101 protein-coding genes, 2 tRNA genes and 1 riboswitch (2 of these 104 only partly in view) are annotated in these 112,382 nt (G+C 64.3%); of the genes, 43 read left to right on the top strand and 60 right to left on the bottom strand.

Annotation, left to right across the window (positions count from 1 at the left end; all coding sequences use genetic code 11):
- Both KAK11_RS20510 and KAK11_RS20505 read left to right on the top strand, forming a co-directional pair.
- Nucleotides 1-729 carry the final stretch of a methyl-accepting chemotaxis protein gene (locus KAK11_RS20510; RefSeq protein WP_210811377.1) on the top strand. Its footprint begins 831 nt before the window's first position, so 729 of the gene's 1,560 nt are visible here — the last part of the coding sequence; its start codon lies beyond the left edge, outside the window; its stop codon occupies nt 727-729.
- Nucleotides 730-1,014: 285 nt separating this feature from the next.
- Nucleotides 1,015-1,704: a YecA/YgfB family protein gene (locus KAK11_RS20505; RefSeq protein ID WP_210811376.1), complete on the top strand. Its 690-nt coding sequence runs from the start codon at nt 1,015-1,017 to the stop codon at nt 1,702-1,704.
- Here KAK11_RS20505 and KAK11_RS20500 read toward each other — a convergent pair.
- Both KAK11_RS20500 and KAK11_RS20495 read right to left on the bottom strand, forming a co-directional pair.
- Entirely contained in the window at nt 1,628-2,950 is a 1,323-nt protein-coding gene (locus tag KAK11_RS20500) for an Hsp70 family protein (RefSeq protein ID WP_210811374.1), read from the bottom strand. The two genes, KAK11_RS20505 and KAK11_RS20500, sit on opposite strands and share 77 nt — an antisense overlap.
- A gap of 88 nt (nt 2,951-3,038) precedes the next feature.
- Nucleotides 3,039-4,355, bottom strand: coding sequence for a D-amino acid dehydrogenase (locus KAK11_RS20495; protein WP_210811373.1), 1,317 nt, complete (start codon nt 4,353-4,355; stop codon nt 3,039-3,041).
- 287 nt (nt 4,356-4,642) lie between these two features.
- Here KAK11_RS20495 and KAK11_RS20490 point away from each other — a divergent pair, with 287 nt between their 5' ends.
- Nucleotides 4,643-4,852: a hypothetical protein gene (locus KAK11_RS20490; protein WP_210811371.1), complete on the top strand. Its 210-nt coding sequence runs from the start codon at nt 4,643-4,645 to the stop codon at nt 4,850-4,852.
- Nucleotides 4,853-4,951: 99 nt separating this feature from the next.
- Nucleotides 4,952-6,082 (top strand): sterol desaturase family protein, encoded by a 1,131-nt coding sequence (locus KAK11_RS20485; protein WP_210811370.1) that lies wholly within the window; start codon nt 4,952-4,954, stop codon nt 6,080-6,082.
- Nucleotides 6,083-6,150: 68 nt separating this feature from the next.
- On the opposite strand, the gene KAK11_RS20480 is transcribed toward KAK11_RS20485, so the two are convergent.
- Together KAK11_RS20480 and KAK11_RS20475 are read right to left on the bottom strand one after the other, a co-directional pair.
- A complete protein-coding gene (locus KAK11_RS20480; RefSeq protein WP_210811368.1) occupies nt 6,151-6,573 on the bottom strand; it encodes a universal stress protein in 423 nt (140 codons plus the stop codon).
- A gap of 129 nt (nt 6,574-6,702) precedes the next feature.
- Entirely contained in the window at nt 6,703-7,479 is a 777-nt protein-coding gene (locus KAK11_RS20475; protein WP_210811366.1) for a metallophosphoesterase, read from the bottom strand.
- A gap of 240 nt (nt 7,480-7,719) precedes the next feature.
- Here KAK11_RS20475 and KAK11_RS20470 point away from each other — a divergent pair, with 240 nt between their 5' ends.
- The gene (locus tag KAK11_RS20470) at nt 7,720-9,258 is read left to right on the top strand and encodes a right-handed parallel beta-helix repeat-containing protein (protein WP_210811365.1); all 1,539 of its coding nucleotides are present in this window, start codon (nt 7,720-7,722) and stop codon (nt 9,256-9,258) included.
- A gap of 69 nt (nt 9,259-9,327) precedes the next feature.
- Entirely contained in the window at nt 9,328-10,320 is a 993-nt protein-coding gene (locus tag KAK11_RS20465; RefSeq protein ID WP_210811364.1) for a DUF3667 domain-containing protein, read from the top strand.
- A gap of 21 nt (nt 10,321-10,341) precedes the next feature.
- Here the strand turns inward: KAK11_RS20465 and KAK11_RS20460 are convergent, their stop codons facing one another.
- Both KAK11_RS20460 and KAK11_RS20455 read right to left on the bottom strand, forming a co-directional pair.
- Nucleotides 10,342-11,700, bottom strand: coding sequence for an esterase-like activity of phytase family protein (locus KAK11_RS20460; RefSeq protein ID WP_210811362.1), 1,359 nt, complete (start codon nt 11,698-11,700; stop codon nt 10,342-10,344).
- A gap of 100 nt (nt 11,701-11,800) precedes the next feature.
- On the bottom strand, nt 11,801-12,232 hold the full coding sequence (locus tag KAK11_RS20455) for a DUF1841 family protein (RefSeq protein ID WP_210811360.1): 432 nt from the start codon (nt 12,230-12,232) through the stop codon (nt 11,801-11,803).
- 38 nt (nt 12,233-12,270) lie between these two features.
- Here KAK11_RS20455 and KAK11_RS20450 point away from each other — a divergent pair, with 38 nt between their 5' ends.
- Nucleotides 12,271-13,014: a sulfite exporter TauE/SafE family protein gene (locus tag KAK11_RS20450; RefSeq protein ID WP_210811359.1), complete on the top strand. Its 744-nt coding sequence runs from the start codon at nt 12,271-12,273 to the stop codon at nt 13,012-13,014.
- A gap of 12 nt (nt 13,015-13,026) precedes the next feature.
- On the opposite strand, the gene KAK11_RS20445 is transcribed toward KAK11_RS20450, so the two are convergent.
- The 12 genes from KAK11_RS20445 to KAK11_RS20390 form a co-directional block, all read right to left on the bottom strand.
- Nucleotides 13,027-15,351 carry a methyl-accepting chemotaxis protein gene (locus KAK11_RS20445; RefSeq protein ID WP_210811357.1) on the bottom strand — a complete coding sequence of 775 codons (2,325 nt, stop codon included), beginning with the start codon at nt 15,349-15,351 and terminating at the stop codon, nt 13,027-13,029.
- A gap of 124 nt (nt 15,352-15,475) precedes the next feature.
- Nucleotides 15,476-16,762, bottom strand: coding sequence for an AGE family epimerase/isomerase (locus KAK11_RS20440; protein WP_210811356.1), 1,287 nt, complete (start codon nt 16,760-16,762; stop codon nt 15,476-15,478).
- Between the two features lie 67 nt (nt 16,763-16,829).
- Entirely contained in the window at nt 16,830-17,900 is a 1,071-nt protein-coding gene (locus tag KAK11_RS20435; protein ID WP_210811355.1) for an ABC transporter ATP-binding protein, read from the bottom strand.
- An 8-nt stretch (nt 17,901-17,908) separates the two neighbouring features.
- Nucleotides 17,909-18,784, bottom strand: a complete 876-nt coding sequence (locus KAK11_RS20430) for a carbohydrate ABC transporter permease (protein WP_210811354.1) — start codon at nt 18,782-18,784, stop codon at nt 17,909-17,911.
- Nucleotides 18,781-19,659, bottom strand: coding sequence for a carbohydrate ABC transporter permease (locus KAK11_RS20425; protein WP_210811352.1), 879 nt, complete (start codon nt 19,657-19,659; stop codon nt 18,781-18,783). The genes KAK11_RS20430 and KAK11_RS20425 overlap by 4 nt, the downstream gene beginning before the upstream one ends.
- An 89-nt stretch (nt 19,660-19,748) precedes the next feature.
- Nucleotides 19,749-21,002: an ABC transporter substrate-binding protein gene (locus KAK11_RS20420; RefSeq protein WP_210811351.1), complete on the bottom strand. Its 1,254-nt coding sequence runs from the start codon at nt 21,000-21,002 to the stop codon at nt 19,749-19,751.
- A 23-nt stretch (nt 21,003-21,025) separates the two neighbouring features.
- A complete protein-coding gene (locus KAK11_RS20415) occupies nt 21,026-22,219 on the bottom strand; it encodes a maltoporin (RefSeq protein WP_210811349.1) in 1,194 nt (397 codons plus the stop codon).
- A 107-nt stretch (nt 22,220-22,326) separates the two neighbouring features.
- A complete protein-coding gene (locus tag KAK11_RS20410; protein ID WP_210811348.1) occupies nt 22,327-23,769 on the bottom strand; it encodes a sensor histidine kinase in 1,443 nt (480 codons plus the stop codon).
- A gap of 109 nt (nt 23,770-23,878) precedes the next feature.
- Nucleotides 23,879-24,562 carry a response regulator transcription factor gene (locus tag KAK11_RS20405; protein WP_210811347.1) on the bottom strand — a complete coding sequence of 228 codons (684 nt, stop codon included), beginning with the start codon at nt 24,560-24,562 and terminating at the stop codon, nt 23,879-23,881.
- A gap of 65 nt (nt 24,563-24,627) precedes the next feature.
- The gene (locus KAK11_RS22260; RefSeq protein WP_210811346.1) at nt 24,628-26,931 is read right to left on the bottom strand and encodes a S8 family peptidase; all 2,304 of its coding nucleotides are present in this window, start codon (nt 26,929-26,931) and stop codon (nt 24,628-24,630) included.
- A 118-nt stretch (nt 26,932-27,049) separates the two neighbouring features.
- Nucleotides 27,050-28,033, bottom strand: a complete 984-nt coding sequence (locus KAK11_RS20395; RefSeq protein ID WP_210811345.1) for a glycoside hydrolase family 18 protein — start codon at nt 28,031-28,033, stop codon at nt 27,050-27,052.
- A 97-nt stretch (nt 28,034-28,130) separates the two neighbouring features.
- Nucleotides 28,131-30,908, bottom strand: a complete 2,778-nt coding sequence (locus tag KAK11_RS20390) for a TonB-dependent receptor (protein WP_210811344.1) — start codon at nt 30,906-30,908, stop codon at nt 28,131-28,133.
- A 338-nt stretch (nt 30,909-31,246) separates the two neighbouring features.
- On the opposite strand from KAK11_RS20390, the gene KAK11_RS20385 reads away from it, so the two are divergent.
- The 3 genes from KAK11_RS20385 to KAK11_RS20375 all read left to right on the top strand — a co-directional run bounded on the left by KAK11_RS20385 (nt 31,247) and on the right by KAK11_RS20375 (nt 35,477).
- Entirely contained in the window at nt 31,247-31,990 is a 744-nt protein-coding gene (locus KAK11_RS20385; RefSeq protein WP_210811343.1) for a GntR family transcriptional regulator, read from the top strand.
- A 162-nt stretch (nt 31,991-32,152) separates the two neighbouring features.
- A complete protein-coding gene (locus KAK11_RS20380; RefSeq protein ID WP_210811342.1) occupies nt 32,153-34,108 on the top strand; it encodes an EAL domain-containing protein in 1,956 nt (651 codons plus the stop codon).
- Between the two features lie 106 nt (nt 34,109-34,214).
- Complete coding sequence (locus KAK11_RS20375; protein ID WP_210811341.1) at nt 34,215-35,477, top strand: tetratricopeptide repeat protein; 1,263 nt, start codon at nt 34,215-34,217, stop codon at nt 35,475-35,477.
- A 36-nt stretch (nt 35,478-35,513) separates the two neighbouring features.
- On the opposite strand, the gene KAK11_RS20365 is transcribed toward KAK11_RS20375, so the two are convergent.
- The 7 genes from KAK11_RS20365 to KAK11_RS20335 are packed head-to-tail and all read right to left on the bottom strand — an operon-like array spanning nt 35,514 to nt 43,454.
- The gene (locus KAK11_RS20365) at nt 35,514-36,596 is read right to left on the bottom strand and encodes an acyltransferase family protein (protein ID WP_210811339.1); all 1,083 of its coding nucleotides are present in this window, start codon (nt 36,594-36,596) and stop codon (nt 35,514-35,516) included.
- Nucleotides 36,596-37,519: a glycoside hydrolase family 16 protein gene (locus KAK11_RS20360; protein WP_210811337.1), complete on the bottom strand. Its 924-nt coding sequence runs from the start codon at nt 37,517-37,519 to the stop codon at nt 36,596-36,598. The genes KAK11_RS20365 and KAK11_RS20360 overlap by 1 nt, the downstream gene beginning before the upstream one ends.
- Complete coding sequence (locus KAK11_RS20355) at nt 37,516-38,808, bottom strand: MFS transporter (protein WP_210811336.1); 1,293 nt, start codon at nt 38,806-38,808, stop codon at nt 37,516-37,518. Before KAK11_RS20355 ends, KAK11_RS20360 begins: the two co-directional genes overlap by 4 nt.
- Nucleotides 38,809-38,844: 36 nt before the next feature.
- Nucleotides 38,845-40,377, bottom strand: coding sequence for a beta-N-acetylhexosaminidase (gene nagZ / locus KAK11_RS20350; RefSeq protein WP_246499182.1), 1,533 nt, complete (start codon nt 40,375-40,377; stop codon nt 38,845-38,847).
- Between the two features lies 1 nt (nt 40,378).
- The gene (locus KAK11_RS20345; protein WP_210811472.1) at nt 40,379-41,389 is read right to left on the bottom strand and encodes an SIS domain-containing protein; all 1,011 of its coding nucleotides are present in this window, start codon (nt 41,387-41,389) and stop codon (nt 40,379-40,381) included.
- Nucleotides 41,379-42,524 carry an N-acetylglucosamine-6-phosphate deacetylase gene (gene nagA, locus KAK11_RS20340; RefSeq protein ID WP_210811335.1) on the bottom strand — a complete coding sequence of 382 codons (1,146 nt, stop codon included), beginning with the start codon at nt 42,522-42,524 and terminating at the stop codon, nt 41,379-41,381. Before nagA ends, KAK11_RS20345 begins: the two co-directional genes overlap by 11 nt.
- Nucleotides 42,525-42,554: 30 nt before the next feature.
- Nucleotides 42,555-43,454 (bottom strand): glucosamine kinase nucleotide-binding domain-containing protein, encoded by a 900-nt coding sequence (locus KAK11_RS20335; RefSeq protein WP_210811333.1) that lies wholly within the window; start codon nt 43,452-43,454, stop codon nt 42,555-42,557.
- Between the two features lie 191 nt (nt 43,455-43,645).
- On the opposite strand from KAK11_RS20335, the gene KAK11_RS20330 reads away from it, so the two are divergent.
- On the top strand, nt 43,646-45,100 hold the full coding sequence (locus KAK11_RS20330) for a sensor histidine kinase (RefSeq protein ID WP_210811332.1): 1,455 nt from the start codon (nt 43,646-43,648) through the stop codon (nt 45,098-45,100).
- Nucleotides 45,101-45,132: 32 nt separating this feature from the next.
- Here KAK11_RS20330 and KAK11_RS20325 read toward each other — a convergent pair whose 3' ends face one another.
- From KAK11_RS20325 to KAK11_RS20275, 11 genes are all read right to left on the bottom strand, one after another.
- Nucleotides 45,133-45,927, bottom strand: coding sequence for a sulfotransferase (locus tag KAK11_RS20325; RefSeq protein WP_210811331.1), 795 nt, complete (start codon nt 45,925-45,927; stop codon nt 45,133-45,135).
- A 77-nt stretch (nt 45,928-46,004) separates the two neighbouring features.
- Nucleotides 46,005-46,994 carry a Bug family tripartite tricarboxylate transporter substrate binding protein gene (locus tag KAK11_RS20320; RefSeq protein WP_210811330.1) on the bottom strand — a complete coding sequence of 330 codons (990 nt, stop codon included), beginning with the start codon at nt 46,992-46,994 and terminating at the stop codon, nt 46,005-46,007.
- Entirely contained in the window at nt 46,985-47,713 is a 729-nt protein-coding gene (locus KAK11_RS20315) for a hypothetical protein (RefSeq protein WP_210811328.1), read from the bottom strand. Before KAK11_RS20315 ends, KAK11_RS20320 begins: the two co-directional genes overlap by 10 nt.
- Nucleotides 47,714-47,725: 12 nt before the next feature.
- Entirely contained in the window at nt 47,726-48,223 is a 498-nt protein-coding gene (locus KAK11_RS20310) for a hypothetical protein (protein ID WP_210811327.1), read from the bottom strand.
- Nucleotides 48,223-48,825, bottom strand: coding sequence for a DUF2135 domain-containing protein (locus KAK11_RS20305; protein ID WP_210811326.1), 603 nt, complete (start codon nt 48,823-48,825; stop codon nt 48,223-48,225). The genes KAK11_RS20310 and KAK11_RS20305 overlap by 1 nt, the downstream gene beginning before the upstream one ends.
- Before the next feature lie 4 nt (nt 48,826-48,829).
- Nucleotides 48,830-49,462 (bottom strand): MotA/TolQ/ExbB proton channel family protein, encoded by a 633-nt coding sequence (locus KAK11_RS20300; protein ID WP_210811325.1) that lies wholly within the window; start codon nt 49,460-49,462, stop codon nt 48,830-48,832.
- Nucleotides 49,459-50,280, bottom strand: a complete 822-nt coding sequence (pedC, locus tag KAK11_RS20295) for a lanthanide ABC transporter permease protein PedC (RefSeq protein ID WP_210811322.1) — start codon at nt 50,278-50,280, stop codon at nt 49,459-49,461. Before pedC ends, KAK11_RS20300 begins: the two co-directional genes overlap by 4 nt.
- The gene (locus KAK11_RS20290) at nt 50,277-51,425 is read right to left on the bottom strand and encodes a type 1 periplasmic-binding domain-containing protein (protein WP_210811321.1); all 1,149 of its coding nucleotides are present in this window, start codon (nt 51,423-51,425) and stop codon (nt 50,277-50,279) included. The genes pedC and KAK11_RS20290 overlap by 4 nt, the downstream gene beginning before the upstream one ends.
- On the bottom strand, nt 51,422-52,396 hold the full coding sequence (locus tag KAK11_RS20285) for a PQQ-dependent catabolism-associated beta-propeller protein (protein WP_210811319.1): 975 nt from the start codon (nt 52,394-52,396) through the stop codon (nt 51,422-51,424). Before KAK11_RS20285 ends, KAK11_RS20290 begins: the two co-directional genes overlap by 4 nt.
- Before the next feature lie 20 nt (nt 52,397-52,416).
- Nucleotides 52,417-53,130, bottom strand: a complete 714-nt coding sequence (pedB, locus tag KAK11_RS20280) for a lanthanide ABC transporter ATP-binding protein PedB/LutE (RefSeq protein WP_210811318.1) — start codon at nt 53,128-53,130, stop codon at nt 52,417-52,419.
- A gap of 4 nt (nt 53,131-53,134) precedes the next feature.
- Nucleotides 53,135-53,881: an MBL fold metallo-hydrolase gene (locus KAK11_RS20275; protein ID WP_210811317.1), complete on the bottom strand. Its 747-nt coding sequence runs from the start codon at nt 53,879-53,881 to the stop codon at nt 53,135-53,137.
- A gap of 333 nt (nt 53,882-54,214) precedes the next feature.
- Here KAK11_RS20275 and KAK11_RS20270 point away from each other — a divergent pair, with 333 nt between their 5' ends.
- Nucleotides 54,215-55,177, top strand: coding sequence for a hypothetical protein (locus tag KAK11_RS20270; RefSeq protein WP_210811316.1), 963 nt, complete (start codon nt 54,215-54,217; stop codon nt 55,175-55,177).
- Between the two features lie 6 nt (nt 55,178-55,183).
- Here KAK11_RS20270 and KAK11_RS20265 read toward each other — a convergent pair whose 3' ends face one another.
- Complete coding sequence (locus tag KAK11_RS20265; RefSeq protein ID WP_210811315.1) at nt 55,184-57,304, bottom strand: sigma-54-dependent Fis family transcriptional regulator; 2,121 nt, start codon at nt 57,302-57,304, stop codon at nt 55,184-55,186.
- A 279-nt stretch (nt 57,305-57,583) separates the two neighbouring features.
- Between KAK11_RS20265 and pedF the strand changes: the two genes are divergently transcribed.
- Together pedF and KAK11_RS20255 are read left to right on the top strand one after the other, a co-directional pair.
- A complete protein-coding gene (gene pedF, locus KAK11_RS20260; RefSeq protein ID WP_210811314.1) occupies nt 57,584-58,066 on the top strand; it encodes a cytochrome c-550 PedF in 483 nt (160 codons plus the stop codon).
- Between the two features lie 39 nt (nt 58,067-58,105).
- A complete protein-coding gene (locus KAK11_RS20255; RefSeq protein WP_210811313.1) occupies nt 58,106-58,960 on the top strand; it encodes a substrate-binding periplasmic protein in 855 nt (284 codons plus the stop codon).
- Nucleotides 58,961-59,005: 45 nt separating this feature from the next.
- On the opposite strand, the gene KAK11_RS20250 is transcribed toward KAK11_RS20255, so the two are convergent.
- Entirely contained in the window at nt 59,006-61,540 is a 2,535-nt protein-coding gene (locus KAK11_RS20250) for a GspE/PulE family protein (RefSeq protein ID WP_210811312.1), read from the bottom strand.
- Nucleotides 61,541-61,680: 140 nt separating this feature from the next.
- Between KAK11_RS20250 and pcp the strand changes: the two genes are divergently transcribed.
- Nucleotides 61,681-62,337, top strand: a complete 657-nt coding sequence (gene pcp / locus KAK11_RS20245; protein WP_210811311.1) for a pyroglutamyl-peptidase I — start codon at nt 61,681-61,683, stop codon at nt 62,335-62,337.
- A 99-nt stretch (nt 62,338-62,436) separates the two neighbouring features.
- Complete coding sequence (locus tag KAK11_RS20240; protein ID WP_210811310.1) at nt 62,437-63,693, top strand: hypothetical protein; 1,257 nt, start codon at nt 62,437-62,439, stop codon at nt 63,691-63,693.
- Between the two features lie 62 nt (nt 63,694-63,755).
- Here KAK11_RS20240 and KAK11_RS20235 read toward each other — a convergent pair whose 3' ends face one another.
- Nucleotides 63,756-63,956, bottom strand: a complete 201-nt coding sequence (locus KAK11_RS20235) for an anti-sigma factor family protein (RefSeq protein ID WP_445666946.1) — start codon at nt 63,954-63,956, stop codon at nt 63,756-63,758.
- 25 nt (nt 63,957-63,981) lie between these two features.
- Entirely contained in the window at nt 63,982-64,545 is a 564-nt protein-coding gene (locus tag KAK11_RS20230) for a sigma-70 family RNA polymerase sigma factor (RefSeq protein WP_210811307.1), read from the bottom strand.
- 109 nt (nt 64,546-64,654) lie between these two features.
- Here KAK11_RS20230 and KAK11_RS20225 point away from each other — a divergent pair, with 109 nt between their 5' ends.
- From KAK11_RS20225 to KAK11_RS20210, 4 genes are all read left to right on the top strand, one after another.
- Entirely contained in the window at nt 64,655-64,936 is a 282-nt protein-coding gene (locus KAK11_RS20225) for a BufA1 family periplasmic bufferin-type metallophore (protein WP_210811305.1), read from the top strand.
- Between the two features lie 9 nt (nt 64,937-64,945).
- Entirely contained in the window at nt 64,946-65,806 is an 861-nt protein-coding gene (locus KAK11_RS20220; RefSeq protein ID WP_210811304.1) for an MbnB/TglH/ChrH family RiPP precursor modification enzyme, read from the top strand.
- Entirely contained in the window at nt 65,803-66,639 is an 837-nt protein-coding gene (locus KAK11_RS20215; RefSeq protein ID WP_210811302.1) for an HvfC/BufC family peptide modification chaperone, read from the top strand. The genes KAK11_RS20220 and KAK11_RS20215 overlap by 4 nt, the downstream gene beginning before the upstream one ends.
- Nucleotides 66,640-66,746: 107 nt before the next feature.
- Nucleotides 66,747-67,214, top strand: coding sequence for a DoxX family protein (locus tag KAK11_RS20210; RefSeq protein WP_210811301.1), 468 nt, complete (start codon nt 66,747-66,749; stop codon nt 67,212-67,214).
- On the opposite strand, the gene KAK11_RS20205 is transcribed toward KAK11_RS20210, so the two are convergent.
- Nucleotides 67,201-68,241, bottom strand: coding sequence for a quinone-dependent dihydroorotate dehydrogenase (locus KAK11_RS20205; RefSeq protein WP_210811299.1), 1,041 nt, complete (start codon nt 68,239-68,241; stop codon nt 67,201-67,203). The genes KAK11_RS20210 and KAK11_RS20205 overlap by 14 nt on opposite strands.
- A gap of 118 nt (nt 68,242-68,359) precedes the next feature.
- Here KAK11_RS20205 and KAK11_RS20200 point away from each other — a divergent pair, with 118 nt between their 5' ends.
- From KAK11_RS20200 to KAK11_RS20190, 3 genes are all read left to right on the top strand, one after another.
- Nucleotides 68,360-69,361, top strand: a complete 1,002-nt coding sequence (locus KAK11_RS20200; protein WP_210811298.1) for an NYN domain-containing protein — start codon at nt 68,360-68,362, stop codon at nt 69,359-69,361.
- Complete coding sequence (gene rpiA / locus KAK11_RS20195; protein WP_210811297.1) at nt 69,358-70,026, top strand: ribose-5-phosphate isomerase RpiA; 669 nt, start codon at nt 69,358-69,360, stop codon at nt 70,024-70,026. Before KAK11_RS20200 ends, rpiA begins: the two co-directional genes overlap by 4 nt.
- Nucleotides 70,027-70,145: 119 nt before the next feature.
- On the top strand, nt 70,146-70,316 hold the full coding sequence (locus tag KAK11_RS20190) for a hypothetical protein (RefSeq protein ID WP_210811296.1): 171 nt from the start codon (nt 70,146-70,148) through the stop codon (nt 70,314-70,316).
- Here KAK11_RS20190 and mnmC1 read toward each other — a convergent pair.
- The 4 genes from mnmC1 to earP all read right to left on the bottom strand — a co-directional run bounded on the left by mnmC1 (nt 70,304) and on the right by earP (nt 75,074).
- Nucleotides 70,304-72,160, bottom strand: a complete 1,857-nt coding sequence (gene mnmC1 / locus KAK11_RS20185; RefSeq protein ID WP_210811295.1) for an FAD-dependent 5-carboxymethylaminomethyl-2-thiouridine(34) oxidoreductase MnmC1 — start codon at nt 72,158-72,160, stop codon at nt 70,304-70,306. The genes KAK11_RS20190 and mnmC1 overlap by 13 nt on opposite strands.
- Nucleotides 72,157-73,131 carry a heme-dependent oxidative N-demethylase subunit alpha family protein gene (locus KAK11_RS20180; RefSeq protein ID WP_210811292.1) on the bottom strand — a complete coding sequence of 325 codons (975 nt, stop codon included), beginning with the start codon at nt 73,129-73,131 and terminating at the stop codon, nt 72,157-72,159. The genes mnmC1 and KAK11_RS20180 overlap by 4 nt, the downstream gene beginning before the upstream one ends.
- A 44-nt stretch (nt 73,132-73,175) precedes the next feature.
- Nucleotides 73,176-73,730, bottom strand: a complete 555-nt coding sequence (gene efp / locus KAK11_RS20175; RefSeq protein ID WP_210811291.1) for an elongation factor P — start codon at nt 73,728-73,730, stop codon at nt 73,176-73,178.
- 192 nt (nt 73,731-73,922) lie between these two features.
- Nucleotides 73,923-75,074 carry an elongation factor P maturation arginine rhamnosyltransferase EarP gene (gene earP, locus KAK11_RS20170; RefSeq protein ID WP_210811290.1) on the bottom strand — a complete coding sequence of 384 codons (1,152 nt, stop codon included), beginning with the start codon at nt 75,072-75,074 and terminating at the stop codon, nt 73,923-73,925.
- 35 nt (nt 75,075-75,109) lie between these two features.
- Here earP and KAK11_RS20165 point away from each other — a divergent pair, with 35 nt between their 5' ends.
- The 7 genes from KAK11_RS20165 to KAK11_RS20135 all read left to right on the top strand — a co-directional run bounded on the left by KAK11_RS20165 (nt 75,110) and on the right by KAK11_RS20135 (nt 80,864).
- Complete coding sequence (locus KAK11_RS20165) at nt 75,110-77,191, top strand: excinuclease ABC subunit UvrC (protein WP_210811287.1); 2,082 nt, start codon at nt 75,110-75,112, stop codon at nt 77,189-77,191.
- Nucleotides 77,178-77,693 (top strand): hypothetical protein, encoded by a 516-nt coding sequence (locus KAK11_RS20160; RefSeq protein ID WP_310737843.1) that lies wholly within the window; start codon nt 77,178-77,180, stop codon nt 77,691-77,693. Before KAK11_RS20165 ends, KAK11_RS20160 begins: the two co-directional genes overlap by 14 nt.
- A 35-nt stretch (nt 77,694-77,728) precedes the next feature.
- On the top strand, nt 77,729-78,298 hold the full coding sequence (pgsA, locus tag KAK11_RS20155; RefSeq protein ID WP_210811283.1) for a CDP-diacylglycerol--glycerol-3-phosphate 3-phosphatidyltransferase: 570 nt from the start codon (nt 77,729-77,731) through the stop codon (nt 78,296-78,298).
- 24 nt (nt 78,299-78,322) lie between these two features.
- Entirely contained in the window at nt 78,323-79,228 is a 906-nt protein-coding gene (locus KAK11_RS20150; protein WP_210811279.1) for a DMT family transporter, read from the top strand.
- On the top strand, nt 79,225-80,301 hold the full coding sequence (locus tag KAK11_RS20145) for a tartrate dehydrogenase (protein WP_210811278.1): 1,077 nt from the start codon (nt 79,225-79,227) through the stop codon (nt 80,299-80,301). Before KAK11_RS20150 ends, KAK11_RS20145 begins: the two co-directional genes overlap by 4 nt.
- Before the next feature lie 205 nt (nt 80,302-80,506).
- Nucleotides 80,507-80,779 (top strand): HU family DNA-binding protein, encoded by a 273-nt coding sequence (locus KAK11_RS20140; RefSeq protein ID WP_210811277.1) that lies wholly within the window; start codon nt 80,507-80,509, stop codon nt 80,777-80,779.
- Between the two features lie 9 nt (nt 80,780-80,788).
- Nucleotides 80,789-80,864: transfer RNA gene (locus KAK11_RS20135), tRNA-Val, on the top strand.
- A 346-nt stretch (nt 80,865-81,210) separates the two neighbouring features.
- On the opposite strand, the gene KAK11_RS20130 is transcribed toward KAK11_RS20135, so the two are convergent.
- Nucleotides 81,211-83,199, bottom strand: a complete 1,989-nt coding sequence (locus KAK11_RS20130; RefSeq protein WP_246499181.1) for a methyl-accepting chemotaxis protein — start codon at nt 83,197-83,199, stop codon at nt 81,211-81,213.
- A 488-nt stretch (nt 83,200-83,687) separates the two neighbouring features.
- On the opposite strand from KAK11_RS20130, the gene KAK11_RS20125 reads away from it, so the two are divergent.
- The 3 genes from KAK11_RS20125 to KAK11_RS20115 all read left to right on the top strand — a co-directional run bounded on the left by KAK11_RS20125 (nt 83,688) and on the right by KAK11_RS20115 (nt 86,466).
- Nucleotides 83,688-85,622 carry a SurA N-terminal domain-containing protein gene (locus KAK11_RS20125; protein WP_210811273.1) on the top strand — a complete coding sequence of 645 codons (1,935 nt, stop codon included), beginning with the start codon at nt 83,688-83,690 and terminating at the stop codon, nt 85,620-85,622.
- A gap of 45 nt (nt 85,623-85,667) precedes the next feature.
- Nucleotides 85,668-85,743: transfer RNA gene (locus tag KAK11_RS20120), tRNA-His, on the top strand.
- Between the two features lie 225 nt (nt 85,744-85,968).
- Nucleotides 85,969-86,466, top strand: coding sequence for a hypothetical protein (locus KAK11_RS20115; RefSeq protein WP_210811272.1), 498 nt, complete (start codon nt 85,969-85,971; stop codon nt 86,464-86,466).
- A 62-nt stretch (nt 86,467-86,528) separates the two neighbouring features.
- Here KAK11_RS20115 and tolA read toward each other — a convergent pair whose 3' ends face one another.
- From tolA to ribD, 11 genes are all read right to left on the bottom strand, one after another.
- Entirely contained in the window at nt 86,529-87,473 is a 945-nt protein-coding gene (gene tolA, locus KAK11_RS20110) for a cell envelope integrity protein TolA (RefSeq protein ID WP_210811270.1), read from the bottom strand.
- A 5-nt stretch (nt 87,474-87,478) separates the two neighbouring features.
- A complete protein-coding gene (gene tolR, locus KAK11_RS20105; RefSeq protein WP_210811269.1) occupies nt 87,479-87,904 on the bottom strand; it encodes a protein TolR in 426 nt (141 codons plus the stop codon).
- A gap of 15 nt (nt 87,905-87,919) precedes the next feature.
- Nucleotides 87,920-88,612, bottom strand: coding sequence for a protein TolQ (gene tolQ, locus KAK11_RS20100; RefSeq protein ID WP_210811267.1), 693 nt, complete (start codon nt 88,610-88,612; stop codon nt 87,920-87,922).
- On the bottom strand, nt 88,609-89,118 hold the full coding sequence (ybgC, locus tag KAK11_RS20095) for a tol-pal system-associated acyl-CoA thioesterase (protein WP_210811266.1): 510 nt from the start codon (nt 89,116-89,118) through the stop codon (nt 88,609-88,611). Before ybgC ends, tolQ begins: the two co-directional genes overlap by 4 nt.
- A gap of 42 nt (nt 89,119-89,160) precedes the next feature.
- The gene (locus KAK11_RS20090; RefSeq protein ID WP_246499180.1) at nt 89,161-89,541 is read right to left on the bottom strand and encodes a TssQ family T6SS-associated lipoprotein; all 381 of its coding nucleotides are present in this window, start codon (nt 89,539-89,541) and stop codon (nt 89,161-89,163) included.
- Nucleotides 89,542-89,570: 29 nt separating this feature from the next.
- Nucleotides 89,571-91,202, bottom strand: coding sequence for a serine/threonine-protein kinase (locus tag KAK11_RS20085; RefSeq protein ID WP_210811263.1), 1,632 nt, complete (start codon nt 91,200-91,202; stop codon nt 89,571-89,573).
- Between the two features lie 94 nt (nt 91,203-91,296).
- A complete protein-coding gene (locus KAK11_RS20080) occupies nt 91,297-92,481 on the bottom strand; it encodes a pyridoxal phosphate-dependent aminotransferase (protein WP_210811262.1) in 1,185 nt (394 codons plus the stop codon).
- A 51-nt stretch (nt 92,482-92,532) separates the two neighbouring features.
- Nucleotides 92,533-93,036, bottom strand: a complete 504-nt coding sequence (gene nusB, locus KAK11_RS20075) for a transcription antitermination factor NusB (RefSeq protein WP_310737842.1) — start codon at nt 93,034-93,036, stop codon at nt 92,533-92,535.
- Nucleotides 93,033-93,497 (bottom strand): 6,7-dimethyl-8-ribityllumazine synthase, encoded by a 465-nt coding sequence (gene ribH / locus KAK11_RS20070; protein ID WP_210811261.1) that lies wholly within the window; start codon nt 93,495-93,497, stop codon nt 93,033-93,035. Before ribH ends, nusB begins: the two co-directional genes overlap by 4 nt.
- A gap of 35 nt (nt 93,498-93,532) precedes the next feature.
- Complete coding sequence (gene ribBA / locus KAK11_RS20065; RefSeq protein ID WP_210811259.1) at nt 93,533-94,630, bottom strand: bifunctional 3,4-dihydroxy-2-butanone-4-phosphate synthase/GTP cyclohydrolase II; 1,098 nt, start codon at nt 94,628-94,630, stop codon at nt 93,533-93,535.
- Nucleotides 94,631-94,675: 45 nt separating this feature from the next.
- Complete coding sequence (ribD, locus tag KAK11_RS20060) at nt 94,676-95,779, bottom strand: bifunctional diaminohydroxyphosphoribosylaminopyrimidine deaminase/5-amino-6-(5-phosphoribosylamino)uracil reductase RibD (RefSeq protein WP_210811257.1); 1,104 nt, start codon at nt 95,777-95,779, stop codon at nt 94,676-94,678.
- 305 nt (nt 95,780-96,084) lie between these two features.
- On the opposite strand from ribD, the gene KAK11_RS20055 reads away from it, so the two are divergent.
- The 6 genes from KAK11_RS20055 (at nt 96,085) to KAK11_RS21960 (ending at nt 102,771) form a co-directional block, all read left to right on the top strand.
- Nucleotides 96,085-96,513, top strand: coding sequence for a GspH/FimT family protein (locus KAK11_RS20055; RefSeq protein WP_210811256.1), 429 nt, complete (start codon nt 96,085-96,087; stop codon nt 96,511-96,513).
- 115 nt (nt 96,514-96,628) lie between these two features.
- Nucleotides 96,629-97,144 (top strand): type IV pilus modification protein PilV, encoded by a 516-nt coding sequence (pilV, locus tag KAK11_RS20050; protein ID WP_210811255.1) that lies wholly within the window; start codon nt 96,629-96,631, stop codon nt 97,142-97,144.
- Nucleotides 97,141-98,022: a PilW family protein gene (locus KAK11_RS20045; RefSeq protein ID WP_210811467.1), complete on the top strand. Its 882-nt coding sequence runs from the start codon at nt 97,141-97,143 to the stop codon at nt 98,020-98,022. Before pilV ends, KAK11_RS20045 begins: the two co-directional genes overlap by 4 nt.
- Before the next feature lie 13 nt (nt 98,023-98,035).
- The gene (locus tag KAK11_RS20040; RefSeq protein ID WP_210811254.1) at nt 98,036-98,569 is read left to right on the top strand and encodes a pilus assembly PilX family protein; all 534 of its coding nucleotides are present in this window, start codon (nt 98,036-98,038) and stop codon (nt 98,567-98,569) included.
- Between the two features lie 162 nt (nt 98,570-98,731).
- A complete protein-coding gene (locus tag KAK11_RS20035) occupies nt 98,732-102,340 on the top strand; it encodes a pilus assembly protein (protein ID WP_210811252.1) in 3,609 nt (1,202 codons plus the stop codon).
- Complete coding sequence (locus KAK11_RS21960) at nt 102,304-102,771, top strand: type IV pilin protein (protein WP_210811251.1); 468 nt, start codon at nt 102,304-102,306, stop codon at nt 102,769-102,771. The genes KAK11_RS20035 and KAK11_RS21960 overlap by 37 nt, the downstream gene beginning before the upstream one ends.
- 25 nt (nt 102,772-102,796) lie before the next feature.
- On the opposite strand, the gene nrdR is transcribed toward KAK11_RS21960, so the two are convergent.
- The 3 genes from nrdR to KAK11_RS20015 all read right to left on the bottom strand — a co-directional run bounded on the left by nrdR (nt 102,797) and on the right by KAK11_RS20015 (nt 105,780).
- A complete protein-coding gene (nrdR, locus tag KAK11_RS20025; RefSeq protein ID WP_210811250.1) occupies nt 102,797-103,240 on the bottom strand; it encodes a transcriptional regulator NrdR in 444 nt (147 codons plus the stop codon).
- A 26-nt stretch (nt 103,241-103,266) separates the two neighbouring features.
- The gene (gene glyA / locus KAK11_RS20020) at nt 103,267-104,517 is read right to left on the bottom strand and encodes a serine hydroxymethyltransferase (protein WP_210811248.1); all 1,251 of its coding nucleotides are present in this window, start codon (nt 104,515-104,517) and stop codon (nt 103,267-103,269) included.
- A 65-nt stretch (nt 104,518-104,582) separates the two neighbouring features.
- A riboswitch (ZMP/ZTP riboswitch) is annotated at nt 104,583-104,724 on the bottom strand.
- 78 nt (nt 104,725-104,802) lie between these two features.
- Nucleotides 104,803-105,780 carry a lytic transglycosylase domain-containing protein gene (locus KAK11_RS20015; RefSeq protein ID WP_246499179.1) on the bottom strand — a complete coding sequence of 326 codons (978 nt, stop codon included), beginning with the start codon at nt 105,778-105,780 and terminating at the stop codon, nt 104,803-104,805.
- Between the two features lie 273 nt (nt 105,781-106,053).
- On the opposite strand from KAK11_RS20015, the gene KAK11_RS20010 reads away from it, so the two are divergent.
- The 4 genes from KAK11_RS20010 to KAK11_RS19995 all read left to right on the top strand — a co-directional run.
- Nucleotides 106,054-107,628 (top strand): UbiD family decarboxylase, encoded by a 1,575-nt coding sequence (locus tag KAK11_RS20010; protein WP_210811247.1) that lies wholly within the window; start codon nt 106,054-106,056, stop codon nt 107,626-107,628.
- A gap of 267 nt (nt 107,629-107,895) precedes the next feature.
- Nucleotides 107,896-111,618: a DUF748 domain-containing protein gene (locus KAK11_RS20005; protein ID WP_210811246.1), complete on the top strand. Its 3,723-nt coding sequence runs from the start codon at nt 107,896-107,898 to the stop codon at nt 111,616-111,618.
- Nucleotides 111,619-111,652: 34 nt separating this feature from the next.
- Nucleotides 111,653-112,210: a peptide-methionine (S)-S-oxide reductase MsrA gene (gene msrA / locus KAK11_RS20000; protein WP_210811244.1), complete on the top strand. Its 558-nt coding sequence runs from the start codon at nt 111,653-111,655 to the stop codon at nt 112,208-112,210.
- Between the two features lie 2 nt (nt 112,211-112,212).
- On the top strand, nt 112,213-112,382 hold the 5' end (the start) of the coding sequence (locus KAK11_RS19995; protein WP_210811242.1) for an ABC transporter ATP-binding protein. The gene runs 493 nt beyond the window's last position; 170 of the gene's 663 nt are visible here — the first part of the coding sequence; the start codon lies at nt 112,213-112,215; its stop codon lies beyond the right edge, outside the window.

Genomic DNA, 112,382 nt, shown 5'->3' with positions numbered 1-112,382 from the left:
TCTTTGCGCACCGCCAGTGCCGAGGTTGCCGCCGGCAACCTGAATCTGTCTCAACGCACCGAGGTCGCGGCTGGCAATTTGCAGGAGGCTGCCTCGTCCTTGACGCAGGTGACCGACACCGTCCGGCAGTCTGCGGACGCGGCGCAGCAGGCCAACGCAATGGCGGCAACGGCAGCGCAGGTGGCCCGCAAAGGCGGCGATGTGGTGGGGCAGGTGGTCGACACCATGGAGCGTATCAATGAGTCGTCGCGGCGCATTTTCGACATCATTGGCGTGATTGACGGCATCGCCTTTCAGACCAATATCTTGGCCCTCAATGCCGCTGTCGAAGCCGCACGCGCCGGTGAGCAGGGCCGTGGCTTTGCGGTGGTGGCGGGCGAAGTGCGAGGCTTAGCTGGGCGCTCGGCTCAAGCCGCCAAGGAAATCAAGGCCTTGATTGGCGCCAGCGTGGAAACCGTGGACCAAGGCGCACGCCTGGTGGCGGATGCGGGCTCCACGATGGAAGAGCTGGTCAGCAATGTGGCCTTGGTGCAGGGCATCATTGAAGAGATCACGACAGCGTCGAGCCAGCAAAGCTCGGGTTTGGCGTCGGTGAACACGTCGGTGGGCCAACTGGATGCCATGACGCAGCAAAACGCCGCGTTGGTCGAGCAATCGGCGGCCTCGGCAGACAGTCTGCAGGTCCAAGCGGAGCGCTTGGCCCACATGGTCAGTGTGTTCAAGCTGTAGAGCCGCAGGCTCGCAGCCTGTCTGTCGCCCACCCCACGAAAAAAAACGACCCAACCCGTGAAGGTTGGGTCGCTGGAAGTCCTCCGAGAGGACGTCGTTGGGACCGGTTGTCTAACCAGGCTGCTTCTTTGCAGAACCAGCGCTAGGCCTGACGATGAGAGAACTGTATCGCACAGGCGAGGGTGTTACAAACCCCCAATTGGGGGGTGACCCTTGTTTTGATCCTGAGATCGCTGCTTTCAAGCCTGTTGAAGCGCATCGAGGTGCCCGAGCGACAATCCAGGCATGGCTGAACCCCTTTCCCCCCTGAACGAAGACGAGATGTCCGAGCTGGACGCTGCGCTGGACGCGATTCCTGCGCCGCTGGAGCCGCTCGACCTCTCCATGTTGGACGGCTACCTCGTGGGAGTGCTGCTGCAACCCCAGGCGGTACCGCCAGAGCAGTGGTTTGCCCATGTCGTGGACGTGGACGGCCGCCCGGCGCCCAAAGGCTTCAACACCGCGCGCCTGCAGGCCTTGGCCACACGCCGCCATGCCGAGCTGAACCGCGCCATTCACCACCGCCAATGGTTTGACCCTTGGGTGTTTGAGTTGGAAGAAGACGAGGACCCGCTACAGACCGTCATGCCCTGGGTGGCGGGCTTTGCCACGGCGATGGAGTTTTTCCCCGCACTGACCAACCTGGACTCGGCCGATGTGCTGGAGCCGCTGGCCGTGCTCTACCGATCTTTCGACCCCGACGACTTGGAAGATGCCGACGAGCTGTTGGCCATGATCGAAGAGCTGGAGCCGCCCAACGACCTGGCCGAAGCCGTCGAAGCCTTGGTCAGCAGCAGCCTGCTGCTGGCCGATGTCAGCCGGCCGCAGCCCAAGAAACCGGCGGCTGTGAGGCGTCCGCCTAACCCAGGAGCCGCACGGCGTGCAAGCCAAGGCCCTGGGCCACGCTCGCGAGGCGGTCGCCCCGGATCACGCTAGCCTGCGCAAACGGCGCGGCAATGCGGGTGGCCAGCGGCAGCAGGCCGGTGGAGCCTCCCGTCAGGTAGACCACGTCGATGTCGGCGGGCTTGAGCCCCGCCATCCGCACGGTCTCCACCCCCGCATCCACAATGCGCTGCAGGTCTGCGTCCACCGCGCCCAGCGCTTGGGGCTCGGTGAGTGCAGCCTTCAGGCCCCGCTCCACCTGCCACAGGTCGATGTCGGCTTGGCCGCCTTCAGCCACCGCAATCTTGGCGGCCTCCGCCTCGCTCAGCAGCGCATGGCCCAGGCGCTCTTGCACCACGGTCATCAGGCGGCCATGCAGCAGCGGGTCGGCATAAAAACTCTTCATGCCACGCAATTCCATCACCCGCTGGGGGCTGTAGAGCGTGTTGATCAAGTGCCAAGTGGCCAGGTCGAAGTAAGCGCGGCTGGGCACTTCGCGCTGCGCAGGTGGTGGGCCTAGAGATTTGTAGCCGATCAAGGGCAGGATGGCGCTGAGTTCGATGTGGCGGTCGAAGTCTGTGCCGGCAATGTGCACACCGTGGCTGGCCAAGATGTCGCCGGATCGATCCAGGCGCGCACGCCGCTCAGGCCCCACCCGCACCACAGAGAAGTCCGAGGTGCCGCCGCCGATGTCCGCCACCAAGACCCACTGCTCGCGGGTGGCGGTGCTTTCATAGTCCAGCGCGGCGGCGATGGGCTCGAACTGAAAGCTGATGTCGGTGAAGCCCACCGCACGGGCTGCGGCTTCCAGGGCGTTCTGGGCTTGGGCGTCGCGCTCGGGGTCGTCGTCCACAAAGAACACCGGGCGGCCCAGCACCGCGCGGGTGAGCGGGCCACCCGCCTCGGCTTCGGCCAAGGTCTTGAGGTGGCGCAGATAGCCGCTCAGGATGTCAATGAACTTGACGCCTCGGCCATCGCCAATGTCGGTGCTTTGCTCCACCAGGCTGGAGCCCAACACGCTCTTCATCGAGCGCATCAGGCGGCCTTCCATGCCTTCCACATAGGCGGCCAGCGCCGCGCGGCCGTAGAGGCGGCGAGGGTCCTCGTGCGGGGCTTGGCCTTCCATGGTGTAGAACACCGCGGTGGGCATGGTGGGCAGGCCGTCTTCGACGGCGACCAAGCGCACGCGCTGCTCTCCAACCGGCAGGGCAATGGCCGAGTTGGAGGTGCCGAAGTCGATGGCGCAAAAGCGGGCGCCGTGAGCCGCTGAGCGGGGCAGGGGAGAAGATGGTGCAGACATATCACGCCTCAGCGAGGGGGGCGCGATTCTGGCACACACGCAGGGGCCGCTTCTGCGAAGGCGGCCTGCGTGTGACGTGCGTGCTCGATCAGGCGTTGGACAGGGCCACGCGGCTGCGTGCTTGGGGCGCACGCGGGCCGCAGAAGCCAAAGTTGAGCTGGGGCTGTTGGCCCATCATCAACTCGGCCAAGGCCCGGCCAGAGCCTGCACCGTGGGTCCAGCCCAGCGTGCCGTGCCCCGCGTTCAGCCAGAGGTTGGGTAGTCGTTCAGCCCGGCCGATGTAGGGAATGTTGGTGGGCGTGCTGGGGCGCAGGCCAGTCCAGAAGTTGGGCTCGCTGGTGTCGGCCACACCGGGGAACAGTTCCTCGTAGCGGCGCACCAGCGCGGCGCAGCGCACCTGGGCGGTGGCAGTGTCCAAGCGGGTGTCGTAGCCCGCCATTTCAGCCGTGCCGGCGATGCGGATGGTGTCACCCAGGCGCGAGATGGCGATCTTGCGCGTGTCGTCCAAGAGGCTGACGCTGCTGGCTTGCTCAGGCTTCTTCAGCTTCAGCGTGGCGGAATAGCCCTTGGCGGGGTAGATGTCCAAGTCCACGCCCACCGGGCGCAACAAGGCGGTGCTGTAAGAGCCCATCGCCACCACGTAGTGGTCGGCCTGCAGCGTGCTGCCCAACTCGGTGTGGCGGTTGACCACGCGCACGCCGCTGATCTCGCCACCGGCGGTGTTCAGGCCCAAGATGTCGTGCTCCCACAGGAACTTGACGCCGCGCTCGGCGCACAAGGCGGCGAGCTTTTGCGTGAAGGTGCAGGCATCGCCCGACTCGTCGCTGGGTGTGTAGGTGCCGCCGTGGATGTGGCTGCCAAAGCTGGCCAATGCGGGCTCGACCTTCAGCACCTCTTCGCGGCTCAGCACGCGGCGGTCCACACCGTAGCGGCGCATCAACTCGGCCCCTTGAGCCCCAGCCTCAAAGTCGGCGGCCGAGGAGAAGAAGTGCAGGATGCCTTTCTCTAGGCGGTTGTAGCTGATGCCCGTGTCGGCCACCAAGCTCTTCAGCGATTCATGGCTGTAAGCGCCCAGAGCCACCAGCTGCTGCACATTGCGGGCAAAGGCGGCGTCGGTGCACTGGGTCAAGAACTTCACGCCCCAGCGCCACTGATACGGGTCGAGGCGCGGGCGGAACAGCAGGGGGGAGTCGTCACGCAACAGCCATTTGGCCACTTTCAGCGGCGCCCCGGCATTGGCCCAGGGTTCGCAAAAGCTGACCGAAATCTGGGCGCCGTTGGCATAGCTGGTTTCCAGGGCCGCATCGGCTTGGCGATCGATGACGGTGACCTCATGCCCCTGTTGGTTCAAATACCACGCGGTGCTGATGCCAATGATGCCGGCGCCGAGAACGATGACTTTCATGAAAGAGAGCTCTGGTTGCGTTGAGGTGGCCGAGCCCGACGGGCCCGTCACGGTGCGGCGGATTGTGAGGGGCGAGGCCTCGTTTTTGAAGTGAAAGTAATTTAAATCAATAATCATTAGAAATACTGATTTAACGACATGAACGTTCCCGCCTTCGCTGAATTCGGTTTGTCGCGACAGCCCGAGGCAGAAAGCCGCAAAAGAGGGTGAAAGCCCGACTCCTCTGCCCTTATGGTTGGAGCCAATGCGCCGAAACTCCAAGAGCCACAGACGCATTGGAGACCATCATGAGCACCCCGTCCCGCCCCAGCTTTCTGCGCCGCTTGATGGGCCATCCTGCCCCTGCGCCGGAGTTTGACGCGGGCGATATGGGCACGGCGTTTGGCATGGACTACTGCCTCGATCAGCGTCCCTTGGAGCCCCTGCCCAGCCCGGCCGAAGTGGCCGAGGCCGAGCGACAGGCGCGTGTCTGGAGCTTCCGCCGCGACCGCAACTGAAGGTGCGTCCGGGTCCCGGCGCCTGACCGGTAGGCGCCGCGGCCGTGATCCTTGTCGATAATCCCTCCCTTCGATCAAAACACCAAGGGCGGGAGTGGCATGGACACACTGGACAAACTCAATCAACTGGCTGAATCGCACGGGCCGCTCAAGCCGGGCAAGGGCATGGTCTCAGGCACCATCGCCTTGGTGTTGGGCATCTTGTGCTTCTTGGGGGTGCTGGCCTTTCACTTCCCTGAGTACCTGACCACGCCGGAGCTGCGCAAGAACTACAGCGTGGACGTGATCCGCCAACTGATGTATGGCGGCATGGTGATCGCCGGCGGCTTGTCGCTGTTCAACATCGTGCTGGGGCGCGTGCGCTGGTTGTCGCTGGGCGCTTTCACCTTGGTCGCGCTGACCGCCTTTTTGGGCGGCCACAAAGTCATGGTCAATGACTTCCCGGATCACACGCCCTACATCGGGCTGGACTGGTTCATCCTCGATTTGCTGGGCTCTTCGCTGATCTTCATCTTCATCGAGAAGCTGTTTGCACACCGCAAAGACCAGCCCGTCTTTCGCGCCGAGTGGCAAACCGACCTGACCCACTTCATCGTCAACCACATGGTGGTGGGCTTCATCTTGCTGGCCACCAATTTGCTGGTGCACAAGCTGTTTGGCTGGGCGGTGCAGGACGGCATTCGCGGCTGGGTGCAAAACCTGCCCTTTGTGCCGGCGCTGCTCTTGATCATCTTGGTGGCCGATCTGGTGCAGTACTGGGCCCACCGGGCCTATCACGAGGTGCCCTTGCTGTGGCGCATCCACGCGGTGCATCACAGTGTCAAGAGCATGGACTGGATCGCGGGCTCGCGCCAGCACATCTTGGAGCTCCTGATCACCCGCACGGCGGTGCTGGCCCCCATCTTCTTGCTGGGCTTTTCCAAAGAAGTCATCGACGCCTATGTGGTGGTGGTGGGCTTCCAGGCGGTGTTCAACCATGCCAATGTCAGCGTGCGCTTGGGGCCGCTGCGCTATGTGATCGTCACGCCGAACTTCCACCACTGGCATCACTCGCAAGACGCCGAGGCCATTGACCGCAACTACGCGGCACACTTTGCCTTTCTCGACCACCTGTTCGGCACCGCGGTGCAGGCTGATCGCCAATGGCCGGGTCAATACGGCGTGGTGGGCGACTACGTGCCCGACGGCTTCTGGGCCCAGTTCAAGTTCCCTTTCACCTGGAAGGGGTGAAACAGGCAAGGACCTGGAATGCGAAAGGGGCCCGAAGGCCCCTTTTTCTTGGCTCGACGCTGAAAAGATCAGCGCACCAGCAAGACCGGCGTGCTGCAGTGAGCCATGACCTTGGTGGCCACCGAGCCCATCACGAGATTGGCCAGTGAGCTGTGGCCGTGTGAGCCCATGATCAGCAGGTCAAATTTGCCTTTGTCGGCGGTGGCTGCAATCACGTCGGCGGCATTGCCCACCTTGGAGACATAGGTGGCCTGAATCTTTTGCTTGTTGAAGAAGGTCCGGATGGGTTTGAAGACCTTTTCCGCTTCGTCGTCGTAATGCGACTTCAGCAAGGCCTTGTCCAACACGGCAGCGGCGCGGGCAGGCACCGCGGGCACGGTGTGAACCACGGTGTATTCGTGGTGCGCACCCAGCCACTCGTCATGGGCCGCCAGATAGGCCAGCATGCGTTTGGTGTAAGCACTGCCGTCGGCGGCAACCAGAATCTTCATGGTGAATCTCCTTGAGGTGAATGGTGTCAGTGTGGCAGCCTCTTGCTCAGAGGTCTTGCCTTACATCAAGCCAAGCATAGCTGGCGCCGCACCGCATGGCATGTGGATAGCCACAAGGCCGCACGCTGCTCACACCGTGATCAGCTTAAGGCCATCCCAGCCTTCGGCCTCGCCTTTGCGGGCCAAGCCGCGTGCCTGGCACACCACGCGGGAAGGTGTTTGGCCGGCCCGATCGAGCGTGTAGTCATGACGGCAATGAAGATGACCGTGCAGCCACAGGTCGGCTCGGGGGATCAAGTCATCGTCGGCGCAGCAAAAGCTGGCCGTGCCGGGCTGCTTGCCAAAGCGTGGGTCGGCGCTGCGCAGGCTGGGTGCAAAGTGGGTGATGACGCAGGTGGCATCCCAGCGCCCTTGGGCCGGTTCGCTGAGCACTTGCTCCAGCCAGGCGCGGCATTGCAGGCCGGCTTCCCGAACCGCCGCTGCGTCAAAGGGGGCGCCGCGCCAGCGGCTGTTCATCACACGTTGGAAGTAGCCAGCCGCTCGCATCGCGCGCTCGCGCTGGCTGGCACCAAAGAGGTCAAAGTCGCTCCAGCGCACGGTGCCGCAAAAACGGATGCGCCGGCCATCGTCGCCGGTCAGGACTGTGCTGGCTTGCTCCAAGAGTTGGATACCCAGGGCTTCGCAGCGCGCCTGCAAGGCGGGCCAGGCTTCTTCCACCGCTCGGCCGTCAAACTCATGATTGCCCGCGACCATCAAGACAGGGACCGGCCAGTCTTTGAACAGCGCCAGGGCGTCCCAGCGGGTGTCGATGTCGCCAGCCAGGATCAAGGCCTCTGCGCCCAGGGCGGGTTCGGGGTCATAACTCTCGGTTTCGAGGTGAAGGTCGGACAGCAATTGAAGGCGCATGGCCCGAATGATCGCCCAAGTGCCTGAGGTCGCCATGCCAATTAGTGCGCGGCCGCGTCGCAGAGCACCCACAGCGCACCAAGCCGTGTGCGGCGCACTCCCAACAAACTGTGTACTCCCCAGAGGGATGCCGGCGATAAAACCCTCAGGGGTGTCCTTCCTGTTTATCCTGTTGGCGGGATCAGCTGGGATCACTCCACAGGGCTCACAGAAGCCGAGAGGTCGTCGAGGGGAATTCGCATGCGCGCACCTGCGTTGGGATTGGTGTGGTTGGCGCTATGGGGCAGCGCTGCGGCAGGAGCCACCGAATGGTCGGTACGGCCTTCGTGTGTCGGGGTGGCTTACTGCTTTACCAACCCCATGGGCAGCACGTTGGTGAATGGCCGCACTGTCAGCTTGGCAGGGCGTTGGAGCTTCTTCCAGCCGGGCGATGTCTTGGTCATCTACCCGGCCGCCAATGGTGCCGCGTGGCTGCCCACGGGCTCGCTGGGCAGTGCACCGGCCTTGAACATCGACAGCGCGCGCGGCACCGCCATGGCCCCCATCAAGGTCATGGGGGCGGCCGGGCAGGTGGTCAAGCTGGGCCAAGGGCTGAACATCACCAACGGCACGCAGCACCTGCAGGTGTCTGGGCTTGACATCACCGACCCCCGCCCGGGCCGCCATGCCGTGGTCATTGATGGAGGCAGCAGCGACATTGTGCTGAGGGCCAACCGCATCCACGACGCGGCGCTCAATGGACTCAACATCACGCCAGCGGCGGGGCCGCGATTGCTCATCGGGCCGGACAACGTCCTGGCCAACAACCGGGGCAACGGAGCGGCGATAGGGGCTTCTGGGCTGAACCCCATCACCGGCGCCTTGGGGTCTTACTTCACTGGCAACACGGTCACTGGCAACGGCCGCCATGGCGTGTCGTCCGAGGCCTCCTATTGGTCGATCGAGCGCAACCAAGTCTTGAGCAACGGCACTTTGGTGGGCGGCACCTCGGGCATCCATCTCTTCAGCCCCAGTGACAATGCTGCACCCGATTGCGATGGCAATGTGGTGGCCTACAACTATGTCAACGGCCAGCAAGACAGCCAGCAGGCCGACGGCAACGGCATCCAGATCGACCACTTCTGCGACTACAACATCGTGGCCTTCAATGTGGCCTGGGGCAATGCCGGCGCGGGCATCAGCCTGCTGGTCGGGCGCGGCAACTACATCGTGGCCAACACCGTGGGCGGCAATGCCACCGATACCAACCGATTGCGCTTCTCTGGGGTGTTCAGGGCCGAAATCGGCTTGGCCAGCAGCACCAGCGTTTGCTACAACAACGATGACTATGGCCAGTGCCTGGGTTGGCTGCCTGTGCCGGCAGGCCGCAGCGGCGGCAATTTCATCTACGGCAACCTCGTCTACAGCACCCAGGCTGCGGTGCCTGCGATTGGCGCCACCCCCGACTTCAGTGACCCGGCGCGCCACAGCAATGCGCTCTACCCCAATTTGTTTTTCAATGGCGGTGGTGGCGCCAACCTCTTGTGGCGCGGCGTGGGCTACAGCACCGTGGCCGATATTGATCGCGTCACCGGCATGAGTGCCTATGGGGGCGGCAATGCGGTCGAGGTGCCCGCCTTCGCCAACCCCGGCGCTCCGGGCAAGGGCAGCGATGGCCTGCGGCTGCTGAAACGCCCCAGCCAGCCTGGTTGGTCCATCTCGCCCGGCACGCCCGACTTGCTGGGCAAATTGCCGTTTGCGGGCGGCGGCCAGTTTGGGGCGTATTACAGCCCGCCCTGACGCGGCGATAATTCGCACCTTCCTGATTTGCGGGCTGGGGTGCAGTTGGCCCAGGCCGAGTTGTGCGCCATGTCTTCCTCGCCGTCTTCTACTGAGGTCGCCCACCACGGCGCATCGGACGCTTGTCTGAATTGCGGTGCTGTGCTGATGCCCCAAGCCAAGTTTTGCCACGCGTGTGGCCAGGACACGGCCAATCACCCGCCCAGCTTGTTTGAGTTTGTGCACGAGTTCGTCGCGCACTATGTGGCCCTCGAAGGGGCTTTGTGGCGCTCACTCAAGGGCTTGGCCTTCAAGCCAGGCTTTTTGACAGTGGAGTATCTGGCCGGGCGCAAGGCGCGCTATGTGCTGCCGCTGCGCTTGCTCCTGACCTTGGGCTTCATCTTCTTCTTGTTGGAAAAAGTCTGGCCTGACCCGGAGGAGACTGCCCCAACGGTGATCTCCATTTCGGCCTCGGCCTCCGCCCCGGCCGAAATCGCATCTGCTGCCGCGTCTGCCGCAGCGGTGGCGGTTGCTGCGGCGAAGCCTTTGGCAAACGCTTCAGCAGCGTCGAAGTCGCTCGAAGTGGAGGAGCCTGAAGAGCCATTGGGCACTAGAGGCTTCATCAGCAATGTTGATCAGTTTCCTGTTTGGTTGCAGCCCAAAGTCGCGGCTGCCAAGGCGCGCTGGGACAAAGACCCAGAAGCCGAGAACGCCCGACTTAGGAACAAAGTGCTCTCGCTCATGCCGTATGCGGTCCTGTGCTCATTGCCGTTTTTTTCAGGCATCTTGGCACTGGTGTTCTGGCGGCGAAGGTCGACTTATGGTGCGCACTTTGTGTTTGCCATGCACTTGCATGCGTTCTTCTATTTGAGCCTGATCGTACTGGGGGCGGTCTCACTGGAGTGGCTGTCGACGCTGATCACCCTGTGGGTGCTGGTCTATCCCCTGTTGGCGATCAAGCGCACCTACGCCTTGAGATGGCCAGCAGCCATCGGCTGCAGCGGTGTAGTGGCTGTGCTTCATGCGATGTTGCTGGTGGTCATGGTCATTAGCGTGTTCCTATTGGGCGCCCTTGCGCCCTGAGGCACAAGGGCTGCCGCAGACTTAGCGAGGCAAGGTCTTGCCGAAGCGCTGGTTCTCAAACACCGAGCCACCCAAGTCTTGGCTGTCGAACGCAAAGACGAAGAACTGGTTGGGGTTGTTCAGGCCAGCGGCCGTGGTGGCCAAGAAGTCATTGTCGTTGGCCAGATAGAGCGTGTGTTTGACCTGGCCATCCACCATGATGTCGGGGCCAAAGGTCATGGCTTCCAACTTGGCCGGGATTTGCGTGTCCGCAAAGCCCGCCGCATTCAAGGCGGCGCGCACATCCAAGAACAAGGTCTTGGCTGGGGCTGCGGCCAACAAGGCGGTCGCGCCCGACAAGTTGCTCACATCCTGGGCCGCGCTCAGGTCCACCTTCCAGATCTGCTTGACCACGGCTGCGCTGCCGTCGCCCAGGCCCTTGCCATCTCGCTCCAGCACCAAGAACTCGTGGCTGTTGAGCGCTAGGATCTCGCTGCTGTTGTAGGCCTTGTTCATGGCCGGGATGAAGTTGTCGTAGGCGTACTGGCTGATGGCGCCGGTGGCCAGGTCAATCTTCACAATCCGGTTGGCACGTCCACCGTCGCCGCCGTCTTGGATCAGCGGGCTCTGCATAAAGCCGAACAGCGTCTTGCCGTCCGGGCTGATGGCCAAGCCTTCCATGCCTTTGTTGGCGACGCGGCCGCTGCTGTTGCCGCTGATCTCCACCGAGCCCATGGCCGAGAGCGAGGTCGCTGCGAAAGTGCTGGCGGGCAGTTCGAACACGCGCAGGCGGCGGCCTGTTTCGCGGCTGAACTCGTAGACATAGGGGCCGTATTCATCGGAGATGAAGACCTTGCGACCATTGCGCGAAACGCGAATGCCTTCAGGGTCCAGGCGGGCGTTGCTGCTGCTCAGTGAGTTGGCAGCCGAGGAGAAATTGTCGGAACGCCCCGAGAAGTGGTGCTTGTGGCGCTTGTTGGCGGCCGGCACAGCCGGGCCATACACCAAAGCCTCCTTGGACCACAGCAAGGTGGTGCCGGTCAGTTGGGCGTTCAGGGTGTAGGGCAGGGGGCCGCTGGGGTTGGGGCTGAGCGTGATGGTCAGCGTCTGCAAGCGGGGGATCCAACTGCTGGTGTTGTCCACCGCAGCATTCCATTCGGTGGCGTTAGGGCCGCGGTCGGGCAGGGCGACAAAGGTCGTGCCACCGGCCCAGGCCAGGCCCGAGCCCAAGCCGCCAAGCAGGTTGCCGCGCACGCCGTTTTCTAGCAGCGCACTTTGGCCCGAGAGGTCCGTGGCGTCGCCCGGCAACTGGCCCGTGGCGATCAAGGTAGGCGCAGCGTGCGCCGCCAGTGCGGCACAGCCCATGGCCAGCACCACGCTCTTGAGGAATAGTTTCTTCATGACTCTCTCCAGAATTTTTGGGGGAGAGAGCAGTCTCGCGAGACCGGGTGTCGAGCCGGTGTCAGTCGTGTGACGGTTCCATGACCGCTGCGCTGGGGCGTCAGCGCGTGGCCCGGCGCCGCACGGCGTCCAGATAGGCCAGGCCATCGGGGGGCTGGCCGCTGCGTTGGGATTGCCAAATCATCTCGCCCAGGCATTCCATGACCTCGTGCTGGGCCTCATGCAGGGAGTTGCGCTTGGCCGCCAGCAGCTCTACGGCTTGGCGGATGCCGCGAGGCTGGTCGATGGACACCTGCTCGCTGATGGTCAGGTGCATGGAGAGGTGCAAAAAGGGGTTGGTGCGGCCATCGTCCACGGTGTAGACGGCGGCCAGCGCAGCCTCCACATCGGCAAGGTCGGCGTGGTACTCAGGGTGCTCGTCCATCCAGCCGGCGGCCAGCACCTCAATGGGCGCCATGGGCTGGCCCTGGCGCTGCTTGGCAAAGGTGTCGCAAAAGAAGCGGCGAACGTCGTTTTGAGAGGGCTGGAACATCCGAGAATTGTCGCCTCTTCCACACCGAGCGCCTCGCTTTGATCACCGATTGGCAGTTTTACGCTGTGGCCATTCCGGCCGTGGTGCTGATGGGCTTGTCCAAAAGCGGCTTCGGTGCGGGTTTTGGCGCATTGGCGGTGCCTTTGATGGCCTTGGCCATCCCGGTGCCGCAGGCCGCAGCAATCATGCTGCCGCTGCTGGCCATCATGGACGCCATGGGTTTGATGGCCCTGGTGCGCCAGGCGGACTGGCGTCTTCTGCGCCTGCTGCTGCCCGCCGGGCTGCTGGGTACGGTGGTCGGCACAGTGCTGTTTGGCGTGCTCAGCGCCAAGGTCGTGGCAGCCGTGGTGGGCGGCATCACCTTGTTGTTCTTGGCCATTCGCTTGGCGTTTCCGCCGCGTGCTGATGCTCCGCCGCCGCCGCCCTGGCTGGGCTTTGTGCTGGGGGTGACCTCGGGCTTCACCAGCTTTGTGGCCCATGCGGGCGGGCCGCCAGTGAGTTTTTATGTGCTGCCCATGCGCCTGGCGCCGGTGGTCTTCACGGCGACGATGGCCGTGCTGTTCGCGGCCATCAATGCCTCGAAGTGGGTGCCCTATGCCTGGCTGGGCTTGATTGACACCACCAACCTGGCCACCTCACTGGCGCTGGCGCCGTTTGCGCCCTTGGGCGTGTGGCTGGGTCTGCGCTTTGTGCGGCGGGTCAACCCCACCTGGTTCTATCGCTTGTTCTATGCCGGCATGGCAGCCACAGGCTGCAAGCTGCTGTGGGACGGGCTGCATTGAGGCAGCCGTCCTTCAGCCGCCCACGCGGTAGATGCCGCAGCCGATCAGCCATTTGTCATTGAGTGCCACCACATAGCTGGCCTTGGGTTGCACTTGGCCATTGGCCTGGTTGATGATGTTGTACTCCACCCAGTGGTTGCCCGCGGTGGCCTCCCAGGCTTCGCGGGTGAAGCGGTCGCCGTCAATGCCCGGGACTTCATGCACGCGATGACCTTCCATGGCCTTCTTGGCAGCATGCACCACATAGCGGCCTTCACGGTCGACCACAAAGATGTAGAGGTCACGGTCCACAAAGCCCGTATTGGCGGTGCGGAAGGTGCCAAAGGCGTTGTCCATGCCATGGGTCTTGATGAGGTCCAAGGCCTTGTGCACCATGTCGCGCGCTTCGTCGGCACTGCCCTGGCGCAGGCGGATGGCAGCCACAGCTTGGCTCAGGGCACCCGCTCGCGTCACCAGCTCTTGAGAGGCCGCCGAAGACTCGGTCACCATCTCCTTGTTTTGGCGGGTGATTTCATCCAAGCCGTCAATGCTGCGAGCCACCTGCTCCAGCCCCGCACTCTGGCGCGAGCTGGCTTGAGCAATGTCGCGCAGGCGGCCCGAGACATCGCGCACGCCATGCACCACGGCACCCAGGGTGCCACTGGCACGTTGGATGCGCTGGACGGATTGGCTGACATGCTCACTCGACTGACCAATGAGGTGACGGATCTCGCCGGCGGCTGAGGCGCTTCGCTGAGCCAGTTGACGCACCTCGCTGGCGACCACCGCAAAGCCACGTCCGGCTTCACCGGCGCGAGCTGCTTCAACGGCGGCGTTCAGGGCCAGGATATTGGTTTGGAAGGCAATGCCGTCAATGGTGCCGATGATCTCGCCCACCCGGCGCGAGCTGCTTTCCAACTCGGTCATCGCGCCCACCGTTTCTTGCATGGCCACGCCACCGGCCTCGGCTTCTTCGCGCAGGCGGCCGGTCAGCGAGTCCAAGGTCTGCGCGGCACTGGCATTTTGGGCCACGGCATCGGTCAGGTCCGTCACCGTCTGCACCGTCTGGTGCAAGCTGATGGCTTGGGCGTCGGTACGCTGGGCCAGGGCTTCGCCGCTTTGGGCCACTTGCTGGCCAGAGAGTCCCACGCGCACCGCGCTGCTGCGGATCTCGGCCACCATCGAGGACAGTCGTTCGCCCATGGCTTCCAGCACGGCCCCGATCTCGGCCAGTTCGTCGGTGCCCTTGATCTCGACCTTGTGCGAGAGGTCGCCCGAAGCCACGGCCGTGACGCCGCGGTGCAGCGCACGCAGTGAGCCCACGAAGCTGCGGAAAAAGGCGAGCCCGAGGTAGCTCATCAGCAACACGCCGGCTGCAGCCAGCGCCACTTGCGCAGCCAGCTCCAGCTTCAATCGCTGCTCGCCTGCTTCTAAGGTGCTGACCAACTGAGTGACAAGGTGCTGGTTGAGCTCCAACGCCACCTGCAGCGCCTTGGCACCTTGGTCGAAATAGGGGCCGGGTTCACCCACAATGGCCTCGGCGCCGATCACCTCGCGCACCTTGTCCATATAGGCCTTGCCTTGTTGCAGGCTGGCGGCCCAGCGCTCAGGCACGGCCGCGCCCGAGCGCTCCACGGCGCCTTGGCGGTAGCTCATGTCGGAGAGCTGTGTCTCTAGGGCCTCTGCCCGTCCCAAGATGGATGAGCGCTCGACCTTGGTGGCTTCACCTCGGGCCAAGACACCCGAGCCTTGGCCCATGGCTTGAGCCAATGTTTCTGTCCAGGGCAGGGCGCGCTCGACCACCAAGTCCATGAGGAAATAGCTCTTGGGGTCTGGGTCGAGCACCAAGCCAGAGCGCTCGGCGGCGACATGCACCAACTGCCGCAGCTTGTCGATTTGGGCGGTGTGAGCCAGGTAGGCTTCGTCCCGCCGTTGCGGAATCTTGCCCTCAGCCAGGGCCAAGGTGCCCTCGCGCACGGGGCCCCAGGCGTCTTGAATGGCAAAGGGCAAGGGGCGATTGAACTCCGCGTCAAGGGCAGCCACGCTGGCTTGCAGGCGCTTGCGGGCTTCGTCGCGTGGGGCGGCGGCGGCGGTGTCGCTGGACGACGCACGCTGGTGCAGCGCACGCAGGGTTTGGATGTCGACCCCAATGGAGATCAAGCCCGGCAGCAGGCGCGCTCCAGCGAGCCTGGCCTGCGTGCCCTGCAGCTCTTGACTCGCGCGCAACATGTTGTGCGCCATGAGCAGAGCCAGTGGAACGCAAAGCATCAGCGCCATCAGCGACAGCTTGGTGCGCATGCGCAAGCGCCGCATCAGGTAAGTGCCTGGGCGCAACAAAGACGCACTGATCGAAGCCATAGGGATCCTTCGCAAATCAACACTGCCAACGCCGATGGTTCCGGACGATGGAGCTTTCCTCTTGCGATAGTGCCTCTATACAGCGCAGGGTGTTGAGGCCAATAAGGCGCCAAATCCCCTTCAGTTATGCGGGCTGTAAGGCGTCTATGACCTCATGACAGGCGCCCATATTGTGGTAATCCACCTTGCCCGCAGGGCTTTTTTCGTCGGTCAGGACTTGGTTGGCAGGCCCCAGGAGTCGGAACCAGGCACCGTGCTGGTGGTCCACAAAATGGGCCCACACATAGGCCCAGAGCTGCTCGTAGGCGCGCCAGTAGCGGGCCTCGCCCGTGCGGGTCGCCAGCACCGCCGCAGCAGCCAGGCTCTCGGCCTGCACCCAGTGGTATTTGTCGCCGTCGCATACCTGCTGTGCCGTGTCGGTGGCTGGGCTGCCTTGTGGCGCAAAGCCATAGACCAGGCCGCCGTGCTGGGTGTCCCAGCCGTGCGCCCAGGCTGCGTCAAACAGGGCTTGAGCCCGCTGCAGCAGCCAAGGGGCCTGGCCGCGTGCATCGCCCGCGGCCTGCAGGTCGCGCTCCAGGTTCAGCAGCAGCTTGGCCCATTCCGTGAAGTGGCCGGTCTGAAAGCCCCAAGGCCGAAAAATATTGGTCTTGTCATGGCGGTTGTAGTCCCAGTCGGGCTGCCAGGCCCCTCCCGCCTCGCGGCGGTAATGTTCCCAGATGCCGCCTTGGGCATGGGTGGCTAGGCGCACGGTGACTGACTCTGCCAGCGTGTAGGCGCGGTTCAAGTAGTGAGCCTCGCCGGTGGCTTCATAGGCCGCCAGCATGGCCTCGCAGGCATGCATATTGGCGTTCTGGCCGCGGTAGGGCTGGAGGTGCCATTCCGGTGTGGCCTCGTCGGCATACAGGCCTTGGTCGGGCTCCCAGAAGCGTTGCTCCATCAAGGCATAGGTGGCGGCCAGGCCAGGCCGAGCTTCGGTGATACCCGCCCGCAGCGCGTGGGCGTGGGCCAGCAGCACAAAAGCCAAGCCATAACAGTGGTGGGTGGCATCCAAGACCGTGGCCTGCCCGTGCTCCCAGCGCAACAACCAGGCATAGCCGCCCGTCTCAGGCCGCCAGTGGGCCTCTTGCACAAAGCGCAAGGCATGGCGGGCGGTCTGCAGCCAGGCGCTGGCGCGCGGGTGGTCTGGATAACGCCTGGCGGCTTGGGCAAAGGTCAGCACATAGCGGGTGGAGCTGACCAGGTGCCGCGTATGCCTGTCATAGACCGTGCCGTCGTCTTTGAAGAACTGGAACAGCCCGCCGCTGTCGTCCACGCAGCGGCCGTCGTAAAAAGCCAGGGTGTCCCAGACCTGCTGGCGCAGCACAGCAGGGTCGCGGACATTGGGCAGGGGCGGCAGCTGAGGGAGAGTCATGGCAAGGGCAGCGGGACAGGAATGCGCCACTGTAAAGGCGCAAGGGCGGCTGGACGCACTTTCAGTCTCAGGCCAAGCGCTGTTCCGTCTTGGCGTCAAAGAGATGCGCCGCTTCAGCGGCCCAAGCCAGGCTGACGGCTTCGCCCACCTTGTGGGCCACCGTGCCTGGCACGCGCGCGGTCAAGGTGCCCAGCGGTGTGTCTACCAGCGCATAGGTCTCGGGGCCGGTGGGCTCCAGCATGGAGAGCGTGCCGGGCAGGCTGCCGGCGGCTCCCGCCGCACTCAACTGCAAGTGTTCGGGGCGGATGCCATAGAGCACCTCCGCCGCTGAGCCCAAGGCCGCCTGCTGAGCGCCATGGAGCGGCAGCGGCAGGCCGTGTGCGCTGAGGGCTTGCGCCTGGCGCTGCGCGGTCACCAGGTTCATCGCGGGGGAGCCAATGAACTCGGCCACAAAGCGTGTGGCGGGGCGGCTGTAGATGTCGTCAGGCGTGCCGAACTGCTGCACCTGGCCGTCTTTCATCACCGCAATGCGGTCGCCCAGGGTCATGGCTTCGACCTGGTCATGGGTGACATAGACGGTGGTGGTTTGGGTGCGCTGGTGTAGGCGCTTGATCTCGGCCCGCATCTCCACACGCAGCTTGGCGTCGAGGTTGGAGAGCGGCTCATCAAACAAAAAGAGCTTGGGGTCGCGGGCCAAGGCCCGGCCCATGGCCACGCGCTGGCGCTGGCCGCCGGAGAGCTGGCCGGGCTTGCGGTCCAGCAGGTGGCCGATCTGCAGCATATCCGAGACGCGCTGCACAGCAGCCTCGCGCTGGGCCTTGGGCACTTTGCGCATCTCCAGCGCAAAGGCGATGTTCTGGGCCACGTTCATGTTCGGATAGAGCGCATAGCTCTGGAACACCATGGCAATGTCGCGGTCCTTGCTGGGCAGGTGGGTGATGTCCCGCTCGCCCAGGCGGATGGCGCCCGAGGTGGGCACATCCAGCCCGGCAATCATGGACAGCAAGGTGGACTTGCCGCAGCCCGAAGGCCCCACCAGGATCAGAAACTCGCCAGCCTCAATGTGGATGTTGATGCCCTTGAGGATGTCCACCGCGCCATAGGACTTGCGGACGTCTTGAATGGTCAATGCACTCATAAATACTCTCAGCCTTTGACCGCACCAGCGGTCAGACCGCGGACAAAGTATTTGCCCGCAACGATGTAGACGAACAGCGTGGGCAGCGCGGCGATCATGGCGGCGGCCATGTCCACGTTGTATTCCTTGACGCTGCTGGAGGTGTTGGCCAGGTTGTTCAGGCCCACAGTGATGGGCTTGCTGTCGGCACCCGAGAACACCACGCCATAGAGGAAGTCGTTCCAGATATTGGTGAACTGCCAGATCAGCGTGACCACCAGGATGGGCGTGGACAGCGGCAACACAATGCGCCAGAAGATCTGCCAGAAGTTGGCACCGTCCAGCATGGCGGCCTTGATCAGCTCATCGGGCAGGCCCACGTAGTAGTTGCGAAAGAACAGCGTGGTGCTGGGAATGCCCGCGATCACATGCACCAGGATCAAGCCCCAGACGGAGCTGGCAATCCCCAGCCAACCCAGCACCTGGCTCATGGGCAAAAGCACCACCTGCATGGGCATGAAGACGCCGAACAGCAGCAGGGCGAACATGAACTCGCTGCCCTTGAACTTCCACTTCGACAGCACATAGCCATTGAGCGCGCCGATCAAGGTGGAGGTCAGCACTGCCGGGATGACCATCATCACCGAGTTCATGAAGAAGGGCTTGAGCCCGCCGCAGTCGGTGCCGGTGCAGGCGCTGCTCCAGGCGGTGGCCCAGGCCGCAAAGCTGGGGCTGGCGGGTAGCGAGAGCAGCGTGCCCTCGCGGATCTCGTCCATGGTCTTGAACGAGGTGGCCAGCATCACATAGAGCGGCGTCAAGAAGAACAGCGCAAACAGGCCCAGAGATACGAACAACAAGATGCGGCCCAGGCTCAAGCGTGGCGACAGGGTGGAGGGGGCGCTCATTTCTTCACCCGCAATTCAGAGTAGAGGTAGGGCACGACGATGGCGGCGACGGTGGCCAGCATCACGGTGGCGCTGGCCGCCCCCAGGCCGATCTGGCCGCGTGAAAACGCCATGGTGTACATGAAGGTGGCGGGCAGGTCCGTGGCATAGCCAGGCCCACCGGCGGTGAGCGCCATCACCAGGTCAAAGCTCTTGATGGCCAGGTGCGAGACCACCATCAGCGTGCTGAAGAACACCGGTCTTAACGTGGGGATGAGGATGCGCCAATAGATCTTGGGTAAGCTGGCCCCGTCGACCTGGGCGGCTTTGATGATGCTGTCGTCAATGCCACGCAGGCCCGCCAAGAACAGCGCCATCACAAAGCCGGCTGATTGCCAGATGCCTGCGATGGCCACGCAGTAGATGGCCATGTCCGGGTCCACCAACCAGCCGAATTCAAACTCGGTAAAGCCCCATTGGTGCATCAGGTGCTCCAGCCCTAAGCCGGGGTTGAGCATCCACTTCCAGGCCGTGCCGGTGACGATGAAGCTCAGCGCCATGGGGTAGAGGTAAATGGTGCGCAGCACGCCTTCGGCGCGGATTTTTTGGTCCAGCAAAATGGCCAGCAGCAGGCCGACCGCCATGCCGCCGCCAATGAAGAGGCCGCCAAACACGGCCAGGTTGCGCAAGGCCACCCACCAGCGTTCGTTCTCGAACAAGATCTCGTACTGCTCAAGGCCCACGAATTCGTAGTTGGGCAGCAGGCGCGAGGCAGAGACGGACAAATAGCCGTTCCAGGCCATCAGGCCATAGATGAACAGGAAGGAGACGACAAAAGAGGGTGCCACCACCAGCTTGGGCAGCCAGGGGGTGCGGAGTGCAGAGGGTGCAGACATGGGCCGCTGGTCTCAAGCCGCCCGCCCCAAGGGGCGAGCAGCAGGTGATAGGGAGGGGCACCCCAGACGAGGTGCCCCGTGCAAGACACTTACTTGGTCTTGGCGGCAGCCACGATCTTGGCCATGGCGTCCTTGGGCGTCATCTTGTCGGTGTTCCAGAACTGGCTCACCGCGTCTTTGATGGCGCCTTCAGCGGCCGAGGGCACTGCCATGCCGTGGGCGATCGAGGGCACCAAAGCGCCCGTCTTGGCCGTGGCCACAAAGTCGGCCGACGAGGTCTTGGCGCAGTCGTCGAACTTGTCCATCTTCATGCCCAAGCGCACCGGGATAGAACCCTTGTTCAGGTTGAACAGCTCCTGGAATTCGGGCGACATGATGGCGGTGGCCAAGTCCTTCTGGGCCTTCACATTGGCGTCGTTCTTCAGCTTGAACAGCGCGAACGAATCGACGTTGAAGGTGAAGCTCTTGGCCGTGCCGGGGGCCGGGGCGCAGACAAAATCTTTGCCCGGCGCCTTGCCTGCCGCAATGAACTCGCCCTTGGCCCAATCGCCCATGATCTGCATGCCGGCTTCACCCTTGATCACCATGGCCGTGGCCAGATTCCAGTCGCGCCCAGGGGCGTTCTTGTCGGTGTAGCTCTTCACCTTTTTGAAGGTGCTCAGCACGTTTTCCATGGTCGGGCTGTTCAGCGTGGCCGGGTCCAGTTGCACCAGGGCCTTTTTGTAGAACTCGACACCACCGACCCCCAAGGCCACGGCCTCGAAGGTGGTGAAGTCTTGCCAGTTCTGGCCGCCATGCGCCACCGGGGTGATGCCGGCCTTCTTTAGGGCCTCTGCGGCGACGAAGAACTCGTCCCAGTTGGTCGGCACCTTGGCGCCGGCCTTTTTGAAGGCTTCCGGGTTGGCCCAGAGCCAGTTGACGCGGTGCACATTAACCGGCGCGGCGATGTAGTTGCCCTTGTACTTCATGATGTCGCTGACGACCTTGGGCAGGGACTCATCCCACTTCTCGGCCTTGGCCACATCGTCCATATTGGCCAGCACACCTTCGCGAGCCCACTCTTGCAGCGAGGGGCCTTTGATTTGCGCCGCAGCCGGGGCATTGCCCGAGACCACGCGCGACTTCAGCACCGTCATCGCGGAGTCGCCGCCGCCACCGGCCACGGCAAAGTCTTTCCAGGTGTGGCCTTTGGCTTGCAAGGTGGCCTTCAGGGCGGCAGCGGCTTTGGCCTCGCCACCGGCGGTCCACCAGTGCAGCACTTCCACTTCACCAGCTTGGGCCGCAGCCGCGCAGGTCATCAGTGCACCCAGGGCCAAGGCGTGCAGATTGAGCGTCTTCGTCATGTCAGTCTCCTTATGTTGTTGATTCAGAACCACCACTCGACTTGAGCACCATAGCTGGTTCCCGAGGTCTTGTCCGCGAAGCCCGCTTGGCCAGTGACGTTACCGGCGGCCTTGTTCCATTGACCGTGGGTCACATACAGGCGCAGCTCGGGTCGGCTCCAGAAGTCGCTGTTGATCGACAGCGTCGGAGCCAGCGTCACTTTGGTCAGGCGGGCGGTTTCGCCCCCTTCAGGTTTGTACTGCGACACGCCGGCTTCGGCCACCATTTTGAAGTTCTTGCTCAGGCCATAAGACACCCGGCCCCCCAAGGTGGAGGCGGTGGTCTTCTTGCCGTCGTTGTCTTCAGAGCTGCCCAAGAGCGCAATGGCTTGGCCGCCGAAGGCGCCCGACTGCCAGTTGATGCTCTCCACAATGCGCAGGCTCTTGGCCGAGGCCTTGCGGGTCAGGTCGCCAAAGTTCGACTCCAGGCTGGTGGAGCCGGTGGCTACTTGCAGCCACAAGGTGTTGGAGAGGCTGGTGCCAAAGAGCTTGGACTGGTCATGGCGCAGGCTGGCGCCGAAGCCACCGGTGCCGCCATTGAATTGACCCTTGGTGGCGGTGAAGAAGAGGTTGGCTTTGCCGTTCTCGTTGCTGTTCAAGCCCAGCACTTCCACATTCAGGCGGTTACCCGGCTTGGTTTGGTCGCCGTCGGTCTTGTACCAAGCAAAGCCCAGCTTGCCACTGCCCACGCCAATGCCCTTCACGCCGGCGCCCACGCCCTTCATGTCGGTGAAGAACCAGTCGACGATGTGCACATCACCACGACGGCCCCGCGCTTTGCCGACCCAGAAGGTGGCTTCGGGCATCACGTCAAAGCCCTTGGCCTCCGCATAGAGCTGCTCGAAGTTGAAGCCGCTGCCGTTTTGGTCGGTCTGGTTGGAGTAGTGGTTGACCATGATGGTGCCGCTGTACTCGATGCCGTCCTTGACGTACTTCTGGTCGATCTGGAACTCGCCGTAGATGTCGCACTCATTGCCCAGGCGGTAGTTCAGGCCGCGCGCAATGCCGTTGCCCGCGCCGTCGTTCAAGTGGTAGCAGGCGCGCGCCGTGCCAGATTGGGTGGCGCCGGGGCCACCGCGGAAGTAGCCGCTGTAGTCCAGCGCCTGGGCGCTCATGGACACCGCGCCCAGGCCCAACAGGGCCGCAGACGACAACAGGGTTCGTGCGAGGAAGGTCATCAATGTCTCCAAGTTGCATGGTGGAAGGGCGGGTGCCCTCGGCCGCTGTTGTGCAGCACGAATGCAATGTTAAAGAGACATTAATAAATTAAAGATAGGTACTAACCTTAATGTGTTGTTAATGAAGCTTTGGGGAGTTGTAAGGAAACGCGCAGACCCTGAGGGTCCAGGCTTTGCAGCCCTACGGTGCCGGCATGGCGCTCGATGATCTCCTTCACGATGGCCAAGCCCAGGCCGCAGCCGTCGTCGTTCAGCCCAGGGCTTGCGGTCCCCGCACTCAGGCGCACAAAGCGCTCAAACACGGCCTCGTGCTGGGCGGCCTCAATGCCAGGGCCGCTGTCGTCCACGTCCAGCACGGCCCAAGCACCTTGGGCATGGGCCCGCACGGTCACCTCGCTGCCACGGCCGGCATAGCGGATGGCGTTGTCGATCACGTTCACCAGCGCCTCTTTGATGAGCAAGGCATGGCCGTGGACGGGCAGCGCGACGTCCGAGCTGTCCTCGCTCAGCCCCAAGTCCACACCGGCCTTCAAGGCGCGCGGCACCATGTCGGCGGTGACCTCTTGGGCCAGGCGCGCCAGGTCAAAGTGGGTGCGGCCCAAGGCCGCATGGGACTCGGGCTCGGCCCGCGCCAGCGTCAGCAACTGGGTCACCAAGTGGGCGCTGCGCGAGGCGCTTTGGTGCACCCGCTCCAGGCGGGTTCTGAGGGCTGGGTCTTGCGCCTCCTTCAGCGCCAACTCCGTTTGGCTCTTCAGCCCCGCCAAAGGGGTGCGCAGCTGATGCGCCGCATCGCTGATGAAGCGGCGCTGTGCGGCCATGCTGCTTTGCACGGCGGCCAGCAGGCTGTTCAAGGCCACCACCAGTGAGTGCAGCTCGGTAGGGGCGGTCTCCAACTGCACGGGCGCCAGGTCATGAGGTGCGCGCACCTCTACCTGCTTGCGCATGCGCTCCAGCGGCGCCAAGCCTGCCCGGATGCCCGCCCAGACGATCATGGACATCAGCACCATCAGCGCGGACAGCGGCAGGGCAATGTCGCGCAGGATCTCGGTGGCCAGGGTCTCGCGGCTCTTGAGCCCGCGCGCCACTTGCACCAGCATGGTCTGGCGCGGCTGGTCTTCATCGCCATAGGCCAGGAACAGCGCGGCCAGGCGCACAGGCTTGTCATCCACCCGGCCGTCATACAGCAGCGGCTCGTTCAGGCGGGGCGTGCCTTTGACCTCAGGCAAGGTGAGGTTCTGATTGCCCAGAATGAACTGGCCTGGCGGCGTGCTGACCATGTAATAGACCCGGTCCTCGGGGTCCGATTCAATGATGTCTTGGGCCGCCCGCGGAAAGTCGATGAACAGCCCGTTGCCCATGGGCTTGACCTGCCGCGCCAGCGAACGCGTGGCTTGGGTCAGACTGGCATCGATGGCCTGGTTGGTGTAGCGGGCGGCCAGCACATAGCTGCCAAAAGCCCCGGCCAGCCAGAGCACCGCCTGCGGCACCAGCAGCCACAGCAACAACTGGCGCCGCAGCGAATGCGGGCGCAGCAGGCTGGGGCGGGTCACCGCTGGGCCTCCTCAGCGGGACCGGCGGCTGGGGGGTTCAAATTCATGAACGCTAGCTTAACAAAGCCCGGTGCGCGCTGCCAGCCGGAGCTGCTTCTGCCCTGCGGGCTCAGTCATTCGACTCCAGCAGATAGCCCAGCCCCCGCACGGTGCGGATGGCCAAGCCCGAGGTCTCCAGCTTGCGGCGCAGGCGGTGGATGTAGACCTCGATGGAGCCCGGGCTGGCCGCTTCGGACGGGTCTGAGCCCCAAGCGGTGGCGATCTGCTCTTTGGTGACCACCTTGTCGCGCTGGCCCAGCAGCAGGTCCAAGAGCATCCATTCACGCGGGCTCAGGTCCAGCGGCTCGCCGTCGATGCTGGCGCGTCGCGTGTCCCGCTCAAAACTCAGCTTGCCCCATTGCGCCGCATTGGCGGCGCCGGCCGTGGGGTTGCTGCGGGCGCGCCGCAGCAAGGCGCGCAGGCGAGCCTCTAGCTCGGGGAAGTCAAAGGGCTTGGTCAGGTAGTCATCCGCGCCGGCATTGAGCCCCGCGACGCGCGACTCCAGGCTGTCGGCCGCCGTCAGCACCAGCACCGGCAAGTCCGGTTTGGCCAGGCGCACGCGCTTGAGCACCGTCAGCCCATCCACCATGGGCAAGCCCAAATCCAGCACGGCCACATCAAAGGCCTGCTTCAACAACAAAAACTCCGCCACCGCCCCATTGGGCGCATGCTCCACCGCAAAGCCCACCGCCCGCAACTGGGCCGACAGGGCGTCCGACAAGATGGCATCGTCTTCAGCAAGGAGAAGGTTCATGAACGAGAGCTTAATGCACGGCGGCGGTGCTGGGCAGGCGGGGTAACCGCAGGCCGGGTGTAGGGCTACACCGTCAACAACATCTGCATCAAGTTCGGAATCCCCTTGCCCTGGTGATACCGATCCCGCCCGATGTCCACGCAGGTGTTGAGCAGAATCTTCTTCACCTCGTCCGGGCGGCCAATGAACTCGCGGCGGACGGACAGAAAGGCGGCGAGCAGGCCGCTGACATGGGGGGCGGCCATGCTGGTGCCGCTTTCCTGGATGTAGGGGACTTGGCCTTGGCCCTTCCAGCGGGCGTTGCAAGAGAGGATGCGCTCGCCAGGGGCCACCACATCGGGCTTGGGGCGGCCGTCGGCGGTGGGGCCGCGGGACGAAAAGCTGGAGACGCCGTAGAGGTGGGGCTTGTCGGCATGGACCGAACCCACGGCGATGCACTCTTCCAGGTTGGCCGGGTCGCCCACCGACATGGGGCTGTAAAGGTCGGCCACGCCGTCGGGTGTGCTGACCTGCAGCAAGCCCTCATTGCCGCAGGCCACCACGGCCAGAACGCCGTCGCGCCAGAGGCGGCGCAGCTCGGCACACAGCGGTGAGAAGCCACAGCCATAGACGGTCGGATCAAAGGGTCCGCCCAGAGAAAGGTTCACGCCATGGATGGCCAAGCCTTCGGCGCGGTTGGCATTGGTCTGGGCAATGTGGTCCATGGCCTTGATGATCCAGGCATCTTCGCCCTGGCCTTGGTCGTCCAGCACCTTGTAGACCACCAGGGCCGCCGCCGGGGCGATGCCGCGTGGGACAGGCTCAGCGTCGGGCTTCGCGCTTTTGGGCGATGCCGCAGCGCCGGCGATGATGCCGCTGACGTGGGTGCCGTGGCCGTTCTTGTCGGTGGCCGCCTTGACCAGCACGGGTGGGCCGACGCGCGTGCAGTCGTAAACCTTGAGCGGGGTGTTCTTAAAGTGCGGGTGGTTGGCCTGGATGCCGGTGTCCAATACGGCCCACGTCACTTTGTGCCCGTCAGCGCCAAAGCTGGTCAGCGCGGCATCCGACTTGATGACGGCATGCGAGCGGCGGTCGGTGAGCCGGCGCTTGGTGGCACTGCGCCAAACGGCATAGACCCGCAGGTTCGCGTGATCTTGGGCCACCCGGGCCAGCTCATCAGCCGTGAGGTGCGCCGCCACAAAGCGCCGCAGCAGGTCGATGCGGGCCGCGGCGGGGTCATGCTGCATTTCTTCGAGCAGCTCACTCAGTCGCTCGGCCGTTTGTTGCACCCGTCCTTGCAGCGTGTCTGCGGCCTTGAGCTTTGACTCCATGTCTCGCGTGGCCTTGTCGCTCTCGCCCAAGGCACCATAGCCTGGCTCCAGCACTTCAATCAGCACCGGGTGCCGCACCTCAGGCGCTGCGGCCAGGCGCTCGGCCACGTCACGGGCCATCACAAAGCGGGCCATGGAGTCCATGCGGGCGGACGCATGGATGGCGCGCCGCACCCAGGGGTGGGCCAGATAGCCTTCGGCGGCATGGGGGTTGAAGCCCCAAAGCTGCTGGCTCTGGCGATTCAGGATGAGTTCGTCCTTCAAGACCACGCTCACGCCGCGCTGCGGAGCAAAGTCAGCGGTCACGGCCTTGTCGGCGGCGACCGGGTCCAGCGGGTCTGCAAAGTTGATCCAGTGTTTGACGACGGCCGGCACCTTCAAGCCCTGGGGCTGCAGAAAGTCTTGGATTTCATCGAGGCCCAGAGGAGAGCCCAGGGTGATGAAGGTCTCCAGTTTCACACCGTCTTCAGTGCGGAGTTGGCTCAGGACCTCAAAAGCGATGACCGAGCCCAGGCTGTGCGCCACCAAGGTGATGGGGCGGCCTTTGGCGGCGATGAGCTGAGCGCGCAGCCGCTCTTGAGCCACCTCACGCAGCGGGCGGCCTCCTTGTTGGCCAAAGAAGTAGGCCGCCACATCGCCCAAGAAGGCGGTCAAAAAGACGCGGCTGATGGGCTTGCGCGCCCAGGACGGCAGGGGCAAGACTTTGCGGCCGACACGACCAGATGCCGTGTCTGCGGCGCCCAGGCGGGTCATCAGGTTCCGGGCCAGCGCCACTGCATCCGGGTTGGAGGCCAGATCTCGCGCTTGCAGCAAGGCGGCGACATCCACAGTCTTGCTGCGGGCGCTGAGCGTTGCCCCAGCCGCCGCTGCGCTGTCGTCGCTGGCATGGAGCAAATCCGCCCAATAAGCCATTGCGCTGTCGTCTTGCAGCTCTCGGCCAGCCACGGCCAGGTCCCAACGGGCTTTGAGCTGATGCGCTGGGGCTTGGTGGCCGATGCCGTGGATGTAGATCAACACGGGCTCGCCCGGCTCGGCTCCCTTACTCGCTACACGTCCCACGCCCGTTCCTCATCATGTTGTTGTGGTTTGTAAGCCAGGGGTTTGCCCTGGGCTTACAGCCATGATAAGGGTCAGGCGCGAACGGACACGATACGGGTGTCCCCTAGGATCCCTGCCGTCAGGGCGCGGTGTGCAGCACTTTGAAGAACTGGCCCGGAGCGACTTGAGGCAGGGCGTGGCAGCGGGGGCTGACGCGGGGCTCGCCTGCGGCACAGGGCTGGTCTCGGTCCAGTGACCAATAGTGCAAGCCCGCCAGACCCGCCGCACGGGCCTCCTGGGCCAGGCGCTGGGCGTCCGCCAGAGTGAAGACGTTGTGGGCCACATCGTTCTCACCCAACATCGGCGTCAGCGCGATGCGGCTCATTGGCACGCCGTACTTGCCGCTGACATTGCGTGCGGCCTGCAGGGCCGAGGCGCCCATGTCGCAGTGCGCCTCCCGCAGCACGCAGTGCGCGGGCTGGGCCGGGCCATAGTTCATCACCATCAGGTTCAGGATGGCAGCATCAAAGCCGTGGCGGCGCAGGCTGCGCAGCACGGTTTCGCCCAAGGGATTCAGGCTTTGCTGGCTGCCGTTGGCGGCCGCGTAGGTGGCCACGGTGAAGCTGATGCGCAGCGCGGGGCGTTGGCGCTGCAGCGCGGCCGCGCGCTGCACCAGATCGTCGATTTGGGCGGCGGTCTGCTGGCGCTCGATGTCGAAATCCAGGCCCTTCAGAAAAGGCGAGTCATAACGCGCCAGGAATTGAGCGAAACCGGCATCGGTGCCACAGGTGAAGGAGCCGGCTTCGCCGCCTGTCGACACCACATAAGGCCGCTGGGCTTGCACAAAGGCGGCGACATTGGCTTGGGCGAAGCGGTCGGTGTCCACCTCTCCCCAGCGTTCTTGGCCGCACTCACCGGTGGCGAAGGCCCAGATCAGTGCGGGCAGATCCGGCTGCAGCAGCTGGGCGGCGGCCTGGCCGGCCAAGCGTTGCATGCGGCCTGATGCAGGGTCCAACATCAGGCTGGCATCTTTATAGGGGGCGAAGAAGAACTCCGCGCTGTGGGCAGCCCCGCTGCCAAGCAGCAAAGTGGCAGCCGTGGAGAGGGTAGCGATCAAGCGCATGGGGCGCATTCTCTCAATCACGATGACAAAGAAAAAAGGGGTGAGCCCGAACTGCAGCTCACCCCCATCCTCGCAGCCTTGTGGGCTGATCAGGCGATTACAGCTTGGCGCGCAGCGTCAGGTAGTACTGGCGACCGTTTTCATAGATCGAACGAGGCTGGTCCGTGTTCAAGGCGAAGTACTTCAGCTTCGCGTTGTTCAGGTTGTGGCCGTCCAAGGACACGCTGAAGCGGTCGTTGATCTTGTAGCCCAAAGAGGCGGCCACGTTGGCGGTGTCGTCCTGGAAGAAGGCGGTGTTGCGATCCAGGCCACTGAAGAAGCTGGAGCGGAAGTTGTAGGCCACGCGGGCGTTGAACTTGTCGTCTTCGTAGTAAGCACCCAGGTTATAGGTGTGCTTGGACGCGCCGACCAGAGGACCACCACCGGCTTCCTTGGCGTCGGTGTAGGTGTAGTTGGCGTTGGCGCCAAAGTTACCCCACAGCGGCGCTTCCCAAGCCAGCTCAATGCCGTTGACCTTGCCGGTGGTGTTCACAGGGACAGTCAGCAGATAGTTCACCATTTCGCCTTGCGGTGCGGTGGCGCTGTAGGTCATGAACTGCTTGTTGACCTGCCCGTAGCCCACGTAGCTGCTCAGGCCCATGTGGAACAGACCAGCGGAGACCAAGGCGCGAGGTGCGTAGTAGTACTCCAGCGTCAGGTCCATATTGTTGGAGCGCACGGGCTTCAGGTCGGGGTTGCCGCCGGAGCCAGAACCCACGCCACCTGCGGTAGCCGGAGGTGCCAAGGACACCGAGCCTGCCAGCGCCGAGTAGTCAGGGCGCGACATGGTGCGGGACATGGCGAAACGAGCCACCATGTCTTTGTTCAGCTTGAACTTGACGTTCATGCTCGGCAGCACATCGGTGTAGGTGTGGTCCGTCGTGGTCGGCAGGTAGGGGCCGAAGGCGGATGCCGTCACGGCGCCGGGCGTGTTGGCCGAGACCGCCACGTTGTTGGTCACAGACTGCTTGGTTTGCACGAGTCGCAGGCCAACATTACCGCTCCAGCCGCTCCCTTCCAGGTCGGACTGCAGATAGGCTGCGTTGGTCTTTTCGGACATGCCGTACTCGGAGGTCCAGTTCTCACGCGAGCCGTCTGTAGAGCGGTTGGCATAGAGGCTGTTGTAGGTGGCCAGTTGCTCGGGGGTGTAGAACCAGACATCGCGCGGGAAGGTGCCGCCCAAGCCCGAAGCGTAGTTGCTCGGGTAAGGTGTGGTGCCCTTGGGGAAATTGGCGGGGTCGGCGGCAGAAGCCGTGCCGACCGGGCACCAGTAAGGCTGGCTCCAATCGAAGCCCACATTGGCACCGGTGCTGGTCTTGCAGCCTGGGCCTTGGCCGATCACGCCTTGGTTGGAGCGCGAATGGCTGGTGGAGCGAACGCCAAACTTCAGGGTGGTGAACAGGCCGCTGTCGAGCGCGTACTCACCATCGACTTGACCCCAGTTCTCCTTGTCCTTCACGTTGACGCCTTGGTCACCGAAGATCCAGCCCAGGCCCACACCAGCGGGGCTGCTGTTGTTGGCGGTGCCCAAGGACCAGTCGGCCGCGCTGTTCACGCCATTGAGCTTCCAAGAGGCGCCGCTGCCAACGCCCGTGTTCCACTCGGCCACGTCTTGGGTGGGGGTCTTGCCGGTGCCCTTGGTGGTGCCCACCATGCCGGTCAGCTTCAGCTTGTCGCTGACATTCCAGGTGCCGTCCACCGTGAAGAAGGAGGAGTCAGAGCCTGCATCGGGACGCGAGATCTGGTCATAGACACCGTATTGCGTGCCGGCGACTGGTGCAAAGGTGGCGGACACCAGGGTGTTGTTGCGCACCACATAGCCAGCATTGGGCGCCTGACCGTTGCCTTCGTTCAGGATCTTCGAGCCCCACAACATGTAGTTGCGGTTGTAGTTGGCCGCCTTCATCTGCGAGGTGAAGGCCGTGGCGCCCACAGTGACGTCATTCGTGGGCTTGAATTGCACGCCCAGCAGGCCGCCTTCGCGCTCGCGCTTTTGCTCAAACAGGGCCGAGCCGATCAGGGTGGGGTACCACACTCCGGCCAGGTCAGGGTTGGAGGTCGCGATGGTGCTGCCGGCCTTGATCTGGGTGTAGCCCAGCAGCTCTTGGCCGTCGCGGCGCAGATGGCGGTGCTCAGAGAAAGCCTGCAGCATCACGCCGAAGGTGTTGTCAGCGCTCTTCCAGTTCACCAGGGCACTCAGCTGAGGGTCGGTGGTGCCAGGGTTGTCGGCATACACGCCACCCAACTGCGCTTCCAGCGTGAGCTGCTTCTTGAACTCCAAGGGCTTGCGGGTCACGATGTTGACCGCACCCGCCACGCCGCCTTCGACCAGACGGGCCTCGGCGCTCTTGTGCACTACCACTTCCTTGACCAGCTCAGAAGGCAGCAAGGAGTAAGACACGCTACGGCCCACGGTACCGGTCTGGTTCAGCACAAACCAGTCGCCCGAGGAAATGGCATGGCCGTTGACCAAGGTTTGGGTCAAGCTGGGGCTGGTGCCGCGCATGCTGACGCGGTCGTTCTCGTCAAAGCCGCCTTCGTTGGCGCTGGCCGAGCTGATGCTGAGGCCCGGGACGCGCTGCAGCGAGTCAGCCACGTTTTTGTCGGGCATCTTGCCGATGTCTTCGGCGGTGATGACCTCCACGCGGGACTCGGCGTCACGCTTGCTCTGCAGAGACTTTTGCAAAGAAGCACGAATACCAATCACCTCGACGCGTTCGGTCTCTGCAGCAGAGGCCGCAGCGGCAGGCTTGGCGGGGGCAGTTTGGGCGTGCACCGCGGTGCCGGCCAAAGCCAGCACAACCGCAGATGCGATGGGCGTCAGGGAAGTCTTCATGGTCTCCTCACTCTCTAGCAGGGTGGTGGCGCCAGATTGGCGGCCGGTTAGGGGTAGGGCGCAGCGGTGCGCTAGGACGGCGCGGTCTGTGCCCAATGGGCTGAAACTCGATGCGTACCACTGTACTACCAATTGGGACCAGTTGGCTACCAGTTTCCTTCTCAGAAGGTCGGAATCAAGGGTTCTTCCTGAGGGATTGGTTGCGGTACTGGCACAACACCCTTCCACATCCCTCCACAGCCTGCCGCGCTTTGTGCTGCGTTGTGGCCGTCTTGTGGTGTTCTATTGGTATTATTGGCAGCCCTTCATCCCTGCCCCTTGGCCTTGAGGTTTCATTCATGACTGCGTTGGCGCATCTCTTGCGCAATCTAGATCCCAACAGCAGCCAGCCGCTGTACCAGCAATTGCAACGTGCCTTGCGCGAGGCCATAGAGTTGCGTTTGCTGGGGCCTGACGATGCGCTGCCCTCTGAGCGGCAGTTGGCGTCTGATCTTCAGGTCTCACGCATCACCGTGCGCAAGGCGATTGAAGGCTTGGCCGAAGAAGGCCTGTTGTCGCGGCGCCAAGGCGCGGGCAACTTCGTCAACACCCGCATTGAAAAGAACTTCGCCAAGCTGACCTCATTCTCAGAGGACATGCGGGCGCGCGGGCGCGAGCCGCGCAGCGAGTGGCTCAAGCGTGCGGAAGGCACCGTCACCCCTGAAGAGGCGATGAAGCTGGCCTTGAGCCCAGGCACCTTGGTCTATCGTTTCAACCGCCTGCGCTATGCCGACGACGCGCCGATGTCGATTGAGTACGCCACCATCGTTGCCTCGGTGTTGCCGTCCATTGAAGTGGTCGACACATCGCTGTATGAGGCTCTGGAGCGGGCGGGCCAGCGCCCGGTGCGCGCACTGCAGCGCCTGCGGGCGCTGCTGCTCGACGAGGAGCAAGCCAAGCTGTTGGAGGCCGAGGTGGGGGACGCAGGATTGCTCGTGGAGCGCCTGGGCTATCTCCGGGACGGCCGCGCCATTGAGCTGTCGCAGTCCATCTATCGGGGCGACACCTACGACTTCGTGGCGGAACTGAACGCCGGAGGCTAGGAGGCGGGCGCGGTGCTACTATGCCCGCGGCCCTGCCAGCAGTTTTGAATGAATTTTGGGCCATCCCGCTGTTGGCCCTCATTCAAAACCATGCGTCTTTCCCTCATTTTAAGGTTACCAAAGAGCAACTTTGTTCTCGCCTTGCGTGAGAGCTTCCTCTCCATGCTCCCAGTCTTTCTGGTGATGCAGTGCTTGGGGCTGACGCTCTCTGCCATGGACTTGGGGGATGTGGCGGCCTCCAGCGCCTTTCACCAGTTGCTGACTTCGGTACTCAGCTTCCAGCAGTACTTCTGGCCGGTGGCGATGGCGGCGTCTACGGCGATTCATTTGGCCAGGGCTTATGGCGACGACCCGATTTATGTCGTTGTCCTGACTTTGTCGCTGATGATTTTGGCGTTCTTGTCGTCCCTGGGCCCCGAAGCTCCTGCGCAGAACTGGGGCTGGATGATGCTGGCTTCGGTGCTGCTGCCCAGTGCCGCAGTGGCCTGCATGCGTTTGGTTCGGCGTGGCATGCCTCGCCTGGAGTTCGGTGACCTCAGTCAGGCCTCGCCCGCCATGGCGCGCACCTTGGCCAATGGCACACCGTTTGCAATTTCCTTGTGCCTCTTGGCCTGGCCGGCCACGCTCCTGCCGTCCAGCACCGGTCCGCTGGCCGGAATTTTTGAGTGGCTACCGGCGTGGTTGGCGGTGGTGGTGCTCACGGCCTTGGGCAATGTGGCCTGGTGGATGGGGATGAATGGCGCCGGGGTGATGGACTGGGCCTCGGGCAACGCCTTGCACCACACGATGGCCTTGCCCGGCGTGTCGCTGGCTGATCTGGACAATGTGTTCAATTACATCGGCGGCTCAGGCGCCACCTTGGCGCTGTTGGTCTGTCTGATTTGGTACCAGTGGCGCAAGCCGGGCCCCAAGGTCTGGCGCTGGGCCTTGCCCTTGCATGTGTTCAACATCAACGAAGTATTGACCTTTGCGCTGCCCGTGGTGGGCAACTGGGTGTTCTTCCTGCCGTTTGTGCTGGCGCCGACGCTCAATGCGTTGATCACCTACCTGGTGGTGGCCGAGTGGCAATGGATCCCTGCGAGTGGCAGTTGGGACGTGACTTGGGTGATCCCGCACTTCTTAAAGCCTCTCTTGCTGGGGGCCCCGCTGGAGAAGGTCTGGGCCTTGCAAGTGGTCTTGTTCCTGCTGTCCATCGTGATCTATCGCCCCTTTGTCAAGCGCTGGGTGCAGCAAGAGCAGTTGGGTGAAGCGGCCTGGGACTTGGCCAATCGCATGAACTTGGGGCCGGGGCTGGAAGTGTTCTCAGAGGCGCGCTTTGTAAAGCGCCAAGACGCGCAACATGACTGGAGCCGCCAAGCGCATGCGGCGCTCAAGCTGCTGCGCGAAGGGCAACTCAGCATGCACTATCAGCCCAAGGTGGATGTGCATACCGGCCGGGTTTTGGGCTTTGAGGCCCTGCTTCGTTTGCAAGATGCCGCAGGGCGTGCGGTGGCACCTCAAGGCTTCTTGCCCTCCCTAGAGCGGGTGGGCTTTGGGGATTTGCTCGACTTGTGGGTGGTGCGCCGGGTCGTGGAGGACGTGGAGCGCTGGCGTGCACAAGGCGTGGACGCGCCGGTGGCCATCAACCTCACGGCATCCACCTTGTGCAATGCCGAGTCCTTTGCACGCTTGATGAGCACGCTGGCCAAGCTGCCGCCGGGCATGCTGCAAGTGGAGTTGTTGGAGAGCAGCCTGATTGAAGAGCCTGAGTTGGTGCGGGCTCGTCTGATGGACCTGCGCACAGCGGGCGTGCGGGTGTTTGTCGATGACTTCGGCACGGGCTATTCCAACTTGGCGCTGTTCCACAGCGCCGAGGTCGATGTGGTCAAGGTGGATCGCTCATTGCTGATGGCGGCCACAGAGCCTCGTGGCGAGCGGCTTTATCGCGAGATCTGCAGCACGCTGCATCGCCTGGGCTACGACGTGGTGGCCGAAGGCGTTGAGACCACGGCTGAGCGGGACTTTGTGGCGCACTGTGGCGTCAGCGCCATCCAAGGCTGGTGGGTCGGGCGGCCGGTGCCGCCAGAGGACGTGCCAGGAACCCTGAAGGACTTGGCACTGCGGTTTGGGGCCGCTTGAAACCGCCCTGTAACGCCTGCGCTGTGACACACTCCCAAGTCCGGCCCAAGCCCATGAACAGCGCGGGCCACACCGTTCACCCCTTTCTTTTTTTCGCCGCTCTCCGATGACTGCTTTCGCATTACCCGCCCTGCGCCAGATTTCTCTGGCGGTGTTGATGGCGACGGCCTCGCCCGTGTTGTGGGCCCAGGCTGCCAGCCCCGCCTCGTCGCCCGCGCCGACGGCCCGTGCGGAAGTGGGCAAACCCCTGCAATTGGCGCAAGACCTGTTGAAGTCGGGCAAGGCCGTGGAGGCTTTGGCAGAGTTGCGCGTCGCTGAGCAAGTGGGTTCGCTCAATGACTATGAACGTTATCTGATTGCCCGCACGAGGGCCGTGGCAGCGCTCAAGGCGAATGAGCTGCCCGTGGCTGTCGCCGCCTTTGAGGTGGCCTTGGCCTCACCCCTGACACCGGCCGCCGATCGCCCTTCGCTGCTCGACACCCTGGCGCGTGCTCAATTGCAGCTGCGCCAATACGCGCCGGCCGCCGCGACCTTGCGTCGCTATGTCCAAGAAGGCGGGCAAGACGCCGCGGTGCGTGCCTTGTTGCCCCAAGCGCTGTATCTGAGCGGGGATGCGGGGGCGGCGGCCAAAGAATTGCTGCCCATGGTGCAGGCTGAGGAAGCGGCGGGCCGCAAGCCCAGCGAAACCAGCTTGCGTTTGCTGGTGAGCGCCTATGCCAAGGCCAAAGACGAGCCAGGCGTTTATGCGGCGCTGCAGCGCCAAGCACAGCACTACCCCAAGCCAGAGGTCTGGGCGCAATTGCTGAGCCGGGTGCCGGATCAGCCGGGATTCAGCCAAAGCCTGACCCTGGACCTGCTGCGCCTGAAGCAGGCCACCGGCGCCTTGCGTGACGAGGCTGAAGACATCGAGTTGGCCATCTTGGCCATGGAAGGCGGCTTGTTCACCGAGGCCCTGCTGGCCTTGGACGCAGGCACACAAGCTGGCCGTTTGGGCACTGGGCCCAATGCCGGCGAGCACCAAAAGCTGCGCGACAAGGCCGCCAAGGCCTCTGCCAAAGAAAAGGCTCAGCTGGCCAGTGACCGCGCAGCGGCCCAGGCCGCCAAGGATGGCCATGCCCTGACCTTGGTGGGCACGGCGGCCGTGTCTGCAGGCAACCCCGCCGACGCCGCCAAAGCCTTGGCCGATGGTCTGGCGCGCGGCGGCGTGAAGAAGCCTGACGAAGCACGTCTGCATCTGGCCTGGGCCTGGGTGAAGGCGGGCCATAGCGCCGAGGCGGTGAAGGTCTTGGACACCATCAAGAGCGAAGACGGGTCGGCCGAGTTGGCGCGGCTGTGGAAGACCTGGCTGCGCGCTCAGGCGCAGAAGTAATCGTGCTGTGCGGGCCCCGCGCTGCGCGGGGCTTGCTCAGACGCGCCAGCGCCAACCGCGGGCGTCCATCAGGCGCAACACGGCCCACCACAGCGGCAAGAAGCTGAGCGCCCACACCAAGGACACGGCGGGCGCTGGCCAGCCCGGCCCCAGCGCTTGCTGCAGGGCAGCCCACAGCGGTACTTGCCAGCCGGTGGCGCCCAAGACGCACACGCCCAGCCAGGCCAAGACATAGGCCGTGATGGCGTGTCGGCCAAAGCGCTGGCCCCACAGGGCTTGAGGGGCCAGCGACTGCAGTGCCAGGGCGCCACACAAGGCGACGTTCGCCAAGCCAGCCGTCCACATGGCATAGCTGGGTGTCCACAGCGTTTTGTTCATGGGCGCAAGCAGGCTGCTGAGGCCGCCCAACAGCAACAGGAGCGAGGCTTGCTTCAGCAGCCTTGGCAGCGCCGCTGGCATGCCGAACTCGCGCAGCACGCGCCCGGCCATCAAACCCAGGCCGGTGCTGACCACCGCCCCCAGGCTGCTGAGCAGGCCTTCAGGGTCCAGGCCGCGCTGCAGGGTGGCTTGCCACTCGTAGCTGTGAGCACCAAAGGCCCAGGTATCCAGGGTGGCGGCCCAATGGTGGAAGCGTGCCTCATGGCTCAGAGAGCCGCCCATCACCAAGAGCAGGCTGTGAACGCCCATCACCGCGCAGATCGCCATGACCAAACCGCGTGCGCTGCGGCCTGCCGTGGTGAGGCTGAAGACCCCCACCAAGGCCACGCACAGCCCAATGCGTTGCAGCACACCGGCCGGCCTGAAGCTGCGGGTGTCCAAGGCCCAGTGCGCGATGAGGTGCAGCACCAAGCCCAGGGCGATGAGCTTGAGCCCACGCTGCAGCATCTGGCCTTGTGCCGCGCGCAGCGTTGGCGCATCGCCGTCCACCGGCGCGGCCAGCGCCAGGCCGACGCCGACCAAGAACAGGAACAAGGGGAAGATCAGGTCGGTGGGTGTGCATCCATGCCAATGGGCATGCAGCAAAGGTGCATACACCGCATTCCAGTCGCCGGGGTTGTTGACCACCAACATGGCCACCACGGTCCAGCCCCGCAGGGCATCAATGGCCGGTAGACGCATCAGAAATCGCAGCGATGGGCCAGCTCTGTGCTGGCGGGGGGCAGGGTGTCGAGGGTGGCGTGGCCGCTTTGGCGCAGGCGCTGCACTTCAAGCTCGACTTGCTCAGGGCTCAAGGCCGCTTGGCGCACATGCAGTACCCAGTCCACATCTTGCTCGTAGACCCGCGGTGTGGCGCTGGGCGGCAGCAAGCCGCCGGGCGAGAACCAGAGGTTGAAGCTCAGCGCCATGGGCACGACCGGGTAGTTGCGCCCACCATGCTGGCCCACCGGGCGGCCATCCACAAACCAGCGGGTCTGGCCGCCCATCACTTGGACCACCAGGGTGTGCCAACCGGCCTTGACCTCGGGCAGCTCGAATTTGTCGTTAAAGGCCAGCCAGGGTTCCAGGCGCACGGTCTGCCAGGTGATGCCATAGAGGCGCGGCACCGGGCTGCCCCAGCCCCCATTGGGCAAGAACTCCCAGTCGATCTCCGAAAACTCGGGGTCGAAGTCATGCTTCAGGGGCGAGACGGCATAAAAGGTTTGGATCACCGGGTCGCCGTCGTCGCCCTGCACGGGGGTGTCGGTGAAGCGCACGCGCGCTGCGTAAGTGCCCTCGAGGAACTTGCGCGGCTGGCACAGCTGAGTCTGCTGGGTGCCTTCGGGCGTGCCATCGGTGCGCGCGCTCAGGCGCAGCCACTGCTGGCCGGGTGCTTGCGGGTCCCTCACCAAGCTCAAGCCTTCAGCGGACCAGCGCGCGCCCGGCACGCCGGGGTGGCCGGCGGCGGTGCGCACCATCCAGCCCTGCTGGCTCAGGGCGCTGACGCTGGCTTGGCTGAAGTCGTCAAAAAAGCGTTGCGGGGCTGGGGCGATGGCGCTTTGTGCCAGCACAGAGGCGCTGAGCGCCAGCCCCAGCGCGCAGGCAGTCAGGGCACGCAGGCTCATGGAGTGGCATCCGGGGTCGCGGCTGCTGGCTGTTCGTCACGGATCGGCAGCCAGCGCAGCAGCACGAACACCGGCACCGCAGACAGCACCACGGCCAAGAAGAAGTTCTGGTAACCCAGGGCTTGTTGCACGTCGCCGCTGAGGGTCTTGAAGAGGACGTAGCCCAGCGCCATCACGCCGGTGGCCAAGGCGTAGTGGGCGGTTTGGTACTTGCTGCCTTCGACAAACTGCATCATGAACAAGATGACCGCCACAAAGCCAAAGCCATAGCCAAAGGTCTCCAGGCTCACGGCGGCCGAGATGACCCACAGTGCGCTGGGTTGGAACACGGCCATCAAGTAGAAGGCCAGGTTGGGCACGTTCATGGCCAACACCAGCCACACCATGGCCCGTCGCAAGCCCAGCCAGGCGGTGAAGTAGCCTGACAACACACTGCCCGCCAAAAAGGCCAGGGTGCCGGCGGTGCCGTAAGACCAGCCCACCTCGCTGGTGCCCAGGCCTAAGCCGCCGACGGCGGTCGCGTCCTTCAGGAACAGTGGGCCAATGGCTTGCACTTGAGACTCACCGGCGCGGAACAGCAAGATGAAGGCAATGGCCAGCCACACGCCCTTGATTTGGAAGAAGCTGCGGATCACCTCGCCCAGCGTGCCGCCCAGGCTGCCCTCCGTGGGCGCTGTGGCCGCTTCGCGGGTGTCGGGCAAAGCCCAGACGTGATAGGCCGCCAAAATGCCCATCACGGCAGCGGCCAGCACAAACACGGTGGCCCAGGCGCCGATGACGCCGATGCGGCCTTCCAGGTACCCGGCCAAGATGACCAAACCGCCCATGGCGAAGAGCTTCGCACCGTTGAAGCACGCACCCAACCAGCCGGCCCAAATGGCGCGCTGCTTGGCGCTGAGGGTGGCGATGTAGAGGCCATCGCAGGCAATGTCATGCGAGGCCGAGGCAATGGACACCACCGCCAACAGCGCAATACACGCCACAAAGAAATGCGGCAGGTGCAGCGACAAGGCCACCAAGGTCAGCGCCACCGCGCCCAAGCCTTGGAAGGCAATGACCAGCCACTTTTTGCTGGGGGCCAACTCCAGGATGGGGCTCCACAAGGGCTTGAACACCCAAGCCAAGCCCAGCAGGCCAGTCCAGCGGGTGATCTCTTCGTTAGGCACGCCCATGCTCTTGAGCATGAGCCCGGCCACCACATTGACCATGAAGAAGGGCAAGCCCTGCAGGAAGTAAAGGCTCAGCACCCATGTCGCGGGTGATCGGGTGGCGGCGGCGGTGGTGCCCATGCGGTGTCTCCAACGATGTTGTGGTGGTGTGCGGGATCAGGGCAGCGGCACCGGCGGCGTGGCGCTGACCATCAGCTCACCCTTGAGCCATGACTTCACGGCCCGCAGCGCGCCTTGGGCATAGCCCCAGCTCACCACCGCCGGTGCGGCAATGTCCAGCACCTGGAAGGGGTTCCACAAGGCCAGGTGCAGGTGGGGCTGAGCCACGCGGGCTCCTTCGGCATAGCGCGCCCGGTGGTTGCTGACCAGGATGTTGAGCCGGCCGTCCTCGGGCAGATGATGCGGCTCCAGGGCGCTCAGGTCGTTCAAGGTGACGTACTCGACGTTGGCAAAGCCTTCGAACAAAGCCATCACGTCTGAGGCAGGCAGGCCGGCTTCTGAGACACCATCGCTATCGACCCGCGCTTGCGTGATGACACGCAGGGGTGCATCTTGCGCCGGCGGGGTGGCCTGGCGCAGCACACACAGGCCGCGCGCCCAGGCCAGGTGCATCAGCTCATCATCAGCGGCACGTTGCTCTGGGGCGTAGGGCACGGTTTGCAGCGGGAAGCGCTCGGCCAGTGCATCCAGGCGCGCGCAGGCTTGCAGCGCGGCGTCTTCGTCGATGTCGCCTTCCACCAGGGCTTGCCCCAGGGCTTCAATGGCAGCGGCTTGTTCGCCGGCGGTGCCTTGTGCCAGCGGCATGTCGGCGCCCGCGCGCAGGGCCAGGACAGCGGCCCGGGCGTGGCCATAACGTTCGTAAACGGCTTTCATCATCAGCGCGTCGGTGATCACCACGCCTTGGTAGCCCAGGGCTTGGCGCAGCACGCCCGTCAGCACGGCATGCGACAGGGTGGCGGGGTGCATCGGGTCGATTTGGGGGTAGACGATATGGGCGGTCATCACCGCCGGCGCGGCGTTCTCGCCCTGAGCCATGGCGCGGAAGGGGATCAGCTCCAGGGCTTCGAGTTCGGCCAGCGATTTGTCCACGGTGGGCAATGCATGGTGAGAGTCCACATGCGTGTCACCGTGGCCGGGGAAGTGCTTGACACAGCAGGCGATGCCCTCGCGCAGCGAGCCGCGCATCCAGGCCGCCGCCAAGCGAGCCACGCGGTGCGGGTCGGCGCCGAAGCTGCGCTCGGCGATCACGGGGTTGGCGGGGTTGGAGTTGACGTCCAACACCGGCGCAAAGTTCCAGTTGATGCCCAGGGCCCGCAGGCCGCGAGCCACGGCAGCCCCCACGGCTTCGGCCTGGGCTTCGTCGTCGGCGGCGCCCAGCGCCATGGCGGCGGGCGCTTGGGGCAGGCAGGTGGCGCGGATGACCGAGCCGCCTTCTTGGTCAATGCCAATCAGCGCCTTGGGGCCGAGTACGGCGGCCAAGTCGGCCGTCAGGCGGCGGATCTCATCTTCGGTGCCCAGGTTTTTGCGAAACAGGCAGACCGCGCGCACGCGGTGGTCACGCAAAAAGGCGGCGGTCTCCGGGGCCAGGGTCTTGCCTGGGATGTCCACCATCACCAGTTGGCCAGGATGAAAGCTGGGCAGGGGCATGTTGAGGCTGTGGCTGAGTGTGGTGCGAGGGGCGCTGCTCATGTCAATGGGTCCGCGTGACCTTGGCCAGGTGAGGGGGTTGATCGGGGTCGCCGCCACGGGCGCGGGCCAGTGCTTCGACGGCAGGGTAGAAGCTCTGGATGGCGGCGATGGCGTCCAGGTCTTCATGCGCGGTGAGGCTGAGCGGCAACTGTGCGCCGGGTGTGCCCGCGGGCGCAGCCAGCAGCACACGAGCACCCCGAGCGCGCATGTCTTGCGCCAGGCTGAGCAAACCCGCCTGCGCCGGGCCGCGGGGCGCAAACACCAGCAGCGGGTAGCCGGCGTCGATCAAGGCCATGGGGCCGTGGCGCACTTCGGCGCCGGAGAAGGCCTCGGCCTGAATGCCGCAGGTTTCTTTGAACTTCAGCGCCGCTTCTTGCGCGACGGCCAAGCCCAAGCCACGGCCAATGACGAAGAGCTTGTCGGCCTTCAGCAAGGACTCGGGCAACAGCGACCAGTCGGCCTGCGAGGCCTGCGTCAGCGCGTCGGGCAGCGCCGCCAGTGCGTTGTTGAGCACACCATCGTTTTGCCAAGCGGCCACCACCCGTGCGCCGGCCACCAATTGGCAGAGATAGCTCTTGGTCGCGGCCACGCTCAGCTCGGGGCCAGCATGCAAGGGCAGCAGGAACTCAGCGGCTTCAGCCAGCGGCGAGTTCACATCGTTGACCAGTGCCACTGTGCGCGCGCCGCCTTCACGCAGGCGGCGGGTCGGGGCGATCAGGTCGGGGCTTTGGCCCGATTGCGAGAACGCCAAGGACACCAGCCCCTCGCAGCGCAGGCGGGAGTTGTAGAGCGTGACCACCGACATGGGCAGCGAGGTGACCAAGCGGCCCAAGCGAGCCATGGTCAGATAAGCCATGAAGCTGGCGGCATGGTCAGAACTGCCCCGCGCCACGGTCAGCACGGCGTTGGGGTCCTGGCTGCGCAGCGAGGCGCCCAGGGCGTCATAGGTGGCCGCGTCCGACGCCAACAGGCGTGCGATGGCTTGGGGGGCTTCCAGGGCTTCAGCCCGCATGCGCGAGGTCAATCTCTTCTCCTTCAACAATCACTCGTTCGATGTTCAGCTCGGGGTTGAGCACCAGCACATCGGCCATGGCGCCGGGGCTGAGGTGGCCGCGGTCATGCAGGCCCAAAAATTCAGCGGCATAGGTGGAGACGCGCCGCGAGGCGTCCTCAATCTCCAGGCCCAAGCCCACCAAGTTGCGCAAGGCTTGGTCCATGGTCAGCGTGCTGCCGGCCAAGGTGCCGTCGGCCAGGCGCACACCACCCAGGCATTTGGTGACGGTGTGTCTGCCCAAGCGATATTCGCCATCGGGCATGCCTGCAGCGGCAGTGGAGTCGGTGACGCAATAGAGGCAGGGAATGGCGCGCAGCGCCACGCGCAAGGCACCGGGGTGCACATGCAGCAAGTCCGGGATGATCTCGGCAAAGCGGGCGTGGGCCAGGGCGGCGCCGGCCATGCCGGGCGAGCGATGGTGCAGGCCCGACATGGCGTTGAAGAGGTGGGTAAAGCCAGTGGCACCGTGTTCCAAGGCAGCGACACCATCCTCATAGCTGCCGTTACTGTGGCCGGCTTGCACCACAAAACCGGCCGCTCGCAGGGGCTCGATCATCTCCAGGTGGCCGGGCATCTCCGGCGCCAAGGTGATGAGGCGAATCGGGGCCAATGCATGCAAGGCCAGCACTTCTTGCACCGAAGCAGCCCGCGCAAAGTCGGGCTGCGCACCCAGCTTGCCGCTGTTGATGTACGGGCCCTCCAGGTGCACGCCCAGCACGCGGGCGGCGCCGCGGATGGGGCCGGCAATGGTGGGGGCCAAGGCCGCCATGGCCTGACGCAACTCGCCCATGGGCGCCGTCATGGTGGTGGCCAAGAGGCTGGTGGTGCCGTGGCGGGCGTGCATGCGGGCAATGTGCTCAATGGCCGGGCCGCCTTCCATGGTGTCAAAGCCGCCGCCGCCATGGACGTGCAGGTCGACAAAGCCCGGCAGGATCAGCGCACGGCGCGCAGCGCGCACTTCGGGCTCGGACACCAAGGGGCCATCAATGGCGGTGATGCGGCCTTGGCTGAGGTGGGCACAGCCCCGGCGCCAGCCTTGTGGCGTGAGGATGTCGCCGTCCAGGCGTTGGGGATGAAGGGTATGAGAGGTCATGGTCGGGCCTGTAGGCAAGGTGCTCAGGCTTCAGCTTGGGCGGTGGGCGAGACGCTCGCGCACCAGTTGAAGTGCGCCATCGGCCGAGTCGCCAGCGGGGGACACGCAGCGGTCGAGCAGCTCGTGGGGCAGCAGGGGCAGCAGGCGTTTGCCAATGCTGCCGGTGATCACCAAGGGTAACTGGCTGGTGGCATCCAAGGCTTGAGCCATCTGGATCACGGCGCTGACAGCGTCTTGCAGCAGGCGGTTGGCGGCGGGGTCCACTTCGGCGCACTCAAACACCAGTGGGGCCAAAGAGGCGTAGGCCCGCTGGCCCGCACCGCTGCACCACTCCAGCAAGGCTTGTCGGCCGACGCCCGTGGCTTGCCAAACGGCCTGCGCCAGTGCGCCGGCCAGGCGGCGGCCATCCAAGGCTTGCTGTGCTACTTGTGCTGCACGCAGGCCCAGCCATGCGCCAGAGCCCTCATCGCCCGACGGGAAGCCCCAGCCGCCCACGGAGACTTTGCGGCCGTTGGCCAACAAGGCCTCGCCAACACTGCCTGTGCCAAACGCCAAGACCGCACCGGGCTGGCCCGCATGGGCGCCCCGCAAGGTGGTGGCGCCATCGGACTCCAGGGCCAACAAGGCATACGGGGGGGCGGTTTGCAGAAAAGCTTCGGCGCGAGCGGGCGAGATGGCCCCTGCCAAGCCCAGGCCCACGGCGCAATCCGCGGCTGAGGGCAGGGGCAGTTGAGCCTCAGCGAAGGCCTTGGCGATGGCTTGCTGCACATGCTGCCAAGCTTGCTCCACCCCTTGGCTCAGGCCCGAGGGCCCAGCTTCGCCTTGAGCCAGGACGCGCCCATCACTCAGGGCCAAGCGGGCTCGTGTGCCGGTGCCGCCGCCATCGATACCTATCAAATAGAGCGGTGAGCTAGGGGGAGTGGTGCTCATGAAGCCGTGGCCTTGATGAAGTGATACCACTATAGTACCAGATGAGACCACATGGCAAGGCTGTAAACCCTGAGACGCTCAACTTCATAGAGAAACAGCCGAGGGATACCGATCCAATACCAGTTCGGCGCAGCTTGCCGTTCGCGGGTTTGGGTCATCATAGGTCTTTCGACTTGTGCTTTGGATGGCCTATGCCTGCCGCCGACACTCTCTTGCACTTGGATCTACCGGGCCAGATTTTGCGTCGCGCTGCCTTCGTGGTGGCGGTGGGCGTGGCCGCTTTGCTGGGCCTGGGCCTGTTGAGCATGCGGGACGATGTGGCGGACGAATTGGAGGGGGCCAAAGCGGTGGCTGGCCTGGTGGAGAGGCTCAGCACCCTGAGTTTGCAAGAGGACGCGCAGGCGGAGCGGGCCCTGACCCAATGGGCGGCTGAGGGGCCGTTGCGCCACCTGAGCGTGCGCGTGCTGGATGCCAGTGGCCGATTGATTCTCCAGGCCGGCCCCCCCGCGCTGGAGACCTCGACCTGGCCTGAGCCCTGGGAGGGGCTGTGGCTTGGCCTGCACAGGCGATTGTTCAATGCCGACGACCCCTTCACTGTGGCTTGGACGCTGGCCCGGCCGCAGGGCGCGCCCTGGTCCGTGGTGCTGAGCGCGGCGCCCCAGAGCGAGCAGCACGAGGCCTTGCAGTCGCTGCTGCAAGCCAGCGCGATCTTGATCTTGATGTCGCTGGCCCTGCTGGCCCTGATGGCTTGGAACACACGCCGCGCTTTGGCCCCTTTGTCACGCCTCTTGGCGGCCATTCAAAGGCTGGAGCAGGCCCAACCGGGGCAGCGTCACTTTGAGGTGCAGTCCTTGCCGCCCATGCCCATTGCCGAGTTGGAAGCCGTGGCGGCGGCCTTGCGTCACTTGGATGGGGCTCTGGCCCAGGCCGATGCTGAACGCCGCCGTTTGGCCCAGCAAGTTTTGGGCTTGCAAGAAGAGGAGCGGGCGCATCTGGCGCGTGAGTTGCACGACGAGTTTGGCCAACGCTTGACGGCGCTTCGCCTGGACACCCGCTGGCTGCTGCGCCAAACCGCGCAAGCGCCTGAATGGCAGGCCGTGGTGCAACAGATGGACCAGCATTGCGCGGCCATTCAGCAAGACATTGCCTCGGTCTTGGCACAGCTGCGGCCCTTGACGGTGAGTGATGAAGCCTGCACGGTGGCCACGCTGCAAACCTTGCTGCAATCATTGGTCACCGCGTGGCGGCGCAGCGCCGGTGCAAGCTTTTCATTGAGTGTGGACATTGGCTTGGAGGATCACGCGCACGCACCGCTGCCGCGAGATTTGGTCCTGATGCTGTATCGGATCAGCCAAGAGGCGCTGACCAATGTCGCCAAACACGCTCAGGCTCAGGCAGTGAGCCTCAGCCTGCAGTGGCAGCAGACTGCCGGCGCGAGCGCGCACTTGGCTTGGGTGGTGCAAGACGACGGCCGAGGCGAGCCCCATCCCGATCAAGCCCTGCTGCGCGGCCATGGATTGGCGGGTCTTAAAGAGCGGCTCTGGGCTTGGGGGGCAGACTTAGAGATGGGGCCGGTTCACCCTGAGGCGGCCCGGCCCGGTTGGCGCCTGGCGGCAGCGGTGCCGGTGCCGGCACCGGGCACCTAACCCCTGAACTTGGCGTTAAGCAGCCCAGGCACTCAGCGTGGGCCGGCCAAGCCACCCAGCGCTTCGTCCCACAGCTTGGCGTGGCGCAAAGCCTGCTCAAACTCTTCAGCATTGCTGACCTTGAGTCGCCAGTCCGGATTGCGGTCTTGGCGCTCCAGGGCTTTGCTGGTGTCCAGGGCGGCTGGGGGGGCCAAGCCCAGGTGCGTGGCCCAATGCGCGGCCAAGGCTTCGGGCGCCATGTCCACATCCTGCTCGTAGCTCACGCGCCATGGCGTCGCGCCAGCCTTTTTGAGGCCCTCATTGACCTGTGCATACCAGCGGCGGGCCTTGTCCGCCCACTGGGCATAGTGCTTGGCACTGAGGGTGATGCGCAAATCGGTGGTGTCTGCCTTTTGCCAGGAGCCGACCTGGGTGGCCTTGGCATTGGAGATGTAGACGTCCAGCGGGCGCCGTTGCAACACCACGGGCGTGAAGCCCGGCAGCCCCGCCAGCTTGGCCACCGTGCCCACCACCGGTGTGGTGAAGTGGCTGAAGAAGACTTTGAAGTACATGGCCTCACGCTCTTTGCGCTCGGCCATTTGATAGAGCGTCTGCACCGCTTGCACAGGGTGCTCGTGCAGCCAAGCCAAGAGCGCCGGGTCATTCGGCTTGGCGAACGTTTGAGAGGCCAACTTGCCCAGGCGCTGCAAATGGGCGGGCCGCAAGCCAAACGCCTCTTGAGGGTGAAACAACTCCCCCAGCGTGAACATCTGTGGGCGCTGCTTGAGCACCGACCCCAGGTAATTGGTGCCACTGCGATGCGTGGCAAAGACGACGATGAGTTTCATGGGCGGGTTCGAGTGGATGGCTGCATTTTCAATGCATCAGCGACCCGAGTGCCCCTCGAATGTGGGGGGGAGGGATCTCACCCTGCTTTGGCCAGCCCCAGTCTGTCCACCGTGCGTTTCTCGGCCGCGTAGGCCTCACGCAGGCTGCGGCCGTAGTCGTCAGCGCCCAGGTAGAGCGGCTCTTGGTCGTACTTGGCGAGTTCGGCCAGATGGGCCGGGTCGAACAGTGCGGCTTTGAAGGCGTCGTGCAAGGTCTGTACGACGGCGCCGGGCAGACCTTTGGGGCCGACCAGGCCATAGGGCGAGGTCGCCACAATGCCATGGCCCAGCTCTTTGAGCGTGGGCACTTGGGCCCAGCGCTTGGTGCGGTGCTCGGCCAAAGTGGCGATCAGGCGCAGCTTGCCGCTGTCCACATAAGGCGCAAAGCCGTTGGAGTTGACGCCCACCTGCACCTGGCCGGAGGACACCGCCAGCATCTGCTCGGCCGTGCCTTTGTAGGGCACGTGCACATAGCGCAGGCCTCGGTGGCCCAGCAGTTCATCCATCACCACATGCGGGGTGGTGCCAACGCCGTTGGTGGCTATGCTCAGCTCGCCGGGTTTGGCTTTGGCCAGCGCGAACAGGTCGTCCAGGGTTTTGATGGGGCTGGCCGCCGGCACCAAGATGCCGAAGGTCACGCCGCTGAGTTGCAGCAGCGGCGTGGTGTCGCGGATCGGGTCCCACATCACCTTTTGGGTCCAGGGCGCACGCAGCGCCGGCTGGGGCAACTGTGCAATGGTGTAGCCGTCGGGCGCGGCTTGCTGCAGCACCGGCATGGCCAAGGTGCCGCCCGCGCCGGGCCGGTTCTCGATCAGCACTTTTTGGCCCAGGTGGCGGCCAGCGGCTTCGGCCAGCACGCGCATGGTGAGGTCGGTGGCGCCCCCGGCGGGCCAAGGCACCCACAGGGTGATGGGTCGGTGCGGAAAGCTGGGCTCGGCGCCCTGTGCTCGGCTGCCCAGCGGCGCCAAGGCGGCCAGGCTCAGCCCAGCGCCAAGGCTCAAGGCGCGACGGCGGGTGATCATTTCCATTCCAGTAGTTCCATCGTCAAGGTGCCGCCGGTCAAAAAGGTGGAGTTCGCTGGCTCCTCGCGCACCAAGCGCACCAGGCCCACGCCGGGGCAGTACCACTCTTGGGTGATCAGGGGCATGTCTTTCCAGCCCACCACAGGGTCGGCAAACAGGCGCAGGCTGGCTTGCCCCTTGACCTTGACGCAGCCCTCAAAGCGGCCCGCTCGGCTGTCCACCACCAGACCGGTGGCTTCAATGCTGTAGACCATCTTGACGGCGGGGTGCGTGTGGCGGATCTCGCGGGGGAATTCTTGCCGGCGCTGCAGCAGATAGGCGGTGGTATCGCTTTGCCAAGTGCTGCCCGCTGTGAGCGGGGCTTTCAGCACATAGCGGCGTTCTTTGTCGTAGCGGGGGTCGGCGTCCAACTCGCTCTTGGTGGCCACGCGGTAGATGCCGGTCTCGTCCCCGCGCAGCCAGTAGCTGATGCCGGCATCGCTGCGGCGCAGCCACGCGGGGCCATCGTCCAAGGGGCTTTGGCCCAAGGTTTCCATCACCAAGGGTTCATGCTCGATGACGTTGTTCTCCCACTCGGTCTTCACGTCGTAACGCCATTGATGACCTTCTCCCAGGGGAAACAGGTCGTGGCCCACCGGCTTGGGCGCGCAGGCGCTCAGGGCCAAGCCCAAGCCCAACCCCGCCAGCAGCGCGGTTCCTCGTCGCAGAAGGGAGACCTCAGACATCGCGGGTCTGCCTCACTTCTCAGGCAGTTGCGGCACGGGCAGGTCGCGGATCTTGACCTCCTGCTCGTCACTGCCCGGCCGCAGCCAGGAGAAGCCTTTGGGGCCGCGCTTGGGCTCGGCCGTGCCCATTTGGCTCACGCCTTGGCGGACCTTCTTCAGACCTTCATTGAGCAGGCTGTGCAGGTCTTTGGTGTAGGGCAGGCGATAGGCGCGGGGCTCGGCCAGGGGTTTGCCGTTCTCCAGCGCATTGACCCACACAAACAGCGCGCCGGGCTTGGTTTTGCTGGGCTCTTCGATCACCGCCGCCAGCAGCACAAAGCGCTCGGGCAAGGCGGCGCGCGAAGGCCGGCCCCAGACATCATCCAGCGCATGCTCCGCATAAAAATAAAGGCCTACGGTGGCCAGCACCAAGGCCGCCTTCAAGGCCCGCGGCCAGGCCGAGGCCAAGCAGGCCAAGCCCACCAAGAACACCAGGGCGATATAGGCCCACAGCAAAGCATCGGTGGCCATCACATCCTCTCGATCAGTGTCTTGGGCAGGGTGTTGACGCCCTCCACCCCGCCGTCCCGGTTGACCACAAAGCGCGCGGCTGTGGCCTCGTCGCCCTTGCGGGCCAAGTCCACCGTGCCATAGAACACCACCTCGGCACGCGGGTTGACCTTGACGACCGAGACCGTGGCCGTGACAGGCTCTCCGTTCTTGGTGTCGTAATAGTGCAGGTTGACGGTGTACTCGCCCGGCGCAAAGCCGCGCACCGTCACCACCTCTTGGTTCAGTGGGTTGACCACTTGCTGGCCATTGATCACCAGCGTGTCGTTGGCCAAACCGCGGTCGTCACGGTCCAAATGCATCATGCCGCCCTCGCGGGCCCGGAACCACACCTTGTTGCCAGCCGGGTCCTCGACCCAGGTGTCGATGTCATTGGGGTTGAGGTCGGGCCAGGTCACGGTGATGATGAACTCGGCCTTGGCGTCGATCACGCCCGTTTTGGCCTTGGGGTTCATCACCACCAAAGCCACCGCAAACAGCATGACAAAGGCCAGCAAGGTGTTGAACAACAGATCGCTGAAGGGGTCGATCTCGTCATGGCGGCGTCGGCGCAGCAAGGCCATGGCATCAAGCTCCAGGCTCGCCCAGAGGCTCGGCCACGATGTCGGCCACGATGCGGTCGGCCATGCGGTCCAGCAGCAGCAATTGCAGGCCCAGCCACAGATTGGCCATCAGGCCCACCAGGGTGGTGTAGAGCGCAATGGCCATGCCTTGGGTCATTTGCTTGAGCAGGGCCTGGACCTGGTCGATGTCAAACGTGGGCATGCGGCCGATCTGCGTGGCCATGACGATGAAGCCCACCACCGTGCCCAGCAGGCCCAGCTTGATGGTGGCCGCAGCCAGCCACCAAGCGGTTTCATGGGGGCCGTGGCTGCGCTCTGACAGCAGGCTGGCTGCCATGTCCGGCGCTTGGCGGCGGTCCGCTCGCCAGGCGGCGCGCCAGGAGGAGGCCGTGCCGCTTTGGGCCTGCTGGCGCAGCAGCCAGGCGCGACGCCCGCACCAGCCGGTGGTCAGCACGCTCAGGCCCACGATGCCCAAGCTGATGCCGCTGGGGTCGCCTTGGATCAGGGCTTGCCACAGGCCGCGATGCTGCATCCAGGCGGCGCCAAACAAGACCAGCGCGGCCGACAAGGCCCAGGCCCAGAACAAGCGCTCGGCGGTGTCCAGCACCGAGCCTGCGGCCCAAGAGAACAACTTCATGGGGGGCCTCCTGGGCCACGTTTGGTGAGCGCCCCAAAGCCGCGCTGCGGGTCATAGCCCCAAGCGGCAGCGGCGAAGCATACCGCCAAGGTGCCCAGCACCACATAGGGCGCGACGCCGGGGTCTTTGTCATAGAGCGCAAAGCGCATCCACTCCACGGCATGGGTGAAGGGGTTGAAGCGAGCGATCCACCAGACCCATTCGGCGCCGGATTCTTCAAGCTTCCACAGCGGATAGAGCGCGGTGGACATGAAGTACATGGGGAAGATCACGAAGTTCATCGTGCCGGCAAAGTTCTCCAACTGCTTGATGTGCACCGACAGCAGCAGGCCCAAGGCGCCCAACATCAGCGCCGCACTGACCGCCGCCAGCAGCACCATCGGCGTCTGCGGCCCCCACAGCGGCAAGGTGGTGCCCAGCAGGGCCGCCACCGCCACAAAGGCCGCCGCCTGCAGCAGGCTGAGCAGGGCGGTGGCGCTGAGCTTGGCGAACAAGATCCACCAGCGTGGCAGCGGGGCCGTGAGCAGCAGACGCATCAGGCCCATTTCGCGGTCATAGACCATGGCCAAGCTGGACTGCATGCCGTTGAACAGCAGCACCATGCCGACAAGGCCTGGCGCGATGTAGACGTCATAAGGGATGTAGGTGTCGTAAGGCTCGTTGATGGCCACGCCAAACACATTGCGAAAGCCCGCTGCAAACACCGCCAGCCACAGCAGCGGGCGCACCACGGCCGAGGCCAAGCGGCTGGTTTGCCGCATGAACTTCATCACCTCGCGCAGCACGATGGCGCGCAGCGCCTGCAGGGCGTGCGTCATCGTGCCACCTTGCAGAGCTTTTCCGGGGCATCAGCGCCCACGGTGTCCAGCGCGTTCTTGGGGTGCAAGATGCCCTCGATGGGCGCGGTGCTGATGACACCTTGGCCGTCGGTCAGGAGCAGGGTCTGGCGCAACTGGCCGTCCCAAGGCCTGAAGGAGAGGGCTACGCCCTTGGAGCCGTCCAACTCAGCGCTGGCCAGCGCTTTGGCCACGGCCGCCGCAGGCCCTTTAGGGGCGGCCATCACCGCGGCGGCGAGCGCCTTGGCGCCGAGCCAGGCCTGCCAGTCTTGCGCGGTCATGGGGCGGGCATTGGCTTTGCTGAAGCGGCGAGAGACCTGCGGCGCGCCGTAACGCTCATACTGAGCATGCCAAGCCAAGGCCACCAGGCCGCCGTCGCCCACCACAGGGCGCGGTGTGGCGGTGCGGTAGGGCAGGCTGCGGGCAAACTCGCCGTCGCTGTCCACCACCCACACCACATCATGGCTGCCTTGGGTCAGCAAGGTGGCGTTGGCCAAGTCGCGCTCGCGCGGGTCCCCGGAGAGCTTGAAAGGCTTGGCCCCTGCCAGCTTCAGGCCATAGCGCTTGAGTGCGGCCTGGGCCACCGCGCTGCGCTGGGCGTCTGCAGGGCTGGGGCCGGTGAGCAGCAGCACCGTGCTCCATTTGCGGGCGACCAGGGTTTGGGCCAGCGCATCGGCGCGCATGCGCTCGCTGGGGGCGACATGCCAGAGCTGCGCCCGGCAGTCTTGCTGGCGCAGGCGGTCGTCCGTGGCGCTGAGGTTGAGCACCGGCAACTTGACGGCATCGGCCACCGCCAACAAGGCATCGGCGGGCAGGTCGGCCAGCAGGGCCACGTCACCCGCTTTTTCGGCTTTGCGGGCGGCGTCTTGCAGGCCCTTGACATCGGCCGCTGACACCGTGGCGATGCTGAGGCTGGCGCCCACCGCATCCAGCTCCAGCTTGGATTCTTTGATCGCCACGGCCACCGCGTCAGCCGCTGGGCCCGTGGGGTGGCCCAGATAGGCGCGCTCGATGCGGCTGCGTTGTAAGCGGGGGTCGTCGTCCAGCACCAGCAGCGTGGCCTTGAACGCGGCGGCCTCAACGCTGGCCGCCCCCAGCATCAACAGTGCGCAGCCCCAGCGCTTCATTCGACCACCACCACGCTGTGCGGCACTCGGCCCACGGCTACGGTCTTGAGGGCTTTGGCGCCCGGCACATCGATGATGGTCAGGTCATCCGACAGACCATTGGCCACCAGCAGCCGGTCGCCGGCCTTGTTCAGCCCCAGGCCCCAGGCCCGCTTGCCGGCCAGCACGAGTTGGGTCACCTTGCGGCTGGCGACATCCACGAAGGCCACATGGTTGGCCTTGCCCAGGGCCACAAATGCTTGCTTGCCGTCGGCCGACATGGCCAAGCCTACCGGGGTGATGTCGGCCTCGCGGGCACCCTTGACGGCAAACTTGAGGGTGGCCAAGACGCTGTGGTCTTTGGTGCTGAGGATGCTGACGCTGGCGCCCAGCTCATTGGTGACCCAGAGTTGGCTGCCATCGGGCGTCAGGGCAAAGCGGCGCGGGCGCTTGCCGACCTTGACGTTCTGGGTGACTTTGCCCGTCGCCGTGTCGATCACATGCACCAAGGAGGCGACTTCGGAGGTCACGTAAAGCGTCTTGCCGTCTTTGGAGAGCAGCACGCCTTCGGGCTCTTCACCGACCTTGATGGCGCTCTTGCGCTTGTTGCTGGCGATGTCGATCACACCGACTTCAGCGTCTTCCTCATTGCTGACGTAGAGCGTCTTGCCATCGGGCGAGACGTCGAAGATTTCGGGGTCATCACCCAGGCCGATCTTCGCGGTGGACTTCTTGGTCGCGAGGTCGATCACATCGGCCTGCTGTGAGTCGCCACAGGCCACCATCAGTTGCTTGCCGCCCGGGGCGATTTGCATGTGCCGAGGCCGCTTGCAGGTGGCCACCGTGCCGGTGACCGCCATGGTCTTCAAGTCCACCAAGGCCAGGCTGTTGTCCTTTTCGCTGGAGACCCAGGCGGTTTGGGCCGATGCGGCGGTGCTCAGGGCCAGGGCGGCTGCGGCAGCCAGCGTGCTGCGAAGGGCGAGGCGAGTCATGAGTGTCTCCTGGGTGAGATCTATTGGGTGGCGTGAATAAAGGCGGCTTCCAAGCTGGCGCCGCCGAGGGAAACTTGAACGTCGTCGGGCCGACCATCGGCCAGCAACTGACCTTTATGCAACACCACCACGCGGTCGGCGGCCTCGGCTTCTTCGACCAGGTGGGTGGCCCACAGCACCGTGGTTTGGCGGGCGGCCACGTCGGCCTTCACGGCGGCCAGCAGGTCGCGGCGGGACTTGGGGTCCAGTCCCACGGTGGGCTCGTCCATCAACAACACGGCCGGGCGGTGCAGGAGTGCGCGCACCAACTCCACCTTGCGGCGGTTGCCGCCAGAGAGTTCACGCACTGGGCGGTCTAGGTCAGCGGCCGTGCCCAAGGCCTCGCAGCCCTCTTGGATGCGTTGCTGCGCGACTTGGCGGGGCAGGCCGTGCAGGTCGGCATGGAATTGCAGGTTGCGGCGCACGCTGAGGTCCAGGTCCAGCGACATTTGCTGGAAGACCACGCCCATGTGCTTCAGGGCCTTGACTGCCTCGGTGCGCAGGGAATGCCCCGCCACCACGGCCTCGCCCGCGTCGGCCACAAACAAGCCCGTCAACACTTGGAACAAGGTGGATTTGCCCGCGCCGTTGGGCCCCAGCAAGGCCGTGAACTGGCCCGCAGGCAGGCGCAGGCTGAGCTGATTCAGCGCCGTGCGCTGGCCGTAGCGCTTGGTCAGGGTGTCGATGTGGAGCATGGTGTCAAAGGTCGATCACCATGCCATCACTGGCGCACTCAAAGCCATCCGGGCAAGCCCCGCCTTGCGCGCGCGGGGGGACGCCTAGCAGCACTTTGCGTCGGGCTTGCCAGTCGTCTTCGGGCTCATCGGCGGGCCAGGTGGTCAGGCCGTCAATCAACACGCAGTCGGCGCTGCGCATCCAGTCGAGCTCGGTATAGCCCAGGGCCACTGCGCCTGGCGCGCAGAACAGCCGCTGGCCGCTGTCGCGGTCGCGCACGGCAATGGCAATGCTGTGCCCGGCGGCGGATTGGGTTTCATGCTCGGCCAGGTAGGGCGGTGTCGGGCCCTGGGTGGCCAGCGCCGTGAACTCCAGATGCGGCAGTTGCTCAACGCGGAAGCTGGCGCATTGCGTCTCACCCGCGACTGGGATGATGTGCCAGTGCACGCCGCAGTAATGCTGCAGCACGGGCAGTACCGGCAGGCTGCGGCTCAAGGCCTCAAAGACGGCCGGGGTGGCGTAGAGGTCGATGGGGCTGCCGTCTCGCAGCGAGAGCAAGCCAGCCACATGGTCCACCTGCGCATCGGTCAACACGATGGCGCGGTGCTGAGCCTCGCACCAGCCAATGTGGTTGCTGGCGGCAGCATCGGCTTGCAGGCGGTCGGCCACATTGGCGGCCATGTTGACCAGCACCCATTGCGCGCCGGTGTCGGACAACGCCACAACACCATGACGGCTGGTGGGCGCTGTGTCTCTGGCGTTTTGGCTCATGGTTGTGCCTCTGCGCCGCGAGGTGCGTGCGGCGTGCCCTAAGGCAGCAGGGGGCGGCGGGGCGCTGGGTGCGCCTTGAAGAATCACGGCCTTCATGGGCGTTGTTCTCCCGGCGCAGGTGCGAAGATGTCGGTCAAGAGCATGAAGCGGGTGCGCTGTGCGTTGTGGCTCGATGTGAGCAATAACTGACACACAGTGCAATTCTTGTGCCGCCGGCTCAGAGGCGACTCCGAGGACGAATTGAGTGATGAGACTGAGGGTCGCCCCTCAGAAAACCTGGCGATGATCCGCCGATGTGACAGCGGCCCTGGCCAGGGCAGAGAGGAGTGTTCGATGTTGACACAGTGTCGTTGGGCCGTCGGCCTGCTGATCAGCCTGTGGCTGTGCCCAGTGTGGGCCGCGCCCTGTTCGACTGATGGCTTGGTGTGGCAGCGCTTGACCGATCAGGCGTATTGGCTGTCCGGTGAGGTGGGTGATGCCGATGCTGCCAATCGCGGCCGGGTGTCGGCCCTGATGGCGGTGCAGGTGCCCAGCGAGGGGCGGGTGTGGCTCTTGGGCAGCGGGCCGTCGCCGAAGATGGGCCAAGCCTTGGCCTGCAGCCTTGCCCAGCAAACCGGCTGGCAGGTCAGCGACATCGTCAATCCCTGGGCTCGGCCCGAGCTGGTGCTGGGCAACAGGGCTTGGCCGAGGGCTGCCCTCTGGGCTCATCAAGCCGTGGCAGAGGCCATGCACCAGCAGTGTGCCCATTGTGAGGAGCGCTTGAAGGTGCGGATGGGGGCGGCGGCCCAGGATCTGGGCGCTGACAGCGTGGTCACGGTGCCCGGTGAGCAAGGCATGGCGGGCGGCTTGGTGTCAGGCGATCACGGCGAGTTGGGGCCTTGGGTGTGGTGGAGGCTGCAGCGAACGCCTCAGCAGCCGGTGCTGGTGTGGCGGCTCAAGCGCGCTGCACTTTGGTCGGCGCCCGGCCTTTTGTGGGCGGATGGGCCGCCCGATTTGCGCGACGCCGACTTGCGCACCTTGCAAGCCAGCCTGAAGCACCTGAGCGCCTTGGTGCGTCACGATGGCAATGCCTTGACCTGGCTGCCAGAGCAGGGCTCAGCCCAAGGCCCGGCTTTGTTGGCCCAGTCTGCCGACTATCTGGACACACTGGCACGGACGATCCGCGCCAGACAAGCCGGCGGCGGCCTGGAAACCGACGCCCCTGCGCGCTGGCCCGGCCTGCCGTCCGGCTGGGCCGAGCACCCGCGCCATGCTTTGAATTGGCAGCGGGCTTGGCGGCAGATCGAGGAAGAGTAGGGTGCCTTACTTCCAGCGCAGCTTGCGGTAGATGGTGTTGCGGCTGATGCCCAAGGTCTTGGAGGCTTCGGAGATGTTGCCACCGGCCGCGTCAACCGCTTGGCGAATGGCGTCGATTTCCATGTCCTGCAAGGAGCGGGGCGCAGAGGGCTCGGTGGGCGCGGAGCCAGCCATCGCCGTCTCTGGCGGTGCAGAGTGCGGCGCAGCAACGGGCGGCACAACTGGCGCGGCTACGGGCGCAGGTGCTGCCGTTGCTTGGGCATCCGCAGTGCTGGTGGGGGCGGCAGCGGCGGCGCGCTGGGCCTCGTCCAAGAAGTCATCCGACAAGTGGTGCCGGGTGATGAGCGCATCGCCCGCAGCCATCACCGCGGCGGTGCGCAGCACATTGAAGAGCTGCCGAATATTGCCGGGCCAGGCATAGCTGCGGAAGAGCCGCAGCACGTCGTCTGCCACCTCCAGCCGCTTGCCCGGCGCCTGGCGCTCGAGGATGCGGCGCGTCAGCACCATCAAGTCATGGCGCTCTCGCAGGGCGGGCAGTTTGACGGCCAAGCCATTGAGCCGGTAATACAAGTCTTCGCGGAACTGCTTGGCGGCGATCATCTCGCGCAGATTGCGGTGGGTGGCGCAGATGATGCTGACGTCGACCGACACCGACTTGGTGCTGCCCAGCGGCGTGACCTGACGCTCCTGCAGCACGCGCAGCAGGTGGGCTTGCAACTGCAGGGGCATGTCGCCGATCTCATCCAAGAACAAGGTGCCGCCGCTGGCTTGCACGATCTTGCCCACCGAGCCCTTACGGCGCGCACCGGTGAAGGCGCCTTCTTCGTAGCCGAAGAGTTCGGCCTCGATCAAGGTCTCGGGAATGGACGCACAGTTGACCGCCACAAAGGGCTGGCGGGCGCGCTCGGAGTCTTGGTGAATGGCACGAGCCAGCAGTTCTTTGCCGGTGCCGGTTTCTCCCAAGATGAGGATGGGGATGTCCCGGTTGAGCACCCGGCGGACCTTGTCCACCACGGTATCCATGTGGCTGTCGCCGGTCTGAAGATGCCGCAGGCCGCTGGTGGCGCTCTCTGCGCTGGGTTCAGCCGCTGGGGCTGGGCGCAGCGTGGCCTCTTCAGCGGCGGAGGCTGATTGCCGCAAGGTGGAACGCGCTTCGTCGCTCGGCGTGTCGGGGTGAGACCACACGGGAAAGTTGAACTTGGCCAGCACATGAAACTGCCGGCCATCACTCATCTCAACCGGTAGCGGAACGGCCAATGGTGAGCGGAAACGGTCCACCAAGCTGCCGATGGCGGTGCCAAACAGCGAACTGAGCGAGTGCATGCGCAGGGCGGCCCCCGAGAGGCCCAACAGTTCGAGGGCGCCGCGGTTGGCGCCGACGATCTTGCCATCGGGCGAGACGGCCAAAATGCCCTCCATCAGCGTGCCGATGAACTCGACCCGGCTGTGGAAGTGCAGACGCATCACATTGCGATAGTCGTCCGTCAGCCAGTGGTTCTCGATCATGCGGGCCGACATCTTGACCAGCGCCATGGTGTGCTGGTGATAGCTGCGCTGCTCGCCTGAAACATCCAGCACGCCCAAGATATTGCCGCGTGGGTCGAGGATGGGTGCGGCCGAGCAGGTCAGGAAATTGTTGGCATGCATGAAGTGCTCTTCAGCATGCACCAGGGTCGGCACTTCGTCCATCAAGGCGGTGCCCACGGCATTCGTGCCTTTGGCGGCCTCGGACCAATTGGCCCCGGGCGCCAGGGCGACCTTGGCAGCCCGGCCCAGGAAGTCATCATCACCCGTGGAGTGCAGGATGGTGCCGGTGGCGTCCGTGAGCACCACCATGGAGTCGGTGTCCACGATCTGCTCGTAAAGCATCTCCATCACCGGCGCGGCGTGGCTGTAGAGGCGCAGATTGCGCTCCCTGGCCACGGTGAGGTCGGTGCGACCCAGGGGCGAGAAGTCGGGCCGCTCAATGCGCGACAGCCCCAAAGCAGCACAGCGTTGATGCGAATGCTCGATCGCTTCGGTGTGCGACGGCCCAAAGGGCCCGGAACGCGCCACGCTGCGACTGGTGGACTCGGTCCCACGACGTTGGCCCGCGCTGTGCGCGCCGGGCGGCAGAAAAGCTGCCATGCAGATACTCCAAGGCGCCGGCCCCAAGGGGCGACCGGCTTGTCTCCGAATTGCTCTTAAATTGAACAGGCGAACAGTACGACTGTGTCATCGTCCGGTCAAGGACCGGCTTGCGTGCCAGACCGGGACACTTTGACTAGGACTCTCCCCGATGGCCTGAAGTCTCAAACCATGCATAGACGCCCAAACTCAAAGCTGGCACATCCCTTGCAGATTTAGTGCCTGACAGCCTTCAAACCGCTCAAAACTTCGGGTTTACACCATCATTAGGAGACACAGATGATCACTTCTCGCACTTCTCTGAGCTTGGCTCGCTTGGCCTCAATGACTGTGCTGGCCCTGGCCGCAGGCGCCGCCAGTGCCCACGGTGATGTCACGCCGCAGGCTGTGGACACCAAGAGCTTGCCGCAACTCGGTGAGGCTTGGCGCGCTGAGAACCCTTACCGGGGCCACGCCGAAGCCATCAAGATTGGCACTTCGGCCTACAACCAGAACTGCGCGCGTTGCCATGGCCTGGAAGCCATCTCTGGTGGCATTGCGCCGGACTTGCGCAAGCTGGATGGGGAATGTGCCAATCTGAAGGACGCCAAGCGCAAGCAAGCCTGCGTCAATGAAATCGATGAGTTCTTCCTGACCACGGCGCGCCGGGGCCGCGTCCGCAACGGTGCCGTCTACATGCCTCCGTTTGAAGGCACCTTGTCGCAAGAAGCCATGTGGTCCATCAAGGCTTATCTGGAAACCCGCCGCGAAAAGCCGCTCTGAGATTTAATCGCCCTTCATTGTTTTCGTCTGGAGTTGCTGATGTCTCAGATTCAACGCCGTCATGTGTTGGGCGGTGGCGCTGCCCTGGCCTTGGGTGGGCTGCTGCCGGCGGCCGGTGCGCAAACGGCTTCCGGGCCGACGCCCACCTTGGACAAGCTGCGGGCGTCGGGTCGCCTGAGCGTGGCGGTCTACAACGACTTGCCGCCGTTTCATGTGGCAGGCAAAGGCATTGAGGTGGACATGGCCGAGGCCTTGGCGCAGGCCTTGGGGCTGAAGCTGTCGCTGTTGCCGTTCAATGCGGACGAAAACATGAACGACGATCTGCGCAACTTGGTGTGGCGCGGCCACTACCTGGGCTTTGGCCCCGCTGATGTGATGCTGCATGTGCCGGTGGACCGGCCTCTGATGGAGGCCAACAAGCGCGTCCAGATCTTTGCGCCCTACTACCGCGAGCGGGTCATGGTGGCGCGCAGGCTCGCAGATGTGCCTCAGATGGACTCGCTGGAGGCTTTTAAGGGCAAGAAGATCGCAGTGCCGGGGCAGACCTTGGCCGGCTGGCTGCTGATCGGGGCAGACGGCGGTGCTTACCGCGAGCAACTCGTCACCAAGCTCAAAGACGGGGTCGAAGCGGCCCAGGCGCTGCAACGCGGCGAGGTGGCGGCGGCGGCTGGCCATGCCTCTGAGTTGGAGTCGGTGTTGGCGGGCGATGATCGCTATGCCATCGAGCCGCTGCCCGTGCCCCGCATGAAAGAAGGCTGGGCGGTCGGCTGCGCCGTCAAGGCTGAAGCTGTGGACTTGGCCCAAGCCCTTCAGGCGGCCATGAATGGCCTGGCCTCGTCCGGCAAGCTGGCGGAGATCTTCGCCAAGTCGCGCGTCAAGTGGCGCCCGGTTTGAGGCGGTGAATTGAAGTGTGGCCGGGCTGTGAAGCCGGGCCACGCTTCACACATTGCTGGTGGCGCGCACTTCCTCGATCGAGGTGATGCCTTGCAGCATCTTCTCCAGGCCGTCTTGGCGCAGGGTGTGCATGCCCTCGATCATGGCCTGACGGTGCAACTCTTCGGCTCGCGAGCCGGTTTGCACCAAACGCCGCAAATTACGCGAGACCGTCAGCAGCTCATGGATGCCGGCACGCCCGCGCACGCCGGTGTGGTCGCAGTGGTCGCAGCCCGGGCTGTGGAAGGCTTGCAGTTGGCCATCTTTGCCGAAGCGCTGCAGCCAGTCCGCCAAGACGCTGTCGCGAGAGGGCGCCTCAGCATGGCCGGCCCAGGCGTGAAGGTAATCGTCCAGCCACTCCTCCACTTGCTCGCCGGTGGCGGGCTTGGAGGTCAGGCACTTGGGGCATTGGCGGCGCACCAGGCGCTGGGCCAGCACCGCCAGCAAAGAGTCCGCAAAGTTGAACGGGTCCATGCCCATGTCCAACAGCCGGGTGATGGTCTCTGCCGCGCTGTTGGTGTGCAGGGTGGAGAGCACCAAGTGGCCGGTCAGCGAAGACTCCACCGCGATGCCGGCGGTTTCACCGTCTCGAATTTCACCGACCATGATCACGTCCGGGTCGGCCCGCAAGAACGCGCGCAAGGCCTTGGCAAAGGTCCAGTCGATTTTGGGGTTGACCTGCACCTGGCGCAGCCCGGCCTGGGTGATTTCCACCGGGTCTTCGGCCGTCCAGATCTTGCGCTCAGGCGTGTTGATGTAGCTGAGCGCCGAGTGCAGCGTCGTGGTCTTGCCGGAGCCCGTGGGGCCGACGCAGAGCACCATGCCGTAAGGGCGTTCGATGGCGGCCTTCAGCTCTCGCAGATTGCGCTCTGACATGCCCAGCTTGTCCAGCGGAATGGGCTTGGCCGAGGCCAGGATACGCATCACCGCGTCTTCCAGGCCGTTGGCGGTGGGAATGGTGGCGACGCGCAGCTCAATGGGGCAGCCCGGCACAAAGCGGGCGAAATTGATCTTGCCGTCCTGAGGGCGGCGGCGCTCGGAGATGTCCAGGTCGCACATGATCTTGATCCGCGCGATCAAGGCATTGCGATAGGTGTGGGGCAGCTCCACATAAGGCTTGAGCATGCCGTCGCGCCGAAAGCGGATGCGCACCTTTTCTTTGCCTTGAACCGCCTCGATGTGGATGTCTGAGACGCCTTGCGTGTGGGCGTCCACGATCATGGTGTTGATCAGGCGCACCAAGGTGTTGTCAGCCTGCTCAATCGGCTTTTCGTCGGCCTGGTCATGGGCTGCGGCAGCGCCGGCATCGTCCAAGGAGGCCAGCAAGGTGTCGGTGACACCGCCCTCAAACCCTGAGCCCACCAAAGAAGCTTCACCCAGCATCGGTGCAGGCGTGTCCTCGAAGCCATAACGGGCATAGGTGCTGACGATGGTTCGCATCAAATCATCGGTCGCCGGCAGTACCGGCACGACCTTGCATTGCGCGATGAACTCCAACTCGTCGATGGCGTCGCGGCGCGAGGGGTCTTCGATGGCGGCGACCAGGCGGCCGGGCAAGACCTGCAGGGGCAGCACGCCCAGCCGCTTGGCGGCCGTGATGTTGACCAGCCGCAGCGCCTGGGCGTCAACGGGAAAGGCCTCCACGTCCACCACCGGATAGCCCATCTTGCGCGCCAGGGCCAAGCGCAGGTCGCTGCGCTGGATATGGCCGGCGCGCACCAACAGCTCACCCAGCGGCACGGTGCGCTGCACCTGCTGCTGCGCGAGCGCCGCGTCCAATTGCTCTTGGTTGATCAAGCCCAGCCCGATCAGCGCTTCACCGATGCGGATCATGCGCATGCGCGACTGCGCGTCCAGCGCTTCGCTCAACTGATTCGCCGACACCACCTTCTGGTTGATGAGGATGTCGCCCACTTTCTGCGCGCGTAGCTCTTTTTGCTCGGCGATTGCTTGGGCGATCTGGGCCGGTGAGGCCGTGTTCTGGCGCACCAGCAGCTCGCCCACCAATTCGCCGATGCGCGCTTGTTCGTAAGCGCCTCGCGGCAAGAAGATGCGCCGCACAGCGCCAGCGTCATCGAGCTTTTCGAACAAGAACAGGCCGAGCGGGTTTTCCACATGCCCGACGGTGCGGCCCTTGAACTCACCGCCGCCCGTCAATCGAATCTGAAAATCGACCGCGAGCCGGAAGCCTTCCAGCGCGACCGCCTTGGAGCCGCTGGCTGCGGGCCGGGGCAACAGAGGCTCGGTGAGCGTGAGCCGGCGAAAGTGGGTCATGCGCAGCGGCATGATGGATCGCGAGGGCGGCACTTGCACATGCACCACGCCGGCTTGGATGTCGAACAGCGTCATCAAGGCTTGCTGCGACTTGCCATTCATGCCTTCAATCTCGCAGGCCTGGGCGTCGCTCTGTGGTGCCGCCGCCGCGTAGTCTGCATAGGGCGGCGTGGGCCAGGCGAAGGCTTGCGGATAGGCCGGCCCTGCGGCGGCGGCCACCAACTCCTCGTCGCGCGGTACCAAAGACAATTCAGACAGATCAGACATAGGCCGACAACCCCGTGCCCAGTGCGCACCATGCCGCACTTTGAGAGCTATCTTGATGCTAGAGGCACGGGGTGCGCCCAAAAGCGAGAATCAAGCCCCAGAAAGACGGGTAGTTCCCCGCCCAGATTGCAGGAATGCACATGACCGCTCCCACCATTTTGCTCACGGGCTTTGAGCCCTTTGCCGGCGATGCCTTGAACCCCAGCGCAGCCATCGCCTTGGCCCTGGATGGCACGCAGATGGGGGCGTATCGGGTGCAGGCCCGCATCCTGCCGTGTGCATTTGGGGCTGCGCTGCACGTGCTGCAGCAGGCCCTGGACAGCACAGCGCCGGCGCTGGTGATCTGCCTTGGCCAAGCGGGCGGCCGAAGCGAGATCAGTGTGGAGCGGGTGGCCATCAATGTCGATGACGCCCGCATTCCGGATAACGCCGGGGCACAGCCGGTGGATGAGCCGGTGTTGGCCTCAGGGCCGGCAGCTTATTTCAGCAGCCTGCCGATCAAGGCGGTGGTGGCGGGCCTGCGCGACGCGGGTCTGCCGGCCAGCGTGTCTCAAACCGCCGGCACCTTTGTCTGCAACCATGTGTTCTATGGGCTGATGCACGCCTGCGCGGGCCGGCCCGGCGTGCAGGCGGGGTTCATCCATGTGCCTTGGCTGCCCGAGCAGGTGGTCCACAGGCCCGGACAGCCCAGCATGGCGCTGGCATTGCAGGTTCAGGCCATTCAGCGGGCCTTGGCGATTTGCCTGGAGTTCCGCGGCGTGGCCGATCTACGCCAAACCCAAGGGCGTTTGGACTGAGTGCCATAGGCGCCGCGTGACGCTTCCGTGAAATCAGGGATGTTGATTCGTGATGAAGTCTGCACAATCGCGCCACTCAAACCATGTAAGGAGAGGCCGATGGCCATTTTTTCGCTCACAAGGCGCTTGACGCTGTTGGTGTCCGCCAGTTTGCTTGGCGCCAGTGCCTCTGCAGCCGTGATCCAAACGGCCTATTACGTGGACGCCCACGGCCGCAATGCCAGCTATTTGGTGGACTGGAACAACACCAAGATGAAGGCTGACATCGTGGACAGTGAAGGCCGGATGTCGGGTAGCTATACCGATGATGGGACGCGTCGCATCGTGACCCTGAGCACCCCGCGAGTGCTCGATACGCCCAACGGGTATTACGACAGTTGCAACCAGGTGGTGACGGTGCGCCGCACGGAGACCCGTTATGCCTTTTTGAGGCAGTCGGGCACCGAAAGGTCGGGCACCACCGCCATCAGTGGGGACTCCAATCAGGTGGTCCTCGATGGCTGCGATGCGGGCTTGGTGCTCTCGAGCACCTCGATTGACGACGTCGTGGAGGCCCAAAGTCATTTGCGCATGACCGCACGTGCCTCGATGTCGGACACGGTGCCGGGCGCGCGCTGGGCAGGGTTTTCCGAGCTGCCTCGTGCGGACCTGCAAACGCCTGTCAACACGCTGGCGGTCGATGTGACGACGCTGGTGTCTGGGGGCAGCATGGTCTTTGCGCGAACAGGGACCTCAGTGCCTGCCGCTGTCGACAGCCAAGGCTGGCTGATGCTGAGCTTTCCGGGTTTCAGCCGTGGCTACACACGCCTGAAGACCGACACCAGCACCGGCGCTGAAACGTGGCTGATGGCCGATTTTGTCGCCGGCAAGCCTGCCTGGGTGCAAGAGATTTTGGTGACCCGCTCTCTGGTCGGCGGCACGTTCGGCACACTGACTCAGGCCGCACGGCAGTGGGACAGCGGGCTGTTCACTGACACCAACAACCCCTTCCTGATCTATTTGTACCGAGACGGCACCGGCGAGCGCATTTCGAAGGATCTGGCCGCAGGCACGGAGACGCGCGCGCCCATCGAGAGCTGGGTGTTTGACGGCGCCAATATTGTTCAAACCCGCCGGCTCAGCCCGACGTCGTCCACCCAGATGATTCGAACCTGGGAGCCGATTGGCAACAAAGGCAAGATCCGTTGGGTATTGGAGCGTGAAGTCCGGCGCGTGTTCGATGGCACTGAGTTTCCGGCCATTGCGCCGCGCGTCAATTTCTACATCGACACCGGCCGCGCCACACCGGTACCACCGCCCCTGAGCGCAGCGCCCCAGCGCAAGCCTGCCGCAGACAAGGCACGGCTGCCGCACTGAGCGCCGCGCACGTCTATGCAGGGGGTGGCCAGGTGCCACCCCTTTTTGCGTTCGCGCCGCCTTCAGTGGTCAGCGTGCTCGTCTTCGTTGCGATAGGCGCGCCAGGGCCCCATCGCGCTATTCATCACTTTGACCTGCTTGCTGAAATTGGTGCAGGCACCGCACATGGCCAGATGCAGCCGCACTTGCAGCTTTTGCACCATGCTGAGTTGCACATCATTGGCGCGTAGCAACAAGGAGGCAGACTCCCTGCACGAAAGCATAGGTTTCATGACAACTGAGAGATGTTTATGTGTTTTGGCAGGAGCTAAACCAGGTCGTCTGCAAGCATTCTCTCAAACGCATCCGCGCTCTGTGCAGCAAAACCCACAGGTTGGTCGAGGTGACGCTCAGCTCCTTACAGATCTGCTCCGTGTCGAGTTCCAACCACTCTCTCATTAAGAACACCCGGCCTTGAGCAGGCGGGAGGTGCTCCACACAGGCGTCGAGCACAGCCAAGAATTGCCGCTGCCCCATCAGCTTTTCTGGCTGGTCCGTCCACTCGCCGGGCTTGTTGCGCCAATGGCCGGATTCATCAAACAACAAGGTGTCGATGTCTTCGGCGTCGTCTTTGTCGAGGATGGTGGCTTCGCGGCTTTGGTGGCGCAGTTGATCCACCAATTTGTGTTTCAGTACCCCCACCAGCCAAGTCTTGAGCTGCGAGGTGCCAGCAAAGGCCTGCGGCTTTTCAAGAGCGGCCAGCAGCGTTTCTGAGACGGCGTCCTCCGCCCAGGCCTCGTTTCTCAGTTGGCTGCGGGCATATTTCATCAACTGCGGCCGCAGCGCTTCCACTTCTTTCGCAAAATCGACCATGACGTCGGGCTCCAAAAATCTTCATGCCGAGTGTAAGGAGAGCGACCCCAGCCCGACTCATCCTCAGCACCAGATTCGGTGCTTCCAACTCAACCTTTAGGAAATCGTGATGAATCAGCGTCAAATCGTCTCTTCTGCATTGGCTGCCGCTCTGGCTTTGGGTTTGGGTGCGGCCAGCGCGCATGCCCAAGACAAGGGCAAGGAAAAGTGCTACGGCATTGCCAAAGCCGGTGCCAATGACTGCGCCAACCTGGCGGGCACTCACTCGTGCGCCGGTCAGTCCAAGGTGGACAACGACCCGGGCGAGTGGAAGTTTGTCGCGAAGGGGACCTGCAAAGAGATGAAGGGCATGACGGCTGACGAAGCCAAAGCCAAGTCGATGAAGAAGTAAGCGCATCGTATGAGCCACATCGGTTTGGGCTGGCGCAGCCCCCACTACCAAGCACTGCTAGAGCGGCGCGAGCCCCTGGCTTTCTTGGAGGTGCACTCGGAGAATTTCTTTGCCGAGGGCGGGGCGGCCATGGAGGTATTGCGTCAAGGGCGTGAGCTTTATGACATCAGCCTGCATGGCGTTGGCCTGGGCCTGGGCTCAGCTGCGGGCATAGACCGGTGGCACCTGGATCAGTTGGCGGCCTTGGTGGAACGCGTGCAACCCGTGCGGGTGTCGGACCATGCGTCCTTCGCACGTGCACCCTTGAGCCCTGGGCAGGTGCCCGTGCATGGGGCGGACCTGTTGCCGGTGGCATTCAGCCCGGCAGCGTTGGACATCATGGTCCGCAATGTGCAGCAGGTGCAAGACCGCCTGCGCCGCCCGCTCTTGGTGGAGAACCTCTCCGCCTATGTGCGCTGGACCACCAGCACCATGAGCGAGGCCGAGTTCTTGAATGAATTGACGCGCCGCAGTGGCTGTGGGCTGCTGCTGGATGTCAACAACTTGGTGGTCAATGCGCTGAACGCGGCCGAGCCCGACCCTGTGGCGGCTGCTTGTGCGGTGGTCGATGCGCTCCTGCCCGGCGTGGTGGGCGAGATCCACTTGGCGGGCTATAACGACGACGGTGTGCTGGTGATTGATGACCACGGCAGCCGCGTCCACGAGCCGGTGTGGCAGGTCTATGCCCACGCGCTGGCGCGTTTGGGTCAGGTGCCCACCTTGATCGAATGGGACACCGATGTGCCCGAATTGGACGTCTTGTTGGACGAGGTCCGTCGTGCTGAGAGGGTCTCCCGCTCGGTGGCGCACCCGCAGCGGGAGGCCGCATGAGCGAGTCACAGAGCCTGCTGCGAGGGGACAGCGCGGTGGCCGCTGAGGCCTTGGCGCAGATGACCTTTTTGAACAGTGTGTTGGGGCGGCAGATGCCGCATCATCTGCCCACCGGCATGGCGGCTTTGCTGGGGCCGCGGGCTCAGGCCCAGGCTTTGTCCGGCTTGCGGGCTTATCGCGCCAACGGCTTGGCGGTGGCGCACCGTGCGCTGATGTCGGCCTACCCCACAGTGACGGCCATGATTGGCGAGGACGCGATGCAGGTCTTGGCGCGTGACCTGTGGTGGCAGTCTCCACCCACGGTCGGCGACTTGGGCCGCTGGGGCGCAGGCTTGGCCGATTGGATGGCCACCTTCGAGCCCTTGGCTGAGTTTCCTTGGCTGCCGGATTGCGCCCGTCTGGATTGGGCGGTGCACGGTGCGGCGACCTTGGCGGATGTGCCACCAGGGGCCGCAGACCTGCACTTATTGGCTGAAGTGGACCCGGACGCCTTGAGCCTGGACTTGGTGGCGGGCCTGATGCAAATCCACAGCCCCTGGCCGCTGGCTGCGTTGCGAGAGGCCCATCAAGCGGCCCACCCCGACGCTGAGGCCGTCGCACAGTTGTTATCCCCAGCCTATTGCCACGCGGGCGTGACGCTGCTGTGGCGCCAAGGCTGGCAGATCCGCGTCAGCGAGGTGACCCAGGCCGAAGCGCAGTTCATGCAGGGCTTGGCTGAGGGGCACAGCTTGGCGCAAGCGCTGGGCGGTGTTCAAGACACGGACTTTGATTTTCAGTCGTGGCTGATGCGGGCGTTGGGTGAGGCTTGGCTGAGCCGCGCGCGCCGCCTCTGATTTCTCTTTCGGACGGGTTCCAAGCCGCAGTGCGCCCCGACCAGGCTGCGCTGGGTGGCTGGGCGTCCGCCTATCCGTTTATTAATCTGACTTGAAGGTAAAACCTGATGACTTCACTGTTGGCCAAAAGCCTGACGCTCTGGACGCTGTTGAGCAGCGCTCTGGAAAAACTTCAACCTGTGGCGCAACTGGCCGCACGGCTCTATGTGGCCAAGGTGTTTTTCATGGCCGGTTTGACCAAGCTGCGCGACTGGGAGACCACGGTGTTCTTGTTCACCGAGGAATACCACGTGCCTCTGCTGCCCCCGGAAGTGGCGGCCGTGGCCGGCACGGCCGGTGAGATCGTGTTGCCCGTGCTCTTGGTGCTGGGCTTGGGCGGGCGCTTTGCCGCACTCGGCCTGTCGGTGGTGAACGTGATGGCTGTGATCAGCCTCAGCGACATCCCAGAGACGGCCATGACCCAGCATCTGTTCTGGGGCAGCTTGCTGGCCGCTCTGGTGCTGTGGGGCCCCGGCAAGCTGGCCCTGGATACTTGGCTGGGCCCTTGGCTGCAGCGTCGCTTCAAGCCTGCTTGAGGGCCTGAGCGGCTTCTTTCACCAAGGGGCCGCCGCGGTAAATCAGGCCGGTATAAACCTGCACCAGGTCAGCGCCGGCCTTGATCTTGGAGACCGCATCAGCCCCTGAGAGCACGCCGCCTACGCCGATGATGGGGAAGCCGCTGCCCAACTCGGCTCGCAGGGCCGCGATGACGATATTGCTGGCTTCCAAGACCGGCGCGCCAGAGAGACCGCCGGCTTCTTCGGCATGCGGCAAGCCTTGGACGGCCTCGCGGCTCAGCGTGGTGTTGGTGGCGATGACGCCGTCCATGCCGTGTTTCTTCAGCGTGGCCGCAATCACCTTGATCTGGTCGGCATCCAGGTCCGGGGCGATTTTCAGGAACATGGGCACCGACTTGCCCTGCTGAGCCGCCAGCTTGGCCTTGCGCTCGACCAGGGCTCCCAGCAAGCCATCCAGTGCCTCGTCGCTTTGCAACGCGCGCAAATTCTTGGTGTTGGGGCTGGAGATGTTGACCGTCACATAGTCGGCATGGGCATACACCCCGTCAAGGCAGGTGAGGTAGTCGCTTGCCGCGTCCTCAATGGGGGTGACGGCGTTCTTGCCGATGTTCAAACCCAGAATGCCGCCCTGGGCTCTGAAGCTCTTGGCCTGCTGGACATTGGCCAAAAAGGCCGCCAAGCCTTCATTGTTGAAGCCCAGGCGGTTGATCAGCGCGTTTTTCTCGGGCAGGCGGAACATGCGCGGCTTGGGGTTGCCGGGCTGGCCCTTGGGGGTGACCGTGCCCACCTCGATGAAGCCGAAGCCAAAGGCGCCCAGGCCGTCGATGCAGCGGCCGTTTTTGTCCAGGCCCGCCGCCAAGCCCACCCGGTTGGGAAACTTCAGCCCGGCCACGGTCACCGGGTCATTCACCCGCGTCTCGGCCCAAAGGCACTGCAAGGGCGTGTTTTGCAGCTTGGCCACTTGGCCCAAGGTCAGCTCATGGGCGGCTTCGGCATCCATGCCAAAGAGGAAGGGGCGGGTCAGGGCGTAGGGAATCAGGGCCATGGGTGCAGAAAAAAGGGGTGGGCGGCAAAGCCCGGGCCGGGGCGGGAAAAAGAGCGGCCGATTTGTGAGATGCTCGCAGCCCTCTATTGTCCAACCTTCTTAACCTGTTCCTTTATCTGTGAAAAACTCATCTCAGCACCCAGGCCTTTTGCGCATCGGGGTGTTTTATGACGGTACCTATCTCTCCCACGTCTCCAACTACTACCTGTATGAGCATGAGCGCCGCGCCAGGCTCTCCATTGGCGGCCTGCACGAGTTCATCCGCGAGCAAGTCGCGCAGCAAGAGAGCGTCGAGAAGCGCTTCTGCCAGATCGTCGACGCCCATTACTTCCGCGGCCGCCTTCCGGCCAAGCTGGCGCAGGCGCAAGATGTGCTGTTCCGCGAGCGGCAGTTTGACGATGTCTTGATCCGCGAAGGCGTCACCCTGCATTTCCTGCCTGTCACGGCGGACGCGCATGGCGACATCTCCGAGAAGGGCATTGACGTCTGGTTCGCCCTCGAAGCCTTTGAGCTGGCTGTGCAAAAGCACTTTGACGTGACGGTGCTGATCACTGGCGACGGCGACTTTGTGCCCCTGGTGCGCAAGCTCAACACCCTGGGCACGCGGGTGATGCTCTTGGCCTGGGACTTTGAGTTCCAGCGCGAGGGCCGCACCATCGCCACCCGCACTTCGCAAGCGCTGATCAACGAGGTGACCTACCCGGTGATGATGGCCGACGAGATCGACAGCCGCGGCCGTCAGCGGGATTCCTCCGTGGCGCAGATCTTTGTGCAGCGCGTGCGCGAGGCTGGCGCACCCAGCCCGGTGCCCGAGGCTCCGGTCGGCGCGGCGCCGCCCAACCGCCCGCAAGACGACCCGCAGTTCTTGCTGCAGGCCACGGTGGGGGCGATTGCCAATGTCAACACCGACAAGGGCTACGGCTTTATCCGCCCCGAAGGCGCGCAGACCAATCTCTTCTTCCATTTCAGCGCCTTGCAGAACTGCGAGTTGGCGGATCTGAGCGCGGGCTCGCCCGTGCGCTTCAGGGTGGTCAGCACCGAGCGTGGCCCCAATGCCGTGGAGATTCACCTGCGCGACGATGTCAGCGGCCTGCCGCCCAGCGATAATCCGGCCCCATGACGCAAGACGAACTCAAGGCCCTGGTGGGGCAAGCTGCACTGGCCCATGTGGTCCCGGGCAGCATCGTGGGGGTGGGTACAGGCTCAACGGTGAATTGCTTCATCGACGCCTTGGCCACCATGAAGGACCAGATCCAGGGCGCGGTCTCCAGCTCGGTGAAAAGCACTGAGCGGCTGCAAGCCCATGGCATCAAAGTCTTTGAGGCCTCGGAGGTCGAGTCGCTGCCCGTGTATGTGGACGGAGCCGACGAAATCGACCACAGCGGCTGCATGATCAAAGGCGGTGGTGCCGCGCTGACCCGCGAGAAGATCGTGGCTGACTTGGCCCAGGCCTTTGTCTGCATCGCTGACGAATCCAAGCTGGTGCAGACCTTGGGCAACTTCCCGCTGCCCGTGGAGGTGATTCCCATGGCCGCCGCCCAGGTAGCGCGCCGGTTTGCGTCTGCCTATGGCGGCCAAGCGACAGTGCGCGCCGGCGTGGTGACCGATAACGGCAACATCATCGTGGATGTGCGCGGCCTGAAGATCACCGACCCGCTGGCCATGGAGACCGAGGTCAACCAATGGCCGGGCGTGGTGAGCGTGGGCATCTTTGCCCGCCATGCGGCCCAGGTGTGCTTGTTGGGCACACCGTCCGGCGTGCGCACGCTGAGCTTCGCGCGCTGAGACCTTCCTTTTTGCTTGTATCCTGATGCCGGTGACTGCGCCACGCTCCAAGCGTGCCGCCGCCGCCCAAAGGCTCCTTTCGGGGGCAGATGCCCTCCTACTCACTTCAAGGACAGCCTGTGGCGACCCCTAATTACGGCTACGAGAAGCGCCAACGCGAGTTGGCCAAGAAGCGCAAGAAGGAAGAAAAGGCGGCCCGCAAGGCGGCGGGCCTGCCGCCTCTGCCGGACGCTGACGAAGCGGCTGCAGAGCCTGCCGCGGCTGACACCCCTTCGCCTCAGACCCCTTGACGCTGCGCCCGCGCGATGAAACGCGCCGGGTCGATCGCGTCCAGCACCCGGCTGGGCAGTGGCATGGGGCGGCCTGTAACCCAGGCGGCCAGCACCTCGCCCATCAAGGGCGCGACGGTCAAGCCTCGGGCGCCGAAGGCGGTGCAGACATAAAGCCCCTCCACCCGGGGCACATGACGGGGCTGCTCGAGCTGCCGCATGCCCGCCAACGCGGTGGAGGCGATCGCGCCCACCACGGGCAAGCGGTCTGTCGCGGCCAGGCGCCAGCCGACACGGCCGCCCAGCGCGGCTAAGTTGGCCCAGTCAGCTTCAGGCGGTGCGGTCCAGCCTAACAAGGGCTGTAACTGGCCGAGATTGTGGTGGTGGTCCTCGGCCCTTACCGTGGGGTCGGCGTCGTCCCATTGCTTGGTGGCGCCGCAAAGCAGGCCGCCGCCCAGATCCTCCGGCAGGCTCAGGGCATAGGCGCCGCTGGCCACCGGGAGGCGAGGCCGGGGCGCCTGCCACGCGGCGGCCTGTGCGGGGGGGATGTGCGTGACTTGGCCGCGTGTGTTCTCCAGCGGCCATGCACCCGCGTCGCTCCAAGGGGCGAGCAGCCGCGCGCTGTCTTGGGCGCTGGCCACCACCAGGATGGGCGCTTCGGCCAAGACGGCGCCTTGGACATCGACCGCTTGCCAGGTGTGTTCGGCGCTGCCTCGTCGCAGCGCCTGCACCGGGGCTTGAGTTTGCAGCGTCACTCCGGGGGTGGTGAGCCAGGCCTGCACCACACTGGGCGGGTTCATCCAACCGGCTTGCACACAGTGCCAAGCGCTGATGGGCAAGGCTGTGCCGGCCAAGGCGCTCGCGGTCTCTGCACCCACAGCCTGCACATGCTCGGGGGGCAAGCCGAGCCGCTTCAGCAAGGCTTGCAGTGCTTCTACTTTTGGGCCTTGGGCAGGTGGGGTCGGCGAAGCTTCGTCGTCCAACATGCCACGCAGCAAGCCCTGCACTTCACCACGCGCGCCTGCGCTCATCAGGCCTGGGTAATGCGTGGCGGCATACAAGGCCGCTGCCCGCAAGAGCAGGGCATGGGCGCCGTCTTGGGCATGGACCACGCTGTGGAACAGCCCCGCCACATTGCCTGACGCGCGCTGGGCGGGCTCGGGCGCTTGCTCCAGCACGGTGACTTGAAGGCCTTGTCGCGCCAGGGCCTGCGCAGCGGCCGCCCCAGCCAAGCCGGCGCCGATGACCACCGCAGCCCCCGAGGGCTCGGCGGGGCGCCGACCGCGCGGGGCCGGGGGCAGCGGCCGGTAGCCGGGCTCGTGCGCCTGTGGCCGCTGGGCGCGCAGCAGACCACGGGTAGACCGGTCGATGATGAAGCCGGCGGTTTGCAAGCCTTGGCGGGCGGCGGCGGTGTCCGGGGTCAGGGCCACCGCACCCGGTGCGGACAGCCTGGCGCAGGCTGAGAAGAGGCGACTGTGCTCGGCCTCTTCGCGTGCCGGCAGGAGTAGCGCGTTGGCGCTGAGTTGCAGCTGCGGCAGCCAGTGCTTCGGCGTGCCCACGGCCAGGTGCACGGTCACGGCACCGCCCTCAAACTGCAGGACGTGCAGGTCGGGGCTGGCGGGCGGGCAGGCAGCAACCAACTGCGCGGCCAGGTCCGCGCTGGCGCTGTGGGGCAGGGCGGTTCGCCATGCCTCGCGCGCAGCGGTGGGGGTGATGGCCACATAGACCAAGCGCTGGGGGCGCTGGGCGTCCGCCCGCCACGCCGCCCAGGTGGCGATGAAATGAGCGCCATCGTCCCATGCGGTGTTCAGCAGCACAAAGCAGGGCGAGCCCGCCCATGCGCCGGGCCCGAGCAGCGGCATCATGGCCGCGCGCCTTGGGCTTGCTGGGCCAGCCAAGCCAGCAGCGGGGCGTGCACCGCGCTCAGCTCGCGGTAGGCCAATACAGCCGGGCTCATGCTGGCCAAGCTGTCATGGACCAAGGCGGCGTGCTCCGGCGTTGGCAGCGCCTGCCGCAGCGGCGTAACCTCGGTGTGGATGGTGAACACTGCTTGGCCACGCTCGACCAACGGGATGAAAGTCTGGCGCTCGGTGCGCCACCAGGCGCTGTCCACGAGGCTGTCACCCTGCAGGCTCGCCGGCCAGCGCTCGGCGTCCATGCGCCGAGGGTGGGCATGGAGCCGGGGTTGTGAGGTGATGGTCCACACAAAGCGCTCCCAGCGCTGGGCCGAAGTGACCAAACGCACCAGGTGGGCGCTGGCCGAGGTCAGGAACTGGTTGTCGGCCACGGGCGCGTGAAGCTCCGCAAAGCTCAGGCCAATCTTTTGCTCGGGCGCCCAGTGCGAGGGCAGGCAGATGGCCAGCCAGTGCACGCGCTGAGAGGCCGCATCCAGAATGGCAAAGTCCTCTGCAAAGGCCAAGCACAACAGCGCGGCTTGGCGCCAAGCCGGGGCCAGAGCTTGCAGGCACGGGCCGGCATCGGGCCACAAGGCCCGGGTTTGCAGCACCTGACCTTGGGCATCAACCCGCCAGCCGAGGTGGCGGGCATGCCAAGCGTCCTCGCTCACTTCAAAGGCCTCGGGGTGTTCTTGCTGGGCCTGCAGTGCCAAGGCCCATAACGCGGGTGTCGCGTCAAACCCTGGGCTTTGCAGCAGGGCTTGGGTGGGCCAATGGGCCAGCACGGCCTGCTTTTCACGCAGGTGCCGGGCCCCCGGGCGCAGCGGCGTGAGTTGTGGCGCGCCGGCGGCCAGCTTGCGCAGGCCCGGTTGCATGCGAAAGGGCGTGGTCAGCGCGTGATGAAAGTCGAAGTGGCCCATGGCAGGGGAGGCGGCAGACACAAAAAAGGCACCCGAAGGTGCCTTGATTGTGCGGTGTCTGGGGATCAGACGCGCTTGCGGTACTCGTGGGTGCGGGTATCGATTTCGATCTTGTCGCCGTTTTCCACGAAGATGGGCACGGAGATCTCAAAACCGGTGCCGACGATCTTGGCAGGCTTGAGCACCTTGCCCGAGGTGTCGCCCTTGACGGCGGGGTCGGTTTGGATCTCGCGCACCACGGTGGTGGGCAACTCAACAGAGATGGCCTTGCCGTCGTAGAACACGACTTCAACCGTCATGTTGTCTTCGAGGTAGGAGATGGCGTCACCCATGTTCTCGGCTTCCACCTCGAACTGGTTGTACTCAGCGTCCATGAACACATACATCGGGTCAGCGAAGTAGGTGTAGGTGCACTCTTTCTTGTCCAGAATGATCTGGTCCATCTTGTCGTCAGCCTTGAACACGGTTTCGGCGCCGAAACCACTGAGCAGGCTCTTCATCTTGATGCGCACGGTGGCGGCGCCGCGGCCTCCACGGCTGTATTCGGTCTTGAGCACGACCATCGGGTCTTTGCCCTGCATGATCACGTTGCCGGCGCGGATTTCCTGTGCGGTTTTCATGGTGAATTCCAGATTCGGGTGGTGGGGGCGGGGCTACCTTGCTCGTCGTCGCCCTGCGGGTTGATCGCTGGAGCGCTGACGACAAAGCCAGCGGCAGCAATCCCTGCGGTGATGGCCCTGAACAGCTTGCTCAGAACCCCTCGGGTGACCTTGGGTGACGCGCTCGCCCCATGCGGAAAACCCGCGATTCTATCAGGCCGGCGCAGTGCCACCAGCCCCATGTTGGGCCTTTTGCTGGGCGAAGGCCAACAACTGCGTGCACAAATCCGGCTGTTGGCTCAAGCGCTCACGCCAGGCCAGCGCATGGGCCTGCCAGGCTGCCCCCTCAGGCAGCGCCAAAGCCCTCGAGCCTAGCGCCAAGCCATTCCATTGCTGCATGGCTTGGCGCAACAGCGGTGCCCAGGCTGAGCCCTCGGCCCCGGCCAGGTGGAGGCTCAAAAAGGCGTCGAGCTTGGGGCCGTGGGCGCCGTCGTCCTGGGCATAGAGCTGCCACAAAAAGGGGCGACCTGCCCACTGGGCCCGCACCAAAGAGTCTTCCCCCCGCACCAGGTTCAGGTCGCAGGCCCACAACAGGTGGTCGTAGTCGGCCTGACTCAGCCAGGGCAGGCGCTGCACTTGAATGCGCTGCGCCAAGCCCTGCGATTGAAGGGCTTCTTCCAGCAGCATGGCGTTCACGCTGGCCGTGCACAGCAGCAGCACGGGTGCCCCCTCGCTCCAGGCCGGCAGGGCCGCCAGCAGGGCGGGCAAGGGCGCTTGCGGGTAGCAAAACAGGCTCACGGTGCGCAGGGCTGCGTGCCAAGGCACGCCCATCTGGCCCCACCAGTGGCGTGCGTCAAAGCGCTGCTGGCGCTGTTGCACATCGGGCTCGCGCAACAGGCCGCCCGTGCGTTCGGTAAAACCTGGGTAGAAAAACCATTTGCTCAGGCCTTCACCCGGCCCAGAGCACTGCGGCGAGGGCAGGCCATGGCTGCGCTCGACATAAGGCTCGGCGCTCAGGTACTCCAGGTTGAGCCACACCGGCGGTATCGACGCTTGGCGCCAAGCAGCCACATGAGCCGCTGGCGGGTCGCAGCCAAAGGCCTCCACCACCACGTCGGCCGCGGGGCCGGGCAAGGGGGCAGCCTCGCTCGCGGACCAGACCAGGACCTCCACCGGCTGGCCGCCTGGCGTGCGCATCCAGGCCAAGGCGCTGGCGTCATCGGTGACCAGGCGCACGCTGTGGCCGCGCGAGGCCAAATCTTGGCAAAGCCGCCAGCACACGCCGATGTCGCCAAAGTTGTCGATGACCCGGCAATAGATGTCCCAGCGGGCCAGGGCCAAGCGGGGGGCTGGGGTGTTTGTCATGGGCGGCATTATCGAAGCGGCACAATGCGCACCCGATGAGCCCCACGGAAACTCCGCCCCCAGACCAGACGCCGGCCCCCGAGCCCAGCCCTGCGCCGGCAGCCAGTGCGCCTAGCCTGCCCGACGCAGCAACGCGCGAGCGCCTCCTGGCCGAGGTGGCCGCCTTGCCGGCCTTGCCGGGGGTCTATCGCTACTTCGACACCGCCGATCAGGTGCTGTATGTGGGCAAGGCCGCGAGCTTGAAAAAGCGGGTGTCCAGTTACTTTCAAAAGGACTTGGGCGGCACGCGCATTGGCCTGATGGTGGCGCGCATTGCCCGCATGGAAACGACGGTGGTGCGCAGCGAGGCCGAGGCCTTGCTGCTGGAAAACAACCTGATCAAGGCTCTGAACCCTAAGTTCAACATCTTGTTTCGGGACGACAAGAGCTACCCCTACATCAAGCTCACTGGCACGCGGGCCCAAGATGCCAAGGCCTCGCCCACGGCTGCGCGTTTTGCGCGGGTGGCCTATTACCGGGGCGCAGTGGACCGGCGGCATCGCTACTTCGGGCCTTATCCCAATGCTTGGGCCGTGCGCGAAGCGATCCAGACCATCCAAAAGGTGTTTCGCCTGCGGACTTGTGAAGACGCAGTGTTCAACAACCGCTCGCGGCCTTGCTTGCTGTATCAAATCCGCCGCTGCTCTGGCCCGTGCGTGGGTCTGATTTCGCACGAGGACTATCAGCGCGATGTCTTGGATGCCGAGCGCTTTTTGCTGGGTGAGCAGCAGCAGGTGATGGACGAGCTGCAGGCGCAAATGATGGCGCATGCGGAGGTACTGGCCTTTGAGAAAGCGGCCGAGCTGCGCAACCGCATTTCGCTGCTGGCCAAGGTGCAGCATCAGCAGTCGGTGGAGGAGAGCTCAGCCTCGTCCGCCATCCGAGACGTGGACATTCTGGCGGTCAAGCTGGCGGGCGGGCGGGCCTGCGTCAACCTGGCCATGGTGCGTGGGGGCCGGCATTTGGGGGACAGAGCCTTTTTCCCTAGCCACGTCGAGGACGCCACCGCCTTGGCTGAAGCCGTGTTGGCCACTGATGACCCGGCTGCCGCACCCGAGTTGACCGCCGCTCAAAGCCTGGCACTGGCCGAGCAGCAGGTGCTTGAGGCCTTTATGGGCCAGCACTATCTGCAAGGGGCGCCTCCGCCCTTGTTGGTGACCAGCCATGCCGTTAACAAAGAACTGCTCAAGGCCTTGAGTGAGCAGACGGGCGTGAAGATCCAGGCCCAGCATCAGCCGCGTGAGCAGCGCCGTGCTTGGCTGGACATGGCCATCACCGGCTGCGAGTTGGCACTGGCGCGCTTGCTGTCGGAAGAGGGCTCGCAGCGGGAGCGCACGCGGGCTTTGGTGGAGGTGCTGGACTTGGCGGTGGAGGACATCGACCAAGTTCGCATTGAGTGCTTTGACATCAGCCACACGGCGGGCGAGGCCACACAAGCGTCTTGCGTGGTGTTTGAGAACCACCGCATGGCCAATGCCGAGTACCGCCGTTTCAACATCGAAGGCATCACGGGTGGCGATGACTATGCCGCCATGCGCCAGGTGCTGACTCGGCGCTACAGCCGCTTGGCCCAAGCCTGGCGTGAGGCGGCCGCCGAGCAGGGCGGGGCGCCCGTCGGGGGCAAGCAGCGCTTGCCTGATGTGGTCTTGGTCGATGGCGGCAAAGGCCAGATTGGGGTGGCGCGTGAGGTGTTTGAGGAACTGGGCCTGCCGCTCAGCCTCTTGGTCGGCGTCGAGAAGGGCGAGGGCCGCAAAGTGGGTTTGGAAGAGCTGGTCTTTGCCGATGGGCGAGACAAGCTGACCTTGCCGCCCGACGCCGCCGCCCTGATGCTGGTCGCACAGATTCGCGACGAGGCCCATCGCTTTGCCATCACCGGCATGCGCGCCAAGCGGGCCAGCGTGCGCACGGGTGGCAGCCGGCTGGAAGATATTCCGGGTGTGGGCCCCAAAAAACGTGCACGGCTGTTGCAAAGATTCGGCGGTGTGCGGGGTGTAGCGGCCGCCAGTGTGGAAGACTTGGCCACTGTGGATGGCATTTCTAGAGATTTGGCAGAGGAGATTTATCGTGCGCTTCGCTGAGACTGTTTTGGGCCGTGCTGTGATGGTCGTCTCTGCTGCGGTGGCGGCTGGGGTGACGGCCTTGGTGTCCGGGTGTGCAAGCCGGGCGCCCCAAGCGCCAGCCAAGCCTGCAGCCCCTGTCGCACCCAGCGCCAAGGTCGAGCCCCAAGCCGCGATGCCCAACTTGCAAGGGCCGGTGAAAACGTGGGACGAGTACCGCCTGCGTGCTGCCAAGCGCATGGTGGCAGCCAACCCCGATAAAACCTATCTGAGTGACCCGCCTGATCCGCTGTTGGCCATCCCCGTGCTGGACATCACCGTCAGGGCGGATGGCAGCATCGACCGCATTGAGGTGGTGCGCGTGCCCACCCAAGCCAAAGACACGGTGGAGTTGGCCAAAGAGGCCGTGCGCCGCGCCGCGCCCTTTGGCGATGTGGGGCGCCTGCCCAAGCCCTGGAAGTTCCGCGAGACCTTTCTCTATGACGATGCGCGGCGCTTCAAGCCGATGATCTTGGATCAGTGACGTCGCGTGGGCGGTTTCAAGGGCAGAATGCGCGCATGTTTTTCACCATCCCCACTCTCTTGACTTGGGCGCGTATTGCGGCGATCCCGCTCATCGTGTTCGTCTATGGGATGGAAAGCTGGGACATGGCCACCCGCAATCTGTTGGCGACCGTCATGTTTGTCGTGTTTGCACTCACCGATTGGCTCGATGGCTACTTGGCGCGCAAGCTCAACCAGACCTCGGCCTTCGGCGCCTTTCTCGACCCCGTCGCGGATAAATTCTTGGTCTGTGCGTCTTTGCTGATCCTGGTGGAGCATGGCCGCGTCGATGCTTTGATCGCCTTGATCATCATTGGCCGTGAGATCGCCATCTCTGCGCTGCGTGAATGGATGGCTCAGATCGGCGCTTCGCGCAGCGTGGCGGTGCACATGCTGGGCAAGCTCAAGACCTCGGTGCAAATGGTGGCGATTCCCTTCTTGCTCTACAACGGCAATTTGTTCGGCCTGATCGATACGCGGCTGTGGGGCACCTTGCTCATCATTGCTGCGGCGGTGCTGACCATTTGGTCCATGGTGTATTACCTGCAAAAGGCCTTGCCGGAGATCCGCGCCAAGGCGCGTTGAGCGCGCGTCGCACGGCGCCCTCTCATGCAGTCTGCTGGCTCCCCCACCTCCGTCGACTCTCCTTGGGTGAGCATGGCACCTGCGGTGTTTGTGCTGATCTGGAGTACCGGCTTTGTGGTGGCGCGCTTTGGTATGCCGCATGCGCCGCCGATGAGCTTTCTGGCCTGGCGCTATGTTTTCTCCATCATTCTGCTGTGCGGCTGGGTGCGGCTGAGCCGCGTTGCTTGGCCTCAGGGCGCCGCGCAGTGGCGGCATTTGCTGGTGGCGGGCATGCTGCTGCATGGAGGCTATTTGGGCGGTGTATGGGCCGCCGTCAAGCTGGGCCTCACGGCGGGGGCCGTCGCCCTCATCGTCGGTTTACAACCGCTGCTGACGGCCATTTGGTTGTCTGCCCAAGGTGGGCGCGGCCAAATTGGGCGCTGGCAGTGGCTGGGCTTGGCGCTGGGCTTTGGTGGCTTGGTGCTGGTGGTGGGCGGCAAGGTGGGCACGCCAGAAATCTCTGCCACCAACCTCGTGCTGGCGCTGGGCGCGCTGGCCTCCATCACAGTGGGCACGCTCTATCAAAAACACTTTGTGCAAGCCGTCGATGTGCGGTCGGCCAACACGGTGCAACTCATCGGGGCCTTGTTGCTGACGGCACCCTTGGCGTTCTTGGAGACCGAGCCCGTGCACTGGGTGCCGCAACTGCTGGGCGCCATGGCGTGGTCAGTGTTGGTTTTGACCATCGGCGGCAGCTCGCTGCTGGTGTGGTTGATCCAGCGCGGTGCGGCCACGCAGGTCACCAGCCTGATGTACTTGGTGCCGCCTTGCACCGCCGTGTTGGCCTGGCTGTTGTTTGATGAGGCGTTGACCGCGCTGTCCTTGATGGGGGCGGCGCTCACTGTGGCAGGCGTGGCCTTGGTGGTCCGCCGATCTGGAGCTGTGAAATGAACAAGACACACCGCATTGCGGTCATTCCGGGCGACGGCATCGGGCACGAAGTGGTCCCGGAAGGCTTGAGGGTCCTGGAGGCCACCGCTCGCCGCTTTGGCATTTCGCTGCAGCTCGATCACTTCGACTTCGCCAGCTGCACCTACTGGCAGCAGCACGGTGACATGCTGCCCAAGGACTGGAAGGCCACGCTGGCGCGTTATGACGCCATCTTCTTTGGGGCGGTAGGGTGGCCGGCCACCGTGCCTGATAACGTGTCTTTGTGGGGCTCCTTGCTCAAATTTCGGCGTGAGTTTGACCAGTACATCAACCTGCGCCCCGCCCGCCTGATGCCTGGTGTGCGCTCGCCTTTGGCTGGCGTCGCACCGGGTGAGATCGACATGCTGATCGTGCGCGAAAACACCGAGGGCGAGTACACCAGTCTGGGTGGCCGGATGTATGAGGGCACCGAGCGCGAGATCGTGATCCAAGAGACCGTGATGTCCCGCCACGGCATCGACCGGGTCTTGAAGTACGCCTTTGAGCTGGCCCAATCGCGGCCCAAGCGCCACCTGACCTCGGCCACCAAGAGCAATGGCATCGCCATCTCCATGCCGTATTGGGACGAGCGTGTGGCGGCCATGGCACCCCAATACCCTGAGGTGAGGGTGGACCGGTTCCACATCGACATCCTCACCGCCCACTTTGTGCGCCGTCCTCAGCAGTTTGATGTGGTCGTCGCCAGCAATCTCTTTGGTGACATCCTCTCCGACCTGGGCCCGGCCTGCACGGGGACGATTGGCATTGCGCCTTCTGCCAACCTCAACCCCACGCGGCAATGGCCGTCGTTGTTTGAGCCCGTCCACGGCTCGGCGCCAGACATTGCCGGTCAGGGTGTCGCGAATCCCATTGGGCAGATCTGGTCAGGCGCCATGATGTTGCAGTTTCTGGGGTACCCCCAAGCGCATGACGCCATCGTCGCTGCGATCGAGGCGGTGCTGGCGGACCCCGAGGCACCACGTACGCCTGATTTAGGCGGCAAAGCCGGAACGATTGATCTGGGTCGTGCCATTGCCGAAACACTTCCAGGATGATCCGCACAATCTCCTGCCTTCCTGCTGCAGAACAGGCTCAGACTGCGCATAGAATCCGCATCCGCGCTTGACACCGGCAGGTGCGACGGCTGTAATGATTTTTTCGCCCCATCCGGGCGAACCATCTTTCAGATCGGGTGCTGCATGGGCAGTGCCTTGACGCCCACCACGCGATTTTTTGAGTCATTTGAGAGGGGGTACCTTCGTGAATAAATCTGAACTGATCGAGCACATCGCCCAGAAGTCCGACATCTCCAAGGCCGCCGCAGCGCGCGCTCTGGAAGCGATCATCGGCGGCGTGAAGACCACCCTCAAGAAGGGCGGCAGCGTGTCGATCGTTGGCTTTGGTACATTTGCCGTCGCCACTCGTGCGGCCCGTACAGGCCGCAATCCCAAGACGGGCGAAGCGATCAAGATCAAAAAGGCCAAGGTGCCTAAGTTCCGTCCAGGCAAGGGCCTGAAGGACGCACTGAACTGATTGCGCAGTGGGTGCTTAGCTCAGTTGGTAGAGCGGCGCCCTTACAAGGCGTAGGTCGGGGGTTCGAGCCCCTCAGCACCCACCACTGCTACTGCACGGAAAGTCCCTGATATTCAGGGACTTTTTTTGTCTGTTCGATCCCGTCGATTTCCCCGTCGATTTCCGTTTGCGGGCGCTGGAACGACGCCGTAGCGCCAAAGTTCCATAGTTGTGCCAATCGTCTTGATCCCGGTTCGTTCCACCGGAATGAAGGAGCTTGAATTGGCCACCACCACACCCTGCGAACGCAACGGGTGGCGGGTCGTTAATTGGCCGCTGCTGCGCTTGTGGTCGCTCAGGCCGAGCTTGACCGGCGCATCAAGCCCTGAGAGGCGAGACGCTGGCGCCCAAGACTGAGGCTGCCTGGCAGCCGACGCTGCAGGCTACGGCGTTCAGAAGGTTTCCCAGTTCTGGTCGGCGTTGGCTGTCGAGAGCGCCTGTGATGGCATTGCTTTGATGGCGGGCTTCGACGCTGAGGTGTGGTCACGGCTGACCGCGCCTGGCACGGTGGACATCAACATTGGTGCCATGCGAGCCAGGCGCGAGGCACCCGAAGCGGCCCCCTGCGGGCCCCCGCTCTCGCCGATGCGAAAGGCCGCCACGGCATTGGCCAGTCGGGTGGCCTGATCTTTCAGGCTCGCTGCTGCTGCAGCGCTTTCCTCCACCAGAGCCGCGTTCTGCTGAGTCATTTGGTCCAACTGGGCCACGGCCACGTTCACCTGGGCAATGCCATCGCGCTGCTCCTCTGAGGCCGAGGCGATATCGCCGATCATGTCGGCCACTCGTCTTACGCTCGACACAATGTCGTGCATCACCGTGCCGGTGCGGTTGACCTGTTCGGCGCCAGTGGCCACATGGGTCACCGAGGTGTCGATCAGTGTCTTGATCTCCCGAGCGGCGGTGGCCGAGCGTTGAGCCAATGAGCGCACCTCTGCGGCCACCACGGCAAAGCCTCGGCCCTGCTCTCCAGCGCGGGCGGCCTCTACGGCTGCGTTCAGCGCGAGGATATTGGTCTGGAAGGCGATGCCATCAATCACACCGATGATTTCGGCGATCTTGCGGGAGCTATGAGTGATCTGGTCCATGCTGCCCACCACTTGGTCGACCACTTCGCCACCGCGGCGCGCTGCATCGGCAGCGGAGGAGGCTAGTTGGTTGGCCTGCCGAGCAGTCTCGGCCGAGTGGCCGACCTGGCCTGTCATCTGCGACATCGAGCTGGCGGTTTCCTGCAGGCTCGAGGCGGTGTGTTCGGTACGGGTCGAGAGATCCTGGTTGCCGGTGGCAATTTCCTCGGTGGCGATGCGTACCGATTCACTGGTGGCACGGATCTCGACCAGCGTGTGCTGGATCTTGTCGACAAACTGGTTGAAGTGGTGGCCGATGGCGGCGAGCTCATCGCTGCCATCAGCCTGGAGACGGCGCGTCAGGTCGCCATCGCCTTGGGCCACCTCGCGCATGGCGTCGCGCAAGGTGGCCAGGCCCTTCAAGCGTGAGGCCAGCAGGCCCCCCACTGCCAGCAGCGACACCAGGGCCAGCGCAGCGCTGCCCAGCAGCGACTGCCATAGCATGGCCGACACGCCGGCCAGTGCCTCTGCTTTGTCCAGTGCGACCACCAAGGTCCACGGTGTGCCTTCAATGGCCTGCGTCGTCATCAGCATCTCCCGGCCGGCCATGTTGAACTCGCTCAAACGAGTACCGGCCTGCGCCAGCAGGGCCAAGTTGAGGTCGGCCGACATGTCGGTGGCAGGCTTAAGGACGCGTTCCACTTGCTCATGAACCATGACCTTGCCGTCTTTGCTCACGACGAAGCCGAAGCTGGAGGGGGTCGGTCGGATGGAGGCAATGTTCTTCGAGACGCCGTCCATGAACACATCACCGGCGGCCACGGCCTTGACTGCGCCGCCCTCACGAATGGCTGTGGCAAAAGTGATGACCAGCTTCTTCGTGCTGGCGTCGACGTAGGGCTCAGTCAGCACCACGGCCTGGCCTGCCGCAGCTTGGGTGTACCAGGGACGACTGGTGGGGTCATAGCCCTCGGGCAGTTGCTGGGGCTTTGAGAAGGCGATGCGCTTGTCGGCAAAGCCGAAATAGGTGGTGTCGAAGTCACCCGCTTTCTCGGCCTGGGCAAGGCGCGGCACCGGGTCGGCGTCGCTCATCGCCCCGGTGAACGACTGCACCACAGCGCGCCTCGAGGCCACCCAGTCACTGATACTGACCGCATGTGAATGAGCCAGTGAGCGGGTGTGGGCCTCCAGGTCGGAGAGGGCGGAGCTGCGGGCAGCGACGTGGTTGTAGCTGACCAGCGTCAGCAGGCTCAGAAGCACCAAGGCGCCGGTGGTGGCCACCAGTCGAGCACGCAGTGTATTCAGGGCGGGGATCATCAGGACTCCTTGCGGCCTGGCTTGAACCTGCCCGCGGAGCGAGGGCATCCCAGCACTCAGCCAGCCGCCCAAGGATTGTGTGGGCAGGCTGCTAACGCTCAAGGAATCAAAAATACCCCTTGATCAGCGCTGTTTGCCGCTTTCAACGGGCCGATCTGGAGACACCTGTCAGTGCATGCGCCAAACTGATACACCTCGCGGTATCTCAATCTCGAAAGCGTCTGCACCCGCAGTCGCTCAGTGCTTGGGCGCTCCCAACGGGCTGAAGAAGTCAAAGATCAAGGTGATAGGTCGGTGCGCGGACTCGCTGACCCAGTTGTGCTGGGGTTTGCCCTCTCGGCACCCGTCACCGCCACGCTCCTGAGGTCAGTGATCAAAGCTTTGATTAGAATCCGAAACCTCGCATACTGACCCTCCTCAAGGCGAACCCCGGTTCGCCTTTGTTGCATCTGGCGCTTGCGCGACTGCCCTCCCTACAAGGCTGACACATGTTCGATTTTGTTCGCGATCACAAACGTTGGTTGCAGTTCCTTCTGGTGCTGCTGATCTTCCCTTCCTTCGTCTTTTTCGGTGTGCAGGGCTATTCCTCCTTCATGGATGCTTCCAATCAGACAGTGGCGGAGATTGCGGGTGGCGAGATCAAGCAATCCGAGTTGGAAGCAGCGCATCGCCAGCAGATTGAGCGCATCCGTCAACAGATGCCCAATGTTGACGTGAAGATGTTCGACACGCCGGAGATGAAGCGCAGCACTTTGGATGGTTTGGTGCGTGAGCGCGTGTTGGCCACGGCGGCTGCCAAGTCTCATTTGTTGGTGAGTGACGAGCGCCTGGCTGCGGAACTGCAGCGCATGCCTGAGCTCGCCAAGCTGCGCGGAGCAGATGGCAAGTTCGATACCAAGGCCTACGGCGACATGTTGGCTCAACAAGGCTATACGCCGGCCAGCTTTGAAGCCGCAGTGCGGCGTGACATGACCTTGCGTCAGGTGACGCAAGGTGTGACAGGCTCGCAGATCGTTGGTGCGGTGGTCACCGGCACGGCGCTGGATGCGATGTTGGAGCGTCGAGAGGTGCAGATTCAGCGCTTCAATATGCAGGACTACATGGCCAAGGTGCAGCCCACCGACGCCGACATTGAGGCCTTCTACAAGGCTCACAGTGCGGAGTTCCGTTCGGCCGAGGAAGCCAGCATTGAGTACACGGTGCTGGATTTGGAGGTGCTGAAGAAGCAGGTCACCTTGAACGATGCGGATCTGCTGGACTATTACGAAAACAACAAGAAGGCGGGGCGCTACACCACCCCTGAAGAGCGTCGTGCCAGCCACATCTTGATTGCCGCGGACAAGGACGCCAAGCCCGAAGAGAAGGCGGCTGCGAAGGCCAAGGCTGAGTCACTGCTGGCGGAAGTGCGCAAGGCGCCGGGCAGCTTCGCTGAGGTGGCCAAGAAGAACTCGCAAGACCCAGGCTCTGCCCCCAATGGCGGTGACCTGGATTACTTCGGCCGCAATGCAATGACCAAGCCTTTCGAGGATGCCGCGTTCGCCTTGAAGGTCGATGAGATCAGCAATGTGGTCGAGTCTGAGTTCGGCTATCACATCATCCGCCTGACCGGTCGTCGCGGCGGCGATGTGAAGCCCTTTGAGGCCGTGAAGGCGGAGATCGTGGCTGAAGTGACCACACAGAAGGCGAAGGAAGCCTATCTGAAGGAAGCCGAAGCCTTTACCAACACGGTATATGAGCAGTCGGACAGCCTGCAGCCGGTGATCGACAAGTACAAGCTGGTGAAGTCGCAGGCCGTGGTGCGTAAGTCGCCCACGCCGGGCGCTGCAGGCCCCCTGGCCTCGCAAAAGCTGCTGGATGCGATCTTCTCGGCGGAGTCCATCAAGAACAAGCGCAATACCGAGGCGGTTGAGACTGCGCCTAACCAGTTGGTGTCGGCCCGCATCGTGGAGCACAAGCCCGAGCGTGTGTTGCCCCTGGCGGAAGTGAAGGCGCAAGTTCAAGAGCGGGTCCGGGTCGAGCAGGCCACCAAGGCTGCCGCCAAGGATGGCGAAGCTCGCTTGGCAGCGGTCAAGGCCAATGCCAATGAGGTCTTGTCTGCGCCGCAGACGGTCTCGCGCACCCAGGCTCAGAACCAGCCGCGCCAGGTGATTGAGGCCGTTTTGAAGGCCGACATCAGCAAGGGCCCGGCCGTGGTGGGCGTGGATTTGGGCAACCAAGGCTATGCGGTCGTTAAGGTGACCAAGCTGGTGCCGCGTGAAGCCGCCGATCCGGACAACGAGCGCGCCAAGCCCTATGTCGCGCAGGCTTTGGCCAAGGCGGAAGAGGCGGCTTACTATGAGGCGCTCAAGCGCCGCATGAAGGTCAAGATCACAGCGGCCGGCAGCACCGCAGCCGCTGCATCAGCACCTTCTGCAGGGGGCTGATCAAAATCGTCTAAAAGACAGGCTATAATGCCTGCTTCTCCAGTGGTGGCTATAGCTCAGTTGGTAGAGTCCCAGATTGTGATTCTGGTTGTCGTGGGTTCGAGTCCCATTAGCCACCCCACCCAATTCGCGTTAGCGTCAAAAGCCTGATTTCTCCAGAAATCAGGCTTTTTTGCTTTCAGGGTGTGGGTTTGTCCTTGGCGTCAAACTGTGCTTGTCAGCAACACGTTAGGATGATTGAGCGACTCATTTGGGGGGTATTTCTAAGCTTCATGTAACCTTACGTCCATGATGTCGCGCTGTAGATTCTCCGAATCGCTGTCGAACACCGTAAAGGAAGGTTCTCATGAGCCAGAGCACGAGTCAAAAGACCCCTGGGCGCGCCCATGTGGTGGCGCTTCGCTACTCGGGGGAGGTGGTGTCCTACCAACTTCGCCGCGGCCGCGGAGGGCCTGGGGAAACCAAGTCTTTCTCCGTCAATAAGTATGGTGGCCCGCGCAAAGCCTTGCGCGCCGCCATGGAAGAAGCCAAAGCCCAAGGCTTGATTGTGGGCCAGGGCCGCGGCGGGGCGCCCAAAGGGCAGCCGAATGTCCGCAGCTCCACACCCGCCGCGGGTATCCGTTTCGTGTGGGAAGAGTTTTCGGAATCCGCCGTGCTGTATGTGGTGGCGTCCTGGACCTCACCGGAAGGCAAGCCTGCGCAATCGAGTTGGTCTACGGCACGCCACGGCCTAGAAGGCGCGTTGGATAAAGCCATTGAGAAGCGCGTGGCCAGCGGCGCACCAGACCCGGACAAAAAGGCACTGATGCGCGTGCTGCGCGCCACCTACAAGAGCCGTACCTGAGCCGCCACGCCCCCAGTGCGTGAGCACTGGGGTGGCGCCTAGGATTTGTATGTCAACAGATCCTAGTCTTGTGGGGTGAATTTGATTTCGAACACCGGAGGGATACTCCCATCGGTGTCGCGGGGTAGGCGTTCGGTTCTATCAATGGCCCTGAGCACGGCCTCATCCCAGGCCTTGTCACCGCTGGGTTTCATCAGGCGACGTCCGATGATGGTGCCGTCTGGTGTGACCTTGACCTCCACGGTCGCCTCAGGGTTGCCGCTGATCGGGTCCAACAGCCGGATATTGGGTCGAATGCGAGCTTTGATGCGTCCAGCGTAGCCTGCTGACGGGCCCGCACTCTTCGCGGCGGTGCCCGTACTTTGCGGGCCTCCACTCCCCGAGAGTTGCTCCTTCATGCGCTGCAAATGGGCCTGCCGGGCCTTTTCGCGCGCTGCTTCTTCGGCTGCCTCTGCGGCGGCCTCGGCTTTGGCCTTTTCTTTGGCGGCGAGCTTCTCCTTGCGGTCTTGCTCGGCCTTGTCCTTGGCTGCTTGCTCCTTGTCGGCCTTGTCCTTGCGGGCTTTGTCTTCCTTGGCCTTTTCCAGCTTGTCTTGTTCAGCTTGTTTTTTGGCCTCGGCGCGCTTTTCTGCCTCGGCCTGGCGCTGCTTCTCCAGCTTGGCCTTCTTGGCCTGCTCCAGCGCAATGTCAGCGTCGCGCTGCGCGGCCTGTGGGGGGGGTGGCGGTGGGCTGGCCTTGGTGGGCTGCGGTGGTGGCGGAGCAGGGGCCTCAGCAGGCTGCTGGGGTGGCGGCGCTTCAGCCGGCGGTGCTGCCAATTGAGGCACGCTGGCCCACAACTCAGCTTCTACGCCCTCATCCGACTGGCTGCGCCACTGCACACCCAGGGTGAGCGCAGTGACCAAACCGATATGGACCACGATGGACAGCGCGACACCAGCGCCAGTCCCATCCGCTTTCGGTGGGTGCAAAGCGTCTAAGGGAATGGCGGAGTGTCGTAAGGCCGGGTGCATGGCCCTCAGCTTCCTTGGCGCACGGCCAGGCCAACCCGCAACACGCCAGCACGCTGCAAGGTGTCCATGACTTTGACAACGCTCTCATACCGGACTTGTTTGTCGGCTGAAATGATGACGGGCACCTCCGCGTTTCCCGCTTGTGAGTCTTTGACCTTGGCGGCGAGTTGAGCGGCGTTGATGGCGCTGGGCTCGGCCTTGTCAACGCGAATCTTGAGCTTCTCATCGGGGCCGATGATGACCTCGATGACGCTTTGCGGACGCTGCTTGGATTTACCCATGGAGGGCAGGTCTACGACGCCGGTGGTGATCAGCGGTGCGCTGACCATGAAGATGATGAGCAGCACCAGCATCACATCGATGAAGGGGACCATATTGATCTCACTCATCGCGCGCCGGCGGCCTCGACCTCGGGATGCAACTGCGGGCATGTTGGGGGTCTCGCTTTAGCGCATCGGGGCCGTGCCGGCGGCATTGCCCACATTGCGCTGCAAGATGTTGGAGAACTCATCCATGAAGGATTCCAACTGAATCGCGATGCGGTCTATGTCACGCGAGAAACGGTTGTAGGCGACCACGGCGGGAATCGCCGCAAACAGACCAATGGCTGTGGCCACCAAGGCTTCTGCAATGCCGGGGGCCACGGTCGACAAGGTGACCTGCTGCAAGTTGGAGAGGCCCACAAAGGCATGCATGATCCCCCAGACCGTGCCGAACAGGCCCACATAGGGACTGACCGAGCCGACAGAGGCCAAGAAGCCAATATTGCCTTCCATGGTGTCGAGCTCGCGCTGCAGGCTGGCCCGCATGGCACGGCGCGCGCCGTCGAGTTGGGAGCCGGCATCAAGTTGGCGGTCACGCAGCTTTAAGAACTCGCGCATGCCGCTGGCGAACAGCCGTTCCATGGGCGCGGAGTCGACCTTGTTGCTGGCGGTCTTGTAGAGGTCCGATAAATTTTTGCCCGACCAGAACTCCTGCTCAAAGCTCTCGTTTTGGCCCCGAATGCGTGAGATCCCAATCAGCTTGCCGAAGATGACAGCCCAGCTCGCCAAAGACATCAGCAAGAGCCCCGCGATGACCAACTGGACGACCCAGCTGGCATGCATGATGAGGGAAACAATCGACAGATCCTGGTTCATGGGCGAATGGCTTGAAGAATGGGGGCGGGAATACGGCAAGGGCGCATGCGCTCGCGCTGCACGCAGGCAATTCGAATGGTGGCCTCGCACAGCAAGACGCCGCTGCAGCGGGCTTGCTGGAAGATCCGCATGGTGGTGGGGGTCAACTCTTGAACTTGGACACTGATGTCCAGCGCGTCATCCAGGCGGGCTGAGCGCAGATAGCGAATCTGAGCATCCGCCACGACAAAGATGGCGCCCGTGTCGTCCACCAACCTCTGCTGCTCAAAGCCTAGCGCACGCAGCCACTCCGTGCGTGCGCGCTCGAAAAACTTGAGGTAGTTGGCATAGAACACGATCCCGCCGGCGTCGGTGTCCTCCCAGTAGACCCGGACACTGTGGTGGAACACCGCCGCTTCAGGGCCGGCGTCGGGCGGTCGCGTTTGCTCTTGTCCGGGCCTGCGGGCGGCAGGGGTGCTGGGCGGCCCGGGTGGGGTGTTCAAGGCGGGAGGTACAGAGTCAGTCATGCCGCTCGCGATGATACGCGAGTGCCTCTTGCTCACCCGGCTTCAGCGACGTGAGTTTTGGTAAACCGGGCCCCACAAAGGATGGCCCGCTTCTGCCTTGCTCAGTGCGAAACGAGGGTCGGCGGCTCGCGCAGCTCTGAAGGACTGTTCGCAGGCTGAGACCCGATTGCTTGTGCAATAAATAAAGGCCAGCGTTTTGCGTGCCGCGGCTTGGTCTGCCGGGCTGCCCAAGCCTTGACCCAGGCTGTAGTTCAGCAGGCGTTCGGCATCTGCATAGCGGGCTTCGTCATAAGCGCGCAGCCCATCAAGCAGGGCGCGCTCTGCGGGCCGGCTGCTGGCTTCGACCACACTGGTTTGAGGGGTGGTACAGGCGGACAGCGCGGCGGCAAGGCAGATCACCGCCCAAGCGGAAAGCGGCCGCATCGCTGGAGCCCCTGAATAAGACGACGTCATCACTGATTGAAGCGGTGTTGCACTCGGGCGCCGGTCTCTTCATGGACGGTGACCGAGGTGGTGTAGGCGGGCAGATCACCATTTCGAATGGTGACCGTGTGGGTGCCAACGGGCAGTTGAATCTGGGTTAAGGGCGGTGTCGTCCCGACGGCGCGGCCATCGATCTCAACCTGACCCCAGGGGCTGACCGCGAGGCGAAGGGTGCCCATCGCTGCGGGCGCGACGGGCTTTTCCACGACTTTGGTGCTGGGCTCCGTGCTGCGCTTGTTTGCCGCCGGCACCGTGGGCGGTTTGCGTGGCGCTGGCGCTGGCGCAGGGGCAGGGGCAGGGGCAGAAGAAGCCACGACCTGCGCTTTAGGCTCTGCTGTGCTGGCGTCTGCTTGCTCCTGTGTTGCCACAGCGGGGGACGTGATGGACGGACTGCTGGCGCCTGCGGGGGGTGTCAGCGCCGGGGTTTGGGCATCGGGGCCCGAACTCATGGCTGTCGGTGGAGGCTGCAAGCTAGGGCTGTTGGCCGCAGGAGACTCTTCGGCATGCGACCAATGATTCTGCAGCCAGGCCGTGCTCAGCGCCGCGAGCAGCGAGGCGCCGCCCAACATCGCCCACCTCCTGGGGCTGAGCTGCTTGCGGCGGACGGCGTCCGCTTCGGATGACTCGAGCCAGCGGCGCAGGGCTTGTGAAAACTGACGCGCGGATTCGGGCCGGTCCGCTGGATTGCGGGCCATGGCTTTGGCAATCAAGGCCGACAGATTGGGCGGCACTTTGCTGTCAATGCTGCGCGCCTGCGGCGTTGGGGCGTTCAAGACGGCTTGGCTGATGGCCTCCATGCTGTCGCCCACAAAGGGCCGCTGAGCCGTCAGCATTTCAAACAGCACCACCCCTAAGGCGTAGACGTCACAGCGCCGGTCAATGTGCTCGCCGCGCAGTTGCTCAGGCGCCAAATAAAAGGGCGAGCCCGTGACAGGCATGTCCACGGCCATGCGGCTGCCATGGCTCAGACGCGCAATGCCGAAGTCCAAGACTTTGGGGTGTTTGCGGCTGACCAAAAAGATGTTGGCGGGCTTGATGTCGCAATGGATGACACCCTTGTTGTGGGCGTACTCCAAAGCGTCCGCCACTTTGCGGACCAGGCCCGCCGCCTCGGTGGGCGTCGGGCGCCAGCCGTCGCGCAGGGCTTGGCGCAGGTCTTGTCCTTGCAGCGGCTCCATGGCAATGTAGACACCACGCTCTGAGGTGCCTGCATCAAACACCGTCACGATGTGTGGGTGGCTCAAGCGGGCTGCTGCACGTGCCTCATGCAGGATGCGCATGGTGGAGTCTTGCGACAGACTGGCGCCACGATGCAAGGTCTTGACCGCAACGGCCCGCGAGAGCAGCGGGTCCCAGGCGCCATACACGGTGCCCAAACCGCCTTCGCCCAGCACGCTTTGCAGGGTGTAGCGGCCCACGTGGCCGATGGCGGCGGCCGCTTCTTTGGCGTCCGTCGCGGCTTCTGCGGCCGGTGGTGCCTGCTCGCTGTCAGGCGGGCAGGGAGGCTCCACCACCACGGTGGTTTCAAAGGTGGAATCTGAGATTTGGGAGGCTTCAGGCGCAGGGGCAGGAGCCGGGCGCCAGAAGAAGGGCCGTCGCATGGCCTGAAGGATAAGCGCTGGCGGCGAGAAATCTTTCCTCGCCGATGTATCAGAGTGCGCTAAGAGTGACCAAATTCTGCGAATGAGCGGCTGATCAGCGACATTTCAGCGCGACGTCGAGGCGCTCCACGGCCTCCCGCAGATCGGCCATGCTGCTGGCAAATGACAGCCTCAGGTACTGCGCAGCGGCATGGGGGCCGAAGTCTCGCCCCGGTGTCAGGGCGACTTGGGCCGTCCGCATCAACTCAAAGCTGAGGTCCCAGCTGTTGCCAAACGCGCTGCAATCCGCCCAGGCGTAAAACGCGCCATCGGGCATCACCGGCACGGTCAGCCCCAGGGCGTTGAGGGCCGGGACGATGAAGTCCCGCCGCTCCCGGAAGGCACGGCGGCGGCGCTCATACTCGGCCAGGCTCTCCGGCTCAAAACAGGCCAAGGCGGCTTGCTGAGCCACTGTCGAGGCGCAGATGAACAGGTTTTGTTGGAGCTTCTCGATGGGAGCCACCAAGGCGGGCGGCACCACCAACCAGCCCAAGCGCCAGCCGGTCATGCTGAAGTACTTGGAAAAGCTGTTGACCGAGATGACATCGTCGCCCAAGGCCAAGGCGGTGTGGGCGAATTGTTCGTCGTAAGACAGGCCCAGGTAGATCTCGTCCACCAAGGTCACGCCCCCGCGCGCGCGCACCTGGCTGACGATGGCGCTCAGCGTCTCGGGCGCGATGGAGGTGCCTGTCGGGTTCGACGGTGAGGCCAGCACCACGCCCCGCGTTTGCGGCGTCCAGGCCTGCGTGACACTGTGCTCGTCCAATTGAAACCGGGCCCTGGGGCCGGCGGCCAAGCCCACGGCTTTGGCGCCTGCGGCCGCCACAAAGTGACGGTTGCAGGGGTAGGACGGGTCGGGCATCAGCACCTCGTCACCGGGCTCAAACAAGGCCAAGCAGGCCAGTTGCAGCGCGGCGGATGCGCCTGCGGTGATGATGATGCGCTCTGGCGCGACTTCAACCCCAAAGCGGCTGGCATACCAGCCCGAGATTTTGCGCCGCAGAGCGAGCAAACCCACGGCGTCGGTGTATTGCGTGCGGCCAGCGTCAATGGCTGCATGCGCAGCGGCTTGCACAGCGGGCGGGGCGGTGAAATCCGGCTCGCCGATGTTGAGGTAAATCATGCGCCGCCCGCCCTGGGCGGGGTCGCAGACGGGGCTGCGGGCGATGTCGGCCGCCGCTTTGGCGCACTCCATCACATAGAAGGGATCGATGTGATCCAGGCGTGCGGCAATCTTCATGGGGGCACCAGGGCAGTGAAGGGCCTGGCAGCCCGCCAGGCCAGGCAAAACTCAGCGGGCGCGCTTGCGCAGCGCGGCGACCTCAGCGGGGCGCAGGTCGGCGGCAGCCTTGTCCAGCACGCCGTTCACATACTTGTGGCCGTCGGTGCCGCCAAAACTCTTGGCCAACTCCACGGCTTCATTGATGGCGACTTTGTAGGGTACGTCCATGCAATGTTTCAGCTCATAAGCCCCGATCATCAGCACGGCATGCTCAACGGGTGACAACTCTTGGGTCGCACGGTCCACATGGGCGGCCAGCACGCCGTCAAGGTCTGCGGCTTCGTGAATGCAGCCGTGAAGCAGCGCGTCGAAGTGCGCCTTGTCGCAGGCGCCAAACCCTTCTTGGTCCTGCATATGGGCGTCGATGACCCCCGCATCCTCCCCAGAGATCAACCACTGGTACAGGCCTTGGAGCGCAATCTCGCGCGAGCGACGGCGAGCCGACTTGGGGGCAGCGCGCTTGGGGCTTGCGGGGGAGGCGGTCTTGGCGCCGGGGTTCACATCTGAAGTCACAACAAATCGTCCATCAAGTTGGCCATTTCAACGGCCACGCGGGCAGCATCGCGCCCCTTTTCTTCGGTACGGGCCCAGGCCTGGGCTTCGTTTTCAACGGTCAATATCGCGTTGGCAATCGGGATCTGGTGGTCCAGTGAGACGCGGGTCACTCCCGCGCCGCTTTCATTGGCCACCAATTCAAAGTGGTAGGTCTCACCGCGGATGATGCAGCCCAGGGCAATCAGGGCGTCATAGTCTTCCGTGTCGGCCATCGCCTTGAGCGCCACTGGCACTTCCAAGGCGCCGGGGACGGTCACCAGGGTGATGTGCTTCTCGGCCACCCCAAGGGCGGCCAACTCTGCCACGCAGGCTTGCGCCAATTTGCTTGTGATCGCGTCGTTGAAGCGAGCGCGAACAATGCCAATGGCCAGGTCTTCGCCGTCGAGCGATGCGCTTTGGCCTTTGTCTGCACCGAGCATGGAGGGGTCCTTCCTGTGGTTGTGTGCGGGAGAGATCAGTCAGCAGCCACAAAGCCGGTCACTTCCAGCCCGTAGCCCGTCATGCTGGGCATGCGTCTTGGGCTGCCCAGCAGCTTCATCTTGGCCACGCCCAACTCACGCAGGATTTGCGCACCCACGCCGTAAGTGCGCAGGTCCATGCTGCCGCGAGCGGTGGCGGCTTGGCTGCCGGGCAGCAGGCTGCCGACCAAGGCATCGGCCGCTTCTTGGCCGCAGTTGAGCAGCACCGCCACGCTGTGGGGGGCGGCCTGCAGGGCAGCCAATGCCTTGGGCAAGGCCCAAGAGTGGCTGTTAGCGCTGCTGGCATCGAGCAGGTCCATCACCGACAGCGGCTCGTGCACGCGTACCAGCACTTCGTCGGCAGGGCTCCATTGCCCCTTGGTCAGGGCCATGTGAACGCCCCCCGAGCGGTCCTTGAAGACATGGGCTTCAAAGAGGCCCTGCGCGGTCTGCAGCGGGCGCTGACCCAGGCGCGTGACCAGACTTTCATTGCGGCTGCGGTAGGTGATGAGGTCGGCAATCGTGCCGATCTTCAAGCCATGCTCGCGAGCAAAGATTTCCAAGTCGGGCAGACGGGCCATGCTGCCGTCATCGTTCATGATCTCGCAGATCACGGCCGAGGGCGTCAGGCCCGCCATCGCAGACAGGTCGCAGCCGGCTTCTGTGTGCCCGGCGCGCATCAGCACGCCACCATCTTGGGCTTGCAGCGGAAAGATATGGCCAGGCTGAACCAAGTCGTTCGCTGTGGCGTCTTTGGCCACAGCAGCTTGCACGGTGCGAGCACGGTCTGCAGCCGAGATGCCGGTGGTCACGCCTTCACGCGCTTCAATAGAGACCGTGAACGCGGTGCCGTGGACGGTCCCATTGCGGCTGGCCATGGGCGGCAGCCGCAGGCGCTCGCAACGCTCTTTGGTCAGGGTCAGGCAAATCAGCCCACGGCCAAATTTGGCCATGAAGTTGATGGCTTCGGGGGTCACATGCTCGGCGGCCAAAACCAGATCGCCTTCGTTCTCGCGATCTTCTTCGTCCACCAAAATGACCATGCGGCCAGCCGCCAGCTCGGCGACCAGCTCTGGAATGGGTGAAATCGGCATGTGTGCATTGTAGGCGGCGGGCTTGCCGTGGCCGAGGGGCGCCACTCAAAGCCCGCGTAGGCGCAGGCGAAGGTCTGGGCCGACCGGCGTGATCTCATGAAAGCGCCAGCGTTGGGCCTGCCCCAAATCGCCCAGGGCGGGTAGCTCCGCCAGGGCTCGTCCGGGGCCCATCAACATGGCCGCCATGTAGATCAACCACTCGTCGACCAGTTGGGCCTGAGCCAATCCGCCGTTCAGTCCCGCACCCGCTTCCACATGCAGTTCATTGATGCCTCTTTGCGCCAACTCTGCCAACAGGGCCGCGAGATCGACTCGACCTTGGCGGTCGGGTAGGCACAGCACCTCCGCGCCGCACGCCTGAAGCGCGGCCACACGCTCAGGGTGCGGCTGTGCCGCCACCATCAGTGGTGCAGCTCCGCTGCTGAATAAATTCGCGCTGGGCGGGGTGTCCAGCCGGGCATCGACGATCACGCGCTGCGGCTGAAGGTGGGTGGCCACCAAGCGCACATCCAGGCGCGGGTCATCGGCCAGCACGGTGCCGACACCGCTCAGCACTGCGCCAGCCCGCTTGCGCCAGGCGTGCCCATCTGCGCGGGCCTCGGGCCCGGTGATCCACTGGCTCTGGCCCCCTGCCAGGGCAGTGCGGCCATCCAAGGAGCAGGCCACCTTAGCCCGCACCCAAGGGCGGCCGCGTTCCATGCGGCTTATGAAACCGATGTTCAGCTCGCGGGCGGCCTGCGCAATGTCCTCGGACGCCCATTGCACCTGCATGCCGGCGGCTTGCAGGCGAGCCACGCCTTGGCCATTGACCGCGGGATTGGGGTCTCCCAGGGCCACCACCACCCGCGCCAGTCCGGCGGCCACCAGCGCGTCGCAGCAGGGCGGCGTGCGCCCGTGGTGCGCGCAGGGTTCCAGAGTGACATAGGCCGTCGCGCCACGTAAGTCGCTGCCTCGCTGTGCCGCATCGCGCAAAGCCATGACCTCGGCATGCGCTTGCCCTGCGGCTTGGGTATGACCTTGGCCCAGGACCGCTGTGCCAGCGGCATTCGTTAACACACAACCGACACGGGGGTTGGGGTCGCTCAGACCCACGGCCTGCTCAGCCAGCGCGAGAGCTGAGCGCAAGTGCAGGGTATCCAAATCGGTCATGGGGGTGGGGCTTTGATCGAGACAAGACTCAGTGTAGACCCTTGGCTCCTTTGGGGGGAGGCGCAAGCCCCCGCGAGGGGGATGTCCTGAAGCACCGTCTGCCGGACACTGCCCGCGCAGTTCGCAGTACCCACTCATGCACTCCTGACCAGGACTCTGCCATGCGAACGATCTGTCCTCTCCGCCCCTCTCATGGAAGCTGCCACGGGGTCTCCCTCATTGAGTTGCTGATCGGCGTGGCGGTGGCAACCATTTTGATGCTTCAGTCGCTGCCCTTCTTGCGTCAATCGATCGATGAGAGGGCGGTGCTGGTCCAAGCAGAGGCCTTGCGCAGTGATTTACGGCTGGCGCGAGCCCAGGCCATGCGTCGCGATGCAGAGGTGACGGTCTGTCCCTTGTTCGCCGGCGCCTCTGCAGAGCGTCCTGTGTGTGCCGAGGATGCCAAAGATTGGAGCGCTGGTTGGGTGGTCTTTGTGGATCACGCACAGCGCGGGACTCTGGAGGCGGGCGAACCGGTGCTCTTGGTTCGCCAAGGCTCGCCGCAACTGGGGCGTGTGACCTCCACGATTGAGGCCATGACTTACCTCGCCATCGGCGTGTCTTCCAGTGCCTCTGCGCGTTTCACGGTCTTGCCGCCCGGCACGCCTATCGAGGGCGTCAGCCATCCTCTGCAAGTCCTGGTGTGCGTCAACAAGCCCGGTCGGCCGCGCTTGGTGGCAGGCCCCGCCTGTTGAACGCCAAGGATGCTGCTCATGCCATTGATGAGCTTGTGCCGGGCTGGGAGGGCGGTCTGAGATGCGCTTCTTGCGACTGCACGCAGCATGCCCCCAGCCACGTCCGTTGAGGGGAATGTCCCTCATTGAGGTGCTGGTGGCCACTCTGGTGGTCTCAGTGGGCATTTTGGCTTTGGCGAGCCTGATGAGCACGGCCACCCGCCTAGGCAAGACCAGCGAATTTCGCTCAGTGGCGTCATTGCTTGCCGCCGATTTGGCCGAACGCCTGCGCGCCAATGCGTCAGCCGCCGATGCTGGCGCCTACCAGCTCAAGCCGACGGCTTTGGCCAGCAGCCGTCCCGAAGCGCCCGCCAACCTGTGCATCTCTCCCTGTGAAGCGTTGCAGATCGCGGTGCTGGATCTGGCGCATTGGCAGGCCACTTTATTCAACAGCCTGCCCGCGGGGACGGGCTACCTGAGCTACGACCCTGAGTCAGACGGTGCCGACCTGTGGGTCATATGGCGGGATCCCGCAGCCCTGGATGCGGATCAAGCCAGCGTTTTGTCTGAGGCGGAGTTGGCCAAGTCCTGTCCGCCGAAGTTCTCGGCCACGCCCCGTCCCATGTGCCTGTACTTCAGGGTGGCCCGATGAGTGCAACCTGCTCGCGCTCATGGATGGCCCTGGCACCTGCGCGTGGGCTGTCACTCATTGAGCTGATGATCGCCATGGTGATCGGCATGGTCGTGGTGGGCGCGGTGTTGGCGGCCTACCTCGCCTCAGGCACTGCCAACAAACACAGCGCAGCCATGGCGCAGATCAATGAAGATGCGGTGGTCGCCTTGAGCATCTTGCGCTCCCACATTGCACAGGCGGGCTACAGCCGACCGATGGCCTTCAGCGGCGGCAAGATCATCCCTGCCTACTCAGGGCGCAGCTTGTTCGGGTGTAACTCAGGCTTTGCGGATCTCTCCAAAGACATAGGCGCGTTGAGTTGCGGCTCAGGCAGCCAGCACGCCATTGCCGTGGCTTTCGAGGCTGATGAGGGCAATAGCATCATGGGCGGATCGCCCAAAGCGCCGCTGGATTGCATTGGCAACGGCTTGGCAGAGGTGAACGACCCTTCGTCCGGCCGCTACTTCCTCTCCTATAGCCGCTTCTACATTGCCTCCTCCGGCAGCGGTGGCCCGGCCCTGTATTGCCGCGGCTCCTCGGCCGGTGCCACGGGCGGCCAAGCGCTGGTCGAAAACATTCAACGCCTCCAAGTGCTCTACGGCTTGGCGGAGCCCGGTGGCCGGGAGGCGCGCCGCTATCTCAATGCCCAGCAGTTGGTGGCGGCCGGTGCGAGCTATGACGATGTGGTTTCCGTCAGGCTCTGTGTGGTCGTCTCCAGCAGCGGCCCGGTGATGGATGCAGTCACGCCCTACCAGGGCTGTGACCCCTTTGCAAAGCCCACCATCCCTGCGGACGGAGATCGACGCATGTTTCGCACCTTCCACAGCACGGTGGTGTTGCAGAACAGAGTCTTGTGAGGAGGAGCGGGTGATGCGCGTGTGCAGATCGACACAGCGGGGCGTGGCCCTGATCGTCGCTTTGGTGATGCTGGTCGTCATTGGCTTCACCTCTATGGCCATCATGCGTGGGGGCTTGAATGCCGACATGCTGGCTCATAGCGCTCGGGTGCAGAACTTTGCCTTGCAGGCGGCTCACCTCGGACTTCGGTACTGTGAGGCGCAAATCGAGCTTCCAGAGTCGGTGCGCGCCATCGTCCTGCACCCTGCGCCAACGATGGAGCCGCCTCAGTACCTCTGGGCGGACTTTGCAAATTGGGTGGGCGAGGATGCCAAGGCTGTGGTGGTGCCCGATCAGGCCTTTGGCACTCCATCCAGCAGCATCACGCCCAGGGCTCGGCCTCAGTGCTTGGTGGAGGCCACCGGCATCCCAGGTGGGCAAAGCTACTACGTCACCGCGCGAGGCTTCAGCCCGGATTTCAGCGCTGACAGCGCTGGCCGCACCAAAACGGGCTCCGTGGTCTGGTTGCAGTCCACAGTGGCTTTGGGCTCATCGAGCGCCCTCTGACCTCAGGGAGAGAGCATGTGCAGGGTGTCGCTCATGATGTCGCACGCCGTGGTCCTCGCGGTTCTGGGGGCCTTGGCGCTCAGAGAAGCCGCACTGGCAGAAGGGGGCCCCGCGCAAAGTCCTTTGCTCCACCGGGTTGCCCCTGCGCCAGCACCGAACATCATGATCACCGTGGATGACTCGGGCTCCATGCAGGTCAACTACATCCCTGAAGGCGTCACCACAGTGAACGGGTACACCGTGACCTTCCCGTCCCAGTACACCAGCCCTGCTTGGCAGTACTTCATGGACCTTCACCTCTCTGACCCTACACATCAAGCCTATCTGGGCAGCGGCGTTGCGGGCTATGCGGTGGTCCCAGCGCTCAAGGGGGATCCCAATGTTTTTCAGCGCCAGATGCGCGCCGCGGCCGTCAACCGCCTGTACTACGACCCAGCGGTGCGCTATCAGCCCTGGCTGCAGCCCAATGGCACTCGATTTGCCAACGCCTTGCCGACAGCCGCACGCTGGGACCCCGTGCTGACCTTTCCCACCAACACGGTGGATTTAACGTTCAATCTCACTGGCTCATACTGGGGCGGCAACGCCCCGTCACGGCATTGGTGCGTGGCTTTCAACGTCTGTGAGTTTGCTCAGCGAGATTGGTATCCGGGTCTCTATTACGTGCTGAGGCCCGGTGCCAATCCGCATCTCGCCACGAGCTACGAGGAATACGACATCAATGACCTGAACGCCCATTCACCTGCGCTCAAAAATGCTGCGCGCACGGACTGCGCAGCGAGGCAATGCACCCAGGCCGAAGAGCGGCAGAACTTCGCCAATTGGTTCCAGTTCTATCGCTCACGCCTGTTGCTGACCAAGGCGTCCGTCTCGGAGGTGGTCGGCGGCGCCACCCCGGCGACGGCGCCGCGCTTTGGGACCGCCTCCGTCAACTCGGGTCCCCAGCCCGTGGATGGACTTGCCACCACGGTGGTGCGCAAGGGGGTAAGAGAGTTTTCCGACGCCCATCGCGCTGCCGTGCTGACCGATATCCAAAGCCTGCAGGCGGCTTCGGGCTCGCCCCTGAAGCTGGCCATGCTGCGTGTCGGAAGCTACTTCACCTTTGCTGAGGACAACGGCGCAGCCATTGGCGCGCGCAGCACCGGCAGCCCTTGGCGCACCGACCCTTCGGCTGCCCATCCCTCGGCCTACAGTGAGGCCTTGTCGTGCCGGCGCTCCTACAACATCTTGATGACGGATGGCTATGACAACGGTGATGTGGCCATCAACGTGGGAAATGTCGATGGCAACGATGGTCCCGCGCAAGCCTTAGAGCCCGACATGCAAGCGCGCCATCCCAAGCTGGTGGATCGCTATGTGGCGCGGCCACCCTTCAGCGATGGCTTCAGCAACACCTTGGCCGATTACGCCTCTTACTTCTATGTGCGCGACCTGGCCACCACGGTGCCGAACAAGGTCGCACCGCTGACTGGCGACTTGGCCGATCCGCATTCCTGGCAGCACCTGGGTCAGTTCACGGTCGGTTTGGGCGTCTCGGGGCAACTGCCTGCCAACACAGCGGCGGAGCGCCAAGACACTTTGGCGCGACTGCGCAGTGGCAGCCTGTCATGGCCTAATCCTGGGTCGGGTGGTGACACCATCTTGGCCGAAAAGATTGACGATCTTTTTCATGCGGCAGTCAACACGGGCGGCGAGTTCTTCCGAGCCAGTAACTCCCATGAGTTGACCTCGGCCTTGAAGCAGGCCATTGGCCGCGCCAGCGCTTCAGCGCGGGTTGACGCTGGGATCGCGGGGTCTGGCGCAGTGGCCCAGTCTGGCTTGCTGAAGTTTGTGCCGAGCTACCAGAGCAGCGTTTGGAGCGGGGACTTGACCGCCTATGCCATGGCCTCAGATGGCATGGGAGGCTGGGTCTTCAGGTCCGGCGACCAGTACACCTGGAAGGCCTCTGAGGTTCGCCCCGCCTGGGAGGCCCGTACGATGCTGACCTGGGACCCTGGCAGCTCGGCTGCAGTGCGGTTTGACGCCAGCATGCCTACCGCACTGAAGGCGCGCATTGCGGGTTCAGAACGAGCGGAGGCCATCATTGACTACCTGCGCGGTGATACGCGAGAAGAAGGGGTGACGAGCGATAAGCTGCGCCCCCGGGAGGGCGCCCAGTTCCCTGACTTTGTCAATGCGCCGCCCGTTTATGTGAAGAACCTGGTCAACCTGGGCTACACCTGGGAGGGCTACGCCCAGCATCTGGTGCAAAAGTCCGCCCGCGACGGCATGGTGTATCTGGGGGGAGGCGGCGGCTTTCTGCATGGCTTTGACGCCGCGACCGGCGTGGAGCGCCTGGCCTACATGCCCAAAGGCGTGCAGCGCAAAGCAGCGGTGCTGGCGGATCCACACTACGGCACGGCGATTCAACCTCACCAGTACTTTGTAGATGGTGCGATGCTGGAGAGTGATGCCCAATTCGCAGGCCGTTGGCGCAATGTCTTGATCGGCACCTTGGGGTCTGGCGGCAGAGGGGTCTATGCCTTGGATGTCACCCATCCCGCCGAGCTGTCTGTGCCTGCAACGGCCACAAACGCGGTGCTGTGGGATTTCTCTGAGGAGGATGACCCTGATCTGGGATACATCCATACCGCGCCAGAGGTGGGACGCATCCAAGGCAAGTGGTATGCCTTCTTTGGTAACGGCAGCCACAGCCCGGCAGGTCATGCTGTGCTGTTTGCGGTGGACTTAGAGTCGCGGCGCCTGCACAAGCGGGTGTTGGATCCTTCGGGCGGCAACGGCCTCACCGGCGTGCGCGTGCTGCGCAACGCTGGGCGCGAGTTGCTCGCGCTCTATGGTGTTGACCTGACTGGACAGGTCTGGCGTATCGACTTTGACGACAAGGCTGACCCGGCAGCGTGGCGCATTGGCTTCGGCGGTGTGCCGCTCTTTCAGGCCAAGAGCGCTGCGGGCCGCCCCCAACCCATCACGGTCAAGCCCAGTGTGGCGCCTCACTATTTGGGTGGGCAGGTGATTGTGTTTGGAACCGGCAAGCTGCTGGACGACCCGGACCGACACAACACCGATATGCAGTCCTTGTATGGGGTGTGGGACCGCAGTGCAGGTGTCTCCTCGGGCACCCAGGCGCCGTGGGCCAGCTTGAGCAATCAGCGCTCTGACCTCTTGCAGCAGCTCATCACCACCACGCCGGTCCAAGTGACACAGGCCGATGGCAGCCAGCGCCGCTTCTTTCAGACATCGTCTTACAAGGTGAACTGGGACACTCAGCGCGGCTGGTACATGGACTTGACCCTGCCGGGGGGGCGGGCGGGTGAGCCCACAGCGGGTGGGCAGCGAGTGATCCATTCGGCTGACGTGGTAGATGAGTTTGCGTTCTTCCAAACTGTGCTGCCCGGCGCAGACCCTGCACCATGCGAAAGCTCGGCGGGCCAAAGTCATCACTTCGTGTTCCTGGCGATCTCCGGCGAGGTCTACGAGCGACCCGTATTGGATATCAATGGGGACGGCCTGGTCGATCAACGAGACCGTCTCAGTCATGCGCCAGATGGTGCATCTGAAGACAAGAGCCCGTGGGCTGCAGGCTATGAATCCGCCGCGGAGGGGGCGCAGTTCGTGACGCGCATCATTGGCAGGGGCGCGCCGGGCGAGGCAGGTGGCCTTGCGAGTTCATCCACCGGTGCGATGTATTGGCGCACCTATTGCGCAAACCTGAACTGCAAAATCTCAGACCGTGTATGGAAGCAGATCATCTCACCGCCTCAGCCGCAGTGAGGCAGGCCTTGGCGGTGCGCCAACGTGGCTTTACCTTGGTGGAGTTGATGATTGTTCTGGCCATCATCGGCATCTTGGCGACCTTGGCCTACCCGACGTACACCGAGTACGTTCTGCGCAGCCGTCGCAGCGACGCACACACGGTGCTGATGGACGCCGCGCAGTACATGCAGCGCTACTACGCGGCCAAAAACACCTTCAAGCATGCGGAGCTGCCGCCAGACTATCAAGCTGCACCTAAAGGCGCGGCTGCCTCGCACCAGCACTACAGCATCAGCTTGGACAACGAGACTACGACTGCCGACGAGTATGCGTTCAAGTTGATGGCCACACCGCGGCATGTAGATGCCGCTTGCGGAGCGCTCAGCTTGGACCACAAGGGTGTCAAGGGCGCTTCCGGCAGCAAAGCGGCGGCCGATTGCTGGCGCTGACGCAGGCGGGCGCCCCGAGCGCGCGTCAGATTTCTTTGATCAGGCGACTGAACTCGTCGACGTCTTCAAAGCTCCGGTACACCGACGCAAAGCGCACATAAGCCACCTTGTCGAGGCGCTTGAGCTCCCGCATCACCAACTCACCAATGCGGGTGGAGGGCACTTCACGCACACCACTGGCCAGCAGCTTGTCTTGGATGCGCTCGATGGCCGCATCCACCTGCTCGATGCTGACCTGGCGTTTGCGCAGCGCCAAGGTCATCGAGGCTCGCAGTTTGGCTGGGTCAAACTCCACCCGGGCGCCACTGCGTTTAACGATGGCGGGCAGGGCGATCTCCGCCCGCTCATAGGTGGTGAAGCGCTTATCGCACTTGGTGCAGCGCCGCCGCCGCCGGATCACATCGCCTTCGTCCGACTCACGGGTCTCCACCACTTGGGTTTCATCGTGGGCACAGAAAGGGCAACGCATGATGCGACGGGGCGGCTAGGGCGGGCTTAGCGGTAGACCGGGAACTGACGGGTCAGGGCAGAGACCTTCTCACGCACGGCCGCGATATTGGCCGCGTCATGCGGGTTGTCCAACACGTCGGCGATCAGGTGAGCCGTGGCACGGACCTGCTCTTCCTTAAAGCCACGGGTGGTCAGGGCCGGCGTGCCCAAACGGATGCCGCTGGTGACCATCGGCTTTTGCGGGTCGTTGGGGATGCCGTTCTTGTTGCAGGTCATGTGGGCTGCGCCCAAGATGGCCTCAGCTTCCTTGCCAGTCAAGTTCTTGGGGCGCAGGTCGACCAGCATCACATGGCTCTCGGTGCGGCCCGAGACAATGCGCAGGCCGCGCTCGATCAAGGTTTCCGCCAAGACCTTAGCGTTCTTCACGACCTGCTCTTGGTAGGCCTTGAACTCCGGCGTCAGCGCTTCTTTGAAGGCCACCGCCTTGCCACCGATCACGTGCATAAGGGGGCCGCCTTGGATGCCCGGGAAGATGGCGCTGTTGATCTTCTTGGCGATGTCCTCGTTATTCATGAGGATGATGCCGCCGCGCGGGCCGCGCAGGCTCTTGTGCGTGGTGGAGGTCACCACATCCGCGTGAGGCACCGGGTTGGGGTAGACACCGGCAGCAATCAAGCCCGCATAGTGGGCCATGTCCACCATGAAATAGGCGCCGATTTCCTTGGCGATCTTGGCGAAGCGCTCGAAATCAATGCGCAAGGCGTAGGCCGATGCGCCCGCGATGATCAGCTTGGGCTTGTGCTCACGGGCCTTGGCTTCCATGGCCTCGTAGTCGATGGCTTCATTGGCATCCAAGCCATAGCTCACCACCTTGAACCACTTGCCCGACATGTTCAGCGGCATGCCGTGGGTCAAGTGGCCGCCTTCAGCCAGGCTCATGCCCAGAACCGTGTCACCCGGCTGCAGCAGGCCGAAGAACACGGCCTGGTTAGCTTGAGAGCCTGAGTTGGGTTGCACATTGGCGAAGTTGGCGCCAAACAACTGCTTGACGCGGTCGATGGCCAGTTGCTCCACGACGTCGACGTTTTCGCAGCCGCCGTAGTAGCGCTTGCCGGGGTAGCCTTCGGCGTACTTGTTGGTCAGCTGCGAGCCCTGCGCGGCCATCACGGCCGGCGAGGTGTAGTTCTCGGAGGCGATCAGCTCAATGTGCTCTTCCTGGCGCTGGTTTTCAGCTTGGATGGCAGCGAACAGTTCGGGATCGACGTTGGACAGGGTCGATTGGGTGCGGTCGAACATGGAGGTTTCCTTCAAGTCAGGGCGAATGAACCCAGCCGCAGCGGCCTCACAAGGAAGCACAAAGGGTGGGGTGCCCAGGCGAACGGCTGTCTGAAGCCAGGCTTTACAGCACTGGCCCTGCGCTTCCCAGTGGTGATCCACCTCGGCAGGCCGCGGCGGGCCAAAGCCGCCAACGGCACTGACTTATCGCCAGTCGCGCAGTGGGTGAAGTGTAACGCCCCTCAGCAGGGCAGCCCAGCCCAGAACGCCGTAAAGGGCTGCGACGTGGCGGCGATGCCGCAGGGTTCAGCGAGCGACGTCGGCCAGAGCGATTTGCTCGCGCGTGGGCGTCTCGGAGGCCTCATTGGCTTTCGGTGCGCTGTGGCTGGAACCCGGCGTCTCCTGGGACGAGGAGGCAGATGGTGCGGCTGTGGGCAGAGACACCGGCACAGCCGCAGGGGCCGACGCCGCTGCGGCGCCAGAGGCGACGATGATCATGGGTGCGGTGACAGGCACACTTTGGCCGGCCGCGACGCGCTCCAGATACTGCTGCTCGCCCAGAACCTTGGCGGCATAGCCGCCGTCATCGTCCAAATTGGCTGCGCCAACGTAATAGCGCAGACCGGCTTCGAGGCCACCCGCACGCGCAATGCACTCCCGCAACACCTGCACACCCACGCGCAGGTTGGTCACGGGGTCGAAAGCTGCCAATCTGCCCCCAAAGGCTTGGTACTTGTCGTTGTGCACGCGGGTCATCACCTGCATCAGACCTTGCGCGCCCACGGGGCTTTGGGCAAAGGGGTTGAAGCTCGATTCAATGGCAGTGATGGCCAAGATCAGAGTCGGCTCGACGCCAGCTTTTTGGCCCACATGCCAGGCTTCTTGCACGATGCGGGCCACAGGCTCGGGGGCCACGCGGTAGCGGCGAGACAGCCATGTCGTCACGGCGGCTTGCTGACGGGTCAGTTGGGCGGGGTCAACCGCCAGCGCGCGGGCCAAGGAGAGGTGCTCGGGGTCATCGGGCATTGCCACGTAGTCGGCAACCGCCACGCCGGCACGCCGGCCGTGGCGCTCCTGCAGCCAGCCCAGGACTTCACGCTCCATGCTCAGGCGCAGGTCGGCGCGCCCGGCGGCAAACATGGCGATGGCAATCACCAAAAGGCCGACCAAGGCCAACATGTTGTGGCTGACTTCGAGCAGGCCGTGGCCGACGTCTTTTGCAAATACTGTGACGGCGTTCTGGCTGCTCGTCACCATGCGCTTGATCCATTGAACCTGGGGCATCAGCTTCCTTTGTGTCGCACTGCAAGTGCCCTGGGCACCTCGGGGCCATCGGGGCATGGCTGCCCAGCGGTGTGGCCTGCAGTGGCGATAATCGTCTGCCTGTGGGTCTCTGACCACTTTGTGGACAGGGCCCCGGCGGCGGGAGGGGCTATCCCCAAAGGGCTCAAAACGAAGGAGCCAGGGTTAACCCGTAATGGTTTGCGTTGGCGCATTGTAGAGAGTGCCCAAATAACCAGTCAAGCATAACGAATCGTTCTCTTATTACCCAATTCAATGAAATACCGTGATTTAAGAGACTTCATCAGCGGATTGGAACGTGGCAATGAGTTGCAGCGCGTCAGCGTGCCGGTGTCTCCGCACCTGGAGATGACGGCGCTGTGCGACAAGGTCTTGCGTGCCGAAGGCCCCGCCTTGCTGTTTGAGCGTCCGACCGGCTTTAGCAGCCCGGTGCTGGGCAACCTCTTTGGCACGCCCCGCCGCGTGGCGCTGGGCATGGGGGCAGAGTCGGTGTCCGACCTGCGCGATGTGGGCCGCTTGCTGGCGGCCCTCAAGGAGCCTGAGCCACCGCAGTCGCTCAAGGAAGCCGGCAAGCTCTGGGACATGGCCAAAGCGGTGTGGGACATGAAGCCGGCCAAAGTCAGCCATGCGCCTTGTCAGGAGGTGGTGTTGGAAGGCTCGGCGGTGGACCTCAGCCGGTGGCCGATTCAGTATTGCTGGCCGGGCGACGCCGCACCGCTGATCACCTGGGGCTTGGTGGTGACGCGCGGCCCGCAGTCGGTGGCGCGTCCGCGTCGGCGCCAAAACTTGGGCATCTATCGGCAACAAGTGATCGGCTCGCGCGAGGTCATCATGCGCTGGCTGGCGCACCGCGGCGGCGCCTTGGACTTCCGCGAGTTTGCCCGTGCCAACCCGGGTCAGCCCTTTCCCATGGCGGTCGCGCTGGGCGCAGACCCTGCCACCACCTTGGGGGCTGTCACGCCGGTGCCGGACAGCCTCAGCGAGTACCAATTTGCCGGGCTCTTGCGTGGGGGCCGCACCGAGCTGGCCGACACCCAAGTGGGCGAGGGGGAGCTGAAGCTGCAGGTGCCGGCCCGCGCCGAGATGGTGTTAGAAGGTCATATCCCACCGGCGCCCGAGGGCTGGGAAGGGGTGAGCGAGCATGGCGTGCCGCTGAAGTCTGTGAATGGCTACCTCCATGCCTTAGAAGGCCCCTACGGTGACCACACCGGCTATTACAACGAGCAAGACTGGTTCCCCGTCTTCCGCATCGACCGCTTGACCCATCGGCGCGACCCGATCTATCACTCCACCTACACCGGCAAGCCGCCCGATGAGCCCGCTGTGCTGGGCGTGGCCTTGAATGAAGTGTTTGTGCCGATTCTGCAAAAGCAGTTTCCGGAGATCGTGGACTTCTACCTGCCGCCCGAAGGCTGCAGCTACCGCATGGCGGTGATCTCCATCCGCAAAGCCTACCCAGGACACGCCAAGCGCGTGATGTTTGGCCTGTGGAGCTTCCTGCGCCAGTTCATGTACACCAAGTTCATCGTGGTGACGGACGAGGATGTCAACATCCGCGACTGGAAAGACGTGATTTGGGCCATCACCACCCGCATGGACCCGGTGCGCGACACCACCTTGGTGGAACATACGCCGATTGACTACCTCGATTTCGCATCGCCGGTCAGTGGCCTGGGCGGCAAGATGGGTCTCGACGCTACAAACAAGTGGCCGGGTGAAACCTCCAGAGAGTGGGGGCGGGTGATCGAGATGGATGCCGATGTCTCGGCGCGGGTCGACGGCGTGCTGGCGCAAATGGGCGACTGGGCCACAGCCGCCAGAAAGTTGTAAAGCACAGGCGACGGGGCCTTGTGGTGGGCTCGAACTTGGACTACGCTTGAGCCACCTCTTGATGAGGTTTTGACCACGGCGCATTTCCCGCGCTGTCGAGGCCCCGGCCCGATACTCGCCGGATCCTCTCAGGAAGGGTGAGCCTTCCACAAGCCCCGTCCGGCTCGCTGGTCGGGGCTTCGTCTTTTCTGCGGGCGGTCCCCGCCTGGCGTCAGCCGCCGTCGGCCCTGCCGCGTTGCCTTGACCTGCTTGTCTTGAAGTTTCCGAATGCCTTTGATTGCTGTGGTGGCCCGCTTGCGTGGCCTGATGTCTGTGTGGGCTCGTCCAGGTGTGCGGCGCTGGTGCTGGGGGGGATTGATCGTCACGGTCACGACAGGCCTGTTGGCCTATGCGGCCGTGCCTTGGGTGGTGCGCCAAGTCGCGACCGAGCAAGTCCAGGCCCAACTCGGCCGCGGTGTGAGCATCGGTGACATACGCTTTCAGCCCTGGGCCTTGGCGTTGGAGGTGGACGACCTGGCGCTGATGGGGCCGACGCCCACGGCGCAGCCTCTCGTGAAAATGGCTCACCTGCGGCTCAACCTGAGTGCGGCCAGCGTGTGGCGCCGAGCGCCCGTGGTGGAGTCGCTGCAGCTTGAGGGGGTGGCCCTCAAGCTCACGCGCACCCGTGCCGGGCACTACGACGTGGACGACATCCTCCAGCGCTGGCGCGAGCGGCCAGTTCAGGCCGATGCGCCACCCCCGCACTTTGCCGTCTACAACCTGAGCGTCAGTGGGCTTGAGGCCGAGTTTGAGGACCAACCCGCCGGGCGCATTCATCGGGTGGAGCAAGGCCTTCTGACCTTGCCCTTCCTGTCGAATCAAGACGACGAGGTGGAGGTGCGCGTCGAGCCTCGTTTGGCCTTTAAGCTGGATGGCGCTCAGTTTGATACCGGGGCGCAAGCCAAACCTTTCGCTGCCAGCCGCGAGGCGGTGGTGACGCTGAACCTGCGCGACTTGGATGTGGCGCCATGGCTGCCGTATTGGCCTGCCAGCGCGCCAGTGCGGCCCAGTCAAGGGCGCTGGTCGGCTGACCTGAGTGTGAGTTTTGCGCAGCCACAGGGCAAGGCGGCCCGGCTGGCGGTGGGCGGGCGCATCGATGCCCTGGACGCCGCTTGGACTTTGGCCGATGGCCAACCGCTGCTGGGCTGGCGCTCGATGTCCTTGGGGCTGGGGCAAATCCAGCCTTTGCTGCGCCAGGTGGCGCTGGAGAGTCTGACGATCAACGGCCTGCAAGGGACGCTCCGGCGCGAGTCTTCTGGCCAGTTGGCCGTGATGAAGGCTTTCAGTCCGGCTGCAGCAGTCGAGGCGCCCTCCGCGCAGGCACAGTCTGAGGGCCGCAGCGATTGGGCCGTGAGCCTGGAGCGCTTGGAGATCCCCGAGGCGCGCTTGCTGTGGCAAGACCAATCCGTGCGCCCGGCGCTGAGTTGGCAAGCCCAGAACATCCACCTGCGCGGCGAGCACTTGCGCTGGCCACTGCCCAGCGAGCGGCCTGCTCAGCCTTTGAGTCTCCGCGGCGAGTGGGCGCCTGAAGGCGCGGTCCAGGCGCCCGCCACGTGGCAGGCTGAAGCCCTGGTGAGCGAACAAGGCGGCCAACTCCAACTGAGCCTGAGCGACTGGCCCTTGGTCTGGTGGGGGCCTTATCAACCTGCGGCCCTCCAGGCGCAGGCGCAAGGGTTGCTCGGCTTGAAAGGGGCGGTGCAGTGGACCGTCAACGCCAAGGCTCCGCTGCAATTTGAGGCGCAAGTCGACCATCTGCAGATTGATCACCTCAAGCTCAGTGCCCCGGGCAACCCTGCGGCGCTGGCCGTTCGACAAGTGGCTTTGGACGACTTGGGCCTGAAGTGGCCGCAGCAGCACCTGAGCGTGGCCAAGCTCATGCTGGATCAGCCGGCGGTCAAAGCGGCGCGGTCGCCTGAAGGCGAGCTGGACTTGCTGGCTTGGTGGCAGCCCGCATCCGATGCAGCCGCTGCGCCAAGCAAGGCCCCCTCCGAGCCTCAGCCCTGGCAGGTCAAATTCGGCCTGGTGGAGTGGCAGGGCGGACAGTTGGCCTGGCGCGATGCGCAAGCTCCGCGTGAGGTGGACCTGACCCTGAGCGCCTGGAACACGCAGTGGCGCGGCTTGCAGTGGCCCGCCACACAGCCTTGGGGCCTGCAAGGCAGTGCCCGCCTGGCGGCTGCGGGGGACCCGCGTCGCCAAGCGGGCGGGCAAGTGCGCTGGAGCGGGCAGGTGATGCCGTCACCCTTCAGTTGGCGCGGCAAGCTGGAGTCTGACCGTTTGCCCTTGCATTTGCTGGCGCCGTACGTGCCGAGCCTGCCACTGGACATCCAACGCGCCGAGTTGACCTGGCGTGGCCAGCTCGCCGCCAGCCTGGCCGAGGCCGGGCCCTCTTGGCATGCCCAAGGCGAGGCCACCGTGACCGACTTTCGGGCCATGGCGCCAGGCGCCAGTGCCGCTCCCGCTGTAGCCGGTGGCTTGGGTGAGCGCTCCGATGAAGAGCTGCTCAGCTGGCAGACGCTGTCACTGCCCGAGCTGGATGCGATGGGCGAGCCGGGCCGCCCGCCGCAGATCAAGCTGGGTGTGGTCGTCTTGGCCGATGCCTTTGCGCGCTTGGTGGTCACTGAAGATGGTCGTTTGAACCTGACGGCTCTGGCGCCCCCTGCAGCGGCGGCATCTGCCAGCTCGAACGCGGTGGCGTCGTCGCCGGCGGCCGTAGCATCCGCAGCCAGCAGCGCCGGCCTCAGAACGCCTGCCGTGCTGCTGAACGTGGCGGGCGTGCGCCTGCAAAATGGGCGGGTGGATTTCAGCGACCGCTTCATCCGCCCCAACTACCGTGCCGACTTGACGGCATTGAATGGCCAGATCGGCGCGCTCAGCAGCCCCGCTCAGGGCCCTGCGACCTTGGCGCTGCAAGGGCGTGCGGCCGGCACCGCAGACCTGGACATACGAGGTCAGATCCAGCCCTTTGCCCAACCTCCAACCTTGGACATTGAGGCGCGGGCCACAGACTTAGAGCTGGCGCCTCTGACGCCCTATGCGGCCAAGTACGCCGGCTATGCCATCGAGCGCGGCAAGCTCTCCCTGAAGGTCGGCTACCAAGTGCAGGCCGACGGCCAGCTGCGGGCGCAGAACCAATTGATCCTGAATCAGCTGACCTTTGGCGAGCGGGTCGAGAGCCCCGACGCCACGCGCCTGCCCGTGGCCTTGGCCGTGGCGCTGCTCAAAGACCGCCACGGTGTGATCGACCTGCACCTGCCCATCGAGGGCTCACTGAACGACCCGCAGTTCCGCATTGGCCCGGTGGTGTTGAAGTTGGTGCTCAATCTGTTGGGCAAGGCCATCACCTCGCCCTTCTCTTTGCTTTCGGGCGGCGGTGGTGATGAGCTGTCCCAAGTGGCCTTTGAGCCGGGCACGGCTCAGCTCAGCGCCTCTGCTCGCACCGGGCTCGACAAGGTGGCCAACGCTTTGCTGGACAGGCCGAGCCTGAGCTTGACCGTCCATACGGCGCTGGACCTCGGTGCGGAGCAAGAGGCCTTGCGTGGCGCAGTTCTGGCCCAGCGCTTGCAGGCTGAGCGCCGCAAGGAGTTGGCCCGCGCGGGCGAGGCCGTCCCTCAAGGTGAGTTAACACTGAGCGAGCCAGACCGCAGCCGCTTGCTGTCGCGCCTCTATGCTGACACGCGCCTGCCCAACAAGCCGCGCAATGTCTTGGGCCTTGAGAAGAGCGTCACGGCGGCCGAGGCCGAGACCTTGCTCAAGGCGGCGATCACGGTGGGGCCGGAGCAGATGCGGGAGTTGGCCCTGCAGCGCGGCTTGGCTGTGCGGGACGCCCTGGTGGCCAAAGGCTTGCCAGGGGAGCGCATCTTCTTGGCTGCGCCGTCTGCCAAAGTGGCCGGCACGGTGGAGGGCGCGATGGTCGCCTCTCATGTGGCCGGCCTGACTTTGGGCATGCCCTGACGAGGGGAAAGCGCCACGCACTATCATCCTGCGCATGATTGATGCTTCATCCTCCCCCGCCACCATCACCCTGGGCGGCGGCTGCTTCTGGTGCCTCGAGGCTGTGTATGAGCAGGTTCGTGGCGTGCTGCGGGTGGAATCGGGCTATGCCAATGGTCATGTCCCAGCGCCCACTTATGAGCAGGTGTGTGAAGGCACGACCGGCCATGTCGAAGTGGTGCAGGTGCACTATGACCCGCAGCAGGTCAGCTTGCGCGAGCTGCTGGAAGTGTTTTTCCTCATTCATGACCCCACGACGCTAAACCGACAAGGCAATGATGTGGGCACGCAGTACCGCTCAGGCATCTATGTCATCTCAGAAGAACAGCGCCAGACGGCACAGGCTGTGTTGGCCGAGGTCAACGCCGCCCTGGCCGCTGAGGGCCGTGGGGTGGCCGTGACCGAGCTGTGCCCGCTGACGCAATACTGGCCTGCCGAGGCCTATCACCAGCATTACTTTGCCCAGCACCCCCAGCAGGGCTACTGCGCCTATGTCGTGGCGCCCAAGGTGGACAAGTTCCGCCGCAGCCTCAGCCGTTTGCTCAAGGCTTGAGCATGTTGGCGTGGTCTGGGCTTTCCGTGGCATGGGCGGGCGGTGCGAAGGCGATTGCATTTGCAGACTTTGAAGCGCCTCACGGGGCGCGTGTCGTGGTTTGCGGGCCTTCGGGCTGTGGCAAGTCCACCCTGCTGGCCGTGCTTGCAGGCTTGCTGACGCCGCAACAAGG

The sequence above is a fragment of the Ideonella paludis genome (assembly GCF_018069865.1).
Taxonomy (GTDB): Bacteria; Pseudomonadota; Gammaproteobacteria; order Burkholderiales; family Burkholderiaceae_C; genus Ideonella; species Ideonella paludis.
This window is presented reverse-complemented; position numbering and strand designations above follow the sequence as displayed.

What these genes read in the sequence shown, in the direction of transcription:
- KAK11_RS20505 (WP_210811376.1), top strand. Translation starts at nt 1,015, where the DNA reads ATGGCTGAACCCCTTTCCCCCCTGAACGAAGACGAGATGTCCGAGCTG.
- KAK11_RS20500 (WP_210811374.1), bottom strand. Translation starts at nt 2,950, where the DNA reads ATGTCTGCACCATCTTCTCCCCTGCCCCGCTCAGCGGCTCACGGCGCC.
- KAK11_RS20495 (WP_210811373.1), bottom strand. Translation starts at nt 4,355, where the DNA reads ATGAAAGTCATCGTTCTCGGCGCCGGCATCATTGGCATCAGCACCGCG.
- KAK11_RS20490 (WP_210811371.1), top strand. Translation starts at nt 4,643, where the DNA reads ATGAGCACCCCGTCCCGCCCCAGCTTTCTGCGCCGCTTGATGGGCCAT.
- KAK11_RS20485 (WP_210811370.1), top strand. Translation starts at nt 4,952, where the DNA reads ATGGACACACTGGACAAACTCAATCAACTGGCTGAATCGCACGGGCCG.
- KAK11_RS20480 (WP_210811368.1), bottom strand. Translation starts at nt 6,573, where the DNA reads ATGAAGATTCTGGTTGCCGCCGACGGCAGTGCTTACACCAAACGCATG.
- KAK11_RS20475 (WP_210811366.1), bottom strand. Translation starts at nt 7,479, where the DNA reads ATGCGCCTTCAATTGCTGTCCGACCTTCACCTCGAAACCGAGAGTTAT.
- KAK11_RS20470 (WP_210811365.1), top strand. Translation starts at nt 7,720, where the DNA reads ATGCGCGCACCTGCGTTGGGATTGGTGTGGTTGGCGCTATGGGGCAGC.
- KAK11_RS20465 (WP_210811364.1), top strand. Translation starts at nt 9,328, where the DNA reads ATGTCTTCCTCGCCGTCTTCTACTGAGGTCGCCCACCACGGCGCATCG.
- KAK11_RS20460 (WP_210811362.1), bottom strand. Translation starts at nt 11,700, where the DNA reads ATGAAGAAACTATTCCTCAAGAGCGTGGTGCTGGCCATGGGCTGTGCC.
- KAK11_RS20455 (WP_210811360.1), bottom strand. Translation starts at nt 12,232, where the DNA reads ATGTTCCAGCCCTCTCAAAACGACGTTCGCCGCTTCTTTTGCGACACC.
- KAK11_RS20445 (WP_210811357.1), bottom strand. Translation starts at nt 15,351, where the DNA reads ATGGCTTCGATCAGTGCGTCTTTGTTGCGCCCAGGCACTTACCTGATG.
- KAK11_RS20440 (WP_210811356.1), bottom strand. Translation starts at nt 16,762, where the DNA reads ATGACTCTCCCTCAGCTGCCGCCCCTGCCCAATGTCCGCGACCCTGCT.
- KAK11_RS20435 (WP_210811355.1), bottom strand. Translation starts at nt 17,900, where the DNA reads ATGAGTGCATTGACCATTCAAGACGTCCGCAAGTCCTATGGCGCGGTG.
- KAK11_RS20430 (WP_210811354.1), bottom strand. Translation starts at nt 18,784, where the DNA reads ATGAGCGCCCCCTCCACCCTGTCGCCACGCTTGAGCCTGGGCCGCATC.
- KAK11_RS20425 (WP_210811352.1), bottom strand. Translation starts at nt 19,659, where the DNA reads ATGTCTGCACCCTCTGCACTCCGCACCCCCTGGCTGCCCAAGCTGGTG.
- KAK11_RS20420 (WP_210811351.1), bottom strand. Translation starts at nt 21,002, where the DNA reads ATGACGAAGACGCTCAATCTGCACGCCTTGGCCCTGGGTGCACTGATG.
- KAK11_RS20415 (WP_210811349.1), bottom strand. Translation starts at nt 22,219, where the DNA reads ATGACCTTCCTCGCACGAACCCTGTTGTCGTCTGCGGCCCTGTTGGGC.
- KAK11_RS20405 (WP_210811347.1), bottom strand. Translation starts at nt 24,562, where the DNA reads ATGAACCTTCTCCTTGCTGAAGACGATGCCATCTTGTCGGACGCCCTG.
- KAK11_RS20395 (WP_210811345.1), bottom strand. Translation starts at nt 28,033, where the DNA reads ATGCGCTTGATCGCTACCCTCTCCACGGCTGCCACTTTGCTGCTTGGC.
- KAK11_RS20390 (WP_210811344.1), bottom strand. Translation starts at nt 30,908, where the DNA reads ATGAAGACTTCCCTGACGCCCATCGCATCTGCGGTTGTGCTGGCTTTG.
- KAK11_RS20385 (WP_210811343.1), top strand. Translation starts at nt 31,247, where the DNA reads ATGACTGCGTTGGCGCATCTCTTGCGCAATCTAGATCCCAACAGCAGC.
- KAK11_RS20380 (WP_210811342.1), top strand. Translation starts at nt 32,153, where the DNA reads ATGCTCCCAGTCTTTCTGGTGATGCAGTGCTTGGGGCTGACGCTCTCT.
- KAK11_RS20375 (WP_210811341.1), top strand. Translation starts at nt 34,215, where the DNA reads ATGACTGCTTTCGCATTACCCGCCCTGCGCCAGATTTCTCTGGCGGTG.
- KAK11_RS20365 (WP_210811339.1), bottom strand. Translation starts at nt 36,596, where the DNA reads ATGCGTCTACCGGCCATTGATGCCCTGCGGGGCTGGACCGTGGTGGCC.
- KAK11_RS20360 (WP_210811337.1), bottom strand. Translation starts at nt 37,519, where the DNA reads ATGAGCCTGCGTGCCCTGACTGCCTGCGCGCTGGGGCTGGCGCTCAGC.
- KAK11_RS20355 (WP_210811336.1), bottom strand. Translation starts at nt 38,808, where the DNA reads ATGGGCACCACCGCCGCCGCCACCCGATCACCCGCGACATGGGTGCTG.
- nagZ (WP_246499182.1), bottom strand. Translation starts at nt 40,377, where the DNA reads ATGAGCAGCGCCCCTCGCACCACACTCAGCCACAGCCTCAACATGCCC.
- KAK11_RS20345 (WP_210811472.1), bottom strand. Translation starts at nt 41,389, where the DNA reads ATGCGGGCTGAAGCCCTGGAAGCCCCCCAAGCCATCGCACGCCTGTTG.
- nagA (WP_210811335.1), bottom strand. Translation starts at nt 42,524, where the DNA reads ATGACCTCTCATACCCTTCATCCCCAACGCCTGGACGGCGACATCCTC.
- KAK11_RS20335 (WP_210811333.1), bottom strand. Translation starts at nt 43,454, where the DNA reads ATGAGCACCACTCCCCCTAGCTCACCGCTCTATTTGATAGGTATCGAT.
- KAK11_RS20330 (WP_210811332.1), top strand. Translation starts at nt 43,646, where the DNA reads ATGCCTGCCGCCGACACTCTCTTGCACTTGGATCTACCGGGCCAGATT.
- KAK11_RS20325 (WP_210811331.1), bottom strand. Translation starts at nt 45,927, where the DNA reads ATGAAACTCATCGTCGTCTTTGCCACGCATCGCAGTGGCACCAATTAC.
- KAK11_RS20320 (WP_210811330.1), bottom strand. Translation starts at nt 46,994, where the DNA reads ATGGAAATGATCACCCGCCGTCGCGCCTTGAGCCTTGGCGCTGGGCTG.
- KAK11_RS20315 (WP_210811328.1), bottom strand. Translation starts at nt 47,713, where the DNA reads ATGTCTGAGGTCTCCCTTCTGCGACGAGGAACCGCGCTGCTGGCGGGG.
- KAK11_RS20310 (WP_210811327.1), bottom strand. Translation starts at nt 48,223, where the DNA reads ATGGCCACCGATGCTTTGCTGTGGGCCTATATCGCCCTGGTGTTCTTG.
- KAK11_RS20305 (WP_210811326.1), bottom strand. Translation starts at nt 48,825, where the DNA reads ATGGCCTTGCTGCGCCGACGCCGCCATGACGAGATCGACCCCTTCAGC.
- KAK11_RS20300 (WP_210811325.1), bottom strand. Translation starts at nt 49,462, where the DNA reads ATGAAGTTGTTCTCTTGGGCCGCAGGCTCGGTGCTGGACACCGCCGAG.
- pedC (WP_210811322.1), bottom strand. Translation starts at nt 50,280, where the DNA reads ATGACGCACGCCCTGCAGGCGCTGCGCGCCATCGTGCTGCGCGAGGTG.
- KAK11_RS20290 (WP_210811321.1), bottom strand. Translation starts at nt 51,425, where the DNA reads ATGAAGCGCTGGGGCTGCGCACTGTTGATGCTGGGGGCGGCCAGCGTT.
- KAK11_RS20285 (WP_210811319.1), bottom strand. Translation starts at nt 52,396, where the DNA reads ATGACTCGCCTCGCCCTTCGCAGCACGCTGGCTGCCGCAGCCGCCCTG.
- pedB (WP_210811318.1), bottom strand. Translation starts at nt 53,130, where the DNA reads ATGCTCCACATCGACACCCTGACCAAGCGCTACGGCCAGCGCACGGCG.
- KAK11_RS20275 (WP_210811317.1), bottom strand. Translation starts at nt 53,881, where the DNA reads ATGAGCCAAAACGCCAGAGACACAGCGCCCACCAGCCGTCATGGTGTT.
- KAK11_RS20270 (WP_210811316.1), top strand. Translation starts at nt 54,215, where the DNA reads ATGTTGACACAGTGTCGTTGGGCCGTCGGCCTGCTGATCAGCCTGTGG.
- KAK11_RS20265 (WP_210811315.1), bottom strand. Translation starts at nt 57,304, where the DNA reads ATGGCAGCTTTTCTGCCGCCCGGCGCGCACAGCGCGGGCCAACGTCGT.
- pedF (WP_210811314.1), top strand. Translation starts at nt 57,584, where the DNA reads ATGATCACTTCTCGCACTTCTCTGAGCTTGGCTCGCTTGGCCTCAATG.
- KAK11_RS20255 (WP_210811313.1), top strand. Translation starts at nt 58,106, where the DNA reads ATGTCTCAGATTCAACGCCGTCATGTGTTGGGCGGTGGCGCTGCCCTG.
- KAK11_RS20250 (WP_210811312.1), bottom strand. Translation starts at nt 61,540, where the DNA reads ATGTCTGATCTGTCTGAATTGTCTTTGGTACCGCGCGACGAGGAGTTG.
- pcp (WP_210811311.1), top strand. Translation starts at nt 61,681, where the DNA reads ATGACCGCTCCCACCATTTTGCTCACGGGCTTTGAGCCCTTTGCCGGC.
- KAK11_RS20240 (WP_210811310.1), top strand. Translation starts at nt 62,437, where the DNA reads ATGGCCATTTTTTCGCTCACAAGGCGCTTGACGCTGTTGGTGTCCGCC.
- KAK11_RS20235 (WP_445666946.1), bottom strand. Translation starts at nt 63,956, where the DNA reads ATGCTTTCGTGCAGGGAGTCTGCCTCCTTGTTGCTACGCGCCAATGAT.
- KAK11_RS20230 (WP_210811307.1), bottom strand. Translation starts at nt 64,545, where the DNA reads ATGGTCGATTTTGCGAAAGAAGTGGAAGCGCTGCGGCCGCAGTTGATG.
- KAK11_RS20225 (WP_210811305.1), top strand. Translation starts at nt 64,655, where the DNA reads ATGAATCAGCGTCAAATCGTCTCTTCTGCATTGGCTGCCGCTCTGGCT.
- KAK11_RS20220 (WP_210811304.1), top strand. Translation starts at nt 64,946, where the DNA reads ATGAGCCACATCGGTTTGGGCTGGCGCAGCCCCCACTACCAAGCACTG.
- KAK11_RS20215 (WP_210811302.1), top strand. Translation starts at nt 65,803, where the DNA reads ATGAGCGAGTCACAGAGCCTGCTGCGAGGGGACAGCGCGGTGGCCGCT.
- KAK11_RS20210 (WP_210811301.1), top strand. Translation starts at nt 66,747, where the DNA reads ATGACTTCACTGTTGGCCAAAAGCCTGACGCTCTGGACGCTGTTGAGC.
- KAK11_RS20205 (WP_210811299.1), bottom strand. Translation starts at nt 68,241, where the DNA reads ATGGCCCTGATTCCCTACGCCCTGACCCGCCCCTTCCTCTTTGGCATG.
- rpiA (WP_210811297.1), top strand. Translation starts at nt 69,358, where the DNA reads ATGACGCAAGACGAACTCAAGGCCCTGGTGGGGCAAGCTGCACTGGCC.
- mnmC1 (WP_210811295.1), bottom strand. Translation starts at nt 72,160, where the DNA reads ATGATGCCGCTGCTCGGGCCCGGCGCATGGGCGGGCTCGCCCTGCTTT.
- efp (WP_210811291.1), bottom strand. Translation starts at nt 73,730, where the DNA reads ATGAAAACCGCACAGGAAATCCGCGCCGGCAACGTGATCATGCAGGGC.
- earP (WP_210811290.1), bottom strand. Translation starts at nt 75,074, where the DNA reads ATGACAAACACCCCAGCCCCCCGCTTGGCCCTGGCCCGCTGGGACATC.
- KAK11_RS20165 (WP_210811287.1), top strand. Translation starts at nt 75,110, where the DNA reads ATGAGCCCCACGGAAACTCCGCCCCCAGACCAGACGCCGGCCCCCGAG.
- pgsA (WP_210811283.1), top strand. Translation starts at nt 77,729, where the DNA reads ATGTTTTTCACCATCCCCACTCTCTTGACTTGGGCGCGTATTGCGGCG.
- KAK11_RS20150 (WP_210811279.1), top strand. Translation starts at nt 78,323, where the DNA reads ATGCAGTCTGCTGGCTCCCCCACCTCCGTCGACTCTCCTTGGGTGAGC.
- KAK11_RS20145 (WP_210811278.1), top strand. Translation starts at nt 79,225, where the DNA reads ATGAACAAGACACACCGCATTGCGGTCATTCCGGGCGACGGCATCGGG.
- KAK11_RS20130 (WP_246499181.1), bottom strand. Translation starts at nt 83,199, where the DNA reads ATGATCCCCGCCCTGAATACACTGCGTGCTCGACTGGTGGCCACCACC.
- KAK11_RS20125 (WP_210811273.1), top strand. Translation starts at nt 83,688, where the DNA reads ATGTTCGATTTTGTTCGCGATCACAAACGTTGGTTGCAGTTCCTTCTG.
- KAK11_RS20115 (WP_210811272.1), top strand. Translation starts at nt 85,969, where the DNA reads ATGAGCCAGAGCACGAGTCAAAAGACCCCTGGGCGCGCCCATGTGGTG.
- tolA (WP_210811270.1), bottom strand. Translation starts at nt 87,473, where the DNA reads ATGCACCCGGCCTTACGACACTCCGCCATTCCCTTAGACGCTTTGCAC.
- tolR (WP_210811269.1), bottom strand. Translation starts at nt 87,904, where the DNA reads ATGCCCGCAGTTGCATCCCGAGGTCGAGGCCGCCGGCGCGCGATGAGT.
- tolQ (WP_210811267.1), bottom strand. Translation starts at nt 88,612, where the DNA reads ATGAACCAGGATCTGTCGATTGTTTCCCTCATCATGCATGCCAGCTGG.
- ybgC (WP_210811266.1), bottom strand. Translation starts at nt 89,118, where the DNA reads ATGACTGACTCTGTACCTCCCGCCTTGAACACCCCACCCGGGCCGCCC.
- KAK11_RS20090 (WP_246499180.1), bottom strand. Translation starts at nt 89,541, where the DNA reads ATGCGGCCGCTTTCCGCTTGGGCGGTGATCTGCCTTGCCGCCGCGCTG.
- KAK11_RS20085 (WP_210811263.1), bottom strand. Translation starts at nt 91,202, where the DNA reads ATGCGACGGCCCTTCTTCTGGCGCCCGGCTCCTGCCCCTGCGCCTGAA.
- KAK11_RS20080 (WP_210811262.1), bottom strand. Translation starts at nt 92,481, where the DNA reads ATGAAGATTGCCGCACGCCTGGATCACATCGATCCCTTCTATGTGATG.
- ribH (WP_210811261.1), bottom strand. Translation starts at nt 93,497, where the DNA reads ATGCTCGGTGCAGACAAAGGCCAAAGCGCATCGCTCGACGGCGAAGAC.
- ribBA (WP_210811259.1), bottom strand. Translation starts at nt 94,630, where the DNA reads ATGCCGATTTCACCCATTCCAGAGCTGGTCGCCGAGCTGGCGGCTGGC.
- ribD (WP_210811257.1), bottom strand. Translation starts at nt 95,779, where the DNA reads ATGACCGATTTGGATACCCTGCACTTGCGCTCAGCTCTCGCGCTGGCT.
- pilV (WP_210811255.1), top strand. Translation starts at nt 96,629, where the DNA reads ATGTCCCTCATTGAGGTGCTGGTGGCCACTCTGGTGGTCTCAGTGGGC.
- KAK11_RS20045 (WP_210811467.1), top strand. Translation starts at nt 97,141, where the DNA reads ATGAGTGCAACCTGCTCGCGCTCATGGATGGCCCTGGCACCTGCGCGT.
- KAK11_RS20040 (WP_210811254.1), top strand. Translation starts at nt 98,036, where the DNA reads ATGCGCGTGTGCAGATCGACACAGCGGGGCGTGGCCCTGATCGTCGCT.
- KAK11_RS20035 (WP_210811252.1), top strand. Translation starts at nt 98,732, where the DNA reads ATGATCACCGTGGATGACTCGGGCTCCATGCAGGTCAACTACATCCCT.
- KAK11_RS21960 (WP_210811251.1), top strand. Translation starts at nt 102,304, where the DNA reads ATGGAAGCAGATCATCTCACCGCCTCAGCCGCAGTGAGGCAGGCCTTG.
- nrdR (WP_210811250.1), bottom strand. Translation starts at nt 103,240, where the DNA reads ATGCGTTGCCCTTTCTGTGCCCACGATGAAACCCAAGTGGTGGAGACC.
- glyA (WP_210811248.1), bottom strand. Translation starts at nt 104,517, where the DNA reads ATGTTCGACCGCACCCAATCGACCCTGTCCAACGTCGATCCCGAACTG.
- KAK11_RS20015 (WP_246499179.1), bottom strand. Translation starts at nt 105,780, where the DNA reads ATGCCCCAGGTTCAATGGATCAAGCGCATGGTGACGAGCAGCCAGAAC.
- KAK11_RS20010 (WP_210811247.1), top strand. Translation starts at nt 106,054, where the DNA reads ATGAAATACCGTGATTTAAGAGACTTCATCAGCGGATTGGAACGTGGC.
- KAK11_RS20005 (WP_210811246.1), top strand. Translation starts at nt 107,896, where the DNA reads ATGCCTTTGATTGCTGTGGTGGCCCGCTTGCGTGGCCTGATGTCTGTG.
- msrA (WP_210811244.1), top strand. Translation starts at nt 111,653, where the DNA reads ATGATTGATGCTTCATCCTCCCCCGCCACCATCACCCTGGGCGGCGGC.